The organism is Nostoc foliaceum FACHB-393, from assembly GCF_014698505.1.
GTDB lineage: Bacteria > Cyanobacteriota > Cyanobacteriia > Cyanobacteriales > Nostocaceae > Nostoc > Nostoc foliaceum_A.
Genome location: NZ_JACJTD010000025.1, coordinates 1 through 113,319, shown reverse-complemented (window position 1 = coordinate 113,319; position 113,319 = coordinate 1). Strand labels below are relative to the sequence as shown.

At 42.1% G+C, this 113,319-nt stretch carries 57 protein-coding genes, 1 tRNA gene, 1 rRNA gene and 2 pseudogenes; 29 read left to right on the top strand and 32 right to left on the bottom strand.

Going from position 1 to position 113,319, the window contains the following annotated elements; genetic code table 11:
• Window positions 1–141 precede the first annotated feature (141 nt).
• Entirely contained in the window at window positions 142–465 is a 324-nt protein-coding gene (locus tag H6G92_RS20810; RefSeq protein WP_242059254.1) for a DUF928 domain-containing protein, read from the top strand.
• A gap of 214 nt (window positions 466–679) precedes the next feature.
• Here the strand turns inward: H6G92_RS20810 and H6G92_RS20805 are convergent, their stop codons facing one another.
• Together H6G92_RS20805 and H6G92_RS20800 are read right to left on the bottom strand one after the other, a co-directional pair.
• Window positions 680–1,831 carry an AI-2E family transporter gene (locus H6G92_RS20805; RefSeq protein WP_190895499.1) on the bottom strand — a complete coding sequence of 384 codons (1,152 nt, stop codon included), beginning with the start codon at window positions 1,829–1,831 and terminating at the stop codon, window positions 680–682.
• Window positions 1,832–1,921: 90 nt separating this feature from the next.
• Window positions 1,922–2,113, bottom strand: coding sequence for a hypothetical protein (locus tag H6G92_RS20800; protein ID WP_190895503.1), 192 nt, complete (start codon window positions 2,111–2,113; stop codon window positions 1,922–1,924).
• Window positions 2,114–2,346: 233 nt separating this feature from the next.
• On the opposite strand from H6G92_RS20800, the gene H6G92_RS20795 reads away from it, so the two are divergent.
• From H6G92_RS20795 to H6G92_RS20765, 7 genes are all read left to right on the top strand, one after another.
• A complete protein-coding gene (locus H6G92_RS20795; RefSeq protein WP_190895498.1) occupies window positions 2,347–3,015 on the top strand; it encodes a DUF1614 domain-containing protein in 669 nt (222 codons plus the stop codon).
• 100 nt (window positions 3,016–3,115) lie between these two features.
• On the top strand, window positions 3,116–5,053 hold the full coding sequence (gene ftsH, locus H6G92_RS20790) for an ATP-dependent zinc metalloprotease FtsH (protein ID WP_190895497.1): 1,938 nt from the start codon (window positions 3,116–3,118) through the stop codon (window positions 5,051–5,053).
• Window positions 5,054–5,647: 594 nt separating this feature from the next.
• Window positions 5,648–6,886, top strand: coding sequence for a glycoside hydrolase family 10 protein (locus H6G92_RS20785; protein WP_190895496.1), 1,239 nt, complete (start codon window positions 5,648–5,650; stop codon window positions 6,884–6,886).
• A complete protein-coding gene (locus H6G92_RS20780; protein WP_190895495.1) occupies window positions 6,886–7,449 on the top strand; it encodes a hypothetical protein in 564 nt (187 codons plus the stop codon). The genes H6G92_RS20785 and H6G92_RS20780 overlap by 1 nt, the downstream gene beginning before the upstream one ends.
• A 246-nt stretch (window positions 7,450–7,695) precedes the next feature.
• Complete coding sequence (locus H6G92_RS20775) at window positions 7,696–7,875, top strand: hypothetical protein (RefSeq protein ID WP_190895494.1); 180 nt, start codon at window positions 7,696–7,698, stop codon at window positions 7,873–7,875.
• Between the two features lie 428 nt (window positions 7,876–8,303).
• Entirely contained in the window at window positions 8,304–10,553 is a 2,250-nt protein-coding gene (locus tag H6G92_RS20770) for a sensor histidine kinase (RefSeq protein WP_190895493.1), read from the top strand.
• Between the two features lie 62 nt (window positions 10,554–10,615).
• Window positions 10,616–10,687: transfer RNA gene (locus H6G92_RS20765), tRNA-Lys, on the top strand.
• Between the two features lie 290 nt (window positions 10,688–10,977).
• On the opposite strand, the gene H6G92_RS20760 is transcribed toward H6G92_RS20765, so the two are convergent.
• The 3 genes from H6G92_RS20760 to H6G92_RS20750 all read right to left on the bottom strand — a co-directional run bounded on the left by H6G92_RS20760 (window position 10,978) and on the right by H6G92_RS20750 (window position 14,171).
• Entirely contained in the window at window positions 10,978–11,526 is a 549-nt protein-coding gene (locus tag H6G92_RS20760; RefSeq protein ID WP_190895492.1) for a DOMON-like domain-containing protein, read from the bottom strand.
• Window positions 11,523–12,641, bottom strand: coding sequence for a phosphotransferase enzyme family protein (locus tag H6G92_RS20755; protein WP_190895491.1), 1,119 nt, complete (start codon window positions 12,639–12,641; stop codon window positions 11,523–11,525). The genes H6G92_RS20760 and H6G92_RS20755 overlap by 4 nt, the downstream gene beginning before the upstream one ends.
• A 219-nt stretch (window positions 12,642–12,860) precedes the next feature.
• On the bottom strand, window positions 12,861–14,171 hold the full coding sequence (locus H6G92_RS20750; RefSeq protein WP_190895490.1) for a Tudor-knot domain-containing protein: 1,311 nt from the start codon (window positions 14,169–14,171) through the stop codon (window positions 12,861–12,863).
• 942 nt (window positions 14,172–15,113) lie between these two features.
• On the opposite strand from H6G92_RS20750, the gene H6G92_RS20745 reads away from it, so the two are divergent.
• Window positions 15,114–20,471: a choice-of-anchor I family protein gene (locus tag H6G92_RS20745; RefSeq protein WP_242059253.1), complete on the top strand. Its 5,358-nt coding sequence runs from the start codon at window positions 15,114–15,116 to the stop codon at window positions 20,469–20,471.
• Between the two features lie 287 nt (window positions 20,472–20,758).
• Here the strand turns inward: H6G92_RS20745 and H6G92_RS20740 are convergent, their stop codons facing one another.
• Both H6G92_RS20740 and H6G92_RS20735 read right to left on the bottom strand, forming a co-directional pair.
• The gene (locus H6G92_RS20740; RefSeq protein WP_190895489.1) at window positions 20,759–22,198 is read right to left on the bottom strand and encodes an MlaD family protein; all 1,440 of its coding nucleotides are present in this window, start codon (window positions 22,196–22,198) and stop codon (window positions 20,759–20,761) included.
• A 136-nt stretch (window positions 22,199–22,334) separates the two neighbouring features.
• Entirely contained in the window at window positions 22,335–23,117 is a 783-nt protein-coding gene (locus tag H6G92_RS20735) for an ABC transporter ATP-binding protein (RefSeq protein WP_190895488.1), read from the bottom strand.
• A 949-nt stretch (window positions 23,118–24,066) separates the two neighbouring features.
• On the opposite strand from H6G92_RS20735, the gene H6G92_RS20730 reads away from it, so the two are divergent.
• On the top strand, window positions 24,067–25,113 hold the full coding sequence (locus H6G92_RS20730; protein ID WP_190895487.1) for a threonine aldolase family protein: 1,047 nt from the start codon (window positions 24,067–24,069) through the stop codon (window positions 25,111–25,113).
• 367 nt (window positions 25,114–25,480) lie between these two features.
• Here H6G92_RS20730 and H6G92_RS20725 read toward each other — a convergent pair whose 3' ends face one another.
• A complete protein-coding gene (locus H6G92_RS20725; protein ID WP_190895486.1) occupies window positions 25,481–26,044 on the bottom strand; it encodes an HD domain-containing protein in 564 nt (187 codons plus the stop codon).
• A gap of 698 nt (window positions 26,045–26,742) precedes the next feature.
• Between H6G92_RS20725 and H6G92_RS20720 the strand changes: the two genes are divergently transcribed.
• On the top strand, window positions 26,743–27,273 hold the full coding sequence (locus H6G92_RS20720; protein WP_190895485.1) for a DM13 domain-containing protein: 531 nt from the start codon (window positions 26,743–26,745) through the stop codon (window positions 27,271–27,273).
• 309 nt (window positions 27,274–27,582) lie between these two features.
• Here the strand turns inward: H6G92_RS20720 and H6G92_RS20715 are convergent, their stop codons facing one another.
• The 9 genes from H6G92_RS20715 to H6G92_RS20675 form a co-directional block, all read right to left on the bottom strand.
• Window positions 27,583–29,601 (bottom strand): ABC transporter ATP-binding protein/permease, encoded by a 2,019-nt coding sequence (locus H6G92_RS20715; RefSeq protein ID WP_190895484.1) that lies wholly within the window; start codon window positions 29,599–29,601, stop codon window positions 27,583–27,585.
• Between the two features lie 102 nt (window positions 29,602–29,703).
• Window positions 29,704–30,525 carry a pyrroline-5-carboxylate reductase gene (proC, locus tag H6G92_RS20710; RefSeq protein ID WP_190895483.1) on the bottom strand — a complete coding sequence of 274 codons (822 nt, stop codon included), beginning with the start codon at window positions 30,523–30,525 and terminating at the stop codon, window positions 29,704–29,706.
• 39 nt (window positions 30,526–30,564) lie between these two features.
• Window positions 30,565–31,671, bottom strand: coding sequence for a zinc-binding dehydrogenase (locus H6G92_RS20705; protein ID WP_190895482.1), 1,107 nt, complete (start codon window positions 31,669–31,671; stop codon window positions 30,565–30,567).
• Window positions 31,672–31,719: 48 nt separating this feature from the next.
• On the bottom strand, window positions 31,720–32,517 hold the full coding sequence (locus tag H6G92_RS20700) for a 2OG-Fe(II)-dependent halogenase WelO5 family protein (RefSeq protein ID WP_190895481.1): 798 nt from the start codon (window positions 32,515–32,517) through the stop codon (window positions 31,720–31,722).
• A 204-nt stretch (window positions 32,518–32,721) separates the two neighbouring features.
• Window positions 32,722–40,059, bottom strand: coding sequence for an amino acid adenylation domain-containing protein (locus tag H6G92_RS40895; RefSeq protein ID WP_190895480.1), 7,338 nt, complete (start codon window positions 40,057–40,059; stop codon window positions 32,722–32,724).
• Window positions 40,056–49,925 (bottom strand): non-ribosomal peptide synthetase, encoded by a 9,870-nt coding sequence (locus H6G92_RS40890; RefSeq protein ID WP_190895479.1) that lies wholly within the window; start codon window positions 49,923–49,925, stop codon window positions 40,056–40,058. The genes H6G92_RS40895 and H6G92_RS40890 overlap by 4 nt, the downstream gene beginning before the upstream one ends.
• A gap of 57 nt (window positions 49,926–49,982) precedes the next feature.
• Entirely contained in the window at window positions 49,983–53,759 is a 3,777-nt protein-coding gene (locus H6G92_RS20685) for a type I polyketide synthase (RefSeq protein WP_190895478.1), read from the bottom strand.
• A complete protein-coding gene (locus H6G92_RS20680) occupies window positions 53,756–66,766 on the bottom strand; it encodes a non-ribosomal peptide synthetase (RefSeq protein ID WP_190895477.1) in 13,011 nt (4,336 codons plus the stop codon). Before H6G92_RS20680 ends, H6G92_RS20685 begins: the two co-directional genes overlap by 4 nt.
• 298 nt (window positions 66,767–67,064) lie before the next feature.
• Complete coding sequence (locus H6G92_RS20675; RefSeq protein ID WP_190895476.1) at window positions 67,065–67,424, bottom strand: hypothetical protein; 360 nt, start codon at window positions 67,422–67,424, stop codon at window positions 67,065–67,067.
• A 540-nt stretch (window positions 67,425–67,964) separates the two neighbouring features.
• On the opposite strand from H6G92_RS20675, the gene H6G92_RS40400 reads away from it, so the two are divergent.
• On the top strand, window positions 67,965–68,090 hold the full coding sequence (locus H6G92_RS40400) for a hypothetical protein (protein ID WP_277926765.1): 126 nt from the start codon (window positions 67,965–67,967) through the stop codon (window positions 68,088–68,090).
• Window positions 68,091–68,663: 573 nt separating this feature from the next.
• Here the strand turns inward: H6G92_RS40400 and H6G92_RS20670 are convergent.
• On the bottom strand, window positions 68,664–68,927 hold the full coding sequence (locus tag H6G92_RS20670) for a hypothetical protein (protein WP_190895475.1): 264 nt from the start codon (window positions 68,925–68,927) through the stop codon (window positions 68,664–68,666).
• 580 nt (window positions 68,928–69,507) lie between these two features.
• On the opposite strand from H6G92_RS20670, the gene H6G92_RS20665 reads away from it, so the two are divergent.
• The 6 genes from H6G92_RS20665 to H6G92_RS20640 all read left to right on the top strand — a co-directional run bounded on the left by H6G92_RS20665 (window position 69,508) and on the right by H6G92_RS20640 (window position 81,657).
• Window positions 69,508–71,535, top strand: coding sequence for an amylo-alpha-1,6-glucosidase (locus H6G92_RS20665; protein ID WP_190895474.1), 2,028 nt, complete (start codon window positions 69,508–69,510; stop codon window positions 71,533–71,535).
• A gap of 744 nt (window positions 71,536–72,279) precedes the next feature.
• Window positions 72,280–73,713, top strand: coding sequence for a sensor histidine kinase (locus H6G92_RS20660; RefSeq protein ID WP_190895473.1), 1,434 nt, complete (start codon window positions 72,280–72,282; stop codon window positions 73,711–73,713).
• Window positions 73,714–73,920: 207 nt separating this feature from the next.
• Window positions 73,921–74,601: a response regulator transcription factor gene (locus tag H6G92_RS20655; protein WP_190895472.1), complete on the top strand. Its 681-nt coding sequence runs from the start codon at window positions 73,921–73,923 to the stop codon at window positions 74,599–74,601.
• Between the two features lie 51 nt (window positions 74,602–74,652).
• Window positions 74,653–74,865, top strand: coding sequence for a CopG family transcriptional regulator (locus H6G92_RS20650; protein WP_190895471.1), 213 nt, complete (start codon window positions 74,653–74,655; stop codon window positions 74,863–74,865).
• Between the two features lie 681 nt (window positions 74,866–75,546).
• Complete coding sequence (locus tag H6G92_RS20645) at window positions 75,547–76,908, top strand: hypothetical protein (RefSeq protein WP_190895470.1); 1,362 nt, start codon at window positions 75,547–75,549, stop codon at window positions 76,906–76,908.
• Window positions 76,909–76,980: 72 nt separating this feature from the next.
• The gene (locus H6G92_RS20640) at window positions 76,981–81,657 is read left to right on the top strand and encodes a response regulator (RefSeq protein ID WP_190895469.1); all 4,677 of its coding nucleotides are present in this window, start codon (window positions 76,981–76,983) and stop codon (window positions 81,655–81,657) included.
• 35 nt (window positions 81,658–81,692) lie between these two features.
• Here the strand turns inward: H6G92_RS20640 and H6G92_RS20635 are convergent, their stop codons facing one another.
• Window positions 81,693–82,109 (bottom strand): ATP-binding protein, encoded by a 417-nt coding sequence (locus tag H6G92_RS20635; protein ID WP_190895468.1) that lies wholly within the window; start codon window positions 82,107–82,109, stop codon window positions 81,693–81,695.
• A gap of 150 nt (window positions 82,110–82,259) precedes the next feature.
• On the opposite strand from H6G92_RS20635, the gene H6G92_RS20630 reads away from it, so the two are divergent.
• Window positions 82,260–83,450 carry a SpoIIE family protein phosphatase gene (locus tag H6G92_RS20630; RefSeq protein ID WP_190895467.1) on the top strand — a complete coding sequence of 397 codons (1,191 nt, stop codon included), beginning with the start codon at window positions 82,260–82,262 and terminating at the stop codon, window positions 83,448–83,450.
• A 43-nt stretch (window positions 83,451–83,493) separates the two neighbouring features.
• Here H6G92_RS20630 and H6G92_RS20625 read toward each other — a convergent pair whose 3' ends face one another.
• The 3 genes from H6G92_RS20625 to H6G92_RS20615 form a co-directional block, all read right to left on the bottom strand.
• Window positions 83,494–83,820, bottom strand: a complete 327-nt coding sequence (locus H6G92_RS20625; RefSeq protein WP_190895466.1) for an STAS domain-containing protein — start codon at window positions 83,818–83,820, stop codon at window positions 83,494–83,496.
• A gap of 310 nt (window positions 83,821–84,130) precedes the next feature.
• Window positions 84,131–86,113 (bottom strand): glycosyltransferase, encoded by a 1,983-nt coding sequence (locus H6G92_RS20620; RefSeq protein WP_190895465.1) that lies wholly within the window; start codon window positions 86,111–86,113, stop codon window positions 84,131–84,133.
• Window positions 86,114–86,528: 415 nt separating this feature from the next.
• Window positions 86,529–89,318, bottom strand: coding sequence for a DUF3131 domain-containing protein (locus H6G92_RS20615; RefSeq protein WP_190895464.1), 2,790 nt, complete (start codon window positions 89,316–89,318; stop codon window positions 86,529–86,531).
• Window positions 89,319–89,490: 172 nt separating this feature from the next.
• Here H6G92_RS20615 and H6G92_RS20610 point away from each other — a divergent pair.
• Both H6G92_RS20610 and H6G92_RS20605 read left to right on the top strand, forming a co-directional pair.
• Window positions 89,491–89,640 (top strand): annotated as a pseudogene (locus tag H6G92_RS20610) (addiction module protein); the annotation flags it as partial.
• A complete protein-coding gene (locus H6G92_RS20605) occupies window positions 89,637–90,035 on the top strand; it encodes a Uma2 family endonuclease (protein WP_190895463.1) in 399 nt (132 codons plus the stop codon). The pseudogene H6G92_RS20610 and the gene H6G92_RS20605, both read left to right, overlap by 4 nt.
• A gap of 106 nt (window positions 90,036–90,141) precedes the next feature.
• Here H6G92_RS20605 and H6G92_RS20600 read toward each other — a convergent pair whose 3' ends face one another.
• Entirely contained in the window at window positions 90,142–91,659 is a 1,518-nt protein-coding gene (locus H6G92_RS20600) for a DUF3131 domain-containing protein (protein ID WP_190895462.1), read from the bottom strand.
• A 149-nt stretch (window positions 91,660–91,808) separates the two neighbouring features.
• On the opposite strand from H6G92_RS20600, the gene H6G92_RS20595 reads away from it, so the two are divergent.
• The 3 genes from H6G92_RS20595 (at window position 91,809) to H6G92_RS20585 (ending at window position 94,493) form a co-directional block, all read left to right on the top strand.
• Window positions 91,809–92,384 carry a TIGR04376 family protein gene (locus H6G92_RS20595; protein WP_190895461.1) on the top strand — a complete coding sequence of 192 codons (576 nt, stop codon included), beginning with the start codon at window positions 91,809–91,811 and terminating at the stop codon, window positions 92,382–92,384.
• 429 nt (window positions 92,385–92,813) lie between these two features.
• Complete coding sequence (locus H6G92_RS20590; protein WP_199344896.1) at window positions 92,814–93,374, top strand: nitrate transporter; 561 nt, start codon at window positions 92,814–92,816, stop codon at window positions 93,372–93,374.
• A 699-nt stretch (window positions 93,375–94,073) separates the two neighbouring features.
• On the top strand, window positions 94,074–94,493 hold the full coding sequence (locus H6G92_RS20585) for a hypothetical protein (protein ID WP_190895460.1): 420 nt from the start codon (window positions 94,074–94,076) through the stop codon (window positions 94,491–94,493).
• Window positions 94,494–95,092: 599 nt separating this feature from the next.
• On the opposite strand, the gene H6G92_RS20580 is transcribed toward H6G92_RS20585, so the two are convergent.
• From H6G92_RS20580 to H6G92_RS20570, 3 genes are all read right to left on the bottom strand, one after another.
• Entirely contained in the window at window positions 95,093–97,021 is a 1,929-nt protein-coding gene (locus H6G92_RS20580) for an ABC-F family ATP-binding cassette domain-containing protein (RefSeq protein ID WP_190895459.1), read from the bottom strand.
• Between the two features lie 75 nt (window positions 97,022–97,096).
• Entirely contained in the window at window positions 97,097–97,513 is a 417-nt protein-coding gene (locus H6G92_RS20575; RefSeq protein ID WP_190895458.1) for a DUF1824 family protein, read from the bottom strand.
• An 81-nt stretch (window positions 97,514–97,594) separates the two neighbouring features.
• On the bottom strand, window positions 97,595–98,443 hold the full coding sequence (locus H6G92_RS20570; RefSeq protein WP_190895457.1) for a prohibitin family protein: 849 nt from the start codon (window positions 98,441–98,443) through the stop codon (window positions 97,595–97,597).
• A gap of 1,079 nt (window positions 98,444–99,522) precedes the next feature.
• Here H6G92_RS20570 and H6G92_RS20565 point away from each other — a divergent pair.
• Entirely contained in the window at window positions 99,523–99,669 is a 147-nt protein-coding gene (locus H6G92_RS20565) for a ribbon-helix-helix protein, CopG family (RefSeq protein WP_094348756.1), read from the top strand.
• A 470-nt stretch (window positions 99,670–100,139) separates the two neighbouring features.
• Here the strand turns inward: H6G92_RS20565 and H6G92_RS20560 are convergent, their stop codons facing one another.
• Window positions 100,140–100,319 (bottom strand): CopG family transcriptional regulator, encoded by a 180-nt coding sequence (locus tag H6G92_RS20560; protein ID WP_190895456.1) that lies wholly within the window; start codon window positions 100,317–100,319, stop codon window positions 100,140–100,142.
• Between the two features lie 376 nt (window positions 100,320–100,695).
• Between H6G92_RS20560 and H6G92_RS20555 the strand changes: the two genes are divergently transcribed.
• Window positions 100,696–104,271 (top strand): WD40 domain-containing protein, encoded by a 3,576-nt coding sequence (locus H6G92_RS20555; RefSeq protein WP_190895455.1) that lies wholly within the window; start codon window positions 100,696–100,698, stop codon window positions 104,269–104,271.
• Between the two features lie 45 nt (window positions 104,272–104,316).
• On the opposite strand, the gene H6G92_RS20550 is transcribed toward H6G92_RS20555, so the two are convergent.
• The 4 genes from H6G92_RS20550 to H6G92_RS20535 are packed head-to-tail and all read right to left on the bottom strand — an operon-like array spanning window position 104,317 to window position 109,060.
• The gene (locus tag H6G92_RS20550) at window positions 104,317–105,000 is read right to left on the bottom strand and encodes a class I SAM-dependent methyltransferase (RefSeq protein ID WP_190895454.1); all 684 of its coding nucleotides are present in this window, start codon (window positions 104,998–105,000) and stop codon (window positions 104,317–104,319) included.
• Window positions 105,001–105,033: 33 nt separating this feature from the next.
• Entirely contained in the window at window positions 105,034–106,083 is a 1,050-nt protein-coding gene (locus tag H6G92_RS20545) for an SGNH/GDSL hydrolase family protein (RefSeq protein WP_190895453.1), read from the bottom strand.
• A 41-nt stretch (window positions 106,084–106,124) separates the two neighbouring features.
• Window positions 106,125–107,273 (bottom strand): 3-oxoacyl-ACP synthase III family protein, encoded by a 1,149-nt coding sequence (locus H6G92_RS20540; protein WP_190895452.1) that lies wholly within the window; start codon window positions 107,271–107,273, stop codon window positions 106,125–106,127.
• Window positions 107,274–107,296: 23 nt separating this feature from the next.
• Window positions 107,297–109,060, bottom strand: coding sequence for a ScyA-related TPP-binding enzyme (locus tag H6G92_RS20535; RefSeq protein WP_190895451.1), 1,764 nt, complete (start codon window positions 109,058–109,060; stop codon window positions 107,297–107,299).
• Between the two features lie 379 nt (window positions 109,061–109,439).
• On the opposite strand from H6G92_RS20535, the gene H6G92_RS20530 reads away from it, so the two are divergent.
• From H6G92_RS20530 to H6G92_RS39615, 3 genes and pseudogenes are all read left to right on the top strand, one after another.
• Window positions 109,440–110,144, top strand: coding sequence for a haloacid dehalogenase type II (locus H6G92_RS20530; RefSeq protein ID WP_190895450.1), 705 nt, complete (start codon window positions 109,440–109,442; stop codon window positions 110,142–110,144).
• Between the two features lie 256 nt (window positions 110,145–110,400).
• Complete coding sequence (locus H6G92_RS20525) at window positions 110,401–111,270, top strand: DUF5895 domain-containing protein (protein ID WP_190895449.1); 870 nt, start codon at window positions 110,401–110,403, stop codon at window positions 111,268–111,270.
• Window positions 111,271–111,762: 492 nt separating this feature from the next.
• Window positions 111,763–113,083, top strand: a pseudogene (locus H6G92_RS39615) (IS4 family transposase); the annotation flags it as partial.
• Between the two features lie 133 nt (window positions 113,084–113,216).
• Here H6G92_RS39615 and rrf read toward each other — a convergent pair.
• A 5S ribosomal RNA gene (rrf, locus tag H6G92_RS41335) occupies window positions 113,217–113,319 on the bottom strand; the annotation flags it as partial.

Below are 113,319 nucleotides of genomic sequence, written 5' to 3'. Positions count from 1 at the left end.
AGTAGATGAGTTGAAGTCAATACTTGATAAGCTATTGAATCAGGGTGAGTTAGTCATTAAGTGGCATCGAAATATAAAAAACAAAGGAAATAATGGTTATATTGCAATTTAAATGCTGATTAGCTTAGCACTGCTCCTGCCTTGGCGCTAAACAAACAATATCGCTGGTTTTTCACCATCAACTGTGACCAACAAAAAAATTCTCCTCCGACTTTCGTCGAAGGGGTAATACAAAGAGTCGAACTGAATCCAACCGTAGTCAAAGAGCTACAAACTACAGAACTTCTAAAGCGCTATGCTATCTATGCCCAAAATGGAATATGGTACGAAGCACTGACAATACTGGCTGAACTACGTGATAAAAATCCTAAAGATGCAGCACTGAAAGCAGAGTGGCGGAATTTGTTAAGCAGCATCCGCTTAGATGATATTGCAGCAGAACCGATTTTCTCGGAGAAACCTTAGAGGATGTTTTAAAAGTATTTTTCGTAACATCAAAGCCTCGGAAACCTAACCCCCCTAGAACACCAATTCAGCAATCCTGCAAGAATCTCTCCCCCAACCTCTCTTTGCTTGCCTAACGGCAGGCTATGGAAGCGCGGTTTATATAGCGGTTCCCACTTAGATGCGGTACGACATTATATCGCAAGGTGTAGGAGCACGGCATGCCGTGCCCCTACTAATCTTCTTTTTGCAAGATATCATCATCAATCCGTCGCTCCCGATTAATATCGGGACTTTCTGCTGTCCACTTATCATCTATTCCAGGAGATTCAGGAATCATCACAAACTCAGTCTCTTTTGTATGTTTATTGCCCCATTCATCCAAAACATCTTTGATTAGTACTTCTTGCAACCAAATTTTAGCGACAACAGTCAGAGGTAGCGCCAGAAATAATCCTAAAAAGCCAAAGAAAGTTACGAAAAATAGTTGGGCAATTAAGGTTACAGCTGGCAGCAACGAAACTTGCTGTGCCATCACAATTGGTGTGATGAAATTACTCTCAACCTGTTGAATAACAAAGTAGAGAATTAAGACAGCGACAACTTTCCAGGGATCATCCAACAGAGCGATCGCCATTGCTGGGATTACACTAATTGTTGGCCCCAGATTGGGAATTAAGTTCAAAAATCCTGCCAAAATTGCTAAAGCTAGTGCTGCCTTTATGCCCAAAATTGATAAGCCAACCAGACTCATCAGCGCCACTACAAACATGGCAATGAAAGCGCCTGTAATCCATCCTTCCAAAGAGACTTCACATTTATCTAAAATCCCATCTACCCGCCGCCGATAAAATGAGGGGAAAAGCCGCACAAAGACTTTGCGGTAAGCCACGGGGTCGGCTAAGATCATTCCTGTTAAAACTAACACTAGTAAAATCTTGAGGACGACTTCCAAAGAGCCAGATACAAAGGCGAAGGAGTTTCCCAGTACCCGATTGACGAAGGGCTGTGCTTGTTGAATGAGGCTATTGATATCTGGGATGTAGGGAACTAACTCAGGAGGAATACGAGTTCTCAGGGCATCAAGCCAACTATTAAAGCGCCCAAACCCTTTAGGAACTTGATAGGTTAGTTCTTGAAACTGCTGTGCAAAAGGTGGCACAATTAGCCAGAAAAAACCCACGACACCTGCCAAAAAGATAGCTACTGCTAGGAGGACGGCAAATCCCCGCCTCATGCCAAAGCGTTGGAAGCGTTTCGCTAGCCGATTTAAGGTGGTGGCTAAGACAACTGCGGCAAACATGAGCAAAAGCACTTCCCGAATTTGCCACAGGATATATAAAGAAAGAACTATGGCGATTAAGCCGATCCATTGACCGAGGTTCACAGGCTGACTCCCAACGGTTGGCGAGATGCAATTTTCTTGTAATTCAGCTAGGTTAGCCGATTTTAGTCACTTGTGCGTAGATGGTTTGAGTTAAGTTTGTTTCTGTGCTTGGAATCGCCACAGTAATGCGATCGCTATAATCACAATCGGCAAAAATATTATAATCAGCGCGTTGGTTGCTGTCGCCGGAATTAATAGACTTGGCGCTGCGTACTTAATCAAGACCGATAACAAAGCCGAGAGTAAAAGCAGTTTCAGAACTAATCCTAGTTGATTTTCCATAACAGTACGGTAATACACATTTTTCTGTTGGGTATGCACGAATTTAGGCTGCACTATCTACTTTCTAGAATAGAAACTAATAGTTCATACTTTCTTGCCCACATTGTTGACTTATACCTACCACAATTCCGAGCAAGATAATCACTAGTTAAGCATTTGTTGAATTAACTAATACAGTATCTTTCGATGTGTTTTTGTGTGAGATATGACACAATCATAAATTTCCTAATCTCATGATTTACCTACCAGTTTCATTACTACTATTTCTAGTATTGTTACTACTACTACCATTCATTTGGTTTGCTGTAGCAGTAGATGTAGTGGAAATCGCAGTAGCCAAGCTGGGGTTTTCTCCCAACATCGCTTTTTTATTGCTTGTGCTAGTAATTTTTACCAGCACTATAAATATACCCCTATACCGTCTAGTAACTGACGTTCAACTAGCAGGTGACTTCGCAACCCTGTGGTTAAGTGAATTTTGGGGTATTCCTTTAAGGAAAGTGCAACGCTCGACTGTGGTAGCGCTGAATGTCGGCGGTGGCTTAATTCCGGTGGTGTTGGCACTGTACCAATTTACTCAGGGAAATGCTTTAGCAATTTTGCTAGTAACTGCCATTGTTACTATCGTTAGCTATTATGCAGCGCGAGTAGTGCCAGGAATCGGTATCCAAATGAATCCTTTACTGGCTCCCCTGACGGCTGCTTTATTTGCAATGTTAATCGCTGCACCCCATGCTGCTCCTGTAGCCTTTGCTGGTGGTGTACTCGGAACCTTGATTGGTGCTGATTTGCTACATCTCAAAGATATTCAGGCCATGAGTGCAGGAGTACTCAGCATCGGCGGTGCTGGTGTCTTTGATGGCATTGCTTTGTGTGGTCTATTTGCTCTGTTATTGAGTTGAAAAAGAGTCATTGGTCATTTGCAAAAAACATCGCGCAGCCCGCCGCAGACATGATAACAGACGCTGCACGAATAAAGACAAATTTGGAGGGTACATCAAAATGCCAGTTGAAACTAATAACAAAAGATCCATCAAACCGTCCAAAGTTCAGCGGTTTGGTGGGAATTTCTTAGTTTTACTAACCTTGTTGTTACTACTACTGAACTTTATTGTTCCGAGTTTTTTTGTATCGCGATCGCTACAAGTTCCCTATAGCACTTTCCTGGCTCAAGTAGAAGCGGGGAAGGTAGATCGAGCGATTGTGGGTGGCGATCGCATTGAATACACGATCAAAACTCAAACTCCAGATGGTAAACCCACTGAACAAGTGTTTACTACTACACCAGTAGCCATTGATCTAGATTTGCCGAAAATTCTGCGTGAGCATGATGTCGAGTTTGCTGCACCACCACCAAACCCAAATGCCTGGATTGGCACTTTACTTAGTTGGGTTGCACCACCGTTAATTTTCTTTGGGATTTGGGGCTTGTTAATGAGTCGCCAAGGTGGCCCGGCTGCGCTAACGGTAGGTAAAAGCAAAGCCCGCATTTATTCTGAAGGCAGCACTGGTGTAAAATTTAGTGATGTGGCTGGTGTAGATGAAGCCAAGGCGGAGTTAGAAGAGATTGTCGATTTTCTCAAAAACGCTGGTAAATACACCACACTAGGGGCAAAAATTCCGAAAGGTGTGCTGCTGGTAGGGCCTCCGGGGACTGGTAAAACATTATTGGCAAAAGCGATCGCAGGTGAAGCTGCTGTTCCTTTCTTCAGCATTTCTGGTTCAGAATTTATCGAACTGTTTGTGGGTGTGGGTGCTGCACGAGTCCGCGACTTGTTTGAACAAGCCAAAGAACAAGCTCCCTGTATTGTGTTTATCGACGAGTTAGACGCACTAGGTAAATCTCGTGGCGGTGCTGGGCCAATTATGGGTGGTAACGATGAGCGCGAACAAACTCTCAACCAGTTACTCAGCGAGATGGATGGCTTTGATGCCAACACAGGCGTGATTATCATCGCCGCCACTAACCGTCCAGAAATTCTCGACCCGGCTTTACGCCGTCCTGGTCGATTTGACCGGCAAGTTGTTGTCGATCGCCCTGATAAAATTGGTCGGGAAGCAATTCTCAAAGTCCACGCCAGAAATGTCAAATTAGCCAATGATGTCGATTTGGGCAAGATTGCTGTTAGAACTCCTGGTTTTGCTGGAGCAGATTTAGCCAACCTTGTAAATGAAGCTGCCCTGTTAGCTGCACGGCGAAATAGCCAATCTGTGACAATGGCAGATTTCAACGAAGCTATTGAACGCTTGGTTGCTGGCTTAGAAAAACGCTCTCGCGTGTTGAATGACACAGAGAAGAAAACTGTCGCCTATCACGAAGTTGGTCACGCGATCATCGGTGCGTTGATGCCAGGTGCTGGTAAAGTTGAAAAAATCTCCGTTGTACCTCGTGGTGTCGGTGCATTGGGTTACACAATTCAGATGCCGGAAGAAGACCGCTTTTTGATGCTGGAAGACGAAATTCGCGGACGCATTGCTATCCTTTTGGGTGGACGTTCTGCTGAAGAAATCGTTTTTGGCAAAGTGTCTACCGGCGCTGCTGATGATATCCAAAAAGCTACTGAGTTGGCAGAACGAGCCATTACTCTTTACGGGATGAGCGAGCGACTGGGGCCAGTGGCGTTTGAGAAGAGTCAACAGCAGTTTCTTGAAGGTTACAGTAACCCGCGTCGGGCTATTAGTCCGAAAGTGGCGGAAGAAATTGACCGGGAAGTTAAGCAGACGGTGGATAATGCTCACCATATTGCCTTGACTATTCTGCAACATAACCGCGACTTACTAGAGCAGACCGCAGAGGAACTGTTGCAACGAGAAATTCTCGAAGGCGCAGATTTGCGCGATCGCCTAACCCAAGCTCAAGTACCGGCTGAAATGGAAGAATGGTTGCGGACGGGTAAGATATCGGAAGATAAACCACTGCTGCAAACACTGCTGGTTTAATAATTGCAGATTGAATTGAAAAGCGATCGCCTACTTCAAGAGCGATCGCTTTTTTACGTCAAACTCAGTCAGCCATGTATTATCGCTTTAGTGTGATATCATGTCCGCTTAATTAGTTATTATTCAGGGCATCTATGCAAAAATCTTAAAACTCTCTTTCCCCCTGCTCCCTGCCCCCTGCCCCCTGCGGTCTTAATGATAAGTCTTTTACCGGACATGATATTATCTGTCATTGCGAACCAATGAGGGGCAATACTTGTCGGTTAAGGGGAAAGGGGAAAGAAAAAACCTTTAACCTTTACCCCAAACCCAATGCCGAGTTAAAAATGCAAAACCCGAGCAGTATTGCAATGAGGGGCGTTTTTAGCCTCCGGCTGGGAACGAAAGTTTGAGGGGTGCGCTTAACATAATGAAACCACGCACATCATGGCCTCTTATATTTCACAGAATTAAAAATAGCGATAATTGTCCAGTAGGGCACATTGATTAATTTAAATTTTGGCATTAAAATCATCATTTCTTTACATTATCCGGAGGATTACAACTTTATTTTGTAGTTATATATATTCCGATCGCACTAGGTCACGCTTACAAATGAATCGGGTTGCTCGCCGTTGTATTTCTTACTTGCTGTGTTTGGGATTAGTAGTCGTTTTAACAGTTTTTTCACCCTCTTCACTGCCAGTTTATTCCCAAAAAACAAGACCTTTAACTACAGAAATTCGCGGCGTTTGGATCACTAATGTTGCTAGTGGTGTACTATTTGTCCCTTGGGGGATTAACCGTGCTCTAAATCAATTATCATCTCTAAACTTTAATACAATTTATCCTGTAGTTTGGAATCGAGGACATACTTTTTATAAAAGTACTGTGGCCAAAATGACTACAGGATCAGATACTCAACCTTTGCTCAACTTTATGCATGGTGGACAGGATGTTTTAGCAAAGATAGTAACACTTGCCAAAAATAAAAATTTGAGAGTCATTCCTTGGTTTGAATACGGGTTCATGACACCGCATTATTCACAATTAGCAAGGCGTTATCCTGACTGGTTGACAATTGGGCAAGAAGGTATAAGGTCTACCCAAGATGCCCCACCAGAAGAAATTGACAATGTTTTGGTAAGTAAGCTGGCCTGGTTGAACCCCTTACATCCGCAAGTGCAAGAGTTTATCCAAGAGCTAATTTTGGAAGTAGTCAGGGATTACGATGTAGACGGTATTCAGCTTGATGACCATTTTGGGATGCCTGTACAGTTTGGCTACGATCGCTTCACTATTGAACTCTACCAGCAAGAGCATCAAGGCAAAAATCCCCCTGGTGATCCTTTTAACTCAGAATGGATGCGTTGGCGAGCAGACAAAATTACTGATTTCATGGCAGAAATCTATCAAGCGGTGAAGGCGGTTAAACCCAAAGTCAAAATATCTCTGTCTCCCAACTATCAAGCTTTTGCCTATAAATATTATTTGCAAGATTGGGAAAATTGGTTAAAAAAAGGTTTGGTTGATGAGTTAATTTTGCAGGTTTATCGAAATGACAAAAACTCTTTTATCGCTCAACTGGAACAATCATCAATAAAATTGGCTCAAAGTCTAATTCCTGTAGGTATTGGTATATCAACGGGAACGGTGCGTAATCCTGTGAAAATGGCACAAATTAAAGAACAAGTTGAGGTTGTGCGCGATCGCAATTTTGCTGGTATCTCCTTTTTCTACTGGGAAAGTCTCTGGGGTTACATCGTACCAGAATCACCCCAACAGCGACGCAGAGCTTTTTTTGATATGTTTAATGCTAAAACTGTCAGACCATTAAAAATAAAGAAAGTTTGATGCCACCCGCGTCGGAAAATACTAAATTTAGCTTTACATTGCTGTGGACTTTCGCTACTTTTGGCGGTTTTTTATTGAGTTTACTCTTGATTGAAGTTGGCGAGAAACCAGATATTGGGGTAGTAGAGGCGGCTATTGGCGGATTTGCGATCGCACTTCCTCAAGGTTGTCTTCTCAAAGAACCTATCTTCTGTATCAGGTGGATTTTGTCAAGTCTTTTAGGTTGGAGTATCATTACCGCTATCGGTATTGGTGCCGTGGGTTGGATTGTACCTAGCACTCAAATTCTCCCTGTGAGAATCCTGTCTGGGACGATTTATGGTGCGCTTGGCGGCTTGGGGATTGGATTAGCACAATCATTGGCAATTCCCCAGCCTATGCCGTGGCGATGGATATTTGCCTCTTCGGCAAGTTGGGCTGTTGCTGTCCCTGTGGGTTCTGTTGTGGGGATGATCTTGCGCCACCTAATGCAGTTATTCTTCGGCGAAGTTATGGGATTAGCTATTACTTGGCTGCTGGTTGGTATCCTCACAGGAATGAATGCTCACAAGTTGCGGTCGTGAGTTCCTATTCTCTTGTTCGCGCCGGCATGATAGCATGTGTACATAAACACCTGTTGAAAAAATAGCTTTTCTTTATATCAGTTCATGCCAACATAGATATATAGCGGTTCCCACTCAGATGCAGTACAACATTATATCGCTAGGTGTAGGGGCACGGCAGTGCCGTGCCCCTACGGGTGTACCTCACATAAACGAGAACCGCTATAATATCGGACTTACTTATATATATCTATAACTGTTCAAGTTATGGGTGAAAAAATTGACAGATTTGTAGAGAAGACTGACGATTTTATCGATACAACTAAAGCGCGAAACGCTGTACTAGACGGGGTAATACTTGAATTACGAGAAAATCAGATGTCAACTAATTCTGCTGTGGAAAGGTTGGATAGAATCTTAGAACAATTGCTGAAGCGAAACGAATAGCAAGCAACCTGTAGACAAGCCACGCAACCATCTTGGACTGAGGATGGAATTGAGCATCCTTCCGACTTTCTAATGTCTCTTCCCATTCCCCACCCTTGACCAATAAATTTATTAAAAATTGTAAATTTAATTTATGTATACTGATATATGCACTTAGATATATGCAATAATCTTGAAAAACCGTTAAAAATCAAATTTCAGTAAGTTTGCCCTAACCTGCAAATGTATTTTCGCCTTCAAAAAGCAGGATTTGTTAAGCTGACTCCTACTTAGCTTTCCTAGATTTCTGACAAGAAGTAGAGAAAGATCCAAATTTCGATGAGCAACAGCTGACAATACTTTGCTATAGGCGCTAAAGTGCATCTACTACAAGCATAATTACAAGAGAGCGCCTAGAAGAGTCAGTAATACCAGACAGGGACTCTCGCATGAATATAAATCCAACGGAATCAACTATAGAGTTGACAAAATTATCACCACCTCAGATTCTCTTCGGCACAGAAGTAGATGAGAAAAGTAGTATTGAGCAGTTTATACTGAGCATGTACGATTCTGTGCAGGCATCAATATTTGTAGTTGATGTTCTGGAGGACGGAGATTTTCGGTATGTGGCACTTAATCCCACTCATGAGCAGTGGATAGGTATTCGCTCAGATGATCTCCGAGGTAAAAAACCAGAAGATATTCTTTCGCCAATCGATGCTGCCAAGGTGCGTCAGCATTACGCTGAATGTGTGCGCTTCGGCAAAACTATTTCTTATGAACAATGTTTGCAATTCCAGGGGGTGCCGACTTGGTGGAGTACTACTCTCACCCCGCTACGGGATGCTAAGTCTCGGATTTATCGACTGATTGGTACTAGTAGCAATATCACTCCTGTGAAGCAAGCAGAACAAGCAGTTGGACTCCAGCTTGAACGGGAGCAACTGCTAGAAGCGATCGCTGGACGGATTCACCAATGTGTAGAATTTGAGACAATTCTGCATCAGACTACAATTGAACTCCGGCAGTTTTTGAATTGCGATCGCATCCTAATTTATCGCTTCGAGACTGACGGCAGTGGAGTAATCATTGCAGAATCAACTGTGACTGCGAGTGATCCCCTGTTGGGAAAAAATATTACCGATCCCTGCTTAGGTGGCAAACATCGAGAACACTACGGGCGAGGTTGCATTCAAGTTATCGAAGATATTTATGCAGCTGGGTTGCATCCTTGCCATATAGATTTTCTGGCATCTTTGCAGGTGAGAGCCAATCTAGTCGTGCCGATTTTCAAAGAGCAAGATATGTGGGGGCTATTGATTGCCCAGCATTGCCATCAATCGCGTCAATGGCAGCAAACAGAAACTGACTTACTCAAACAATTGGCAACTCAAATCGGCATTGCTGCTGGACAGGCAGAACTTCGTCAGCAAATCAAGGATCTCAAAGCAAAGTTAGAGTTGCACAAACAGAAGCATAAAAATCAATTGCAGCAGGTGCGAAACTTTGAAGCCTTGGTGCGACGCATGACAGAACAAATCCGCGACAGTCTGGATGAAAATCAGGTGTTGCAGACTCTCACCCAGGAATTAGCAGAGTTACTCAACCTTGATCGTTGCCAAATCGAACTCTATAGCACCTGCCAAACCCTGGTAACTATTACCTACGAGTACAGCATTAACTTACCCCAGTGTCAGGGATTGACTAGACAAATTGCAGACCGTCTTGAAGTTTATCAGCCGCTATTGCAAAAACAAGCTTTGCAATTTTTGGAAATTGTGCCGGGATGGCAACCAAAGTTGTTGGTTATGTCCCAGATGGCTTGTCCAATTTTTGATACTCAAGGGATTTTGGGAAATATTTGGCTGACAAGACCAACACAAGAGGCATTTGATGAATTTGAAATTGAGTTAGTACAGCAGGTTGCAAGTGAATGTGCGATCGCTATTCGTCAAGCCCAACTTTACCAACAAACCCAGGCACAGGTTAAAGAACTAGAAAAATGCGATCGCCTCAAAAACCAATTTCTTAGAAACCTGTCTCAAGAACTGCGAACACCAATAACTAGCATCAGCCTTGCAGTCCAAACCCTCGAAAGTGTCCTCACACCAGAAGAAATATTAGATATAGAAATAGTTCCACAACTCTTGCAGATTCTGCATAACGAGTGTGGGCGAGAAAGCAAGTTAATTAACGACCTACTCACACTCACATATCTAGAAGCCGAACCCGATCCCCCAACTTTGATTGCCATTGACTTACAAAGTTGGCTTAACCCGATTGTCGAGTCTTTTCGAGACCTCACCAGCTGCCAGCGACAGCAGTTAAACCTGAGTATTGATCATGCACTCCCGCTTTTAGAGACAGATATCACCGATCTGGAACGGATTATCACCGAACTACTCAACCATGTCTGCAAATATACCCCGGCAGGTGAGACCGTCACAGTTTCTGCTCACCTAACAACCGATGCAGTAGAGCTTAATATTAGTAATTCTGGACTAGAGCTTACCAGCAATGAACTGTCACGGATTTTTGAGCCATTCTATCACCTTTCCAAACATGATCCTTGGAAACATAGCGGCACTGGACTGGAATTGGCATTAGTGCAGAAAATGGTCAGACATTTAGGCGGCTCAATTTATGTAGCGAGTGGAACCGGTCAAACCACCTTCACCATCAAATTCCCGCTTTAATTCGTTTTTTGGGCGCGGCACTAGCTAAATTGTCAGAAGTCTGCTATGATAGTTATTCGTGTGGGTGACTAGCTCAACGGTAGAGCAGTAGACTCTTAATCTATTGGTTGCGGGTTCAAATCCCTCGTCACCCACCTCCAGATATCCAAATTTTCTCTCACTTTTCTCTCAGAGGATAACTTTAATTTAAGCCAAGAGACACAATAAAGGTGGATAGTTACAGGAAGAGAGAACTATTATTTTTACTTATTAATATAATTTTTGTTTATAGGTTAGCTATCAAAGCTGTATCTAGATAATTCCTAAGAACTTATTATAGCGATTCCCACTCAGATGCGGTACAACATTATATCGCTAGGTGTAGGGGCATGGCAATGCCATGCCCTTACCAGTGTATTTGTATCATTATTAAAGTGAAATGGTATCACAACTCAATGATAAAACTGCTTCGTAAATGAAAGTCAGCCTCCCCGCCTCGATGAGTTAATGCCCAGTAACTCATCGAGGCATTTCTGTGTTTAAGAACTGTAGTAATGGCAACTTCAATAGCTTGTTCTGCCGAGATAATTTTATCCAAATCTACATCCAAGGCAAGTGCTAAACCGTCTCCTTGATTATGAACATTAAACGGTAGCTTTTCAAAGGCTGTTTCCTCTTGCATACCTTGACGGTAGCCATCAAAGCGGTAGACATTCCAGTGCCCACCTGGGGAGAGGTTGAATTCCCAATATCGTTGAGAATTTCTGATGCCAAGGAAGAACTCAAAGCAGGTATCTTTCCACAATTCATGCTCGCGTGATGGCGTATTTGATGGTGGAGTGAGCCTTGGTAACGCAATTTCTTTGATGTCACCTCCAAGCATATAACAGATGGCAAGTTGATTAGAATTTCTAGCGATATTACCTGCAATTTTCAAATTAGGCAGAGACTGATTAGAAGGGAAAGGTTGCAGGGAAAATGTCTGGTTATTCATTTCATATCTTTGATAATGTTACGAATCTGCATTTCTTGGGATTCAATACTTTCAGTAAGCTTAAACTGGACGATCGCTCTTGCCAAGTTATGTTCTGGGTGTTTAACTTTGAAGTAGATATTCCCTGCTAAATAATCAGCAAAGAATCTCAATCCTAATTCAAAAGAAATTAGCCGAATTGCATCGTATATATATGCATAGTCATTTTCTGTAAGAAATGCCTTTGCCACGGAGAGATAACCTTTTAGGATTCCCTGACACAGATCAGTATCGAAATAAATACTTTCCTTATTCTCGGTTTCTTCTCCAGCTGGATTGCAACCCGATCGCAGGCAATCACCAATGTCGTAATGTACCAGACCGGGTTTAACGGTGTCCAGGTCTATGACGCTGACGGCTTGCTGGGTAACAGTGTCAAACATGACATTATTGATTTTTGGATCGCCGTGCATCAGACGCAGGGGTAGCTTGCCTTCAGATTTGGCATTTTCTAGGATATGTGCAAAACTTTGGCGATCGCTAACAAACTGTAAGCAATAATTGACTTCCGAAGATTGACGCACACTAGTTTTCGCCAACACTTCCTCGTAATGCTGGAGATAAAGCGGTGTAATATGGAACCCTTGAAGGGTGTCGGCGAGTTCTTCTGGTGGCAAATCGCTAATTAGATTGTGGAACATCCCCAAGGCATAACCGATTTCTGGCGCGTGTGAGCGATCGCGCATAGTATCAAAAGACTGTGAGCCTTCAATAAAGCTTATCGCTCGCCAGAAGGAGCCGTCTGCATCCCTCCAGTGGTCTTGGGCATCCTTGGTTAATAGTACGCGTGGCACTTCCCAGCGACGATTCAGGGAGATGTGCTGTAACCGTTTGCGAACATGCTCAGTGAAGGTACGCATATTCTGCATAATCAGTTGTGGCTGCCGAAATACCTGCGTATTGATGCGTTGCAGGATAAAGTGTTGTTCTTTTGAAAAATCTAGAGTCACTAAAAAGGTGTCATTGATATTACCACTTCCAAAAGCTTTAACACCTGTAACCTTCCCCACCCCAGCGAATTGATCAGCGATCGCAACCAGATTCTCTGCGCCCTGTGTATTGAATTCTTCTGTCATGTGTTTGACCTGCGCTACTCCTCACCTAAATTGCACGAAGGCAATAGGGGATATCGTAGCGCAAGTGTCAAAATAATTCGTAATTAAAAAGGGTTTGTTTCCTAATGCTACAAAAACCTCCACTGGTCGGTTTTAAAAGTACTGTATGCCAGCACAGGGCGGGACACTGAATAACTCATCGGAGATATTGCTCTCGCCGGCCCCATGCTAATTCAGGAATTAGGAAATCTCGTCGCTATCAACCCACTCATCATAGGATGAATCATAACCAATGTAGTGAACAAAGTATTGCTGATTTTGGATTTGCTCAATCGTTGCAGAATACCAAGCCTCTTGGTCATCATCCCAACATTTTACTTTTTGCCCCACTGCATATCCATTGTCATCTGTGGAGCGAAGATCGCGAGTCCGAATGTCATCTTCGCCCACCCACTCGTCATAAGATGAACCGTAACCAAGGTAATGAATAAAGAATTGGTCATCTTGGATTTTCTCAATTGTTCCCTGATACCAATCTTCTTCCTCACCATCCCAGACTTCTACTGTTTTGCTGACTTCATACTGATTTTTATCTGACTTGACAGCAGAAGCTGACGAAACATCTTGAATAGGCTTTTGTTGCTCTTGTTTAATTTCTTCTTTTACTAAAGCATAGGCTTGCAAAATTAAACTGCGAACGACAGTTTGAATTCCTGTATGTTCGTAATAATTGGTAGTTTGGTCTAAGAATGCTGCGACAAAATCTAAATTATCATCAGCAATCTGAATAAAATTACCTAAATGACTAGAAATTGATTGCGGGGTTATGCCTGTTTTGGATACTAAGTTATTCATCCAACCTTGCACCGAGTTGAAACCTTGACTAATAAAACCAACTTTATCAGAGGGGTTACTACCTGGTAGAAAGTTATTGATGGCTAAGAAAACCGGATTTTGAGTTATTGCGCCGGCATCAGTGCCACTAATAACTCCCTGAATCTTGCTGAGAAAGTCGGGGCCTAAGGGCAGAATTCCGTCTATACAAACTAGAGCTATCATCCGCATTAAGGATGCATTTTGATAGTTGTTAGCAAGGGAATTAGCAAACTCTTGGGGATTCGGTTGAGGAATGCCATTTAGTTTGCAAAAGGCGATGATTTCGACGGCGATTTTTAGTACTAAGTCAATGGATTGGGTTACGTCAGCTTTGGGAGTAATGTTGCCTAAAAAAGACAGAAAGCCGATTTTCTCACTAATTTTATTCGCTAAAGCCGCCGTTGCCATAGCTGTGTCTGCCTTATCAATTGTTTGATAAAGTTTGACTGCAAACTGGTAGCCTTGTTGAGGATCTTCGTATAGAACAACGGCGCGATCGCGGATTTTCTGGATTACCTTAGCATCGGTAACTCCTGTAATGCTGCGAATATTATTCTCAAACCCCGTCAAATTGCTCCACTCACCTGGCGCTACATAATCAAGAGCATTTAAAACTTTGACAGTGATATTGTCAGTCGGTAATTCGTCAACCAACTGAATAATTGATTTATCCATCAGCCGATCCTCAAAACTCCAAATTATCCTTACAACACAGTTCAAATAAACCCACAACAACCAATGCCAGTGGCTACCCTACGGGAAGCCTTTCTCTGGTCAAGGCTGCGCGAATTACTGAACCGTATTAATAGAGTTCCCTGACCTGACCAAAAAATAACAACTGGCGATCGCTAGCCAAAAAATCACCAAGAAGCTCCGGGGCAGGGTGCAGGCAGCAGGGGGAGCAAGCCCTGCCCCGTTCGCGCAGCGTCTCCAAGAGTTGCCGTGGAGCGGAACATGGGTATGAAGCCCCGCCATAAAGGGCGATCTTACTGGGGCAGAGTAGTCGCTTCCGTCTCAGTTTTCCCCCTTGCTCCCTGCCCCCTGCTCCCCTGCCTCTTTTGACCTCTCATCTGCTGACTTTTTGAACTTGTGAGTCTAAATCTGAGCGCAACTCAGTATCAACATATTTGTTTTTTTAACCTATTGATAGCGGTTTCTTAACGTTACTGGGATAGTTTGAGGTTGCTGAATACGAATTAATACTAGTAAGGTATGTAGCTGTTTTTTGAATAGATGCCCAAGTTTTTCCTTACGGATATTGCGATCGCCCAAACTTTGAAGTAAGTTTTTGCATCCATTCTTTTGTGGCTATGGGAGGCGATCGCGCCACCAATGAGTCTAAAACACCTATTTGACTCTCAGTATCTTGAATGTGTAAATGATTTTATCTGTATGAAAACCACATTTTGATGCATTTTATTACAGCAAGTGATTATTCTTGATTACCAAATTTTCAGGTAGTTCTTCAACCATTGCTGAACCTGCGAATTTGGAAATTAAACAAGCCAAAAAGTTGATCTTAATTAAATATAAACACTGAGTGTATTCGTATTTGAATATACGAACTTTTGCTCTAAAAGTTTAACTCGATTCACACAATTAAACGAAGAGATTTTTATGCCCAAGATTATCATTAATGAATTTTATCGTGGTGGAAACTTGACCACAACTGACGAATTCATCGAGTTTTTGCTTGTTGAAGACTTGACTGCTACACAGCTTGAGTCTTTCTTTTTTGGAGACTCAACAGCCACCAAAGCCGCTAAATTTTCTGGTTATAAATTTACAAATGTTAGTTCCATAGCCTCCACCTTCAAGGCTGGAACTCTCATCACAGTTGGTGGAACTACAGGTATTACTCAGAACACATCCTATAACCCATTAGGTGGCGACTGGAATATAGCTCTCAACGCTGGTGGTTCCTTTCTACCTAACGCCAACAGTGGAAATAATGGAGATATTGCTGCTGATGATATTGTTTGGGTTGATACCTCAAATACTGGTGCCACTATTTCAGCAGATGGATTTGCTGTAGATATTGGGACTGCATCAGGAGCATTTACGAGTGCAGCAAATATCGATTTTGGCTCCAGTACAAATAACACAGGCTATACATTAAACTCAAACCTTGCTGGCGCAACTACTACTACTAACTGGACAACAGGAATTGCATTTGCTTCAACCACACCTGGTCTGTCCAATGGCGGCGCTAATACCACTTATATCAATAGTTTACGTTCTACCGCACCAGCTTTGTCTCTAAGTATTACTCCTAACTCATTTGCTGAAAATGCTGGTGCAAACGCTGCTACAGCCACGGTGACTCGCTTAGACACCTCTGGATCAGATTTGGTAGTAAATTTAAGCAGTAATGATACAACTGAGGCAACAGTACCCACAACTGTCACCTTCACTGGCAATAGTCCGACTGCAACCTTTTCTATTAATGCTGAAGACGATTTAATTTTTGATGGCTCTCAGTCAGTAACGATAACTGCTTCAGCCACAGGTTTTACTGACGGTACTGTTGGCATCACGGTAACAGATAATGAAGTTGCTGCGTTTCCAATTGTCAACTTATCCCTCAGCGCTACTGCTGGCTTGGAAGCAAACACAACAGCTATCACCGTTACTGCTACTGCATCCAGTGCCGTATCTGGCAATCAGACCGTTAGCTTAGGGGTTTCGGGAACAGGTATCACCGCCGGGGATTTCTACCTGACCAATAATATCATCACCATTCCGAGTGGAGAAACCACAGGTTCTGTCACCTTTATCATTGCCGATGATGCGATGGCAGAAGCGACAGAAACTGCAATATTGACCATTGCTACACCCTCCGCAGGCATTATTCTGGGCAGTACCACTTCGCAAAATATTACGATTACCAACAACAACTCAAGCTTTTTGCAGAAAGTTGGCGACTTCACCAGTACAAATGGTGCCGAAATATCCGCCTTTGATTCTGGAAGCGATCGCCTATTTATTGTAGCTGGCAGCATAGTTGAAATTTATAATGTCAGCAATACAGGTGCGTTGACCTCGGCTAGTTCTTTAACAACAGGATTTACGCCTCCCGCAGGCACACAAGCTATTCCCAACAGCGTTGCGGTCAAAAATGGGATTGTTGCAGTCGCCTACGCCATTCAAAACACCACCACAAACGCCCAACAGACAGGACAGGTGAGTTTCTACAATGCTGCCAGTGGCAGCTTCTTGAACTCGGTTGCAGTGGGTGCATTACCAGATATGCTGACCTTTACGCCCGATGGCACGAAGGTATTAGTAGCAAATGAAGGAGAACCCAATAGCTACGGGCAAGCAAATTCGGTAGATCCTGAAGGTTCAGTTAGCATTATTGATATTTCCGGTGGCGTGGCTAATGCAACCGTTGCCCAAGCCTCATTTACCAGCTTCAATAGTCAGATTGCCACACTCAAAGCCGCAGGCGTGCGGATTACTGGGCCCGGCTCGACGGTGGCACAAGACCTAGAACCAGAGTACATTGCTGTATCTTCAGACGGTCAAACCGCGCATATTACCCTCCAAGAAAACAATGCGATCGCTATTCTGGATATTGCCAGCGCCACCATCACCAGCATTTTGCCCCTCGGTGTTAAAAATCACAGTCTCCCAGGTAATGGATTAGATGTTAGCGATCGCGACCTAACCAGCAGTACTGGTAAAATCAATATTCAGAATTGGCCAGTATTTGGGTTATATCAACCCGATGCGATCGCTAGCTTCACCGCCAACGGACAAACCTACTACATCACCGCCAACGAAGGAGATTCCCGCGATTACACTGGTTTTAGCGAAGAAATCCGGGTTGGCGCAGCCGGATATATCTTAGACCCAACCATTTTTCCTAATGCTGCAACCCTAAAAAATAATGCCAATCTGGGACGGTTGCAACTAACCAACGCCACCGGTGATATCGATGGGGACGGAGATTTCGATCGCATCGAAGCATTTGGGGCGCGTTCCTTTTCGATTTGGGATGGAAGCGGCAATCAGATATTCGACAGTGGCGACCAATTTGAACAAATTACGGCAACCAAAGTACCAACTCTGTTTAACTCAGATGGCACAGTTGCCAGCTTTGACACCCGCAGCGATAACAAAGGGCCTGAACCTGAAGGTGTGGTGACTGGAGTTATCAACAACCGCACCTATGCTTTTATTGGTTTAGAACGCACCGGCGATGTCATCGTCTATGAGGTGACAAATCCCAACAAGCCAACCTTCGTTCAATACATCAACACCCCCGAAGATATTGCGATCGAAGGGCTAACTTTTGTCTCGGCGGCTGACAGTCCCACAGGCAAGCCTCTATTAGTCACCACGAACGAAGTCAGCAAAACGGTTGCTGTGTTTGAAGTAACCCCATCCGTTCGGATTAGTGATATTCAGGGAACAGGGCATATCTCATCCTTTAGAAATCAGACCGTCAGCAATGTAGCGGGAATTGTGACAGCTAGGGCGAGTAATGGTTTCTACTTGCAAGACCCCACCCCAGACAGCGACGAGCGCACCTCAGAAGGTATTTTTGTCTTCACTTCATCAGCCCCAAGCGTATCCGTTGGAGATTCCGTGTTGGTCAGTGGAACCGTTACGGAGTTTCGTCCGGGCGGCGATGCCAATAATTTGACTAAAACACAAATTACCACTCCCACAATTGTCACTGTTTCCAGTGGTAATGCTTTGCCCTCTGCCACAATTCTTGGCAATGGCGGCAGAACCATCCCAACGACGGTAATCGATAACGATACTACTGGTAATATCGAAACTGGCACAACCACTTTTGATCCTGTCCAGGATGGTATCGACTTCTATGAAAGCTTAGAAGGGATGGTGGTGCAGGTAAATAATCCTCTGGCAACTAGCCCGACAAATTCTTTTGGTGAAATTTGGGTGCTGGCAGACAATGGCGCGAATGCCACAGGACGCACAGCGCGTGGCGGTATTCTCGTCAGTTCCAATGATTTTAATCCAGAGCGTATCCAAATTGATGACACGCTGTTTACCTCTGGTAGATCCCCCGACGTTAACGTGGGTGCGACTCTCGGCACTATTACAGGTGTGGTCGATTATAGCTTTAACAACTACGAAGTTCTGCCCACATCGGTAACTGTTACCTCAAATTCGCTGAGTAAGGAAGTCACTAATTTAACTGCCACCACCAACCAACTCACAGTTGCTACCTTCAATGTCGAAAACCTTGACCCAGGTGATGGTGCAACCAAGTTTAACAATCTTGCCAGCCGGATTGTCAATAATCTGCAATCGCCAGATATCCTTACTATCGAGGAAATTCAGGACAATAACGGAGCGACAAATAACGGCGTAGTTGACGCTAGCACAACTTATCAAACACTAATTGAGGCGATCGCTGCTGCGGGCGGCCCCACCTATGAATACCGCCAAATTAACCCAGTCAACAATCAAGATGGCGGTGAACCTGGTGGCAATATCCGGCAGGGCTTCTTATTTAATCCCGACCGAGTTCAGTTTGTGGATACCCCTGGTGGCGGCTCCCTAACTAACACCATAGTTACCGATGTTAATGGTGTTCCCACACTTTCTGCCAGTCCTGGTCGCCTTGACCCCGCCAACTCTGCTTTTACTAGCAGTCGTAAGCCGTTAGTTGGTGAATTTACTTTCAACGGTCAAACTGTTTATGTAATTGGCAACCACTTTAATTCTAAAGGCGGTGACCAACCGCTATACGGGCCAAATCAACCACCAACCCTCACTAGCGAAACTCAGCGCCAGCAACAAGCTACGGTGGTGAAAAACTTTGTAGAGAGTATTTTAGCAATCGACCCCAACGCCAATGTAGCGGTAGTGGGTGACTTGAATGACTTTGAATTTTCCAACCCTGTCAGCATTTTAGAAAGTGCTGGGCTGACTTCCTTAATTGAAACTCTGCCGGAAAACGAGCGTTATACCTATAATTTTCAAGGCAATGCCCAGACACTTGACCATGTTTTAGTGAGTAATAACTTGCTCAACAAGCTGGATGGGTATGATGTAGTTCACATCAACTCAGAGTTTTTTGACCAGGATAGCGATCATGATCCTAGTGTGGCTCGGTTTAATCTACCTGCAAACAATGCCCCCACGGTAGTCCAACCCCTTGACGACCAAATCATCTCTACTAATAAGTCGTTTTCTTTCAATGTCAGTAACAAATTTGCTGACATCGATCAAGCTGACACCCTCAGCTACAGTGCTACGGGTTTACCCATCGGCTCTAGTATCGTTACAAACACAGGTTTGATATCCGGTACTATTTCCCAAATCGGCATTTTTGCAGTTACAGTCACCGCATCTGATGGTAAAGGTGGCAATGTTAGTGATACCTTCGACCTGACGGTTGCTAATAACAAGGCGACATCTGGCGACGACATCATCTTTACCAGTCAACTTACTGGTTTAAACAGATACATAGTCAATGCTCTAGCTGGGAGCGATCGCGTGATCGGCAGTGATGCCAACGAGGCGATCGACGGGGGAAAAGGCAATGACTACCTCGATGGTAAGGGAAGCACCGACTTACTCCTTGGGGACGATGGCAATGACACACTCTTAGGAGGAACTGGCAGTGACATAATCTCTGGGGGCGATGGTAATGATCTCCTGATTGGTTGGGGGGATAGCACAAACGAAATCGACCTACTCAACGGTGATAAGGGGGCAGATACTTACGTCTTGGGTGATGCCACTTCGGTTTTCTATACCAGTTCCCAAAATCGTGACTATGCCAATATTGTCAACTTCCAAGCAGATGATAAGATTCAGATAAAGGGACTTGCTAACAATTACTCGCTAGGGTCAGCATCAGCCGTGTCTATAAATCGATCTGCTGTTGGCATCTTCACCAATAATGGGACGGAATTGATTGCTGTTGTAGAAAACGGATTAAACCGAAATACAAATTTGGCAACAGATACTCGTTTCGTCTTTGTTTAATACAAAAAACCGTCCCTCTCGCCCGTCGGCTATGGCGTACACACAAGTCCTAAAAAACCTAGCTTGATAAGTTTTTGCTCGTTCCCAGGCTCCGACTGGGAACGAGATAAACGAGAGAACAATGGCTGGCGATCGCTATCATGCAGGTAAAATGGCGATGCTGGATAGTAAAAGACCCGTAGTATTGCTCTAATTCCCTCCTTAAAAAAAAGGAGGGTTAGGGAGGATAAAATCTTAACCCAAGCATATTCGGTCTTGTTGTGGTTAAGATTGTCAAGCTGTATTACCTATTTCTCCGTCTCCACTTGCTCCCGTTGCTTACCATATTCCCGCAGCTGCTTCAAGAGGTTTTCTTGGGATGAGCTAGAGATAGACGGACTGGGGGTTGGTTCAAGGTTGGTATCGGTAATTGCAAAATTAGTAGGTGAGGGATTGATTACGTAAACAGGTAGGGACTTGTCATTAGACATCGCCTGTTGGGTTGGTGCTGGGGTAGGAATTAGATTATTTGGTTTGTTTACAGCAGCTTTTACTGAATCTAGAGTAGTAGCAACTTGCACTTGTTGCTGCATCTGTTGTGTAGAAGATACTAAACCACTTAGACCATTCACCAATTGCCGCAAATTTTGGCGGAAAGTAGGATCACCTGTCAATTCATCCAAATCAGATGTAATTTTTTGGCTATTTTCAAACGTTACTCGTGCTGAATCTAGAGTTTGTTGCAGCAGCACCGCATTTTTTGGATCGTTTAAGGTTTTAGAAGCATCACGTAAATTAGCTGAAGCTTGCGCTGCATTTGCTGAAAGAGCTTCTAAATTGTTGAGTAATTCTCCTTGAGTGAATCGATTAACAGTTGGTGATAGGCTACTGACTGTAACACGCAGTTGGTTGCTGGTTTCGGTGATATTGTTCAAAGCACCAACCAGCGAAGAACGATTTGTTGTTAACAGATTATCTAGGTTATTCAGCAAACGATTTGCTTGAGTTGCAGTTGCACCGAATTGATTTACAGTTTGAGTCGCGGATGCATTAAGTTGGTTTGTCGCTCGTTGCACTGAATTAGCAGTGGTTGAAAATGTATTTAGTTGTTGTTGCAAGCTTTTGGTCAAACCTTGTAAATCCTGACTTAGCTCGGTAAAACTGGATGCTGCACCTGTGGTAGTTTCTAGAACCCTATTGACATTTCTATAAAATTTTGGGTCATTGTATACAGCAGCTAGCTCAGTTGAACTGCGAATTAGTGCATCAACACTGATGCCAACTTGACCTTTTAACCGAGAACCATTACAAACTATGAGACTATTATCACAACTTTTATCTAGGGGTTTAGCAATCACAACCCCAGCAGGTAAGCTTGCTTTTGGTGTGATGTCGATAATACTTTCGCTAATTAATCCACTTTGATTAGCTTCCACCACTACCTGACGGGGGATAATTAGGTCAGGTTGGGCAATTTCAATCTCTACATCAATAGCATTTGGTCTTGGTCGAACCTGGGAAATAGTTCCTACCTTAACGCCTCGATAGCGAACTATTGCTCCCCTTTCCATTCCGCCAGCGTTAGCAAATTCGACAATAACTTTGTATGAACGGCCGGCAGCAGTGAATCTATTTAACCAAAGAAAAAGTAATCCAAATACCCCTAATCCTAGCAGGAGTAACAACCCCACAGAGCCTTCTCTAAATGTTCGCCCAGACGCGAAGCGGCTTGTCATAAGACCTCGCATTTTTTTCCTCCACCCAATAAGTTAGCTATGAGTTGGGAGTTAGGAGTTGGGAGTTGAATTTAACTCTCGCTCCTCATTCTTAACTCCTCATTCTTAATTCCTCACTTTTAACTCCTAACTCCTAACTTCTCACTTTCTAACCGACGACTTGAATCGGCCCTTTTACACTTCCACTGATAAATTGTCTAATCAAAGGATGTTCGGTGTTGTATACTTCACTAACTGTACCCTGCCACTGCACTCTACCTTCATAGAGAAATATAAGTCTATCAGCTGTACGACGGATAGTACTGTCTTGGTGGGTAACAACGGCATAGGTACTACAAACTCCATGTAAACATTGCAAATGGCGGATTAAATCTTCGATTACCGTTGAGGCAATAGGATCAAGTCCGGCTGTTGGTTCGTCGTATAGTAGAACTTCTGGGCCTTCTGAGGGATTATCGGGATTAGACATAATCGCACGGGCAAAACTTACCCGTTTTCGCATTCCCCCGGAAAGTTCAGCTGGGTAAAGGTGGCCGATTGCTGGCAAACCTACCATCTCCAATTTTTCTTTTACCAAATCTCGAATCCGCGATCGCGGTAGCTTTGAATTTTGATAAAGTAAAAATCCCACATTCTCCTCCACCGTCAGCGAATCAAATAGCGCCGCCTGCTGAAACACCATGCCAATGCCAACCTGCTGGCCACCATCCTCAATCAAACCGTCTCGCCGTACTCCTTGCACATAAATTTCTCCCTCATCGGGAGTAAGTAACCCCGCCATTACCCGTAAAATTGTTGATTTACCAGTCCCTGATGGACCAATAATACCCAGTGCTTCTCCTCGGTAAATGGTCAAGTCTACATTATCTAGAACTTTATGGCTACCAAAGGACTTAGAAACACCTTTTAGTTCAATCAATGGTTCAGTCATTAGTTATTAGTCATTAGTCATTGGTGAGCCAATGCCTTGGGCGGGTTCCCCAATTTGTACCCCTACAAGGATCTTGCTACCCGCAGCATCTCTCCTTCTCCCAAAAGGAGAGGCTACCGTCAAGGGGAAAAGCAAATGGCGTTAATTAGCGACATTCGCGTAGCAGACGTAACAGAAGGAGCATCACCCGGAGAGTCATTAGTCAGTAGATAATAAACAAATGACTTCTCACAACTAACAAAGGACAAATACGCCCAATAGTGATGTCATAGTTATTGTTAGGGCATTGTATAGTACATTATAAGTATATGATTAGCATCCTGATTAGCAAACTTTATTTTTTTAGCATAATTTAGCATAATTTTAATTATTATTTGCGATGTTTAACGTCCCATAATCCCCTCAACGCAAGGCTGACTAAGACACCGTAGTAATTTAAGGTCTCAGTAACGCAAGACTAAGACTCTAATTTTCCGTGGACATCAGCAAAAGCATATAATAGTATAAACATACTAAGAATTACTATAACTACTCAGAGAAAACCGACAACAACAAAAACTAACTAATAATTTCATGCAACGTATAGAATTTACATTTTATTTTTGAAAATCAAAAGTTTCAGATTACCGACTTTTATATAAGTCGCCAATTTCGTTTTTCACGAATGATTAAATAGGGCTATATACATATTGAGTTTACAATCATCCAAAGTTATTGTAATTAGCAGAGTTATTAGATATAGCGATTCCCATTCAGATGCAGTACAACATTACATCACATCACGAAGTAGGGGCAGTGCCGTGCCCTTACTTACGGGTGTACCTCACGTAAACGAGAACCACTATAATTTGAGAGTTTAATAACATCCTCCGTCAATCTTAAAGTTGGCAAGTGCCAAAATTATTCACTAATATTGTAAAAATTACTGATAAAAATAAAAGTAGAGATTATGAGTAGCCACTTAGAGCAGTTTGCAAGTGATAATTCCTCTGGTATTTGTCCAGAAGCACTGGAATATACGATTAGGGCAAATCAAGGTAGTGTTCCAGCCTATGGAAATGATGAATGGACTCAAAAAGCCACAGATTATTTTCGGGAACTTTTTGAAATTGATTGTGAAGTATTTTTTACCTTTAATGGTACAGCCGCAAATTCTTTATCTTTAGCTGCCCTTTGTCAGTCATATCACAGTGTCATTTGCCATGAAACATCTCATATAGAAACCGATGAATGTGGCGCACCTGAATTTGCATCTAACGGCTCTAAATTGTTACTTGCTCAAGGTAAAAATGGCAAGCTAACATCAGAGGCGATAGAGGCAATTGTGACTAAACGTACTGATATTCATTATCCAAAACCTAAAGTTATTAGTATTACACAATCAACAGAACTAGGGACTTTATATTCTATTGAAGAACTTCTCAAAATCAAAGAAGTTGCGAAAAAGTATAACTTAAAGATTCACATGGATGGTGCCCGTTTTGCAAATGCAGTTGCTGCGATGAATAAAAGCCCTGCTGAAATTACTTGGAAAACTGGAGTGGATGTGCTGTGTTTTTGTGGTACAAAGAATGGAATGGCATTAGGTGAAGCCATTCTTTTCTTCAACAAAGAGCTAGCAGAGGATTTTGATTATCGATGCAAGCAAGCAGGCCAGCTAGCTTCAAAAATGCGGTTTATCTCCGCTCCCTGGTTGGGTTTATTGGAAACTGGTGCTTGGCTAAAAAATGCCAGACATGCCAATCAATGTGCCGAATACTTGGAAAATCAACTATTGAACATAGAAGGTGTTAACTTGATGTTTCCTAGAGAAGCCAACGCCGTGTTTGTTAAATTACCTGAACAAGTCATTCATAGCTTAAAAGCAAAGAACTGGCAGTTTTATACATTTATTGGTGTGGGAGGAGTACGTTTTATGTGTTCTTGGAATACGACTCAATCAAGGATTGATGAATTGATTGATGATATTAAAAACGCAACTATTTCCAAAAATTAAACATAAAAAATCTCAAATGATGAAGTAAGCAGACCAATCCTAAAACTGCCCCAACTTATACAACTTATCTAAGAGACTGCACAAAATCAGGCTCTGTTAGACTTGGAACTATATCCAATCTCACAGCTAATAGTCATCACTTATAATGCAAGCACTTACTTGGCATGGAACTTCAACCGCACTTTTGGTTGCTGTAATATTTTATGCATAATATAGCGGTTCTCGTTTACCTGACGTACACCCGTAGGGGCACTGCCGTGCCCCTACACTTGGCGATATAATGCTGTACCGCATCTGAGTGGGAACCGCTATAGAATTTTATTACAGTGCTTAGGTTTTCAGTGTGATTTAGCTAACATAAAGCTATTTACTTGATAAACGCTTTGTAATCTTCAATTAACTTTGCCAAGCGTAAAGCAAGAAATGGACTTGCATCCTGCAAAGCTTCATAAATCTGAATACCTTCTTCTCGATATCGAACAATTTTGTCTTGAGTCCAATAATGTGGTGGTGCTTGTAGGTTACTGATTCTATCTGCTAATTTCACCATCCATATTTCTTGTGGTTGCTCTTTTATCCTTTGTAAACTATCTGCCATTTGAAGATGTTTTACTAAACTTTCATCTTTAGTCAGCGCAAGTACACCATTAGCTACTGATTGACCAAATTCGGTTTTTATTTCCTCAAATGTTGTGTTTGTATCTTCTATTGTGTCATGTAAAATAGCACATTGAATAGCAAGATTTCCGTCATGTTCTGTTTCGACGTTTAGGGCTGCAATTACTTCCATACTCACAAAACTCAAATGCATGATGTAAGGTATTTCTGAACCTGACATTTTCTGACCTTGATGTGCATGTGCTGCTTTCTTTAAGGCTTTAATGTAAGTTTCTTGTGACCAGTTGTTTGGGCTAAGTTGATATTTTTCCATTTGTCAGTTTTTTTCATGAAGTGATGCAATGCTGTATGCCGCAATCCTAAGTTATTTGTGAACACTCAAGATTTTTAGAGTTCTCCTGTCTTCGCTCACTGCCACTCACCAGCTCAATAATTCAAAGAAGACAAACGTGTTATGATTTGCCACTCCCTCTGCCAAGTTTGGTTGTGCAACAATATTTCATCATCACTGATTTTGCTCATGGATGCCTATTGCATGGGTTATAAAAATAATTTCAAAAATAAAATGGTAAGTTTTGAAGATTTTAAATAACAACTCCAGCTATCCGGCTAGTTTGATAGAAAGATTTTACTCGATACATATATTTTTTGCATACAGCAAAATTATTAATTTTTTACTTAATTAAATGTAATTTTATATAACAGCTATAAAGGAAGTATAAGCGGTGTTATTGAGAGTAAAGTTAAACAATTTTAGAGCATTGTGGTTGCTTGACTTCAGTCTGTTTTGTTCACGATGACATAGTTCTGTTTATTCCTGCTTAAGCACTTACAGGTTAAAAATTGAGATTTTGCTGAGAATTACATAATAAATTTCTCAAGAAAATCTCAGCTTTCTATATATGAATTCTTAGATATTTATAATTCTTAGGCTAATTATTTAAGTAATGATTAGTTAAAGGCTAAATCTAAAAACTATATTGTTGTTCAATGCAATGAGGAATTTGAATCATGAAGCTCATAAATTTATTCATACTAAGTTTATCTTCTATTGTCATGGTTAGCTGTGTTCCAGAAGTATCAAGTAATCAGTCTAAGGAAAGTCCTATAGTTGTGAATACATCTTTTCCTGCATCTTCAACGTCGGCGAAGCCTGTAGCCCCTTCAGCACGTTCTCAGGAGTCAATTGCTATGAAGTCAGGCACTTTTATTTCAGGAGAGCATACAACTCAAGGAACAGTCAGTATTACAACCAAAGACGGTAAATCATTTCTAGAGCTTGAACAGTCGTTTAAAACGTCTGAATCAGGGCCAGATTTAGTCGTAACTTTGCATCGTTCAGATAACGTAATTGGTTCAACAAAGCCACCATCTTATCCTTTAAAAAATGGCGATTATATCATTCTTGCTCCCTTAAAAAAATATAGTGGCGCTCAAACATATTCTATTCCTAGCAACATCAATTTAGCAGATTACAAATCTGTCGCTATCTGGTGTCGCAAGTTCAATGCTACTTTTGGCGCTGCTAATTTGATTAGTTGATTTTTAACTAATCAATCAGCAGCGCAAGGCCGAATTATCGCGTCGTTATGAAGTTGAAGTTACCCCTAGTTTGCTTGAGAAGGACGATGACGGCTGTTATCCCAACTGCGGGTGTACTATTATCTAAATGTTTCTATCTCAGAAAAACTCACCCCAATTGCGTAGGCGTAGCCCATCGTAGACATCGCACATAAATTATTTGAGAAGATTGACTTTAAACTTGATTATGTCGGTCGATTGGGGTCGAGGGAAAACCGGGAGTGTGTTTACCAGTTTATTGCCCCTCATAATGAGCGTGATTCGAAGGCTTTATGTAATCAATACTCTTACCCATTTCAATACTTTAGGATCTTTATCATAGCGATAGGTAATGCCGTCTCTATTAGTGATAGTTTCCCCTTTGCTTGCCTTACTTCTAATAGTAGTAACGGAATAGTAGGTTAATTCGTTCATTTCTTTATGAGACAACCCTTCGACTATGCTTGTCTCTGATTGAATTAGAGATTTATCTTGAGACGAATCATCTATTTTTATTTGGGGATTTGTGGAAGGAATAGTGATAATTGCTTTTTGAGTCCGATAATCCTGAACAGTCACAAGTTGCCAACTGGAATCTTGTGAAAGTTCCAAAACCCATTGATGATAATCAAACAGGCTTTCCCGATGTCCAACACTGATAAAGGTTGTTTTCGTCTCTTGTAACTGTTGATACAACCTTCCTTCATTTTCCAAATCTAAAGCACTCGTTGCTTCGTCTAATATAGTGAAGCTAGGATGAGTAACTATTAGTCGTGCAAAAGCCAGACGTTGTTGTTCTCCCAATGATAATATGTTCTCCCAAGGAACTTCTGTATCGAAGCCATCGACTCGACTTAGCAAGTTTTGCAGATTAACTTGTTGTAGAACCTCTTTGAGTTCTGCATCGGTCATTTGACGACTGGTATTAGGATAGAGCAATTGTTCGCGCAAAGTTCCCAAGATGATATAAGGACGTTGCGGCAAAAACAAGACTTGTTCTAAGGGAGGTCGCACCAGACGACCAGTCCCTGCATTCCATAAACCAGCGATCGCTCTCAATAAAGAACTTTTTCCTCGACCACTGGGGCCGACAATCAATAAACCTTCTCCTGGCTGAACAGACAACGATAAATCTTCGACGATTACCTGTTCATAATTGGGCGTTTGTAAGGTGACATTCTCAAAAGCAAGATGATTTTCTTCTAGTGTTTTAATGGTACTTACATTCTCTGGTTGTTTGGTCACTTCTTCTAACGCGCCCGAAAACTCAGCTAAACGCTCAACGTAACTAGAAAAATTTCCAGAAGTGCCAAATGCAGTTATTAGTTCTCCCAAAGCAGTAGCAAACATAAAGCTAGCTACACTAGCTTGTCCAACTTGTCCGAAATCAATTTCACCTTTGATATATAAAGGCGCAAGTATGAATAACATAAAAAGTTCGATAGCAACCTGATATGCTCTGTTAAAAATGTCTCTATTTCTCTCCCAATCAATCTTGCGTTTAATGTTGATGATCAACTTACTAAATCGACGCTCAATTATATTTAATTCTTGTTTTTCTCCTCTAAAAAAAGCTATTGATTCAGCATGAGTGCGAACATGAGTTAGGCAGTAATTATAGTCAGCTTTAGATTCAATTTCCGCTTGATTAATACTATTTAATTCTTGATTTAAGTAGACAGCTATAAAATTACCCATAATCGTATAAATAATCAGAGCAATAGCAATCTGCTGGGAAATTGACCAGATAATTATTGCAAAAGTTATCATTTCCAGTACTTTTTCTAGGAAAGTAGCTGAAAAATAGAGGGCATTAGTAGTAATTGGTTCAATCTCTTGGGATAAACGTTGATCTGGGTTATCAATATCAGCTTGAAAATTAATTTTGTAATAAGCACGATTGCTTAAATATTTATCTAAAATTTGATTATTAAGCCATTTGTACCAATCAAGAGCAATTTGTTTTCTAACGAATTTAGAAAATCCTAATAAAAGCGTTACTAAGACAAGTCCAGCAGCATAAAAGTATATAATATTAACAAATTTAGAATAATCTTTCTCTTGAAGTATGATATCAACTATGTAGCGATTAATAAAACTATTAAAAGCAGTTACACCTACAAATGCAATGATTAGTAATATTAGGAGAATAAGCATTCCCCATGCCCGAATTACGTCTGAGAATGATCTTTGCCCTGGCTTTGTTGGATACCAGTAAGGCCCAGCGATCGCTTTGACATTCTCCCAGAATTGGATAAAATCTGAAAAAACATTCTTTGAGGGTTGAGCTTGAACAACTTGGGTTGGCATATTTGAGAAATAAATTAAAATCTTTTATCAGCTTTAATACTTTTTAGTGTTGAATAATCAGTAAGAAGTACCGAATGAGTAACCCCAATCAGCGCTAATTTTTTAACTGATATTACCTAATTGTTGAGTGCGGCTCAAAGCGGCAAGCACTGCATTAGAGATGACAGTTCGCATACCACCTTTTTCTAACTCGTAAAGACCAGCAGCAGTGACTCCGCCAGGACTTGTTACCTTGTTTCGTAAAACTGCTGGATGTTCATGAGTCTGAAACATCAGTTCTACACTACCAGCAATCGTATGCAATGTTAGTTCTTGGGCTTGTGTCCGAGTTAAACCCATCTGAACGCCAGCATCAATCATCGCTTCGATGTACAGAAACACAAATCCAGTCCCCGCGCTACTCAACGCCGTTGCCATATCAAGGTAATGTTCATTTTGGGTAGCAAATTCCTTACCTAATGCTTGTAAAATGACTTGGGTATGCGATCGCTGTATCTCTGTCACACTTGATGATGCACTCCACACTGTAGTCCCATGACCAACTTGTACTGCAATATTGGGCATTGTACGGACAACAGCAGGATGATTCAACCCTTGGCACAGAGATGAAATATTCGCTCCACTCACAATACTAATTACCAAAGCATTAGGTGGAATTTGATCCTTAAGCATACCCAGAACCTCTGCCAAAATCTGCGGCTTCACCGCCAATATCACAATAGATACGCCAAGAACCGCTTCTATATTGGAGGTTGTAGTACGTACTCCATATTCCCTTTCTAAATGAAGACATCGTGCAGAAACTGGATCGCTGACTATAATTAGATCGGCTTTTGGAACAATTTTCGTTGATAACAATCTACTAATTATCATTTCGCCCATCGTGCCACCGCCGATAAAGGCAATTTGTAAATCTTCGAGCATATCTTCTTCCTATTATCTAAGTCATTTGATATATTGGCATCAAGATAGATTAGGTTGAATCACAGCTTTTAATACAGAGCCTTGTTCTACATCTGCCAGTGCTTGATTAATTTCTTTTAGTGTATATGAACGACTAATTATGCTTGACCAAGCAATATTTTTACTGGAATCGCTATGACGTTTTAGTAATTCAATCATTCTATAAAAATGGCTGAAATCAATTCCCCAAGTCCCGCGAATATCAATATGTTTTAGATTAATTTCCAGGTGTGGATTGATGAGAATTTCACCCGTATTTGTGTAATGCCCGACAATAACATAGCGGCCTCCATTTCTGGTCATATTTAAGCCCTCTTTGACAGCAATGGGAATGCCTGTAGCTTCAATAGTGACATCAGCACCGTGTCCATTTGTCAATTCCAAAACTCGCTCAATATGTTGTCGTGGATCATCAGCCTTAATTGCAAGGGTTTCATCTACACCGAAGGATTTTGCAACTATTAATCGGCTCTCAAATTTATCAATTACAATTACTTTGCCTGCACCTGAGAGCAAAGCTAGAATTGCCACACTCAAACCCACAGGCCCGCAACCCTGCACCACGACAACATCACCAATTTGAATCTGCGCTCGATCGATAGCATGTAGTGCAGTTGGTAAGGCACATCCTCCAGCAATGAATTGCTTTGGTGAGACTTCTTCGGGTAAAGTGAGAACTTTAACTCCTGGTTTGAGGTAAATTAATTCAGACCAACCACCCAGCAACCCATCTTTGGCTGAGTAGGTGACACCATAAACTTTGCGTTTTGGACAGCGAGTGGATGCTTTAGCTACTAGACAATACCAGCAGTTGTAACAGGTTTCATGGACATCTAAAAAAGTAGTGATCGCTCCAGGCTGAATTAATTTACCATTGACATCACTAACTGCTCCACCTGTTTCCACCACACGACCAACTGAGAAGTGTCCAGGGATGATGGGATACGGAACTCCCTCTAAACGCCCATGTAGTAAATGTACATCAGTTCCACAAACCTCAGAATATAAGGTTTCAAGAATGATTCCACCCTTTTCCAGAATCGGGTCTGGTAATTGTTGGACTTCAACTGGTTGATTAGGTGCAGTCATCACAGCTGCTAAGGGCATGAATCACTTCCTCACTATATTTATCAAATTGCTTCCTGCTGCTTACATTCAAGACCACAAAATAATTTCACCGTTAGGTAGTAATCCGATCGCAGAGGTGAAAGTCACACGTTGTCCATCCATTGGTTCAACAGTGTGATAGTTGCGTGTATTGAAAATGAACACATCTCCTACATAAGGTTGGAAGGCGATCGCGTCTGCATCTGCAATTACTGTATCACCATAGCCGTAGGAATCGAGTTTATATTGGTCATCTCCTGGTTGCCACTGGCGATCGTAAATGCGTGTTTGACCATGATTGCTTGGAGAAAATTTCAAGTACAAATTCCAAGAAAGTTGATAAATAACTGTACCAATTTCCCATTTTGATTGTTCTAACGGAGCATAATCAATATGAAGTTTAGTACCCCGTTCTATTTTTCTGATCAGTCCTGCATAATAACTACCATAAAGTGGTTCCGAAGCAATTCGTACAGTCGCACCTGTACACTCTCGAATTTTCAACATTAAGCGTTCTAATGGATTAAAAGAGGCTGCCATAATGCAGTCTCTTAATTTCGTTGTGCGTTCTACTGCTTGAAAATAAGCTGTTTTACTAATGCGATTATATTCAAACACTGTGATACCAATTCGCTCAATCTTGGGATTCACATTTTGATAACAATCAAAGTTGAATAATTCAGCTTTATTGACTAACATTTCACACTCTTGAGGTGTAGCAAATTCTTTTAGCCGAATTAAAGGAATTCGGTTTTCCAACAGCATTCTTAAAGACTCTGTAGTTAAGGGATACTCTTGCTTTTTGTCCCAAACCTTGGATTTAATCTGGTTAGAAGTAGCAGTCATAATACAATTCCTTCCATTTAAATTTGTACTCAAATGAACTCACTTAATATTTACAGGATGCGGGTTAGATAAGAACGTGAGAGGGCGAATCTGATTATCAAATTCAGAGGATGTCTGAAAAGTATCAAATATTTGTTGATCCCCCCTAACCCCCCTTAAAAAGGGGGGAATAAGATTCTTAAAGTCCCCCTTTTTAAGGGGGATTTAGGGGGATCTCGAAGGGTTAGGTGTATACAAAAAAAACTTTTCAGACATCCTCTGAGGTTCATATCCATCGCCTGTAACTTCTTGCACTTGCTCAATGCAAGCTTTCAACTTTTCCGCTAATACCTGAACGTGGGGCAGATTCATCATCGTCACATGATTACCTGGGACAAAATGGACATTCACTGGTTCGGCAGAAAATTTGCTCCAGCCCCAGTGCAAATCCTGCAAAATATCAGAAAGCACTTCACTATTAGATTCATCAACTTTGACGATATTCTCCTTGGCGCGTAAGAGAGTAATTTTGGTTGGATAAATCTCTTGTGGTACATAATTCACTACAGCGTTAGCTTTGAGCCGTTGCACCATATTATTAAGCTGCGTAATTTCATCGTCAGGAGGCAAGATATCAGCATTTTTTAACCTTTCTAGAACGTATTTCAACTGATCTTCCCAAACCATAGATTGAAGAGTCTCGACAGAACAATCCATGTTTTTGCCGTAAACAACTTCGATTGTGTCTGCTAATTCAGCCAACCATTTAGTGTTATCCAAATCAAAAGCTGATGGATTTTTCTGATGAAATGGTGCTGTAGTATCAAGAATGGCAACTAAAGCAACCTTATGACCTTTACGAAGTAACTGCTGCGCCATTTCAAAGGCTAATTTACCGCCAAAAGAATGCCCTGCTAAAAAATACGGCCCCTTTGGTTGAACAACTAAGAGTTCTTGAATATAACGGGCGGCTACATCCTCAACTTGGGTAATTAGTTCTTCTCCTTCACCAGGAGCAATTGCTTGGAAACTGTAAAATGGTTGGTCTGAACCCAGACAACGGGCTAAATCATACAAGTAAAAGGGATAGCCCGCAGCCCCTGGAAGACAAAACAAAGGTGGCTTAGAACCGTGCGGCTGAAGTATTACCAAGGGAGATCCACTCTTAGAATCTGAATCGAATGGTACAATAGTTGCCAATTGTTCAATAGTTGGATTTTGGTAAAGGCTGGCGATCGCAATATCTTTACCAAACTGTTTTTTAATTTGAGCCATTAAGTAAGGAGTTAAAAGAGAGTGACCACCGAGGTCAAAGAAATTATCTTTTACTCCTACTTTGTCAACTTTCAAAACTCTTGACCAGATTTGCGTTAGTTCCAGTTCTACTTGGTTGCGTGGAGCAACATATTTGTCTGAATTATTGCTGTGTAAATCTGGTGCAGGCAATGCACGGCGATCTACTTTGCCGCTAGGAGTGAGTGGCATCTCTTCCAACATCACAAAAGTGCTTGGCACCATGTAGTCTGGTAGCTTTGCTTTCAGGAATTGTCGGAGTTCGCTGATTGTGGGTGTAGAGTTCTGATGTGCTACCAGGTAGGCAACTAGCCTTTTATCACCCGGAGTGTCTTCGTGGGCAATGATACAACATCCCTCCACATCTCCATACTGACTCAGTACTGCTTCAACTTCTCCCAATTCAATGCGGAAGCCTCGCACCTTAACCTGATTGTCAATACGTCCCAGGTATTCGATGTTGCCATCTGGTAAATAGCGGGCTAAATCCCCTGTTTTGTAGAGGCGATCGGAATTAAAGGTTTCCCCTCTGCTCCCCTGCTCCCCTGCTCCTCTGCTTCTTTTGAAGGGATTGGGGATAAATCTCTGTTGTGTTAACTCTGGCCGGTTGAGATAGCCTCGCGCCAAAGAGACACCACCAATGTGCAATTCTCCTGCTACACCCACGGGTACAGGCTGTAGGTACTTATCCAGGATGTAAATTTGCGTGTTAGCAATGGGACGACCAATAGGAGGCAGTAGCGGCCAAGTCTCTACTGAGTTATTCAGAGTAAAAGTGATAATTACATGGCTTTCCGATGGCCCGTAATGATTGTGCAAAGTACAATCAGTTAGTTTGCTTAACCATTGAGAAATCGCCGGAGTCATCTGCAACTGTTCCCCAGCAGTAATGATTTCCCGCAGATGACTATTAACTAATTCACTACCAACAGCGACTTCAGCTAGTTGCTGTAAGGCAACAAAGGGAACAAACAGTCTCTCAACAGCTTTTTCTTGGAGAAAACCTAACAAAGCTGAGGTATCTCGGCGCAATTCCTCCGTAATTAAGAACAATGTGCCTCCCGAAAACCAGGTAGTAAACATTTCTTGGAAGGAGACATCAAAGCTAATAGGAGCAAATTGCAGCGTTTTTGCTCCAGTGGAAATTGTATTATTTTGAAGTTGCCACAGAATCAGATTGCAAAGAGCAAGCTGATTCATGGCTACACCTTTAGGTTGACCTGTAGAACCAGAGGTATAAATTACATAAGCTAAGTTATTAGCTTGTACACCAGATATGAGATTATCCTGACTCGACTGAGAAATCATCTGCCAGTCAGTATCCAAATAGACTTGGTGAGCTTGATGCTGGGGTAGTTTGTCGAGGAGTGAATGTTGGGTTAGCAACACTGAAACTTGAGCATCTTCTAACATGAAAGCCAAACGCTCTTGAGGGTAGTTTGGATCAAGTGGCACATAAGCCCCACCAGCTTTGAGAATGCCAAGTAGTCCTACTACCATATCTAGCGATCGCTCTACACAAATGCCTACCAGCACATCTGCGGATACTCCTAAAGACTTCAGGTAGTGCGCCAACTGGTTAGCACGGCAGTTTAACTGCTGGTAAGTGAGTTGTTGATTTACTCTCCGAGAAGCCTCGCTGCGCTCGTCTACAAACTCCACTGCGATCGCATTGGGTGTACGTTCTACTTGTTCCTCAAACAACTGATGGATAGATTTATCACGGGGATAATCCGTCTGAGTATTGTTCCATTCAACTAATAACTGCTGTTGCTCTGTCTGTGATAGCAGAGGCAATTGCGAAATCCGCTCCTCTGGGTTAGCGACAATTCCAGAGAGCAATGTCACAAAATGTCCAGTCATCCGTTCAATTGTGCTGGCATCAAATAAGTCAGTGTTATATTCCCATACACCCGCCAATCCATTACCAGTGTTCTGTATTGATAAAAACAAATCAAACTTGGCAGTTGCGCTTTCTACTGGCAAAGAACTGATAGTTAAATCAGTAAGCTCTATCTCAGATATAGGCACATTCTGGAGGGCAAACATGACTTGGAAAAGTGGTGTATGACTGAGATCCCGTTCTGGCTGCAATACTTCTACTAGCATTTCAAAAGGTAAGTCCTGATGAGCATAAGCATCTATTGCCATCAATCGAACGCGACCAAGTAATTCGTTAAAGCTGCGATCGCCTGATAAGTCAGTACGTAACACTAAAGTATTGACAAAAAAGCCAATTAACCCTTCAATTTCATTACGATTACGGTTTGCAATTGGCGAACCCACCAAAATATCTTCCGTACCTGTGTAGCGGTAAAGCAGCGTATCAAACGCTGCCAACAACGTCATAAAGAGAGTACAACCTTGCTCCTGGCTCAGTTTTGTCAGCTTATTGCTTAACTCAACTGAGAGTGCAAACTCTTGATGTCCACCAGCGAAAGTCTGCACAGATCCTCTGGGTCGATCTGTTGGTAAGGACAACAAGGCTGGTGCAGCTTTTAGTTGTTGTTGCCAGTAACTTAGTTGAGTTTGCAGTACCGAGCCTTGCAACCAATTTCTTTGCCAGATAGCAAAATCTGCGTACTGAATCGACAGTGGTGTTAAAGCTGACGGCTCACCTTGAGAGTAAGCGTTGTACAGTGCTGCTAGTTCTTGGATAAACACACCCATTGACCAAGCATCAGAGACAATATGGTGCATACATACACTCAAAACGTGTTCTGTCTCGGACAGCACAATTAATGTTGCCCTAACTAATGCTTGATTTGCTAAGTCAAACGGTTGATTAGCTTGTTGTTGCGCTAATTGCTGTGTAGCAATTTCTTGTTCAGTTGTTGATAAATGCTTCAAGTCAACAACTGAAACTGTCCAATTCCTTTGTGTTTGAATAATTTGAGAAGGTTTGCCATCAACTATCACAAAGTTGGTGCGTAAGGCTTCGTGGCGATTAATGATTTCATACAAGCTTTGTTCTAAGGCAACTTGATTAAGTGTTCCGACTAGACACAAAGCCATAGGAATGTTGTATATGGCACTGTTCGGCTCGAACTGGTCTAAAAACCATAAACGCTGTTGAGCATAAGACAGTGGTAATTCTGCATTCTCTGCCCTTGGTAAGATGGGTGGAGAAACCAATTCTAAGTCTTGTTGCTGCAATTGCTCAATCGAACGCGCTAATTCGGCAACTGTTGTTCTGGCAAAGAACTCACGCAATGGTAGTTCCACTTTGAAAATGTTGCGGATACGTGAAACTAGTTGCGTTGCTAGCAGTGAGTGTCCCCCAAGTTCAAAGAAGTTATCATATATACCTACTTGGTCTACTTTTAGGGCTTGTGTCCAAATTTGCGCCAGGATTTCTTCAATTGGGCTACGCGGGGCGACAAAACTTATTTCCAGTCCCTCACGAGAGTCTGGCGCTCTCAATGCGCGACGGTCTACCTTGCCGTTGGGAGTCAGAGGTAAAGACTCTAGCATCACAAAAGCATGAGGTATCATATATTGTGGCAGTTGACTAGAAAGAAACGATCGCAACTGGCTGATTGTAGCTGGATGCTGTTTATGTCCTACCACGTAGGCGACTAAGCGTTTATCACCAGGATTATCTTTACGGGCAATAACACAACCTGCCTGCACATCCTCATGTTGGTTCAGTAATTCTTCAATTTCTCCCAACTCGATACGGAAGCCCCGAATTTTTACCTGATTGTCGATGCGTCCCAGGTATTCAATATTGCCATCTGGTAAATAGCGTGCTAAATCTCCGGTTTTATATAATTTGCTCTCTCCTGCTCCCTTAAACGGGTTGGGAATAAATTTTTCTTTTGTCAACTCTGGACGATTAAGGTAGCCTCGTGCCAACCCCAAACCACCAATGTGCAATTCACCTGGTACACCAATCGGTACTGGTTGCAGATATTCATCTAAAATATAAACCTGGACGTTAGCGATCGCCTTACCAATAGATATTTTATTGTCATCTTCAGTGCATTTTGCGATTGTGGCACAGACACTAGCTTCTGTTGGCCCGTAGGCATTGAAGAAGTTTCTGCCAGCAGACCATTGTCTGATTAATTCAGCTGAACTTGCTTCTCCCGCTACAATTATTGTTTGCAGTGCCGACAGTTCCGACCCAGGCATAACTGCTAACGCCGATGGTGGTAGGGTGATATGGGTAATGCTGCGATCGCGTAATTGCTCAATTAATGGCTTCCCTGGCAGTAGAGAGTCTTTTGTTCCGAGATATAGCGTTGCACCTGACCCCAGAGCCATCAAAATTTCTGAGATGGAAGCATCAAAACTGAAGGAGGCAAACTGGAGAACGCGACTATCCGAAGTCAAGCCAAAAGTTTGAATCTGAGCTTGAGCTAAGTTACATAATCCCTTATGCTCAACCATCACACCTTTAGGTTTACCTGTTGAACCAGAAGTGTAAATCAGATTAGCTAGATGAAAAGCTTTGACTTTACTGATTGGGTTATCTTGGTTATTTTGGGCAATTTGTTCCCAGGTTTCATCTAAACAGATAAGTTTTGCTTGATGCTCAGGAAGTCTGTCAATAAGTCGCTGTTGAGTCAACAGTATAGAAACTTGAGCATCTTCTAACATGAAAGCCAAACGCTCAGTAGGATACTCTGGGTCAAGTGGTACATAAGCTCCGCCTGCCTTGAGAATCCCCAACAGTCCTACCACCATTTCTATTGAGCGTTCTACACAAATACCCACCAGCGTATCTGGTTTTATACCCAAAGACTTGAGGTAGTGCGCCAACTGGTTAGCACAACTATTCAACTGGTGGTAAGTTAGTTGTTGATTTTCAAACACCACAGCTACAGCATCGGGTGTACTCACAGATTGCTCCTCAAACAACTGATGAATACACTTATCAACAGGATAGTCTGCTTGAGTATTGTTCCATTCAACTAATAACTGCTGTTGCTCTGTCTGTGACAGCAAAGGCAATTGCGAAATCCGTTCCTCTGGGTTAGCAATAATTCCCTCAAGCAATGTCACAAAATGCCCTGCCATCCGCTCAATTGTGCTGGCATCAAATAAGTCAGTGTTATATTCCCATATCCCCACTAGTCCAGCAGCTGAGTTGTGCATTGATAAAGTTAAATTAAACTTAGCAATTGTGCTTTGGGGTGGCAAAGAACTGATAGTTAAGCCAGCAAGTTCTACTCCAGACATGGGCGTATTCTGGAGTACAAACATCACCTGGAATAGTGGCGGATGGCTGAGATCCCGTTCTGGTTGTAATGCCTCAACTAGCATTTCAAATGGCAACTCTTGATGAGAGTATGCTCCTAGAGCTATTTGCCGAACGCGAGAGAGTAATTCGCTAAAACTGGGATTGCCTGATAAGTCAGTACGCAACACTAAAGTATTGACAAAAAAGCCAATTAACCCTTCAATTTCACTGTGTTCGCGGTTTGCGATCGCAGACCCTACCAAAATGTCTAATTGTCCTGTGTAGCGGTAAAGTAGGGTATCAAAGGCTGCCAAAAGTGTCATGAACAAAGTCACCCCTTGTTTCTGGCTCAGTTGTGTCAGCTGATTACTTAACTCAACTGAGAGGGCAAACTCTTGAATTGCGCCAGCGAAAGTCTGTACAGCAGGTCTTGGTCGGTCTGTAGGTAGGGACAACAAGGCTGGTGCATCTTTTAGTTGTTGTTGCCAGTACGAGATTTGATTTTGTAGTACCTCTCCTTGCAACCACTCTCTTTGCCAAATGCCAAAATCTGCGTACTGAATCGGCAGTGGTGTTAAAGGTGACGGTTCACCTTGAGAATAAGCGTTGTATAGTGCTGCTAGTTCTTGGACAAATACACCCAATGACCAAGCATCAGAGACAATATGGTGCATACACAGTAACAATATGTGTTCTGTCTTGGACAGCACAATTAATGTCGCTCTGATTAATGCTCCCTCTGCCAAGTCAAAAGGCTGAATCGCTTGTTGTTGCGCTAATTGCTGTGTAACGATTTCTTGTTCGCTTAGTGGCAGATGTTCGCACTCAACAACTGAAACTGTCCAATTAATTTGTGTTTGAATAATTTGAGAAGGTTTTCCATCAACCGTAATGAAATTAGTGCGTAACGCTTCATGACGATCAATAATTTCTTGAAAGCTTTGTTCTAAGGCAGCCCGATTGAGATTTCCCACTAGACGCAAAGCTAAAGGGATGTTGTATATGGCACTGTTCGGCTCTAACTGGTCTAAAAACCACAAACGCTGTTGAGCATAAGATAGGGGTAATTCTTCAGTCATCATCTTTTGCTCCTTGGTAGAATGCGTGGAACAGTTAGGTCTAAGTTTTGTTGCTGTAACTTGCCGATTAATGGCGCTAATTCAACGATGGTCGGGGCATTAAACAATTCGTGTAAAGGCAGCTGGACTTTGAAGCGATCGCGGATACGTGAAACTAGTTGCGTTGCTAGTAGCGAGTGTCCCCCAAGTTCAAAGAAGTTATCATGTATGCCTACTTGCTCTACTTTCAGCACTTGTGACCAAATTTGTACCAGTATTTCTTCAATCGGAGTGCGCGAGGCTACATATTTTTCTGTGCGATCGCTGTGTAAATCTGGTGCAGGTAAAGCGCGACGGTCTACTTTCCCGTTAGGAGTAAGTGGCATTGATTCCAACATCACAAAAGCGTTTGGCACCATGTAGTCTGGTAGCTTTGCTTTCAGAAATTGCCGTAGTTCATTGATTGTGGGTGTATGCTGATGCGGCACGATGTAGGCAACTAAGCGTTTATCACCTGGATTGTCTTCGTGGGCGGTGACTACAGATGCCTGCACATCGTCATGTTGGTTCAGTAATGCCTCAATTTCTCCCAACTCGATGCGGAAACCGCGAATTTTTATTTGGTTGTCAATTCGTCCCAGGTATTCAAGATTACCATCAGGCAACCATCTGGCTAAATCGCCAGTTTTGTAGATTCGTTCTTTTTTACCAAATAAATCGAGTTCGATGAATTTTTCAACTGTGAGTTCGGGACGGTTGAGATAGCCACGGGCTAAACCAGCCCCGGCAATACAAAGTTCCCCAGGAATGCCGACAGGCAGGAGTTGGTTTTGGTTGTCTAAAATGTAAATACGTACATTGGCAATTGGCTGTCCGATTAATAAATCACCCGCCAGATCCCTTTTTCCAGTTGCTTCGTAGACACAACACCCGACAACCGCTTCTGTCGGCCCATATTCGTTAATCAGGCGGGTATCAGGAGCATGAGTCAACCAGGGAATTATTTGGTTAGCGTGTAATGCCTCACCGCCTAAAACAAAGGCATTGACCCGATTCGGCATGGTCTCAGGCTCAATTTGCTGATTCAGGATTTCCAGATGCGAAGGTGTGATTTTGACCAGGGATAGATGATTATTTTGTTTAACAATGTCTGCTAGAAGCTGCAACTCTTGTTTTTCTCTTACCAAGATTGTGGTACGCCCACAAATTAGCGGCAGGTACAGTGATGTAATGGTTGCATCAAAGCTCAGAGAAGACTGCACAGGCGTACCTTGTCCTTGTGCTACTGCGTAGTAGTCTTTAGCCCAATGTAAATAATTACTTAAACCTCGGTGCGGTAGTTGTACCCCTTTGGGTTGCCCTGTAGAGCCTGATGTGTAGATTACATAAGCTAAATCATCGGGCTGACTTTGCCGACTGGGGTTTTCTGTAGATTGGTTGGCAAAGTTATCGCGATCTAAACACAGTATGGAAGGGCATTGGGCAAGCGTTTCTTTGTTGTCAGTCCCTGATCCCCAATTCTCAGCCCCCAATTTAAGTTGACTATGAGTGAGCAAAACCTTTGCCCTACAGTCTTGCAGCATGAAACGAATCCGCTCTTGTGGGTAGTTAGGGTCAATTGGCACATAAGCCCCACCCGCCTTAAGAATGCCCAACAATCCCACCACCATTTCTATTGAGCGTTCCACACAAATACCCACAAGCACATCTGCGGATACTCCCAAAGACTTGAGGTAGTGCGCCAACTGGTTAGCGCGACTATTCAACTGCTGGTAAGTGAGTTGTTGATTTTCAAATACAACTGCTACTGCATCGGGTGTGCTATCAACCTGCTCCTCAAACAACTGATGGATGCACTTATCAAGGGGATAATCTGCCTGAGTATCGTTCCATTCCACTAATAATTGATGCTGTTCAACTTCTGTCAGCAGAGGCAATTGTGAGATTTGCTGTTCTGGGTTAGCAACAATTCCTTCGAGCAATGTCACAAAATGCCCACTCATGCGCTTAATTGTGCTGGCATCAAATAAGTCAGTGTTATATTCCCATACACCCACCAGTCCATTACCAGTGTTCTGCATTAGTAAGGTAAGATCAAACTTGGCAGTTATGCTTTCTGCCATCAATGGAGTGACACTCAATCCAGGCAACTCTACTTCAGACAAAGGCACATTCTGGAGGGCAAACATCACTTGGAACAATGGTGTATGACTGAGGTCTCTGTGTGGTTGCAATGCTTCCACCAGCATTTCAAAAGGCAAATTCTGATAAGTGTATGCCTCCATTGCCATTTCTCGAACGCGACCCAGTAATTTACTAAAGCTCGGATTACCTGCCAAGTTAGTACGCATAACTAAGGTATTGACAAAAAAGCCAATCAACCCTTCTATCTCACTGCGATCGCGGTTAGCAATTGGCGAACCCACCAAAATATCTTCCGTACCTGTGTAGCGGTAAAGTAGCGTATCAAACGCTGCCAACAACGTCATAAAGAGAGTACAACCTTGCTCCTGGCTCAGTTTTGTCAGCTTATTGCTTAACTCAACTGAGAGTGCAAACTCTTGATGTCCACCAGCGAAAGTCTGCACAGATCCTCTGGGTCGGTCTGTTGGTAGGGACAACAAGGCTGGTGCATCTTTGAGTTGTTGTTGCCAGTAACTCAGTTGGCTTTGCAGTACGTCTCCTTGCAACCATTGTCTTTGCCAAATAGCAAAATCTGCATACTGAATCGGCAGTGGTGCTAAAGGTGACGGTTGAGCTTGAGAATAAGCGTTGTACAGTGCTGCCAGTTCTTGAAGAAACACACTCATTGACCAACCATCAGAGACAATATGGTGCATACACACTAATAAGATTTGTTCTGTCTCGGATAGCACTAGTAATGTCGCCCTAACTAATGCTTGATTTGCCAGGTCAAAAGGCTCAATAGCTTGTTGTCGCACTAATTGCTGTGTAGTAATTTCTTGTTCAGTTGTTGATAAATGCTTTAAGCTAACAACTGAAACTGTCCAATTCGTTTGTGTTTGAATAATTTGAGAAGGTTTTCCATTAACGGTTACAAAATTGGTGCGTAAGGCTTCGTGGCGATTAATGATTTCATACAAGCTTTGTTCTAAAGCAACTTGATTAAGAATTCCGACTAGACGTAAAGATAAAGGAATGTTGTATATGGCACTGTTTGGCTCGAACTGGTCTAAAAACCATAAACGCTGTTGAGCATAGGACAGTGGTAATTCTGCATTCTCTGCCCTTGGTAAGATGGGTGGAGAAACTAATTCTAAGTCTTGTTGCTGAAATTGCTCAATCGAACGCGCCAATTCAAAAACTGTTGCTGAGGTAAACAATTCACGCAATGGTAGTTCCACTTTGAACCAGGTGCGGATACGTGAAACCAGTTGTGTTGCTAGTAGTGAGTGTCCCCCAAGTTCAAAGAAGTTATCGCGTATGCCTACAAGCTCTAGTTTCAGCACTTGTGCCCAAAGGAGTGCCAGCATTTCTTCAATCGGAGTGCGTGGGGCGACATATTTTTCTAGTATTGTGGTGTCTAAGTCTGGTTTTGGTAAGGCGCGGCGGTCTACTTTGCCGTTGGGAGTCAGGGGTAAGGATTTCAAGATTACAAAAGCACTTGGCACCATGTACTCTGGCAGCTTTGCTTTGAGGAATTGCCGTAGTTCGCTGATTGCGGGTTTACAGTCCTGATGTGCTACCAAGTAAGCAACTAAACGTTTATCACCAGGATTATCTTGACGAGCAATAACACAAGATGCTTGCACATCCTCATGTTGGCTCAGGACTGTTTCTATTTCTCCCAACTCAATGCGGAAACCACGTATTTTTACTTGATTGTCAATTCGTCCCAGGTATTCAATTGTGCCATCTGGTAAATAGCGGGCTAAATCCCCTGTTTTGTAGAGGCGATCAGAATTAAAGGTTTCTCCTCTGCTCCTCTGCTCCCCTGCTCCTCTGCTTCTTTTGAAGGGGTTAGAGATAAATTTCTCTTGTGTCAATTGTGGACGGTTAAGGTAGCCTTTTGCTAAACCTAAACCACCGATATGCAATTCTCCTGCTACACCTACAGGAACTGGTTGTAAGTGTGAATCTAAAATGTAAAATTGAGTGTTGGCTATGGGACGACCAATGGGTGCGATTGCGCGGAGCGTTGCGCTCCGCGCAATCGCACTTCTAGCTTCTAGTTGCGTTGACTCATTCCTAAGTTGGCAAATACTCGACCAAATTGTTGTTTCTGTCGGCCCATAGAGATTCCATACTTGGGAACCAGTTTCTAGTAATTGATGGGCTAATTGAGGTGGTAAGGCTTCTCCCCCACACAAGAGTTTCATTCCCAACTGTTGAGTAGATAAGCCGGAAGCTACCAGCATTTGCCAAGTCGCTGGAGTCGCTTGCATCACCGTTGTGCTTGAGTGCTGTAACTCTAGTAACAGCCTAGCGCCATCACTGGCGACTTCACGCGAAACTACTACTACCTTCGCTCCTACCACCAGTGGCAAATATAGTTCCAAAGCCGCAATGTCAAAGGATATGGTAGTAACGGCACAGAAAGTATCAGAGTCAGTTAATCCTGGACAATGACTCATGGAAGCTAAAAAGTTGACTACACAGTTGTGGTTAACTTGAACTCCTTTTGGCTGGCCCGTGGAACCTGAAGTATAAATTACATAAGCCAAGTTTTCTGGTTTGCTGCCAGTGAGTGGATTTTCTCGACTGTGTTGCTCAATGAGTTGGCGATCGCTATCCAAACATACTACCTGTGCGGTATGCTCTGGCAAAGATTCCAATAATGATTGCTGAGTTAACAACACTGGCAGCGCCGCATCATCTAATATGAAACTCAAACGTTGTTGGGGATAGTCTGGGTCAAGTGGCACATAAGCCCCACCCGCCTTGAGGATGCCCAGTAATCCCACAACCATTTCTATGGAGCGCTCCACACAAATACCCACCAGCACATCTGCGGACACTCCCAAAGACTGCAAGTAATTTGCCAACTGGTTAGCGCGACAGTTTAATTGGTAGTAAGTAAGTTGTTGGTTTTCAAATATAACCGCTACAGCATCGGGGGTGCGCTGAACTTGCTCCTCAAATAACTGATAGATGCACAAATCTTGTGGATAATCTACTCCTGTATCGTTCCACTCCACTAATAATTGATGCTGCTCAACTTCTGTCAGCAGGGGCAATTGTGAGATTTGCTGTTCTGGGTTAGCAATAATTCCCTCAAGCAATGTCACAAAATGGCCCGTCATCCGCTCAATTGTGCTGGCATCAAATAAGTCAGTGTTATATTCCCATACACCCACCAGTCCAGTAGCAGTATTCTGCATGAATAAATTTAAATCAAACTTGGCAGTTCTGCTTTCTGGCATCAATGGAGTGACACTTACCCCAGCCAACTCTACTCCAGACAAAGGCACATTCTGAAGTGCAAACATCACTTGGAACAATGGTGTATGACTGAGGTCTCTTTGTGGTTGCAATGCTTCCACCAGCATTTCAAAAGGCAAATTCTGATAAGTGTATGCCTCCATTGCCATTTCTCGAACACGAGTCAGTAATTCACTAAAGCTCGGATTACCTGCCAAGTTAGTACGCATCACTAAGGTGTTGACAAAAAAGCCAATCAACCCTTCTATCTCACTGCGATCGCGGTTAGCAATGGGAGATCCCACCAAAATGTCTTCTGTACCTGTGTAGCGGTAAAGCAGGGTATCATAAGCTGCCAACAGTGTCATAAACAAGGTTACTCCTTGCTTTTGACTTAGTTGTATCAATCCTTGAGTGAGCTTCTGTGAGAGTGCAAACTCTTGATGTGCGCCAGCGAAAGTTTGCACAGCAGGTCTTGGTCGGTCTGTGGGTAGAGACAACAAGGCTGGTGCATCTTTGAGTTGCTGTTGCCAGTAATTTAGTTGGCTTTGCAGTACGCCTCCTTGCAACCATTGTCTTTGCCACAGTGCAAAATCTGCATACTGAATCGGCAGTGGTGCTAAAGGTGACGGTTGAGCTTGAGAATAAGCGTTGTACAGTGCTGCCAGTTCTTGAAGAAACACACCCATTGACCAACCATCAGAGACAATATGGTGCATACACACTAACAAGATGTGTTCTGTCTCGGACAGCACTAGTAATGTCGCCCTAACTAATGCTTTATTTGCCAGGTCAAAAGGCTCAATAGCTTGTTGTCGCACTAATTGCTGTGTAACGATTTCTTGTTCAGTTGTTGATAAATGCTTTAAGCCAACAACTGAAACTGTCCAATTCCTTTGTGTTTGAATAATTTGAGTTGGTTGTCCATTAACGGTTAAAAAATTGGTGCGTAAGGCTTCGTGGCGATTAATAATTTCATAAAAGCTTTGTTCTAAAGCAACTTGATTAAGTGTTCCGACTAGACGTAAAGCTAAGGGGATGTTGTATAAGGCACTGTTCGGCTCGAACTGGTCTAAAAACCACAGACGCTGTTGAGCATAAGACAGTAGTAATTGAGCATTCTCTGTCCTTTGTGTGATGAATGGTGTAGAAAGTTCTAAGTCCTGTTGCTGCAATCGCCCAATCGATTGCGCCAATTCGACAACTGTTGCTGAGGCAAACAATTCACGCAATGGTAGTTCCACTTTGAACCAGGTGCGGATACGTGAAACCAGTTGTGTTGCTAGTAGTGAGTGTCCTCCAAGTTCAAAGAAGTTATCATATATGCCTACAAGCTCTAGTTTCAGCACTTGCGCCCAAAGGAGTGCCAGCATTTCCTCAATGGGTGTGCGCGGGGCAACATATTTTTCTAGTATTGTGGTATCTAAATCTGGTTTTGGTAAGGCGCGGCGGTCAACTTTGCCATTTGAAGTCAGGGGTAAGGATTCCAAGATTACAAAAGCACTTGGCACCATGTACTCTGGCAGCTTTGTTTTGAGGAATTGTCGTAGTTCGCTGATTGCGGGTTTACAGTCCTGATGCGCTACCACATAGGCCACTAGACGTTTATCACCAGGAGTATCCTCACGGGCGATGACACAAGATAACTGCACATCACTATGTTGGCTCAATACTGCTTCAATTTCGCTCAACTCAATGCGAAAACCACGTATTTTTACTTGGTCGTCAATACGTCCGATGTATTCTATATTGCCATCATTTAAATAGCGTGCTTTATCCCCAGTTTTGTAGAGGCGGGAATGTGGTTCATCACTAAAAGGGTGGGGGATGAATTTTTCTTGTGTTAACTCTGGACGTTTAAGGTAGCCTTTTGCTAATCCTGCACCACCAATATGCAATTCTCCTGGCACACCTACAGGTACTGGCTGTAAATAAGAGTCCAAGATGTAGATTTCAATATTGGCTATGGGGCGACCGATGGGTGGTGAAATATTATTATCCCGCCCATTAGAAACTACTAGTCCTGAAGTTGTGACAACAGTATTTTCAGTTGGGCCATAATTATTCACTACCTGGAAAGGGAGTAAACCTGATGGATATCGATGAAGCTTATCCCCCCCAGTTAGCATAGTTCGCAAAGTTGTACTTTCTGGCCATTCCAGAGACAATAATTGCTCTGCCATTGGTGTTGGCAGAAAACTGATAGTAATCTTTTTCGATTCCAACCAATCTTGCAAATCTACTGGGGATAGAAGAATTTCAGGTTTGACTAAATATATACTTGCTCCTGCGGTCAGATAAGGCCACAATTCCCATACAGCAGCATCAAATGCTGTTCCTGCTAGCTGAGTAGCTTTGTCTAAGGTCGTGATTTTAAAAGTGCGTTGATGCCAGAACACCAAATTTAGCAATCCTTGATGGGCAATCAGCACTCCCTTGGGTTGACCTGTAGAACCAGAGGTGTAAATCACATAAGCCAAATTAGTTGCTTGTGTCTCAGGTATTAAATTATCCTGGCTTAACTGAGAAATGAGCTGCCAGTCGGCATCTAAACAAACACGCTGTGCAGTATGCTCAGGCAATCTGTCGAGGAGTTTCTGCTGAGTCAGCAATACTGAAACTTGAGCATCTTCTAACATCAAGCGCAAACGCTCGGTAGGATAGTCTGAAGCAAGTGGCAAATAAGCGCCACCCGCCTTCAGAATCCCTAGCAGTCCCACCACCATTTCTAAGGAACGCTCTACACAAATACCCACTAGCACATCGGCTTTTACACCCAAAGACTTTAGGTAGTGCGCCAACTGGTTAGCGCGACAGTTTAATTCATGGTATGTAAGATGTTGATTTTCATACACCACTGCTACAGCATCGGGAGTACGTTCAACCTGCTCCTCAAATAACTGATGAATACATTTATCTTGGGGATAATCTACCCCTGTATCATTCCACTTTAGTAATAACTGCTGTTGTTCAATTTCTGTTAGCAGAGGCAATTGTGAAATCTGCTCTTGAGGGTTAGCAACAATTCCTTCGAGCAATGTTTGGAAATGCCCCCTCATCCGCTCGATTGTGCTGGCATCAAACAAGTCAGCATTGTACTGCCACACACTCACCAATCCAGTTGCAGTATTCTGCATTGATAAAGTTAAATCAAACTTGGCAGTTGCACTTTGGGCTGGCAAGGAACTGATAGTTAAGCCAGCAAGCTCTACTTCAGATATGGGCGCATTCTGGAGGACAAACATCACCTGAAACAGTGGTGTATGGCTGAGGTCGCGTTGTGGCTGCAATGCTTTTACTAACTCCTCAAAGGGCAAGTCTGGATGAGCGTAAGCTTGCAGTGTCAGTTGCCGCACTCGACTTAGCAATTGCTGAAAACTGGGGTTGCCCGACAAATCGGTACGTAATACTAAAGTGTTGACAAAAAAGCCAATTAACCCTTCAAGTTCCAAGCGATCGCGGTTAGCAATGGGCGTACCCACTACAATGTCATCGGAGTCTGTATAGCGATAAAGCAAGGTGACAAATGCCGCAAACAGCGTCATGAATAGGGTGGCTCCCTCTTGCCTAGTGAAATTAGCGATCGCTTCACTCAGTTCAACTGAAAATTCTCCATATTGAATTTCGCCCCGAAAAGTTTGAATCGCTGGTCTTGGTCTGTCTGTGGGTAATTCTAGTAAGGTAGGAGCGTTTTTGAGGAGTTGCTTCCAGTAATCAAGCTGTGTTTGGAGTACTTCTGTTTGCAACCATTGTCGCTGCCAAATCGCAAAGTCGGCATACTGAATTGGTAGCTCAGGTAGCTGTGGTGACAAGTTATTGCAGAGGGCTGAGTAAATGGTTGCTAACTCGCGCATCAATACGCCTATTGACCAACCATCTACTACAATATGGTGTATTGTTAGTACCAAAGCGTGTTCTACCTCTGTGAGTTTAACCACAGAAGCTCGGATTAAAGGAGAACTAGCAAGGTCAAAGGGTCGATTAGCTTCAGTTGTGGCTAATTGTTGGCAAGCGATTTCTCTTTCACTTTCAGGTAATTCTGATAAGTCTACTATTGGCACATTTAAGTTTAAGCTGTCAGTAATTACCTGGACTGGCTGCTCGTTGATAGTGCGGAAGTTAGTACGTAAAGCTTCGTGGCGATCAATAATTTTGTTGAGGCTTTGCTCTAACGCCACGACGTTCAATTTACCGTGAAGTTTTAGAGCTGCTTGTTCGTTATAGGAGGGGTTATCTGGTTCCAACTGGTTTAATAACCAGAGTCGTTCTTGGGCAAAAGACAGAGGTAAGTTCTGAGGACGCTCGGCTTTGATCGGGGGGAAATCTGTATCGGTGTCCGCATTTTTTTCATGCAGCAAGAAGATAAGTTCTGCTTTATTTTTAGCTAATAAGTCACGAGTTTCTAGTGTCAATACCCCTTTTGGAGCATTAACACGCAATTGCTCACCTTCAACCCACAACTTTACACCCTGTTTACTAAGATCAACTACCAATTGTTCGATATTCACAGAAACATTACCTCTACTCGCCTAATTCGTAATTCGTAATTTAAAATTATTTGTTAATCAAATTGTTATTTCTTCTCTCTCGCTTGCACTAAAGCTTGTATCTGGATCTATTTGTTTTTCTAACTTTGGTGCTATTTCAGCTATTGTGGGTGACTCAAATAAATTTGCTACAGATAATCGGATAGCAAAAATATTCCGTATTCGGGATAAAACTTGAACGGCTATTAAAGAATCTCCTCCTAATTTAAAAAAGTTGTCATGGATTCCCACCTGTTTAATTCCTAATAATTCTTCCCATATATCGGCAAGTTTTTGCTCAATCTCATTACGGGGAGCTAGATAAGAAGTAGGCAAATCAGGTCTTGAGTGGAGTGCAGATAATTTTTCTGGCTGAAAAATATCCGGCTTTCTTTGTAATGAAATCTCTGATTGATGGTTATTCTGTTCTAGCCTAGATTTTATGCTAAATGCGGCTGATGCAGAAGCTTGAGCCAATGGCAATAATTTGACCACCTGTTCCAAACTTGAGTGCAAAATAGAGTTGTAGTAAGTATTTAAGGGAGATTTTGAATATGAGCCGTTGTTTCCTTTTTGGTAAACCAGTTCATTGAAAATCTCTAAGGGTTCTTGTTCAACAACAATAGCAGCTAAATTTTCACCACAGCGTTGTACTAAATCTAAATCTACTAAAGATGAAGTAGCAAACCTCACTCTAACTTCTTCTAAATGTTCATTAATATAATCTTGTGAACATGGTAGTAGCCCAGTAAATAACCCCTCCTGTTCCTGTAGTTGTCCTTGCTCAACTAATATTTGCAACCATCTAGAAAACAATTGCTGATAACGAGGAGAAATATGGCATTGCGTCAACAAATTCTCCAAAGAATACTTTTCTTCGGCATTGCTAAAAGCCCCTAATTGCCTGAATGCAGAGTTGATGTAGGCTGTACATAAACGATCCAACCACTGTATGTTTTCCTGATATGTTAACTCGTTGAGTTCTGCATTTCTAGTATTTGCTTGATTTTGACCTTCTTGTACAAGCGATGTCCATAATTGTGATGGTGTGGGTAATGCTTGCAACTTTCCCCAAGCTGTTTTTTGTGGGGGGTCAATCCAATAACGTTGGCGCTCAAAGGGATAAGTCGGTAAGGGAAGGCGGTAATGCTCCTGGTGACTATAGAATCCAAACCAATCTATATTGACTCCAGCCAGCCAGAGTTGACCTAATGTAGTGAATAAAACATGATTATCAGATTGCTTTTCTTGAGGATGACGTACCGAAGTCAACACCGTTTGTGCAGCTGCTTTGTCTGGATGTCTTTTGACTAATGTAGTCAATGTGTGTCCTGGCCCCACTTCTAGTAAGACTTGCTCAGGTGTTGCCAATAATTTCTCGACACCTTGGGCAAACAGCACAGTGGAACGCAGATGTTGAGCGTAGTAGTCGGGATTTGTGGCTTGGGTAACTGTAATCCAATTACCAGTCAGGTTGGAGATATAAGGAAGTTTTGGGGGATTTAAAGTAACTTTTTTGACTCGTTCTGCAAATGCCTTTAAGATTGGTTCCATCATTTGCGAATGGAAGGCATGGGAAGTATGCAGTCGGCGACATTCAATCCCTTGAGCAGCAAGCTGATTTTGTAGTGTATGTACTGCTGCTGTGGAACCGGAAACTACACACTGGGAGGGTTGATTAATCGCTGCAACAGAAAGTTCTTGCCCTAGTAGGGATTTTATCTTGTCTGCGGGCAGGGGAATTGAAAGCATTGCTCCAGTAGGCAGTTGCTGCATCATCTGTCCGCGTGCTGCTACCAGAGATAAGGCATCTTCTAGGGAAAAAACTTCTGCTAGAGTTGCTGCTACATACTCGCCAATACTGTGACCGATCGCAGCTTGTGGCTCCACTCCATAAGACTGCCATAATTTAGCTAGGGCGTATTCAATTACAAAAATAGCAGGTTGAGCAACGGCTGTTTGTTGAAGTTGCTTTGATGCTTCATCAATCTTTTGCTCACTGGGGTAAAGTATGTGACGTAAATCTAGCCCTAGTAAGGGTTTAAGAATTTCTGAGCAATAATCAACTTGTTCTTTAAATACTGTCTCAGTTTCATAAATTTCCCGCGCCATATTCACATACTGGGAACCTTGACCGGGAAACATAAAGACAACAGACCGTTCTGTAATCTCTGTATAATTGCTAAAAACTTGTTGTGCCTCTAAACTACCAAGAGTTTTGACAGCATCTTCTAAGCCTTGACAAATTAACATCCGTCGGTAATTAAAACCCCGCCGACCACTATTGAGGGTATAAGCTACATCACCTAAGTTCAGTTCTGGATGCTCTTTTAAATGCGTGATTAAATTAGCTGTTGCCTTTTCAAGCGCACTCGCAGTTTTAGCCGAGAGTACCAACAATTGATAATTTCTCCCCTGCTCACGCCAGTTGCTACAACGGAGGGAACCTCCGCAACGCACTGGCTCCCCTGCTTCCCTGCTCCCCTGCTCAAAAACAGGTGCTTCTTCTAAAATTACATGAGCATTAGTACCCCCGATACCAAAAGAACTAACTCCAGCACGGCGAGGAGTGTTGTTTGTTTTCCATTCAGTCAGGGTTGTATTGACGTAAAAAGGACTGTTGACAAAATCAATTTTGGGATTTGGTGTCTCGAAGTGCAAACTAGGAGGCAGCATTTTATTTTGCAGTGCTAATACAGTTTTAATCAAACCTGCCACACCTGCTGCTGTATCTAAATGTCCTAAGTTGGTTTTTAACGAACCAATAGCGCAAAAACCTTTTTTATCAGTACTTTGATTAAAAGCTTGAGTTAAAGCGGCAATTTCAATGGGATCTCCTAAAGGTGTAGCTGTCCCATGAGCTTCGATGTAGGAAATTGTTTCGGCATCTACACCAGCTATAGCTTGAGCCTCGGCAATGACTGCTGCTTGACCGCTAACACTAGGAGCAGTGAAGCCCACTTTCATTGCACCATCATTATTAATTGCCGAACCTTTAATGATTGCATGGATGTGGTCGCGGTCTGCGATCGCATCCTTTAATCTTTTCAATACCACAATCCCAGCACCGCTACTAGCAATTGTTCCTTGTGCCTTAGCATCAAAAGCACAGCAGTGTCCATCAGGAGAAAGAATCATTCCCTCTTGATGCAAATAACCTATTTTTTGGGGAATGCTGAGAGTAACTCCACCAGCTAAAGCCATGTCACATTCACAATTTAATAGACTTTGGCAAGCTAAGTGAACAGCAACCAAAGAAGTAGAACAGGCTGTTTGCACATTCACTGCTGTCCCAGTCAAGTTGAGCTTATATGCAACTCGTGTTGGCAAGAAATCTTTATCGTTGGAGATTATTAATTGCAGTGGATCAACTGTCTCTAATAATTGATGATGAGGGTAGAGATTGTTGACAAGATACCTGTTCATTCCCACACCAGCATAAACCCCTATTAACCCATTATAGGTATGCGGATCATAACCAGCCTTTTCTATTGCCTCCCACGCCAACTCTAAAAATAAGCGTTGTTGGGGATCTATTAACTCAGCTTCTTTCGCGCTATAGGCGAAAAAGTTTGCATCAAACAATTCAATATCTGATAAAACAGCATTAGCTTTTACATAATTAGGATTATTCAGTAAATCTAGAGAAACGCCAGAATTTATTAATTCTTCATCCGTCAACCTGGAGATAGATTCTACGCCATCACGCAAATTTTGCCAAAAAGAGTCAATATCTTTGGCTTCTGGGAACCTACCAGCAAGAGAAATTATTGCTATTTCATTATTGAAATCATTAATATTAATGGAATTTATCATAACTTTTTACCCTTTCTTTGAGAAAGATACTGCTGTCTAAGCTGTAATTGTTGATTCCTGAAAGCTTTGCTTTCACTTGGAGATTGAGGGCGAGAATTATTTTGTTTTAATGTATCTTCTTTATTAAGTTTAGTACTTAAGTATTGGCTTAGTCTATGTATAGTTGGGTAATTAAACATATCAACTATTGACACTTCCAAACCAAACTTTTCCTGTAATTGCTGATTAATTCGTACCAGTAGTAACGAATGACCTCCTAGTTCAAAGAAATTATTGTAAATTCCCACTTTTTCTACTTCCAGTGTTTTTTGCCAAATGCCAGCAATGATTCTTTCTACTTCAGTATTTGGCATTACATAATTTGATAGTTCCTGTTGTAAATCTGGAGCAGGCAAAGCGCGACGGTCTACTTTGCCGTTGGGTGTCAGGGGTAAGGACTCCAGCATCACAAAAACACTTGGCACCATATACCCAGGCAGTTTATCGTCAAGAAACTGACGCAGTTCGTCCGTTGTGGGTGTCATCTGTAAATGCGGCACTACGTAGGCGACTAAGCGCTTATTACCTGAAGTTTCTTCACGAGCAATGACACAACATATCTGCACATCATCATGTTGTCCCAGTAATGCTTCAATTTCTGCCAACTCGATGCGGAAGCCCCGAATTTTTACTTGATTGTCAATGCGTCCCAGGTATTCAATGTTGCCATCCGGTAGATAACGTGCTAAATCCCCAGTTTTGTATAGGCGCGAATGCAGCTCAGTGCTAAAGGGATTGAGGATGAATTTTTCAGTTGTCAGTTCGGGGCGGTTAAGGTAGCCTTTTGCCAATCCAACACCAGCAATATGTAACTCTCCTGGGATACCAACGGGAACTAATTGCAGGTTGCTATCTAGAATATAGATTTGAGTGTTAGCGATCGCTCGCCCAATACTCGGTGATATCTGTTCTTGCTCCTTGGCAACTACCAGTCCAGAAGTTGTAACAACAGTATTCTCAGTTGGGCCATAGTTATTCACTAGTTGGAAGGGGATTAAATCTGATGGATACTGATGAAGCTTATCTCCTCCAGTTAGTATGGTTCGCAAAGCCAAACTTTCACTTGGCCATTCCAAAGACAGTAATTCCTGTGCCAATGGTGTTGGCAGAAAACTGATAGTAATCTTCTTGGAAATCAACCAGTCTCGTAGCTTCACTAACGAGCTAAGGAACTCAGATTTGACTAAGTAGATACTTGCTCCTGCGGTCAGGTAAGGCCACAACTCCCATACAGCAGCATCAAATGCTGTTCCTGCTAGCTGAGTGGCTTTGTCTAAGGTCGTGATGTTAAAAGTGTTTTGATGCCAGAACACCAAATTTAATAATCCTTGATGAGCAATCAGCACTCCCTTGGGTTGACCCGTAGAACCGGAGGTATATATCACATAAGCCAAATTAGTTGCTTGTGTCTCAGTGATGAGATTATCCTGACTTGACTGAGAAATAAGCTGCCAGTCAGTATCCAAACAAACCAGCTTTGCTTGATGTTGGGACAGCCTATCAAGGAGTTTCTGCTGAGTCAGCAACACCGAAACTTGGGCATCTTCTAGCATAAAGTGCAAACGCTCAGTCGGATACTCAGGGTCAAGTGGTAGGTATGCCCCACCCGCCTTAAGAATACCTAATAGTCCCACCACCATTTCTATTGAGCGTTCCACACAAATACCCACCAGCATATCTGCGGACACTCCCAAAGACTTGAGGTAGTGCGCCAACTGGTTAGCACGACTATTCAACTCGTGGTAAGTCAGTTGTTGCTCTTCAAAAACAACTGCCACTGCATCAGGTGTACGCTGAACCTGCTCTTCAAACAACTGATGGATACATTTATCTAGTGGATAATCTACCTGAGTATCAGTCCACTCTACTAATAGTTGATGTTGCTCAACTTCTGTTAACAGTGGCAGTTGAGAAATTCGTTCCTCTGGGTTAGCAATAATACCTTCCAGCAATGTCAGAAAATGACCCGTCATTCGCTCAATGGTGGATGCATCAAACAAATCAGTGTTGTATTCCCACATCCCAACCAGTCCGGTGGCAGTGTTTTCCATTCCTAAAGTCAGATCAAACTTGGTAGTTGTACTTTTTACCACCAGTGGACTGACAGTTAACCCAGTCAACTCCAATTGTTGAGATATAGGAGCATTTTGGAGGACAAACATCACTTGAAACAGTGGTGTGTGACTGAGATCCCGTTCTGGCTGCAATGCTTCAACCAGCATTTCAAAAGGCAAATTCTGATGAGAGTATGCATCCATCGCCATTTCACGAACACGACCTAGTAATTCGCTAAAGCTAGGATTGCCAGCCAAATTGGTACGCATGACTAAAGTGTTGAGAAAAAAGCCAATTAACCCTTCTATCTCACTGCGATCGCGGTTAGCAATTGGCGAACCCACCAAAATGTCTTCTGTACCTGTATAGCGGTAAAGTAAGGTATCAAACGCTGCTAACAGCGTCATGAACAAAGTAACTCCTTGTTGCTGGCTTAGTTGCGTGAGTTTATCAGTTAATTCCTTTGAGAGCGCAAACTGTTGATATGCTCCTGCAAAAGTCTGCATAGATGGTCTAGGTCGGTCAGTAGGTAGTGACAACAAAGCTGGTGCGTTTGCCAGTTGTTGTTGCCAGTAACTCAATTGACTTTGTAGTACATCTCCTTGCAACCAATTTCGCTGCCAAATTGCGAAATCTGCGTACTGTATCGGCAGTGGTGTTAAAGGTGACGGTTCACCTTGAGAATAAGCATTGTACAAGGCTGCTAGCTCTTGAACAAACACACCCATTGACCAGCCATCGCTAACTATGTGATGCATACAGACTAATAAGGCGTGTTCTGTCTGGGACAGCACTACTAATGTTGCCCTAACTAATGCTTCATTTGCTAAGTCAAAGGGTTGTTGCGCTAATTGCTGTGAAGCTATTTTTTGCTCGGTTGTAGATAAATGCTTTAAGTCAATAACTGAGAGTGGGCAATTTAGTTGTGTTTGAATGATTTGAGAAGGTTTTCCATCAACGATGACAAAGTTGGTGCGTAACGCTTCGTGGCGATGAACAATTTCTTGTAAGCTTTGTTCTAAGGCAGTTCGATTAAGAGTTCCGACTAAACGCAAAGCTATGGGGAAGTTGTAGAAGGCGCTGTTTGGGTTTAACTTGTCTAAAAACCATAGCCGTGTTTGGGCATAAGACAGTGGTAATTCTGCATCCTCCGCCCTTGGTACGATGGGTGATGCTGTTAATTCTAAATCCTGTTGCTGCGATCGCTGAATGTTTTGGGACAATTCAGCAACTGTTGGTGCAGCAAATAAGCTACGCAATGGTAGTTCTACTTTCAAGCTGGTACGCACACGGGAGATGAGTTGCGTTGCTAGTAATGAGTGTCCTCCAAGTTCAAAGAAGTTATCATATACGCCTACTTGCTCTACTTTCAGAACTTGCGCCCAAATTAGCGACAGGATTTCTTCGATTGGGTTACGTGGGGCAACATATTTGTCCAATAATTGGCTATGTAAATCAGGTGCAGGCAAAGCGCGGCGGTCTAGTTTACCGTTGGGGGTAAGCGGTAAAGCTTCCAAGATAACGATCGCACTTGGCACCATATATTCTGGTAACTTTGACTTCAGGAAGCTACGCACAAAGCTGACTGTGAGCGCCTGTTCTTTTTGAGGCACAATGTAAGCGACTAAGCGTTTGTTCCCAGGAATGTCTTCACGGGCGATCGCACAAGATGCTTGCACATCAAGTTGGCTCAGTACTGCTTCAATTTCTCCCAACTCGATGCGGAAACCTCGAATTTTCACCTGATTGTCAATACGCCCCAAGTATTCAATATTGCCATCGCTTAAATAGCGTGCTAAGTCCCCTGTTTTGTAAAGGCGATCGGAATTAAAGGTTTCCCCTCTGCTCCCCTGCTCCCCTGCTCCTCTGCTTCTTTTAAAGGGGTTAGGGATGAATTTCTCAAGTGTTAACTCTGGTCGGTTGAAGTAGCCTTGCGATAAAAGGACACCAGCAATGTACAATTCTCCTGGTACACCAACGGGTACAGGCTGTAAGAACCTGTCCAGAATGTAAATTTGCGCGTTGGCAATGGGACGACCAATGGAAGGAAGTAGCGGCCAAGTCTCCACTGAATTAGTCAGAGTAAAACTGGTGGCTAAATGGCTCTCTGATGGCCCATAGTGATTGTGCAATGTACAATCAGTTAGTTTGCTTAACCATTGGGAAATAGCGGGAGTAATCTGCAACTGTTCCCCAGCAGTAATGATTTCCCGCAAATGACTATTAACTAATTCACCACCAATAGCAACTTCAGCTAGTTGCTGTAAGGCAACAAAGGGGAGAAACATTCTTTCAATTGCTTTTTGTTGGAGAAAACCTAACAAAGCTGATGTATCTCTGCGTAATTCCTCCCCAATTAAGAACAATGTGCCTCCAGAACACCAGGTAGTGAATATTTCTTGGAAGGAGACATCAAAGCTAATAGAAGCAAATTGTAGGGTTTTTGCTCCATGAGGAATTTTCAGATTTTCTCGATGCCACAAGATCAGATTGCTAAGGGCAAGCTGATTCATGGCTATACCTTTAGGTTGACCTGTAGAACCAGAAGTATAAATTATATAAGCTAAGTTATTTGCTTGTACGTCGGAGATGGGATTGTCCTGACCCGATTGGGAAATCAGTTGAGCGTCAGTATCCAAATAGACTTGGTGAGCTTGATGCTGGGGCAATCTATCAAGAAGTGACTGCTGAGTTAGCAACACCCTAACTTGAGCATCTTCTAAAATAAAGCTCAAACGCTCAAGCGGATATTCTGGGTCTAGTGGCACATAGGCAGCACCCGCTTTGAGAATCCCCAGAAGTCCTACGACCATCTCTAAAGAACGCTCTACACACAGACCAACCAGGATATCAGACCCTACACCCAAAGACCGCAAGTAGTTCGCCAACTGGTTAGCGCGGTAGTTTAATTCATAGTAAGTCAGTTGTTGATCTTCAAATACAACTGCGTTCGCGGAGCGTGCGATTAGCGCAATCGCATCGGGTGTACTATCCACCTGTTTCTCAAACAACTGATGGATGCACAAATCTTGTGGATAATCTACCTGAGTATCGTTCCACTCGACAAGTAACTTTTGTTGTTCCGGTTGTGTCAGCAGTGTTAATTGGGAAATTCGCTCCTCTGGGTTAGCAATAATACCTTCAAGCAAGGTCACAAAATGACCAGTCATTCGCTCAATAGTACTGGCATCAAACAAGTCAGTGTTGTACTCCCACACCCCTACCAAACCAGTAGGAGAGTTCTGCATTATTAAGGTTAAATCAAACCTTGAAGTTGTACCTTTTATTGGCAATGAACTGACAGTTAGCCCAGTCAGTTCTAATCCAGATGTGGGTGCATTCTGGACGACAAACATTACTTGAAACAGTGGTGTATGGCTAAGATCCCGTTCTGGCTGCAATGCTTCTACCAGCATTTCAAAAGGCAAATGCTGATGCGAGTACGCCTCCATTGCCATTTCTCGAACACGACTTAGTAATTCGCTAAAACTGGGGTTGCCAGCCAAGTCAGTACGCATAACTAAAGTATTGACAAAAAAGCCAATTAACCCTTCGATTTCGCTGCGATCGCGGTTAGCAATTGGCGAACCCACCAGAATGTCTTCTGTACCTGTGTAGCGGTAAAGCAGCGTATCAAACGCTGCTAACAGCGTCATGAACAGAGTCACCCCTTGCTCTTGGCTGAGTTTTGCCAGCTTACTAGTTAGTCCTTCAGAAAGTGCAAACTCTTGATGTGTCCCTTGGTAAGTTTGCACAGCCAATCTTGGTCGGTCTGTGGGTAGCGACAATAAGGTTGGAGCCGAAGCCAATTTTTGTTGCCAATAATTCAATTGGCTTTGTAGTACTTCTCCTTGCAACCACTGTCTTTGCCACAGTGCAAAATCTGCATATTGAATCGGCAGTGGCGCTAATGGTGACGGCTGACCTTGAGAATAAGCATTGTAAAGTGCTGCTAGTTCTTGAAGAAACAAACCAATTGACCAGCCATCAGAGACTATGTGGTGTATACATATTAACAGTATGTGTTCTGTCTCGGATAGCACTACTAATGTTGCTCTTACCAATGCTTGTGTTGCTAACTCAAAGGGTTGAATAGCTTGTTGTTGCACTAATTGCTGTGAAGCTATTTCTTGTTCAGTTGTAGATAAATGCTTCAAATCAACAACTGAAACTGTCCAATTCGTTTCTTTTTGAATGATTTGTGTTGCTTGTCCATCAACCGTAATGAAATTAGTACGTAACGCTTCGTGGCGATGAATAATTTCTTGGAAGCTTTGTTCTAATGCGGCAACTTCTACAGTTCCTGCTAAACGCAAGGCTATGGACATATTGTAGAAGGGACTGTTTGGCTCGAATTGGTCTAAAAACCACAGACGCTGTTGAGCATAAGACAGTGCTAATTGTGCATTCTCCGCCCTTGGTAAGATAGGTGGTGCAGACAGTTGTAAGTCTTGTTGCTGTAATTGTTCAATTTCTCGTGCTAATTCGGCTAGTGTGGCGGCGGCAAACAACTCTCGCAATGGTAGTTCCACTTTGAAAATGTTGCGGATGCGTGAAACTAATTGTGTTGCTAATAGTGAGTGTCCCCCAAGTTCAAAGAAGTTATCATGTATGCCTACCTGTGGCAGTTGCAGTACTTGTGACCAAGTTTGCGCCAGTATTTCTTCAATTGGAGTACGTGGGGCTACATATTTATCTTTGATTTCGCTGGATAAATCCGGTGCGGGTAAAGCGCGACGGTCTACTTTGCCGTTAGAAGTGAGTGGCATTGATTCCAATATTACAAAAGCACTTGGCACCATGTAGTCTGGTAGCTTTGCTTTCAGGAATTGCCGCAGTTCATTGGTTGTGGGTTTAGAGTGCTGATGTGGCACTACATAGGCGACTAAGCATTTATCCCCCGTCGTACCTTCGCGGGCAATAACACAAGATGCCTGCACGTCCTCACATTGGTTCAGTAATACCTCAATTTCTCCCAATTCGATGCGGAAACCTCGTATTTTTACTTGGTTATCAATTCGCCCGATGTATTCAATTGTACCATCTGGTAAATAACGCGCTAAATCTCCAGTTTTATATAATTTTGAATTGTCAAAGGGGTTGGAAATGAATTTTTCTTTTGTCAACTCTGGACGGTTCAAGTAGCCTCGTGCCAAGCCCAAACCAGCAATATGCAATTCTCCGGCTACACCTACAGGAACTGGTTGCAGATGCTCGTCTAAAATGTAGATTTGTGTGTTGGCGATCGCACGACCAATCGGTACTGTCCTAAGATTTCCATCTGGAAAGCATTGCCAGTAGGTAACATCAATTGCCGCTTCTGTTGGCCCATATAGATTGTGCAATTCACACTCTAACCGAGCAAAAAAGCGTTCCTGAAGTTCTACAGGCAAAGCTTCACCACTACATATAACTCGTTTCAAGCTACGGCAATTTTCGAGACTTGGTTCTTCTAAGAAAACCTGGAGCATAGAAGGAACAAAATGCACATGAGTAACCTGCTGCTCTAAAATTAGGTTGACCAAGTAAGCACTATCTTTATGTCCTCTTGGTTTAGCTACAACTAAACGCGCTCCATTCAACAATGGCCAGAAGAACTCCCAAACTGACACGTCGAAGCTAAAAGGAGTTTTCTGTAAAATGCAATCTACTGCTGTTAATTGATAAGCTTGTTGCATCCACAACAGGCGATTGCAAATCCCCAAGTGAGTGTTCATTGCTCCTTTGGGCTTGCCAGTAGAACCGGATGTGTAAATCACATAAGCCAAGTTACTAGCTTGTACAGTAGTAATTGGATTTTCCTGACTGAACTGAGAAATAAATTGCCAATCAGTATCTAAATATACAACCTGCCCTTGATGCTGAGGTAACTTTTCTTTGAGCTGCTGTTGTGTCAGCAGCACTCCAACTTGAGCATCTTCTAGCATGAAGCTCAAGCGATCGCTAGGATAGTCTGGGTCAAGTGGCACATAAGCCCCACCCGCCTTAAGAATCCCTAACAGTCCTACTACCATCAAGAGCGATCGCTCCAGACAAATACCCACCAGCACATCTGCTCCCACTCCCAAAGACTGCAAGTAATGTGCTAACTCATTTGCGCGACAATTTAACTGCTGGTAAGTCAGTTGTTGGTTTTCAAACACCACCGCTACAGCATCGGGTGTAAGCGCTACTTGCTCCTCAAACAACTGATGGAGACATTTATCAAGGGGATAATCTGCTTGAGTATTGTTCCACTCAACCAATAATTGTTGTTGCTCAACTTCTGTCAACAGGGGCAATTGAGAAATGGATTGTTGTGGTTTAGCAATAATACTTTCAAGCAATGTCACAAAATGACCCGTCATTCGCTCAATAGTGCTGGCATCAAACAAGTCAGTGCTATACTCCCACACACCCACTACTCCAGTAGCAGTATTTTCCATTGACAAGGTAAGATCAAACTTGGAAGTTGTACCTTCTATCAACGTTGAACTGACACTTAACTGATTTAACTCAACGGTCGATATGGGCGCATTCTGAAGTGTAAACATCACTTGGAATAGCGGTGTATGGCTAAGATCCCGTTCTGGCTGTAATGCTTCCACTAGCATTTCAAAAGGCAAATGCTGATGCGAGTATGCCTCCATTGCTATTTCGCGGACACGAGTCAGTAATTCGCTAAAACTGGGGTTGCCTGCTAAGTCAGTACGCATGACTAAAGTATTGACAAAAAAGCCAATTAACCCTTCTATTTCACTGCGATCGCGGTTAGCAATGGGAGACCCCACCAAAATGTCTTCTGCACCTGTGTAACGGTAAAGTAAGGTATCAAACGCTGCCAAAAGTGTCATGAACAAAGTCACCCCTTGTTTCTGACTCAGTTGTGTCAACCTACCAGTGAGTTCAGCAGAGAGGGCAAACTTTTGATATGCACCAGCAAAAGTCTGCACAGCAGGTCTGGGCCGGTCTGTGGGCAGCGACAATAGAGATGGTGCGTTTGCCAGTTGTTGTTGCCAGTAAGTTAGTTGGTTTTGCAGTACATTTCCTTGCAACCACTCTCTTTGCCAGATAGCAAAATCTGCATACTGAATTGGTAGCGGTGCTAAAGGTGACGGCTGACCTTGAGCATAAGCATCGTACAGCGCTGCTAGTTCTTGAACAAACACACCCATTGACCAGCCATCACTGACAACATGATGCATACACACTAACAATATGTGTTCTGTCTCCGACAGCACTAGTAATGTTGTCCTGATTAATGCTCCGTTTGCCAGGTCAAAAGGCTCAATAGCTTGTTGTCGCGCTAATTGCTTTGAAGCTATTTCTTGCTCGTTTGTAGATAAATCCTTGAAGTCAACAATTGATACAGTCCCCTGTTCCCTGTTCCCTGTTCCCTGTTCCCTTCTCGTTTGAATAATTTGAGAAGGTTTTCCATCAACTGTAATAAAGTTGGTGCGTAAGGCTTCGTGGCGATGAATAATCTCTAGTAAGCTTTGTTCTAGGGCTGGTTGATTCAAATTTCCTACTAGACGCAAAGCCATAGGAATGTTGTAAAAGGCGCTGTTCGGCTCTAACTGATCTAAAAACCATAGACGCTGTTGAGCATAAGACAGTGGTAATTCTGCATCCCTCACCTTTGGTAAGATAGGTGGTTCAGAGAGTTCTAAGTCTTGTTGCTGTAACTGCCTAATTGATTGTGCTAATTCCGCTACTGTCGCTCTTGCAAACAACTCACGTAATGCTAGTTCCACTTTAAAAACGTTGCGGATGCGTGAAACTAATTGTGTTGCTAGTAGCGAGTGTCCACCAAGTTCAAAGAAGTTGTCATGAATGCCTAAAAGCTCTACTTTCAGCACTTGTGTCCAAAGGAGTGCCAGCATTTCTTCTATTGGGTTACGAGGTGCAACAAATTTATCTTGTTGTTCGCTATGTAAATCCGGTGTGGGTAAGGCACGACGGTCTACTTTGCCGTTGGGAGTAAGCGGCAGTGACTCCAAGATAACTATTGCATTTGGCACCATGTAATCTGGAAGTTTTGCTTTGAGGAATTGCCGCAGTTCGCTGATTGTGAGTTTACAATCCTGATGTGCTACCACATAGGCGACTAAACGTTTATCACCAGGGGTATCTTCCCGGACAATGACACAAGATACTTGCACATCACCATGTTGGCTCAGGACTGCTTCGATTTCGCTCAACTCGATGCGGAAACCACGTATTTTTACTTGATTGTCAATACGTCCTAAGTATTCAATATTGCCATCTGCTAAATAGCGTGCCAAATCCCCCGTTTTATATAATTTACTCCCTTCTACTTTCTGCCTTCTGCCTCCTGCCGACGCTCGCGGACTCGCTACCGCTGCGCTATCCTGCCTCCTGCTTCCTGCCTTCTCAAACGGATTGGGGATGAATTTCTCTTTTGTCAATTCAGGGCGGTTGAAGTAGCCCTGTGCTAATCCTGCTCCACCAAGATATATTTCTCCTGGCACACCTACTGGTACAGGCTGTAAGTTTTGGTCAAGGATGTAGATTTGCGTATTAGCGATCATCCGACCAATGGGAATAGTTGTAGCTGTCGTTGCTAAGTCCTCTACCAAATACCAAGAAGAAAAAGTGGTGTTCTCTGTTGGCCCATACACATGGAGCAAGTGTTGAGGAGCGCCTTTATCTAGCACTTCCAGCACCCATTTGGGATCAACCGCTTCACCACCAAATAGTAGATATCGTAGAGAACTAAATGCTTGCGGGACAACACTGGCTAACTGATTGAATAAAGCTGTAGTTAAAAATAAGACACTGACTTGATGCTCGCGGATATTGACAGCAAATTCTTCTGGGATCAGCAATACGGATTTAGTAATAATGACTAGCTTGGCTCCGTGCAGCAATGCTCCCCAAATCTCAAAGGTAGCTGCATCAAAAGCAATATTTGCCGCTTGAGCAACGCATTCATCATCTGTTAACTGTATATAGTTGGTGTTTAACACCAGTCGATTGACGGCCTGATGAGTGACGGCGACTCCCTTGGGTGTACCTGTAGAACCGGAGGTGTAAATCACATAAGAGAGGTTTTCTGCCCTGACTGTGCTATTGAGATTATCCTGATTTGCTTGGCTAATGCTGTGCCAGTCGGTATCTAAGCATACGACACGGGCTTGATGTTGAGGAAGAGATTCAACTAATTTCTCTTGAGTCAACAGCACTTTTACTTGAGTGTCTGTGAGCATGAAGCTTAAGCGTTCAGCAGGATACTCAGGATCAAGTGGCACATAAGCCCCACCCGCCTTGAGAATCCCCAATAGTCCCACCACCATCTCTAAGGAACGTTCTACACACAAACCCACCAGCACATTTTCACCCACACCCAAAGATTGTAAGTAATGGGCTAATTGGTTAGCGCGACAATTCAACTGCTGGTAAGTCAATTGTTGATTTTCAAACACAACTGCTACAGCATCGGGTGTGCTATCTACTTGCTCCTCAAAGAACTGATGGATACATTTATCTTGGAGATAATCTACACCTGTATCATTCCACTCAACTAATAACTGCTGTTGTTCAATTTCTGTCAGCAGAGGTAATTGCCAAATCTGCTCTTGAGGATTAGCTACAATGCCTTCAAGCAAGGTCATAAAATGCCCTGCCATACGCATGATTGTACTAGCCTCAAACAAGTCAGTATTGTATTGCCAGCAGAGTTGCAATACTCCCTGAGCTTCCATCGCCATTAAATTCAGATCAAAGTCTGCACCCCTTTGATGTCCCAGCAAGTATGGTTTTATCTCAAGCAGTTGTTCTCCACTGTGCAAAGAATTTTCTGTTGGTTCACACCAACGGTGTGCTTGCCAAGTAAAACTAACTTGACATAAAGGAGAACGACTGGGATCTCGTTGTGGCTGGAGTTGTTCTGCTAACAAAGAAAAAGGGTAATCTTGATGCTTTTGGGCTTCTCTAACTGTCTTGCTGACTTGAGCGAGAAATTCTTTGAACGTGGCGTTTTCCTGGACAGAAACTCGTAAAACGTTCAGGTTAACGAAGTAGCCGACAATCTCTTTAAACTCTCTACCCCACCTACCTCTCATCGGGCTTCCTATGAGGATGTCTGTTTGATTGGTGTAGCGGTAAAGTTGCACGTAAAATGCTGCTAGCAGAATCTGATAAAGGCTTGTTCTAGAGACTAGAGCTAGATGATTGAGTTTTTGAATTAACTGTTCATCTAGCTTTGAAATATGTGTTGCTCCTTGAGAAGTCTTTACCGGGGGGCGGGGTTTATCTACAAGCAAATTCAAAATTGGCAATTCGCCAGCTAATTGTTGTTGCCAGTATTGCCAAAGTTTTTCTCCCCTGGAACTAGATAGCATTTCTGACTGCCAGCGGACAAATTCTAGATAAGATTTATTCTTGGTAAAAGAATCTGCCGCCTCTGTCTGCTCTTGACTAACTTGCTCAATTTCATCAGCATACAAAGCTTTAAATTCACTCAGCAGTAAATCAAAAGACCACATATCACCTGCAATGTGGTGCATTGTTAGTAAGAGAATGTGTTCTTCTGCTGAACGAGTAAATAAATTAACTCTCAAAACTGAATCTTTTTCTAAGTTAAAAGGGCGGTCAGTTATAGCAAATATTTTCTCTTTTAATTGGTTTTCACTCCAATTCTTGGCATCTATTACCTCAAGATTAAATTTATGTTGTTGATTAACTTGCTGAACGGGTTTGCCTTCATGAATAGTATATGTGGTTCGGAGAATAGGATGGTGTTCAATAATTTTTCCCCATACACGATTGACAGCAGCAATATTTAAATATGAATTAATTTTTACGGTAATAAATATATTATAAGCAACACTCTCTGAAGCAATTTGGTAGATAAACCACATTGCTTCTTGACCAGAAGAGAGTGGATACATTATTTTTATAATTCCATCCATTGGAACTCCTTAAAATACTGATAATTTTGGTTATAACAATACAAATAATGCGCGAGCAGAGGTCTTTTTATCTCAAAAAAGTTTCCAAAAATAGATGGATTTAGCTCGCTTTAGCACTCTTATTATTGGCGGTGTGAAAACAGCTTGTACTGGCTAATATATAGCTGGTTAGAAGAAGACAAATTTTGTTCTTACGAGAATGAAATTAGCTAAATATAATTTTTCTCAAACTGAGTTGAGATGAATTAAGAAATAGCCATCAAAATAAATTCTCAATAACTTAAACTATTTTTGTAATCTAAACCTCTTGGGTATCGGTAAAATTTTCTGGGCTAAGTTCATTTTTCAATTTGAGTTTTAGCTCCTCAGTAATCGGTAAATCTTTAATCTCCTTGAGGAGAACTTGAACAGATTCGTTTTTGCTACGTTCTTTATAAATAGCCTTAACAATGGATTCAAGCCCATATCCTGCTACAGCATCCCCTACAACTGTTATTAGACCAAGCAGGGCTATACCTCCAACGACACCAAACGGCCCTCCTAATGCTGTAAGAGTAGCTGCAATGGCGGCAGAACTACCTCCTGATGTAACCGTTAAAATCACGAGAATTATACCAGGAAGACCTAGACCAGCAAGTTTTTTAACGATTTCGTCCATTGTAATTACCTAAAATCCTTACATTCTTGGTTAAAACATTAATAGGGGTACGAGATTAAATTTTAGTAAATAAAACTTTTCTAACAAGATATAACAAGATATATAAGAGCTATTACCACTCAAATTAAGTTAAGACTATATAATTTTATCTTTTTTTACTCTTGATTTGATGACTAAGTTATTAATAAACGCTAGCTTTACACATAACTCTTAACTAATAAATCATCTCAGCTTTATCAACAAAATGCAATAGGGTTAAAACAGTTAAGTAAAAAGTTAACTGGACAGTTAAGACAGTTAACTGTCCAGTTAACTTTATTAACTGGACAGTTAAGACAGTTAAGACAGTTAACTGGACAGTTAAGACAGTTAAAATACTAAATAAAAATAATTATTAACTTTAACTTCTTGATAATTTCACAAGCTTAGGGTCATAACTCTAACACCAGAGCAAGAAGTCAAAACCCGGCTTCTGCCCCGAAGTAAGAGCCACCTTGAGTTGGAAGAATCCGCCCAGGTTGGATATTTGACCTCGCTATAATGGCCTTATGCGACCATTGTTGTCCCCATATTCAGATTCCAAAACATTTAGATCAACCGTTAGAACAGCTAACTGGCGATAAATTGCAACATATGCTGGAGAAAGCAGAGTTAGTAATGGCGTAATTGTTCTCATTCCAGGCGATCGCTTGACAACTGCGATACCTACAGCGGGCTACGCCTCTCACCACATTCTCAACAATCCCCATTAAATCAATGCAACCCACAATATCAATCCCCCAACACTGGGGCTACCCGCGCTTTGTTTTGGAACAGCGTACTAAGGACGGCATCATTCTGGGGCTTCAATAGTACCCATCTGGGCGACCTCCACCAGCCGCATTGATTCTAATTTTTTGGCTTTCCTGTTTGGCTTTAATTCGTAGGGGCACGGCAGTGCCGTGCCCCTACCGGTGTACCTCACGTAAACGAGAACCGCTATATAATTAAAAACCATAATTAATACTGAAAAATGGTAAGCACTCAATTAAACGTTTTACCATTTTTCTTTTCCTAAGTTAATATTTCGGACAAGTCTAAAATTTGGTCTTGAGATTATCCCGCCACCTGCTACATCTTCGCAGGTATAAGCTAATATAACTATAAGCGATCGCAGTTAGACACCAAATGACAGTGCTGGAAAATCTGAGAGGAGCGATCGCTAACTACAAGCCTTAACGCAAGCCTATTACTATAAAATTAATATTTGCATTGGATAGTTTCTAGGTGAAAACGACTAAATGCTCTAGCTGCTTCAGGAATTAGCTCAATGTACCAATATCCATTGATTTCATCTGGAAACCAACTAATTATTGCAAGTGCTGGCTGCCCAAATTCGCCAGATTTTACTCCAAAGAAATTGCAAAATTTTTCACCTAAATGACCAATTTGACCAGCAGAATCACCGTCATATCCCGCAGCTTCAGATAACTCCCAAGTACGTAATCTGCGATTGTCCTTCATAAAATAACAATGCTGATACAACTTATTCAAGATCGCTTTGTGTCCCGCATTCAACTCAATTAAAAATTAATAATGTAAAATTAAAAATTGCAAGACGCTCGTGGACTCGCTAACGCTGCGCTATCAGTGGGGGCTTGTACCCAGAATTAATTAAAAATTATTATTTCTTTCAATTTTTAATCTTTAATTTTTAATTAAAACTGGTCAATCCCTGATAAATTGAGTGGAATGCTTCTAGATATTTTTCCTCTGAAGGAATACAACGTTCAAAATCTTTCAAAACTCTATTCTTCCCCTTTTGATTTGCCAGAATGTGAAAACTTGGTGGCAATGAGTGAATATCATCTTTTGCCCACCTTATGGAGAGGATAAAACTGTATATATAACCTTTGATCTCAAATGATAATTTAATTTACGTAATTAATAAATTTATTAAAAAATCGTTTAGAGACATTTTAGCTTCTACTTACTGGAATGTCTTTCCCAAAGATCCTAGTATTTAATATTGCTTAATCTAATGAATTTTAGCCCTGATTAGCAGGTAAGATTTTAATTGGGATTAACCAAAAATTGCTCTGTTATGTGTATTGAATTTGGGCGGGAAATCTGCGGCAATCTTGACACCGCAGAGTCGCGGGAGTGGTTAGTTACTAACGGTATTGGTGGTTATGCTTCTGGGACTGTGGCTGGTTTATTGACCCGCCGCTATCACGGTCTATTGGTAGCAGCATTGAAACCACCTCTGGGTCGTACATTACTGCTGGCAAAACTAGATGAAACTGTCCTGTATGATACTCGCTCTTATTCTCTAGACACCAATCGTTGGGCTGATGGTATTGTCAGTCCCCAGGGTTATCAAAATATTGAACGTTTTTCTCTGGAAGGTACAATTCCTGTATGGCGTTTTGCTGTTGCTGATGCCTTGTTAGAAAAACGGGTGTGGATGCAACAAGGCGCTAACACAACCTATGTTCAATATACTCTGCGTCGTGCCACCCAACCGCTGAAGTTGACGCTCAAAGCAATGGTCAACTACCGTGATTATCACAGCGATACTCAAAGCAATGATTGGCAGATGTCTGTTGAGCAGGTAGAACAGGGGATTGGTGTAACTGCTTATCCAGGTGCTGTACCACTGTATCTACTGAGTGATTCGCCTAAAGGCGATGCCTATGGCGGCAAGCTACGCAACGCTTCACGCCCTAGTGTATCTTTTGTCCACAATTGGTATCATGGTTTTGACTTAGCAGTTGAACGCTATCGGGGATTGAGAGATAAAGAAGACCACCTCCACGCCGCCACCTTTGAAGTTACACTGAATTCTGGAGAAGCGATCGCCTTTGTAGCCACCACAGAAAAGCAACCAAATCTCAATGGTGAAGCTGCACTAAAGTTACGTCGCGCTCAAGAGCAAAAGTTAACAGGATTTTGGAAAACTAATCGACCCCTGAAAACTAAGGAATCACCTAGCTGGATCAACCATCTAGTACTAGCTGCTGACCAGTTTATTGTTGATCGCCCAGTACCAGAAGACCCCCACGGCAAAACCATCATCGCTGGTTATCACTGGTTTAGCGACTGGGGACGCGACACAATGATTAGTCTACCTGGTTTGACAATTTCCACTGGTCGCCCAGAGGTAGCACGCTCAATTCTTCGCACCTTTGCCAGATATGTAGATCAAGGAATGTTGCCAAATCGCTTTCCTGATGCGGGTGAGCAACCAGAATATAATACAGTCGATGCCACCCTCTGGTATTTTGAAGCAGTCCGCGCCTACTACAGCGCTACGGATGATGATACTTTGCTTAGTGAACTCTTTCCCATACTTGCAGACATCATTGATTGGCACTGTCGCGGTACACGCTACAACATCCACCTCGATGCAGCCGATGGTTTACTTTATGCAGGCGTTGCTGGTGTGCAACTGACCTGGATGGATGCCAAAGTTGATGATTGGGTAGTAACGCCCCGAATTGGCAAACCGATTGAAGTTAATGCCCTCTGGTATAATGCTTTACGGACAATGGCAAAATTTGCCCGTCAGCTTGGTAAACCACACCAAGAGTATGAGGCAATGGCAGACCGGGCAAAGTATAGATTTTCTCGCTTCTGGAATGACGAGACAGGTTATTGCTATGACGTTCTAGATAGTCCTGATGGTGATGATGCGTTATTGCGTCCTAACCAAATATTTGCTGTGTCATTACCAGAAAGTCCACTCACACCTGCCCAGCAAAAGGGTGTGGTGGAAGCTTGCGGGCAAATGCTGCTGACTTCTTATGGGTTGCGATCGCTAGCCCCTGATCATCCTCAGTACCAGGGTAAATACGGTGGCAATCAGTATCAACGTGATGGAGCTTACCACCAGGGGACAGTTTGGGGTTGGTTGTTGGGGCCGTTCGTCTTAGCACACTTGCGCGTCTACAAAAATCCTGAACAGGCTCGTCAATTTTTGGAACCAATGGCTAATCATCTCACTGCACACGGTGTTGGCAGTCTCAGCGAAATTTTTGATGGTGATGCCCCGATGACTCCACGGGGATGTATTGCTCAAGCATGGACAGTGGCTGAGGTTTTGCGTGCTTGGTTAGCGACGGAGATTTGATGCGGGGAATAACTATCGACTCGTTACCTATCACCCCACCCAAAGTTGAGCAAAACGTTCAGCCGTCCATCCAACAATATTTGATATCATGTCCGGTAAAAGACTTATCATTAAGACCGCAGGGGGCAGGGAGCAGGGGGAAAGAGAGTTTTAAGATTTTTGCATAGATGCCCTGAATAATAACTAATTAAGCGGACATGATATGATACCTGCCCATCACCAATTTCTACGATTCACTTAGTACCATCTTTACACTTTATCTTGAGATTAAAGTAGTCGCTAGGAAAAAGAAATTTCACAACACCTCAACTGAATGTACAGCTAACTTGTTATTATGCTGAAAATCTATGTCCATAATAATCCATGCTAAAACTTAATATAAATTTTTAACAGGATTAAGCAGGACAAGCTACTTTCAACCCTTAAATACAATCAAGAGTATAAAATTAAAGCAGATGGGAGTACAAATTTTAAGGTAATTCTCAGCGGAAATTAATTTAATTAGTAGTAAATGCATTTAAATTATTACTAGAAAAAGATTTGTGGAGTTAAGAAGGCAATGAAATAAAAATATTCAGCAATCTTTTTGGAATTTCTGCCCTTTTCACTGTAGATATGCAATAAAGGTAAGTTCAAATCAGCTATAACTAAAGATGTAGTGGTTGACAGTAACTTTACATTTAGCAGTCTGATTTTATTGATAAAGCCTTTTTCTTTTTCTACATCTAAAGTGCAACCAGAACAGTGAAGCAAATCAAAAAGAATTGGATAAATATAGACCCATTTTCCTTACAGTCACGCCTCACGGTTGGCATTGCTGGTTTTTCAGCTTTGGTATTAGGTAGCCTTGCTACATGGACTAGTTGGAGAATGCAGCGAATTTTAGTTGATAGTCATAAATATAATATAGAACAAATCGCCCAACGCTTGCCGCAAGATGTGCAAATTTATAGTGAAATGATGCAACCTGAAACTGGATTGCAAAAGGCTATTAATAATTTGGCAAATACCAATACATTATTATGGCTAAAAAGTCCTGATAATAAAATTTTAGTAAAATCTGCGCCTTTGGATTTGTTATCTGATACTACGGTAGCTGAGTTAATGTCCCTGACTAAGATGCCGATTAAACCACAAGTTTACAAAGTGAACCAAAGCTACTTTGTTTTATGCGGTAGTTCTGTGCAAGTGCAGGGTAAGTTACTCGGTGAATTATTTGTAGTAAAGGATATTACCCGCGAACAAAGAATGTTTGTGGTAATGGTGCAGAGTTTAGGGATTACTAGTATTTTGGCAATTCTTGTATTAACATCTGCGATCGCATTTTATATTAAGCGCTCTTTGCAACCTCTGCGTCAGCTAAATCAAATGGCTTCTGTGATTTCTGCTGAAGATTTAGGACAAGCGCAGTTATATTTTGATAATGCACCAAGCGAAGTTAAAGAATTAGCTCAAACCTTAACTATGCTGTTATCGCGTCTCTCCCAGTCATGGAAGCAAGAACGAGAATTTGTAAGTAATGTTTCTCACGAATTACGCACACCCTTGACGATTGTACATGGTTATTTGCAAAGCGTCTTGCGAAGACAGAATAACTTAACCCAAACCCAACAAGAAGCTTTAGAAACTGCTGCATCGGAAGCTGAACGAACTATCCGCTTATTACAAGATTTACTTGATTTAGCACGAGCAGATAGTGGTTACTTGTACTTTCAAATGAAATCTTATGTGCTAAATGACTTGGTTGAAGAAGTTGTAATGATGGCAGAAAACTATAGCGATCGCATCATTACAATCGAGTCCAAAATTTACCCAATTGAGGTAAAAGCAGACTACAGCCGCCTCAAACAAGTATTATTAAATTTGATTGATAATGCTATTAAGTATTCTGAAGCTGATACACCTATAATTTTTAAATTAAATCAACATCAAGACAAGGCAATTATTCAAGTTTGTGACGAAGGCTATGGCATTCCTTTGCAACAGCAAGCACGGATCTTTGAGAGATTTTACCGTGTAGATGAATCCCGCTCTCATACTACTGGGGGTTGTGGTTTGGGTTTATCGATTGTTAAGACGCTTGTAGAAGGTATGGGGGGTAGTGTAAGTGTTCAATCAAAGTTAGGGGAAGGGAGTATATTTACAATCAGTTTACCTACATATAGCCCTTCTATCTGAATGGCATTTCTTTGTCGGAGCAGTCTCGCATTTTTGAACCCTTGTACCAAGTTGATCCGTCCCGCGCTCGTTTGACTGGCAAAGCAGGCTTAGGTTGATATATTGTGAAACACCTAGCAAAGGTATGGGAGGCAAAATTGCCGTCCTTGCAGAGCCAGGTTATGGTAGCACTTTTATTCTCACATTACCTGCTTTAGGAGCAAAAATATGACAGCACATATCCTTTTAGTGGAAGATGAAATCAAACTGGCGCGATTTGTCGAATTAGAACTTAATAGCGAAGGATATCAAGTAAGTGTAGCCCATGATGGTATTGCTGGTTTAACCCTGGCGCGAGACTCATCGCCAGATTTAGCGATCCTGGATTGGATGCTACCAGGGTTGACAGGTTTGGAAATTTGTCGCCGTTTACGGACAACAGGCAGTACAGTACCAGTAATTTTGTTGACAGCAAAAGATGAAGTGAGCGATCGCGTCGCAGGATTAGATGCGGGAGCCGATGATTATGTAGTTAAGCCCTTCAGCATTGAGGAATTACTAGCTAGAATTCGCGCTCATCTCCGTCGCACGCAAGAAACAGAAGAGGATTTGTTGCAATTTGAAGATTTAAGCTTAAATCGCCGCACCCGTGAAGTTTTTCGGGGAAAACGAAGCATTGAGTTAACAGCAAAAGAGTTTGACTTATTAGAATACCTCCTCTCACATCCCCGTCAGGTGTTTACTAGAAACCAAATTTTAGAGAAAGTTTGGGGTTACGACTTCATGGGTGATTCTAATATTATTGAGGTTTATATTCGTTATTTGCGACTCAAGTTAGAAGACAATAATGAAAAGCGTTTGATTCATACACTCCGTGGTGTAGGTTATGCACTGCGGGAGCAATCGTAATGACTTGGTGATTTCGGCAAAAAGGAACATATTAACGACAAAAAGAGGATTATGAATAAAAAATGGGCTGTTAAACGACTGACAATAAATCTCACAACTGAGGAAATGAAGAAACTGGAATCCTACTGTGCTTTAACAGGAAGACCAGCAACAGACGTAGTTCGAGAACTGCTCCGAACTCTTGAGGTTGACAATGCTGAAAACCCTGAGATGGAAACAGCAGACTCAACAAGAACAGTTGGCAGTTGGTCAAAATCACAGTAACTATTCCTACCAAATCTTAGAAATCTGCCACCCTGATTTGCCGACAGGTAACACTAATAGACGATCAGGCATCGGCAAGTTGGGTTTTCTATTCTTTTGGTATAATTTTTGCTGTTTCATCTAGATGTCCGCAAAACTAATCCCACCAACCGTTCTGGTATGGCGGTGACTCTTAATTGCGGGACAAGTGAGGGGGTTAAATGCCCCCTCAGATCATATTGCTTAAAAAACTTATTGTTTAGGCTGACGTTTAGAGTTGTCTGTAGCAAGATCCGGCAGCGTGTGGCAGAGACTCTTACGCAAAAAGATTTTAATGAAAAGTGATTAGCCGGACTTGGTATCAAGTCTAGTAAGCTAATCGTCATTTAAATTGCACGATTTTTATGGTAATAAAAGCTGCAAACCCTCTCCCCTGCTCCCTGCCCCCTGCCCTCCTGCGATCTCAATGTGCAAATTAAATGCTTAACAGCTTACGTAGCGCGCGATCGTTAAGCATGAAAGAAAGCACTTCCCCTTCACTACTTATGTTTAACTAATCATCCCTCAGGTAACATCTTTTTCCTTTGGCATGTCTTAACAAGGATATATTGTGGGCATCATAATCCCAAGCTGAATACATCAGCTAGCAGCCAGAAAACTCTTTGGCAGCAAGTTTTTGATTTACAACTATAGTATCGTCCTATGGCAGATAGTTTTAGACGTTATCTCTTTGTTTCTCGATATAGTTTGTACACTAAGTTGATTTTGGGATGCCTACAGATTCAATTGGGAGTAATCTGTAGCGTAAGTATTTGGATATTATCAGAAGCTAAGTTACAAGCTGCCCAAGCACATCAAACCTGGAAATCAACTCCAGAATTGACCGAGCAAGTCACTAAAGTAAATCCTGAGTCAGCAGAGCGATACTCAAAATTTAGAACTCACAGAGATTTGAAAGCAGGAGCTTTGGCTGTTGGCTTTGCTAAGGGCGAACTAGAATTTTCGATGCCGCTCCCCTATCGATTAAAGCCAACACCTATTTTGATTGCGGCACCCGAAAACTTCAATCCTGATCTGCGATTACCGCCAGCGCTACCCCAAGCACCGCTACCCGAACCACCACAGAATTCTAGCCCAGCAACAACTTCCACTGAACCAGAAACGCCAGATGCAGTTTTGGAAAGTCTTCATACTGACTATCGCTATGACACAGACAACTTTGGCCAAACCAATTTCTTTTTTGAACCAACGCTTCAGTTTCGATTGAATAATGGCAATAAAATATTTTTCAAGACAGGTTTTAACTTCTTTGAGCAACGCGGGGTTGAATCAGTAACGAATTTTCCCTTACAAGTTGGATGGCAGGGAAAAATTGGGCAAGTGACTCTGCAAACAGCGGCCGGAGTCGATGTGTTCAATCGTTTACCTACAGCTATCAATCTCAATGCTAAGGTGGAGGTTCCGATTTCGCCGCCGCAAGTTTCGTCATCCGGTCAATTGCTATCGGTAGTAGTACTATCAGGTAATTTAGAACAAGGGCCTTATAAATCGAATGCTCGAACTTTAGACAATCAAATTACTGCTTGGCGATTTGGGCCTGATTTATACTGGCAGATTAACCGTAACACTAGCTTGTTTTCATCATTGCGTTTGGGTAGTTACAACGATAATAATTCCGAGGTGCAGTCATTTAGTAGGCTAGAGCGCAAGTTCGGACAGTTTTCTCTGGCAGCTAACTTATTCAGTTGGAGTTTTGATCGCGATTTAGAACGCACAAGTGGCTATTTTTCCCCACCAGATTTTCTGGTTTACAACGCTGAGGTGGCTTGGGAAGGAGATATTGCTAAGTTCTTACGCTGTCGCCTCGCTGCTAACTTAGGACAGCAGCGACTTAAAGGAGAATTTGACAACGCCTATACCTATCAAACGCGCTGTACAGCAAAGGTTTCACCAAATATAGAGGCAGACCTCGGCTATAGCTTTAGTAATGTCCGAAATCAAGAAACTGGCGGAAGTGCCTACGGTGGTAATTCCTTGACAGGACAGTTGCGGGTCAAATTTTAGGGGGCAGGGGGTAAACCTTATAAATAATCCAAAATCTAAAATCTAAAATCCAAAATAGTATGAGACTTAAGAATGAAAGCACCATTACCTGATAATGAAACACAGCGAATCGAATCTCTTTTGGAGTATAAAATCCTCGATACTCGTTCGGAAGCTGCTTTTGACGACCTTACCCGTTTAGCCTCATATATTTGTGGAACTCCCATTGCCTTAATCAGTTTAATTGATAGCGATCGCCAGTGGTTCAAGTCAAAAGTTGGTTTGGATGCCCTAGAAACACCGCGAGACTTGGCATTCTGCGCCCATGCTATTCTGCAACCTGAGGTTTTTGTTGTGCCTAATGCAACAGTTGACGAAAGGTTTGCTACAAACCCGTTAGTCACCTCTGACCCTAATATTCGGTTTTATGCTGGTGTACCACTAACTAACCCTGAAGGATATGCACTAGGAACACTTTGCGTAATTGACCGTGTACCAAGAAATCTCTCTCCAGAACAAGTGGAAGCATTACGAATTCTAGGTCGCCACGTAATCAAGCAATTAGAAATGCGGCGCACTTTAGCAAGTTTAGTATTGGCGAGTCGTACACACAAACAAGCACAGAAGGGACGCAAACAATTTTTTAAAAGAGTAGCTGGAGGATTTGGGTTAGCATCGGCAATTTTAGTTTTGATTGGCGTGATTTCTTATCAAAACACACGCATATTGATTGATACTAGTAATCAGATACAAAAAACCCAAGAGAAAATCAATAAACTGGAAGAATTACTGTCCGAGATGAAGGATGCTGAGACTGGACAACGCGGTTACATCCTCACTGGACAAGCAAGTTATCTGGAACCTTATCAAGCAGTAGTTGCAAACATCGATCAAAAAATTGCAGAACTGAAGGATTTAATCGCAGATCAACCTAGCCAACAAAAGCAGTTTGCAACTCTTGAATCTCTGATAGCTGCAAAACTTGCCATACTCAAGCAGACTATATACCTGCGTCAAAATCAGGGATTCGAGGCGGCGTTGCAGTTAATCCAGACAAATCAGGGAAAACATCTCATGGATGATATCCGCAAGATCATTTATGAGATAGAGAATGAGGATAAAGGGTTGCTGCAACAGCAGTCACAAGCTGCAAAAGCCAGTGCTAAAAACACGGTTTTGACACTTGCGATCGCTATTTTCCTGAGTTTTCTGATTCTAGGTATAGTCTACTACTTCATTTCTCATGAGGTAAGAGAGCGTAAATTAACAGAGGAAACACTAAACCAAGAACGCAACTTTATCTCAGCAGTCCTTGATACGGCAAGCGCTTTGGTAATAGTTCTTGACACGCAAGGGCAAATCGTTCGCTTCAATCAAGCTTGTGAACAAACAACTGGTTACTCATTTGATGAGGTGAGAGGAAGGCATTTCTGGAACCTGTTTTTACTTCCTGAAGAGGTAGGGCTGGTTAAAACAGTTTTTGAGCAGTTGCGATCTGGTGAAGGGCGCAAAGAATACGAAAGCTATTGGGTAACGAAGGATGGCAGTCGGCGGCTCATTGCCTGGGTTAATACTACCTTGCAAGACTATGAGGGTTGCGTTGAATACATTGTTGCCACGGGTATTGACATCAGTGATGTTTACGAGGAGCTTCGTTTACGTAAACGAACTGAACAACATTTGAAAACACAGTATTTTACAACACGCGTCTTAGCAGAGTCAACTACAATCAACGAAGCTATGCCCCAAATCCTGCAAGGAATCTGCGAAAGTTTGGGATGGACTTGTAGTGAATTTTGGATAGTAGATCAGCAAGCAAATCTATTGTCCTTGCTAAATACATGGTATAAAATCTCCTTTGAGATGCAAGAATTTGACATCCTAAGTCGGCAGACTACGTTTGCGCCAGGAATTGGGCTGCCTGGTCGTGTCTGGGCTAGTGCTGAACCTGTTTGGATTGCTGATGTAGTTAAAGATCAGAATTTCATCCGCTCTCAAATTGCTGCCCAAGCAGAACTACACGGAGCTTTCGGTTTTCCGATCCGTACAGGTAAAGAAATCCTCGGTGTCATTACCTGCTTTAGCCATGAGATCCAGCAACCTGACCCAGATTTGGCAACAGTAATGCATTCTATTGGTGAGCAAGTAGGGCAGTTTATTGAGCGCAAGCAGGCAGAAGAAGAACTTCAACGGCAAAACTTGCGATCGCAACTATTTACTGAAATCACCCTCAAGATTCGTCAGTCTTTACAAATCAAAGAAATTCTCCAAATCAGTGTTACGGAGGTACAAAAAATCCTCCATAGCGATCGAGTTTTGATTTATCAACCTTTGGCAGATGGATCTGGAACCACCATTGTTGAAGCAGTAGTTTCTGGCTGGCTGACAATCAAAGACAAAGAGCTAGTCAATGCTTACTTTCAAGCGGAATATACACAGCAGTACTATCTACAGCAGTACCGTCAAAAACGGCATCTGGGGCTTGCTAATTTTGATCTAGTTGAAGTCCAAAAAAGCCACATAGAATTACTGCAACAATTTGGGGTCAAATCCAATTTGGTCATACCGATTCTGGTTAAAGAAGAACTCTGCGGTTTGTTGATTGTCCATCAGTGCGGCAGTTCCCGCCAATGGTCTAGCTTTGAAACTCATCTTTTACGGCAAATAGCTGATCAAGTAGGTATTGCCTTAGCCCAAGCTCAAATGTTAAACGCAGAAACTCAACAGCGAAAAGAACTCGAAATTGCCCGTCATCAAGCTGAATTAGCTTCTAAAACTAAAAGTGCCTTTTTGGCGAACATGAGCCATGAAATCCGAACTCCGATGAATGCTGTGTTGGGCATGACAGGCTTAATGTTAGAAACTCCCCTAAACTCGGAGCAACGGGATTTTATCGAAACAATTCGCATTAGTGGAGACGCTCTCTTAAGCCTAATCAACGAAATTTTGGATCTATCCAAACTTGAGGCTGGGGAAATGGCACTAGAAACTCTAGATTTTAACTTATCTACCTGTGTAGAAGAGGTGTTGGAATTATTGGCTCCCCCAGCCCATAATAAGGGATTAGAAATTGCCGCGTTAATCTATCCCAATGTCCCCACCCATCTGCAAGGCGATGCTGGCCGCCTGCGGCAAATTCTCATGAACCTGATCAGCAATGCGATCAAATTCACCAGTAATGGAGAGGTCGTACTACGAGCAGAATTGCGATCGCAAAACTCTACTACAGCCACCATCCACTTTGCCATCACAGATACTGGTCTTGGCATTACCTCTGAAGACCAATGCAAACTCTTTACGCCATTTACCCAAGTAGATGCTTCCACCACCCGCAAATATGGCGGCACAGGTTTGGGATTAGCCATCTGCAAGCAACTGGTGAGCTTAATGGGAGGAGAAATTGGCGTAGACAGTCGGTTGGGCAAAGGATCTAAGTTTTGGTTTGAAGTAACTTTTGCCCAGCAACTTCACCCTATTTCCTCAGAAAGCGAACGCGGACTTCTGACTAATCGGCGCTTGTTAGTGGTAGATGATAATGCCACTAATCGCAAAATCATCCACCATCAAGCTACTCGTTGGGGAATGCAGGTAGATCAGGCTGCTTCGGCTGCTACTGCCCTCAAAGCTATTCAGGAGGCTGCCAAGCAGAAAAATCTCTATGACGTTGCTGTGATTGATATGCAAATGCCAGAAACAGATGGCATGACTTTGGGAGAACAAATTAAGGCAAATTCAGCGATCGCTAGTCTACATTTGATTATGCTTACCTCTACTAATCAACGGGATGAAATCCAACGAGCGCTAAAAATAGGATTTGCAGCTTATTTGGTCAAACCTGTCAAACCGTCCCGACTCCTCGATACCATCATGACTATTTTAGGAACGCAGCCAGAACAAGAGGAGTCAGAATGGGCTACGCCCCGCTTTGCTAACAGGAGTCATTACGAAAACAACAGCAACTATCATTCTCCTAGCTCTGACTCCACCAAACTTAGAATTCTTTTAGCTGAAGATAATCTGGTGAATCAGAAAGTTGCCTTGAAACAACTCCAAAGCCTGGGTTATAGCGCTGATGTTGCTGGTAATGGGAAAGAAGTTTTGCAGTTATTGGAAAAAATTCCCTACGATTTAATTCTCATGGATTGCCAAATGCCAGTTCTCGACGGTTTAGAAACCACAAAAGAAATTCATCGATGGCAAGAAATTAGCTTTGTCAATAGTCGTCGTCCTATAGTAATTGCGATGACAGCTAATGCCATGAAAGAAGATCAACAACTGTGTCTAGATGCCGGAATGGACGACTATCTGAGTAAGCCAGTAATGAAAGAAAAGTTGGCTGCGGCGCTAGAGCGTTGGGGAAGTATGATATTTATGGAAAAAGAAACTGTTGCCTTAGAGCAGACAGCTTCTACAACAGATGTAGGTTCAGTTGACCTCCCAATAGATTGGGAACGTTTGCATCAACTCTCGGAAAATAACCCAGAATTTGAATTGGAACTACTGCAAATATTTGTTGAAGATATTCAACCTCGTCTAGAGGTAATTAAAATAGCGATCGCAAATCATGACTTTGAGCAACTGGCGATCCAAACCCATCAAATTAAAGGTGCCAGTGCCAATGTTGGAGCTACAACCATGCATCTAGCCGCAGAAAAACTAGAACAACTAGCTCACAATCAAGAACGTCGAGGTACTACTAATTTAATCTCAGAGTTAGAAGAGTTTCTTAAACTAATTCAAGAATTTTTAATCAAGACTCCTAATTCCTAACTCCTAACTCCTGGGCCCAAACTCCCGCTGTAACTTTAGTAATATTTACTAATAAATAAACAGTAACGATTATCTCCTGTCGGCTCATAACTCAAATTGTCGGCAATGGTAGACATGATTTTTAAACCACGCCCACGCTCTTGATCGTTATCCTCAAATTCAAATGTTTGCTGCAATCGTTGCTCTAAGTCAAAGGGTTCACCTTGAGACCAGATGCGAAGTTCTATATATTCATCTAACCGCACAGCTTCTATCTCAATAAGAGTTTCAATAGGTAAATTTTTGTGGGCATGTTCAACAATATTAGTAAAGCCTTCCATCAAAAGTGTTTGGCATTGCCACCAAATTTGTTTATTGGGAATAGGTGGTTGATTAATCTGCTCGAACCAAGACAAAACTTGAGGCGATGCTGTCAGGTCTGTGTTGACTTTTAGGTAAATTTTATTTTTCACTTCTTAACCCAGAAAATATTTTGAGATGATCATAATCGGTAATTAATTTATTTAATTTGAGTAATTTCACTATACATTTCAAACTAAATTACATATAAGTTTAATTAGGGCAATTACTGACTTTTGAATCTACTTAGCAAAATTTAATTTATGTTTAAAATTCTGGTTATTGATGATGACCCTATAGTGCGAACAGTACTGAAAAGAACACTCCAAAATCAGGGTTATGATACCACTATTGCTAGCAATGGTGAAGAAGGAATTACACAAGCACAGCTTCTACGTCCTGCTCTGATTATCTGTGACTGGATGATGTCTCAGGTAGATGGGCTAGAAGTGTGTCGTCGAATTAGAACAGATCCAGAGTTGGCAACTACTTTTTTTATTCTATTGACAGCTAGGGGAGCAGCTCGAGGAGAGGAGGAAGATAGAGTTAGGGGACTTGACGCTGGAGCAGATGAGTTTATCTCTAAACCAATAGAGATGAATGAATTGAAAGCACGGGTAAGAGCAGGACTAAGGTTACACCAGCTAAATCAGGATCTACAAAGTCAAAAGCAAGCTTTAGAGACACTCAATCAGGATTTGCAAACCCAAAAGCAAATTTTAGAAGCAGAATTATCTGAGGCCGCTGATTATGTGCGATCGCTTCTACCCTCACCGCTTGTAGGATCAGTAACTACAGAAAATCTGTTTATTCCTTCAGCGCAACTAGGAGGCGATTGCTTCGACCATCATTGGATTGACGAGGATAATTTGGCAATTTATTTGTTGGATGTATCAGGTCATGGGGTGGGTTCTGCCCTCCTATCTGTATCTGTGCTGAATGTTTTGCGATCGCAATCTCTACCAAATACAAACCTTTGTCAACCTAGTGAAGTCCTAAAAGCGCTCAATCACGCCTTCCAAATGAGGAATCACGGTGATAAATACTTCACAATCTGGTATGGAGTTTATCACCGCCTGAAACGTCAACTTATTTATGCTAACGCCGGACATCCACCAGCTTTATTGTTATCTAATACCTCTACAACAAGCATCCAAGTTAAACAGCTAAGTTCTTTAGACCTACCAATTGGCTTTTTACCTGATATTCAATTTGAGGATGCTGTTTTTGAAATCGAAGAAAACAGCACTTTATACATCTTTAGTGATGGTGCTTATGAAATTAATCAGTCAGATGGTAAAATTTGGGGTATTGATGCTTTCATTGACTTACTAACAGAATATAGTCTGAAAGATAGGTGTAACCCAAATCAACTATTAGCGAAGATTCTCACTTTAAATGCTCAAGATAATCTTGATGATGACTTATCTTTGGTAAAAGTTAACTTTAGTTAGTATAGCCAAATGTGCAGATTCATTTCTTTTATTGTCTACCAGCTTACTGTATTGCCAATACTTGACGATTGAATTCATCTTGATCAGCAAAGCTTTGAAATATTCTATCCATTTTAGTCAGTTCAAACAACATCCTGACTTGATCGTTAATAGAACAGACAAAAAGTTTAGCGTTAGCATTTCGCGCCATTTGCATTCCTGATACTAAAGCACCTAAACCAGAGCTATCAATAAACTTTACTTCTTTCATATCAAGCAACAAAATCTCGGCTCCGTTTGCCAGAAGTCCGCTAATTTCACGACGTAGTTCATTCCCTCTAATCCCATCTAAAATACCAGATAGTTCTAGTACTGTTACACTTGTATTCATGGTTGTATTTTCCTAATTTTGAATTGAAAATATCTATTCATATTTTGGCATTTGCCTAAGGTAAACTGCAAGATGCATAGCAATAATTTTGTATTTTATATGCTATTCTAGCAATCCTAAATGTGTCGTGAAAAATATAGATAAGGAAACGAACCACCAAGAACACCAAGGACGCAAAGATAATAAAAAAAAGAGATATATAATTTTCACAAATGATTTAGGACTGCTATAGCTGTGTTTGATTGCTTGGTGATTATTAGCTATTGCAGCAAGGGAGTTAAGAGTTATTCTCCTTGTCCCTACTTCCCTATTAGACTTCTTTCGGAGGTTGCCAAACGGATGCGCGGATGATCGCCGACAAAAGTAACAAGTTATAGATAGCCCATGCACCATTGAGTAGGTGAACCAAAGGATAATCTAGATGACCAATTGCAAAACGGTAAAGACTCCATAATATCCCTAAGATAGTAAAGATAAAAACAGCTAACTGTGGCCAAACTAACCGGAGATAAATTCCAGACTGCCGTTGCTTAGGTGTTACTTGGAAATTGATTTTTTGTCCTGTAAACACACTCCATACAGCTTGGATTAATAAGGGAAATAAAGCGATAGCATATTGTTCAGAGCGCCAAACTTCTCTAGCTGGAATCCCCCAAGTAGCTGCTAGGAAAGTGAGACGGTTGATAATAAAAGCTGGGAAAAAGTGTAGGGAAAAGTCAGTTCCATAGGTTTTAACTGGAACAATGCCCGTAAAAAAATAGATAATTGGGCAAGAAATAAAAACCAGAGTTGCAAAACCAGAAAAATAACTATACATCGTCTTAAAATATTGCAACCTTTGCCAAAAGGTTAGCCCTGATTTTGTCAATGGATTTTCCCTCACTAGCACTTGGATAGTTCCTTGTGCCCAGCGTAGCCGTTGTTTAAGAGTAGAACTCAGGTCATCTGGCGCTAAACCTTCTGCCAAAAGTTCATTGTGATAAATAGATTTCCAGCCAGCACTATGCAGACGCATGGCTGTATTCATATCTTCGGTAATGCTATTACTCGATACCCCACCAACTAAATTAAATTCATCTAAACGTTTTTCATCTTTGGCAAATTCATCAGCAAAATTTTGCAGTCCTACACTAACTAATGCCTCACGCCTTAGTATCGCATTTGTGCCCGTATAGAAGGCAGCATTCATGCCATCTTTACCTTGCTGAAGTGGCCCATAAAATAAATTTGCTCGATGTCCAAAAGGATCGCCTGGAGGAATATTGTAAAAATCCTGGCGGGTCTGGACAAAAGCAATTTGATTCTGGTCGTATTTTCCTGTTGAAAGATTATAGGTATAGAAATAAGGCAGAACTCGCTTAATAAAATTTGGCTTGGGAATATGGTCGGCATCGAGAGTAACAATAAAATTTCCTGCCGTTTCTCCAGAAAAAATTGCGTAATTGATGTTGCCTGCTTTAGCATGATGCGCTACGCCAGGTGTCTTGGGACGAGCTATGTAGCGAAACCGGGAGAGTTCCAGCAGTTCCAATTCTTTCTTGCGGATAGCTTCTTCTAAGGCTTTGCGTTCGGTAGCTAGACGTTCACTAATACTTTGATGATTCGGAGGTAACCAAAGAATAAACTGTCGCAAACTTTGCACAAATTCGGTAGCAAACTGGTTAACTACTAGTTCCGATGATGATTGCAGCCATTGTTCAGCAGCTTGAGTATTAGGTGTTAAATTTTCCAGTTGCTTCAGGCGCTCTAGCAAACAAGAGTGTTCTGCATCAATCCGATTTGCTTCTTGTTGTAGTAGTGGTGACTGCAAATCCTCAATACACAATCTTTGTGTCATAGCTTGCATATCAGCCGAACTCCCATCATCCAAGACATAAACGCGTAACTTTGTTGGCGGGTAATCCATCCTCAGAGCAGCTTTAGCAGTTTCTTCTACAATTTCCGGCGGCTCGTTGTAGCAGGTCACAAACACGTCTACTGTTGGCCATTCGGATCTGGCTAGAGGTGGGATCATCTGGTCGAGAGACTTAACCTGTCGCACTAAAGGACGCCATAACCCAATCACAAACATTACACCGCCAAAATAGCTATAAATTTCTGCTATCAGCAAAGGAATAGAGATCCATAGCGCATCAAAATTGATGGAATGGGTAATGCGCCATTGCAAATACCAGATACCAAAAATTAAATTTATTTCTGCCAGGTAGCGAAATAACAGCGTTCTTTTTTTGAGTAATGAACGAGTGTTACCTGAAAAGTTTGAGGAATTATCACTAATAGAAACTGATGTCATCTTAGTAGTATTTTAAATTGCTGGTTCTAGGCTGGCTTTCAGCTTTAGTTGATACCAATGGCCGCAGGTTATCGCCAACGCGCAGCGTCTCGTTAGAGAAGAGTGCGGAGAATTAATAGAGTGTGTGTAAGTCCCAAAAATGATTGTTCCAATTGGCATCTCCCAGGACTTACGCACTGAAAACCTGAAAGCTAGATCCCCCCTAAAAAAGGAGGAACCCTAAAAGCCCCAATTTATCAGGGATTGGGGGATTTATTGTACGTAAGTCCTATCTCCATTTAAATCATCTGCATACCCTCAGAACAAGTATTCCCTAGTTCAATTCATTACTAACAACCTATTACCAACGCAACATTACTGGGTAGGGGTAGTGAAAGAGAACGCAAGGACGCGTCGCGTCTTTGCATCCCTACATCTACTTGTCTTGGTGTCCTTTACTACCTGAAACCCAGTAACTTCCAGAATTATCAGAAATTAACCTGCTTTGTTGTGTGGCAGTACTAGGTAGACCTCGCCCAGAATCTCCTTTGGTAACAGCTTGCCACCAAGGAGATTTCATGTTGGTAGTCGGACGAATTAGGGGTTGTTGATTCATCACTTTGTACAGCAAGGATTGCAAAATCATACTGTTGGTGCTGCTGGTGAAACCAATTGCTGTTTTACCTGTGGCTTCATAGAAACCCTCATAAAATCCGGTTAATGGATTGTATAAGTCAGTCGTTCCTTGCAGTAACTGTTGACTATACTTGTTTTCTGGAAACAGGGCATGATAAGCAAAAGCGACTGCTGTACTGACCAATCGCCCCTTTGGTACAGGTTGACCGTTATCTCCTAAAGCTACCCAAGATTCACTCTGCCCAGTAATTGAACTGTGAACAGTGTAAGGTTTACGATCAATCAAGGTGGTGGCTGAGGCTGTGAGAGTGCCAGTCCGACGGTAACGTTCAGCTTGCGCCTGAAAAATTGGTTCAAAGAGCGATCGCATTTTTGGATCTAGTCCAAATTCCAGTGCATAGAGCAAGAAAGGATTACTAACTGTGTATTGGTTAACTTTGGAGTTGGTATCTGTGCGACGACGTTGGATTGGGACTTTTACTCCCTCTACTGAAGCTGTTTGATATTCACCGCCAACAGCAGAACGATCAACATTAAACCCCCATAATTGAAAAGCACGAGCAGCATATTCCTCATAACCTAAACGGGTTTCGGGGTTGACGCGAGTAAGCGATCGCCCGTCTTGATCTTTGGTAACAGTAGCACTGGAGAGAATTCCTTCGCGCACCACACGCAAGTATGACCAATCCAACACAATTTTATCTACAGCAGCCGTGTATTGTGGATGACAGGTTTTTAAGTTGTAAAGTGCTGCCAGCAATCTACCCAAATCTAAAGCTGACCAACCGTTTCCTTCTGAAATCGGATTTCCACCATAATCTACTGGTTGTAGCGATCGCGTATCGTAACCCCGACCAGGTAGCTCTCCTGCAAATAATGGTAACTTTGTCAAGGCTGCTAAAAGATGCCGGGTGCGTCGGTCAAATTCTTTGGGAGTAATTATATCGAGCGATCGCGCTGCATGGAGGGCTGCGAGATAATCTCCCAATCCCCAAAGAGTTGCACCTTTAAAATCACTGCGATCGTCTATCAGCCCACTTTTGGAATGATAATTCGCTTGAAAGTATCGCCAAGCTGCTTCCGCATAGCGCCGTTCAATTACTGACAGTGGCCGATCTAGTTTCAGGTTAGATGATGGCTTGGGACTATCCACTGGGGGAATAGGTGCAACGGCCACTTCTGTAGGTTTAGAAGTATCCGCAGGGGTTGCGATCGGAGTCTTAGCAGTAGTAGAATTCGGTTGATTTGAGGGTGTTGCAGCAGAAGCATTCTCACTGGGCTTACCAGTAGACACACTCGCAGAACCAGAAGCAATTAAAGGGCGATTTCCCTTAGCTTTGTAGTATAAAATCTCCAGAATAAGCCCATTAGTATTACCTGTTAAAGCTTTATTGGGTTGTTTTGATTCTTCATAAATACCAGCATAGTAACCACCATCATCAGGACTGCGAAGATCCTTGACTGCATCAAAAACTTTTTGAGCATAAGCATTATCTGGAAAAAGATAGTGCCAACCAAAAGCAGCTTTGGTACTGATGCTGCGAAACTGTGGATAAGGTTGATTGGCATCGGTGATTGTCGCCCAGTTTGCACCGTTTGCATAGACGGTGTTATAGAGAAAATAAGGCGCTTGGTCGATATTATCTTCTGTAACCGCAGTCAACTGACCTGTGGTATCAAAACGCCGTTTTTGCACATCTAAAACCCTGGCAGCAAAATCAGCTAACTCGCCTTGCAAGCCAAATTCAATCCCTTCAAGGATATAAGACTCACTAACAATGTAATTATTAGCGTTAGTGCTTTGAAAGTCACGGGTATCAACGGGAATTTGGACACCATTAATTTCGACTAACTTAAATGGCTCAAAAGCGATCGCTTTCGGTGCAGAAAAACCCCAAAGTTGATAACCCCTCGCGCCGTATTCTTCATAGCCGAGTCGTCCTTCTTGCACCAGTAATGTTTTGCCGTCTGGGAGAACAGTAGCACCGTAAAGTTGTCCATCTTTGAGCGATCGCGCCACTTGCCACTTTGCTACAATTCCTTTAAGCCAATCATTATATTGCGGATGACAGGTACGGATGACATCAAACGCAGCTAATATTCGCCCAACATCCAAAGCAGACCAACCAATACCCCGCTCAAGTGGATTATTACCATAATCAACCATCTGTGCAGTGGCTGCATTATAAACTTTATTTGGCAACGCATCCTCAAATAACTTCAAGCTGCTAAGAGTCGTCAAAAACTTGTTGAGGCGTGCATCAAAGTCTGCTTGGTCAGTAAGATTTAACCATCGTGCAGCATTCAACGCCATCAAGTAGTTACCCATATCCCAGAGTGTACCCGAAGGATAACCCCCAGTAGAATTGGTAAATCCCGTTGCTGGCTGATAATTTTTGACAAAATACTGCCAAGCAGCACGAGCATAAGTTTGTTCTTCAGATGTGAGCGGGGCTGTAATATTGCTACAGCTATTGGAATTTTGAGATAAGGCTGGTGTCGGGATGTAAAACAACAATTGCAGAAATGTTCCAACTAGGAATAGTGCAATCCATCTCAACAGCTTTTGTTGATGGTGCTTGTATAGCATAAGCAAAGAAGGAGTTAGGAGCGCGTCTGTACAGCTATCGATAGAGTCGAGTAGCGCTAGTGAATGATATTCGCAAAAGTTCTAAATATCAGGGTGAATTACACGGAAATTTTGTATCTTTTTTCCTTAAACGGGGTCTGTATACGGTGAAAGTTTATAAGAGAAGTTAGTCGAAAGCCTAGAATTTGGAGCCGATCCAACCATTCAAACAGTTTGGACTACTGAAGCAAAGAAACGACGAGATGATATTCGGGATGGTTCTGTACAATCAATTCTTGGAGAAGAAGCTTTGGCTCAGGTGAGGCAGTTACTTCAGCAATGAGGTATGTATTTCATCCTGAAGCTCTCACAGAATATCCTAATGCCTTTCAATATTATACAGAAGAGCGTACTGAGGTAGCGCAGGCATTTATCAATACAATTAGTTGGTGCACACCTTGGATATTGCATAGCGATCCCCATCCTGTTCCTGATATCTTCTGGATTGTAGAAGTTACCAAGACAAGCTTAAACAAAGACTTGGAGATCAAGGCTGTGATTTATGCGACGGCTGAGATTCAAGAATATTGGGTTTTAAGTTTATCGGCTAAACAGATGATTGTGTTCAGAAACCCTCAAAATGGTAAGTATGTTGAAGAATATACTATTAAGCAAGGAACGATTACACCGTTAGCATTTGCAGATGTTTCAGTATCTGTTCAAAGATTTTTGCCATAGGATGGCGTTGCTGAATCGAGTGATGAACAGATGTATATAGGTACAGTTCTTCCGATATGCAACGCCAATTTTTTTACTATCTGAGAACCTTAGCTGTAAGTTTAAGTTATCGTGTTCTGATAGCCCTCTCGGTTGACTTCTGACTTTTAACTCCTGCCCAAACGGTGAGCGGTTGTCCAACTTGCTTGTACAGTAAACTTTCTAGAATAACACCATTATTATTAGCGGTAAGAGTTTTATTCGGCTGACGTAGAGACTCATAAAAGCCGTTGTACCAGCCATCTTTAGATTTAAGGTTAGCTTGGACAAAATCAAATAACTGGCTGGTGTAAGTAGTATTGTAAAGCACATGCCAGCCGATCGCAGCTTTGGCACTGAGAAATCGTAAATCGTTGTGCTGTTGTCGGGTATCTGTAATGGTTGCCCAAGGTTTCCCGTTGACAAACAGACTACTGTAAACGAAGTAAGGAGAGCGATCTAAGTTGTCTTCGGTGATGGCAGTTAATTGTTTGGTTGCTTGGTAACGCGCTGCTTGAGCAGCTAAAATCCGATCGGCATAAGCTTTAGGCAAAGCTTGAAACCCAGTTTCGATGCCATCTAATATATAGGGTTCGCTAAGAACGTAGTTATTAGCTCCAGAGTTTTTATAGTCGCGGAGATCGTAAGGAATTCCTTCTCCGTAAAGATCAACAAACGCAGCATGGGACTGATAATCCAAAGCTTTATTAACATCCAAGCCCCAAAGCTTTAAACCGTATGCAGCATAATTCTCATAGCCCAAGCGACCTTCTTGGTTATACTGTTCCCTACCTTTGATAACAGCAGTACCGTACATTTGTCCCCTTCTGGTGAGACGCTTGACTTGCCAATGCTTCCAAACCGCTTCTGTTCCTAGTCGCATCTCTGGATACTTTGCCCCGACAATCTTCAGCCAGATTGCCATCCGCCCTAAATCGATGGCTGACCAACCAATTTCTTCGCGTTTTTCTAGTTGACCATAATTAACGGGTACAAGGGTTTTTGCATTGTAGACTTTGTTGGGTAGTTCCCCTTTGTATAAAGGCATAGATGCCAATGTCTTCAACATTTTGGTCATTTTGGCATCAAATTCAGCCACAGGCACGATATTGAGTTCTCTAGCACTGACCAAAGCTGCGATAGCAGCTGTCTGATCCCACATACTGACAGAAGCAAAGCCATCAACAGAATTGACCAAGCCAGTTTCATCGTTCCAGTTACGCTGGAAGTATGACCAAGCTTGGCGGGCAGTTGTCGTTTCCTCTGGGGTCAGTTTTCCAACTCCAGGAGCAACATAGGGAATTATCGCTACTGTTAGTTGGTTCTTAGGAATGGGTTGACCTGGCAAAACTACAGATTTCGCATCAAGGCTAGCAACTATTTCAGCTTCTTGGGCAGAAGAGAGGGGACTTTGGGGTTTCTCCGGTTGTACCAATTGGCGTGAAGCAGTTTCGGATGTTGATATTTCAGGTTTTTCTATAGAAGTCTGGGAAAGTTGCTTAGACCAACTAGTTAAAATTGCGATCGCTATTACAGCAGTAACTACTCCTCCGACAGAAGCTAGTATGGACAAGCTCTTAGGTGGCGGTTGAAAATCAGAACTCATACTGATTAAAGCCTTATTTTGTAAGTCAGCGTTGTTTGCGTAGTTTCACCAAATACATTCTTCCCAACTTTCAAATCTAACTAACACCCAGAAGTCCACCTGACTACTACAATAAAATAGTCACGCACCCGATCTCTGGAGTTCTAGCAGTGGGCTTATTTGATGATTTGAGTCGGTTTTTAGAAAACCGTTTAGAAGAATTCTTGCGTAACAATCCACATTTGGAGTTAGAGGCGCTGCTAGAACAGCTGCGTGAGCAAGAGGAAGGCACATTAAAGCTGATTGCAGATTTACAAGTACAAGAGAAGCGATCGCAAGAAGAAATTCTGTCCACCGCTCAAGAAATTCAGCGTTGGCATATCCGTGTTCAAAAAGCCAAAAACGCTGGTAGAGAAGATTTGGCGGCTGCGGCGGGTGAGCGAGAAGCAGCCCTGTTGCGCGAAGGAAATCAGCGTTGGGGACATATGCAAGGGCTGAAAGAACGCATTAACCAATCTCAGGAACTACTGCGAAAAATTCAGCAGCGACGACAAGAGGTGCAAGCTAAAGCCGCAGAAGCACAGACAGCCCGTGCTAAAGCGCAAACTCAGCAGCGTTTTGAAACCAGCGGCTGGTCGAATCAAACTAGCAGTTATTCTAGTGGTTTTGATGACTTAGAAGAGAAGTTCCGTAGCTGGGAAACTCAGGATGAGTTAGAACAAATGAAGCGTAATTTAGGTAAATAATCGCAAAGGTTAAATTCTAAAGGATGAAAGTTAAATAATTTTCATCCTTCTTACTTCTTATTTTATTTAATATCTGTATTGCTAATAACAAATCTTGATATTTATTTAGGATTAAAAATTTTAGATATTCATACTTAGTATAACCATCAAACAAGTCAATTCTAGAAATTGTATTTAATTTACTAATCAGGATTTGCTTTTCTGATAAAGTTTAGTAAATACAAGTTTTACCTCTTCTTTGTACTACTACTATCACATCGTAAAAACACCTAATTTTTTTGAGTAACCGCCAAGGAAGAGAGAATCTAGGAAATCTTGTACTAAGAAAAGAGGAAATACAGTTAAAATAACTTTTCTATTCACTATTTTGTGTTGTTGCCACAGTATTTCCCAGATATTCTCAATGAAAACTGAGGCATAGGAAATAATATGTTTTTAGACATCTTAGCTAGCCTGCAACGGTTATTTGTGGGTTACATTCCAGCCGCTGTATTGGGTAGTTTTATTGGTTATTTAATAGGCATGAATAGCATGATTTATCAGCTATTTAGGCTGATATTTCAGATACCACATAGTATCCCTCCTATAGCTTTGTTACCTATTGCCCTAATAGCATTTCAAGAAAGCGAATCGGCTGCTATTATAGTAGTTTTTCTGGGAACTCTCTGGACGATGATTATTAATACGGCAATAGGGATGCGGCATTTTCATAGACAGAACAATAACTTTCGAGTCGCTATATTTCATCTATTTCATGCCTTTAAAGTAAGCATTTGGGTAGCTTGGTTTATAGTTATTGCTACAGAAATGTTAACAGGCCCAAAAGGACTTGGGTTTACCCTGTGGGAAGCTTATAAAGCTGGTAATGTCGATTATATAATCCAGGTGATCATCTACATCGGTATCATTGGCTTTTTGCTGGATCAGGTACTAGATTTTGGAGCCTATATTCTCTCGCAAATGGTTTCAGATGGGAAAAAATCTTCCTAAATTTTATCTAGGCTTGCGAATTGCACCCTGCCATCCTCCGGACTCAACTGGACAATATAGCCTTTGGACATGGGGAGTTCCTGAAACCAATGGAGCGGTTGACAACGAATAGCCTCTCCATTTTTCCATAAACTCACAAATTTAGGTTTGACAGACCACTAGTCTCCATCTAGCGATCGCTCTTTGAGGAAAAACTTTTTGGTTTACTGTTTTTTAGTTTTAGTTAATGTGTCATGAAGTTGGGTGTGGGGGTAGGGTGTAGAGGATACGGCATTGAACGTAGCTCTGAAACCCCGATCAATGCAATCATCTTAAAAGATGGGGCTTGTAAGCTAATCGTCATTTAAATTGCATCATTTTCATGGTAATAAAGGCTGCAAACCCTCTCCCTTGCTCCCTGCCCCCCTGCGATCTCAATGTGCAAATTAAATACTTAACAGCTTATCCAGTTGTTGGGGCTATTTCTTTCGCTACACCCCACACCCTATACTCGCCCCAACGGGGCTTGGTCAGTTTAATTATTGTCCACTCAGTAAATACAACAAGCTTTGGGCTAAAATTACGTTTTAGTGGGTGCAATTATCTAAATATCCTAATTTTAGATAATATTGCTATTGTCTAAAATTAGAAATATGAGGATTAGCGAGCGCACTGAAATTTGATTGTTCAGCAATCGTAAGATTTTTAGAGGGTACTACCATGCAAAACATGCTAAAACGCGCATTCCTACCTGGCTTGATGGCTGCTACTTTAGCTGGTACTAGCTTAATCCCGGTTCAACCTGCTTCTGCTGATGACCGAGTTCTTAATAATGCAGCCATTGGAGCCGGGGCAGGTGTATTAAGTGGGGTTGTAACAAATTGTGGTTCGGTATTAGACAATGCTTTTAAAGGTGCTGCTGCTGGTGCTGCTGTTAATGCTGCCAATGGTGCAAGACGCACCAGAGCCAGAAGAAGAAACGGACGTTTACCTGTTCAAGATATCGCTGTAGGTGCTGGTGCTGGTGTATTGGCAGGTGCAATTTCTGGTGGTTGTAGAACTACCTGGAAAAATGGTGTCAATGGTGCTGCTGCTGGTGCTGCGGTTAATTTATTAGATAACAGACCCAGAAGAAGATAATCTGTCATTGATAACTCGTAATTTAGTCACCCAGCACGAATTATCAATAAAAACCTTCAGGCGCAGCAAATTGCTTCGATGTCTGCCCTTGAGCATCTGTCATCAGAAAATCATAAGTTTTCTTACAACGTAGGCGCTAAATACCAGGAACTTTGGCATATAGGCTGTGATACCTGAGCATCCAAAACAGGTTTCATTCTTCATAACCCCATCATGTCTGAACGCTACATTGAGCTTATCTCAAAACAAAGACTGTTTTGAATCGCCGCAATACTTTACAACCAATTGTGTTGCTAAAGTTGAAGAAGGCAGAAGGCAGGAGGCAGAGGGCAGAAGGTTCTTTTCACTTATAGGATTCAAACCCCTCTTGATTTGGAGCCACCAAATTTTCAATTTGGTGGGGGTCTTAAACCCTTGCTCCCTACGGTCGCGCAGATGGTTCGGGCAAGAATAGAAGGGATTTATCCCTTCTGCCTTCTGCCTTTCTTCGATAAAGACCGCTTTTGTTTTTGATTAACTTTTGTACTTCAATACCTTAGCCAAAAAAAGATTATGAAGAGATAGGGCGCTCCGCAGTAGATGGCTAAGGTATTCTTAATTTAAGATTCCATCTCAGCCAATTCTAACCAGCGTTCAGTCGCTACATCGATCGCGTGCTTGAGCTTTTCCACATGATCGTAGAGTTTTTGCACTTGGCTGTAATTCCCCGGTGAGACATTCGCTAGGGTTTTCTCGGTTTCCGCTTTCTCAGCCTCTAGCTGGGCAATTTTACCTTCCAACTGCTCAAATTCTTTTTTCTCCCAATTGGATAACCTCCGCCGCTTGGTATTCTCTACATCCTTGGGTGAAGCCGCACCATTTTGGACTTCGGCATTTTTGGGTTTCTCCTTAGTGTTCGCAGCTTGTTGCTGTGCTTCATCAGCCTTCTTATAGTCGAGATAAATCGAGTAATTACCTGGATATTGCCGGAGATTACCGCCTTCTTCAAAGGAAAATACTGTGTCGATGGTGCGATCAAGAAAGTAGCGATCGTGAGAAACTACAATTACACACCCGACAAAATCCTCTAAATAATCCTCTAGTACTGCCAATGTCTGAACATCTAAATCATTTGTCGGTTCATCTAAAATTAAGACATTGGGCGCACTCATCAAAACCCGCAACAGAAATAAACGGCGTTTTTCACCACCAGAAAGTTTATTAATTGGTGCATACTGTTGATTACCAGGAAACAAAAACCGCTCCAACATTTGAGAAGCAGTAATTTGAGTCCCATCGGTAATTTTAATAAACTCTCCTTCTTCTTTGATGTAGTCAATCACGCGCTGATTTTCGTTTAAAGCTGTGAGCAATTCTTCAGAATGCTGGTCAAAATAACCGATGTGAACTGTAGTTCCAATTTCTGCAATACCAGAATCTGGCTTAATCTGACCAGTAATAATATCCATTAAAGTAGATTTACCTGCACCGTTAGCGCCGATAATGCCGATGCGGTCTTCTGGGCTAAATTCATAGGTGAAATTATTAATCAGGGTACGTCCATCATAGGCTTTAGAAATGTTGTCTAATTCAATAACTTTTTTGCCAATGCGACGACCAACTGTAGAAATATCAACTTTACCCTGAACTTGTTTAAATTCAGTATCTCGCAAAGCATGAGCGCGGTCAATTCTAGCTTTTTGCTTAGTACTTCTGGCTTTCGGCCCTTTTTTGAGCCATTCCAACTCGCGCCGCAGTAAGCCTTGATGTTTACGTTGACTACTTACGGCAGATTCTTCAGCTAAGGCTTTCTTTTCGAGGTAATATGAGTAGTTGCCTGTATAGGTGTAAATGTCGCCTCGGTCAATTTCAATGATCCGATTGGTAACGCGATCCAAAAAGTAGCGATCGTGGGTTATTAGAAAAAGTGCGCCGCGATAACGATTTAAATAACTTTGTAACCATTCTACAGAAAGAGCATCGAGATGGTTTGTCGGCTCATCCATGAGCAAAACATCTGGTTCTGCTAGCAACGCTGATGCTAAAGCAATCCGCTTGCGATAGCCGCCAGATAAAGTGCCTATTTTGGCATCAAAGTCAGAAATTCCTAATTTGGTAAGGATGATTTTAGCATTAGTTTCTAGTTCCCAAGCACCACTTGTATCCATCCGTTGCATCACCACAGAAAGGCGAGACATCAGTTGGCTATCATCTGGATAGTGAGCCAATTTATCTGAGAGTTCTTCATACTCACGCACCAAAGCCATGTGTTCACCGCTATCAGCAAAAACTTGCTCTAAAACTGTGTGATTTTCATCTAAATCTGGCTGCTGGGGTAAGTAGATAATTTTAGAACCGGAGTTGATTAAAATTTGACCACTATCAATCGATTCTAACCCTGCGATCATTTTTAATAGGGTTGATTTTCCTGAACCATTCGTACCAATTAAGCCAACTTTGTCAGTAGCATCGAGGCTAAAGCTAGCATCTTTTAAAATCTCTTTGATGCCAAAGTCTTTTGTGACTGATTGTAGTGTAATAATACTCATAATATTTAGTAATTTTTCATTGCTCATTAGTTAGTAGGTAAGGCACATACCCTACCTACATTCATTCGCCGAATTCTATACGAATAAATCCAAGGGAAGATGTCCATACATTTCGTTTATTCCCTCTTCGTCATAAGATTGACAAGATACTAATACACCACGATGATGTCCATCATAGGAATCGAGATAACACAAGCCATTTTTACCATTTAATTTGATATAAACTGGGCCTTCAGGCGTAGACAAATTATCTGGTGGTTCATAACCTAAAGCCAGAGAATATGTCTTCATAGCCAGTATTCCTTCTTCTGCTGTATCGGCACAAATTCCTAAGATTTGATAATCAGCAAGTTTGGTGAGCAAAATTAAGGCATTACGAATTACTACTTTTTCTGATGGATTAAGGATGGGAGCAATGTCTAGACAGTTGAATTTATTCAGTAATTTTTTCGCTTCTTCAGCGGTGAGATTCTGATGATTGGGGATTGACATAAACTTCGATTATTATCTTCTTGGTTTTCTGTTGTGTTTGAGTTGGGACTAGCCCAACTAACTAAGTATTCTTTACTCAAATCAAGGTTGATTTTGGATATTTCCAAGGTTGAACATGAAGGGGATACCGCTTTTTGAGTCACCACCCATAACGAGAACTTTGGGCATCTGAGCGCCGCCAGTCCTCCAAGCTTCAATTGCTTCTTTTTGCAGAACTAACTGTCCTCCTTGGGCTTTGAGTGTCTCTGCTAAGAGTCTTTGAGCTTCTGCCCTACCTTTGGCGCGATTAACGTCTGCTTGTGCTTCTTGTTCTGCTTCCCGTGCTACATAAACGGCTCTTTGCGCCCGTTGTTCAGCAATTTGTTTTTCTTCCACTGCTCTGGCAAATTCTGGTGAGAATGCTAAATCAACTACGCTAGTATCTAACACAATTATCCCATATTTGTCTAAGCGATCGCCTAACGCTTGATCAAAGTCTTCTTTCAATTCACTTCTTTTGGTAATTGCTTCTTCTACTGTTCTTCTAGCTGCTGCAATTTTAAATGCTTCTTGGGTCTGGGGTGCAATTATTTTTGATACAATATTTTCTAAAGTTCCTTGTTTCCTTCTAACTTCAACTACCTTTACAGGATCGAGGCGAAAGTTGATCGCAAATCTCGCAGATAAATTTTGCAAATCCTTAGTAGAACTCTCCGCTGGCACTTCAAACTTTTGCACAGTCAAATCATACACATCTATCACTGAGATAAAAGGCGGTTTCACGTGAATTCCTTCCAATAAAGCGCCATCTCTGGCTTTACCCAAGATGCTGATCACTCCTGCTTGTCCTGGGTTAATAATGATAAAAGAATTTAGCCCGAGAATCACTAGTATTGCTAACACAATTCCGAAAACTGTGGTTTGCCAATTTCCCAATTCCTGATTTTTCAAATTCCTCTCTCCGTGTGAGTGCTGAGTTACCGAAGTTCAGATGTCTGACAACAAGCCGCTCCGATTTCTCGCTGAGTGGTAAGTCCTGATTAAAATAGTACGGTTAAATCTGAGAGTAGCAAATAGTCAAAACTTTTGCTTTGACTTGAGTAAACTCAGTTTCTAGTTTAAGTTTCACTCTAGTAACCGTTTAGAGATTTTAAAACCCCTACGCTCAGTGTAGGGGATTAGTCATCAGCTATTTGAAGATGGGGGATAAAGTAGTAATCAATAGCTCAGTAAATTCCCACGCCGTTTTTGACAATAGATAAAATCCCTCTTCTCAGTAAACAGCTTCAGGGAATCTGACAACAGCAATAAGATTTTGTTTAGTATCAACCGTTCCCAGTGCGTTGAGTTTACGTGAGGTACACCCGTAGGGGCACGGCAGTGCCCATTGGTGTCAACTTAAGCTAAAAGCCTTTTCAAATCTCGTTTCCAGCAAGAGGCTGGAAATGCAACTCAAAAGCGGCAGAGCCGCCAGCAAAGGAGGCGGAGCCTCTAGGACAGCATTCCCAGTCGGAGACTGGGAACAAGACAACGAGACAATATCTAAAAGCTGCTTCTAGGATGGGTTTCACCTTAAGTTGACACGTATGGGCAGTGCCGTGCCCCTACACCTAGCAATATAATGTTGTACCACTTTCATTTTGCGATCGCGCCAACTAACTCTTCAAACAGCAGGTTAGCCACCTTCAAGAGATCGAGAAGTTTTCTCTAATCTATTTACCCTTAGACAGATGCTGGAGTTTTTACGTTAAACCATACGCAACTATGGAGTAGTCTGTGAAGTGCATCTGACGTAGGACTGGCTTGGGTTGCTTCTAGGCGATTAATTTATAAGTTTATTTTATAAGCCATTAAAAGCAATCAACTTTTTGGGCTATTGAGAAACTGTATTAGAAACTACTATTTTTGGCGTAGGCGTAGTCCAACCTAGGTATCGCAAAACTTTTCGGTCTACTGAATTTAGGTTACTTAGCAGTCGGGAAGGTAAAATCAGGTTTGAAGCGATGATTACATGATTTATCTGTTTCAGCATGAACAAAAAATGGGCCGTCAAGCGAATCACTATAAACTTGGCATCAAATGAAGCTAAGAACCTTGAAAAGTATTGTGAACAGACAGGCAGACCAGCAACGGATGTGATTCGAGAACTCATTCGAGCCTTGCCACTGACGAAATAAAAATGGATTTGCGAACCATTTAACCTTGGTTCGTTCTCAAGTTATAAGCATTAAAGTTTGGTTGAATTGGAGGTTTAAGTTAACGATTGATAATTTTTTGTGAGGATTGAGAAGGATGTAAATATTGAGTGAAGGCGTGCTATGCCCGCCGTAAACGAGCGCAGCACGCCGAAATAAGATAGACGTGATAACTATTATTGAGTTGCACAATGACGAGTGAGAGACTGTTTCTCCGATTCGGCGGCTATCCTTATTCTGTCGCAACTTCTGTCAGAGAAGAATTTCTAACTCTTGTTTTTAGTATTTTCGCAACAAACAACAGTATTGAAACAGCAAATATCCAGTCGTGAGGGTCTAATCTATGATTACTGCTCTTGAATTACTCTTTTCAGAGTAAAACTGCAAAATCTTCTACTTTAGTCATAACTCTTCTGGACTGGGGCTTTTTCAACTGGGTGTGAAAAATCAGGTCAAGGCAAGGTTTGAATGAGTTCCCGAATCACATCTATTGCTGGCCTACCTGTCTGTTCACAATACTTTTCAAGGTTCTGAGCTTCATCTGATGTCAAGTTTAAGGTGATTCGCTTAAGCGCCTTTTTCTTGCTGGAGGTTGCCAAACGGGGAAATTTAAGTGCAGCAGTTTTATTCATTGATTGATAGGCTAGATATATACAAACTTTCTTTATCAAGTTTGCCAATTCACAAACGTCTTTACCAGTGAAAATCGAGATTTTGAGATTGAACTTAAGCTTTACACCCAAAATATGTTACTGAAAGTTGAAGGTATTAAATAACTAAAGCCACACGTAATTAATCAGCCATTACGTGTAGTGCAAGAAGCTTTTGGCTCAAGAGTTTATGTCAGCAATGCCCCACAGACCAGATTTTCTGTTTTGGGCATACATCTCCTTGAAATCCTTTGCAACATGAAATTATTCGTTTGTGATAGCTATCACCTCATATCTTTAGCAATCTAGTAGATAATTCCTTTTAGTTAAAGGCGATTACCCAAACGTGAGTTAATACATGACTTTACAGAATTGGAGACGCAAGCGTGGCGTTGCACTTACTACCAAGGGGTTACAAAAAATTCAGCAAGCAAAGCATCAATCAGAAGCAAAGGAAAATTTTGGAAACAGGTACACTCTTGAAGAAATGAGTGCCCGCTCTGGGTTATATTCCGCTACCATCTCGAAAGTCTTGAATCGGGAAGGAGGAGTTGATAAACAGACTCTTGAAAAGCTATTTTTAGCTTTTCATCTAAAAATAGATAAAAGTGACTATTCAAGCTCAAATACTCGTCTAGATTTGGGAGAAGCTATCTTTAACTCAGTTTTTTATGGGCGTACAGAAGAACTTGCCACGCTAGAGCAATGGATTCTCAATGAGCACTGCCGATTGGTGACATTATTGGGGATAGGAGGCATTGGGAAAACAACACTGTCTGTAAAGTTTTCTCAACAGATTCAGGACAACTTTGAGTATGTGATCTGGCGATCGCTACGAGAAGCTCCACCTGTTAAAATTATTCTAAGTAACCTGATCCAATTTCTATCTGATGAACAGGAAATAGAAGGTAACTTATCAGAAAGCTTTAGTGAGAGGGTATCGCGACTACTCTATTATTTGCAAAATCATCGCTGTTTGGTGATCCTTGATAATGCAGAGTCAATTCTCCGTAGTGGTAGCCGTGCCGGACTTTATCGAGAAGGATATGAGGAATATGGTGAGCTTTTAAGACGGGTAGGAGAAGCAACTCACCAAAGCTGCTTAGTGCTGACTAGTCGTGAAAAACCGAAAGAAGTGGCATTACTGGAAGGAGAAGCACTACCTGTTCGCTCATTACTACTGAGTGGCTTGAAGGTGGGGGAAGGACAAGAAATCTTAAAACTCAAGGGGCTATCGGCGGCCGAGGATGAATGGAAAGTAATGATTGAACGCTATGGAGGCAATCCATTAGCCTTGAAGATAGTTGCCACGACCATTCAAGATGTTTTTGATGGTAATGTGACTGGATTTTTGCAACAAGACACGGCTGTTTTTGGAGATATTCGCGATATTTTAGAGCAGCAGTTTGAGCGCTTGTCAGATTTAGAAAAGAATATAATGTACTGGCTAGCGATTAATCGTGAGTCGATTACCCTCTCAGAATTGCGAGACGATATTATATCACCAGTACCCCAAGCTAAATTACTAGAGGCTGTAGAATCTTTAGGAAGGCGATCGCTAATCGAGAAGGCTACGCCTACGCTCATTGAAAAAACTGGATCACTTTTTACTCTCCAGCCTGTAGTTATGGAGTATGTGACTAGTAGCTTGATAGAAAACGTCTGTGAAGAAATTGTCACTCAGAATATTAATTTATTTAGATGTCATGCTCTGATGAAGGCGACAGGTAAAGACTATATTAAAGACACTCAACTTCGTCTCATAATCAAATCAGTTATAGATGGATTGCTTAATGTTTTAAGAAGTAAAAGAAACATTGAAAATAAATTAACTCAACTTTTAGTAAAACTCCGAGAAACATCGCCGTTAGAACCAGGGTATACGGCTGGAAATATTCTGAATTTGCTTTCTAATTTAGAAACAGATTTAAGTGGCTATGATTTTTCTTATCTGACTGTTTGGCAAGCAGATATGCGTAATATGAATTTGCACAATGCAAATTTTGCTCATGCCGATCTCGCTAAGTGTGTTTTTGCGGAAACCCTCGGTGGTATTTTTTCGGTAGCCTTTAGCCCCGATGGCAAACTTCTAGCTACGGGCGATACTAATAATGAGATTCGCCTGTACCAGGTTGTAGATGGACAACAGATGCTCACTTGCAGGGGCCACGCTGGTTGGGTTCGATCAGTTACCTTCAGTCCTAATGGAGATATTATGGCTAGCGGTAGTGACGATCAAACAGTGAGGCTATGGAATGTTAGCACTGGTCAGTGTGTTGCAAATTTGCAAGGGCATAGCAGTGGTATCCAGTCTATCGCCTTCAGCACGAATGGTCACATGCTGGCAAGTAGCAGTGAGGATAAAACTGTGAAGTTTTGGGATATAGAGACTGGTCTGTGTTTTAAGACTTTATCGGTAGATGATTATAGTGTATGGTCAATCGCCTTCAGCCCCGATGGTCATACAGTGGTAACTGGAAATGACAATCATACCCTTAATCTATGGGATATCAACAGTGGTCGATGTATTAAAATATTGGAGGGACATACCAATCGAGTACATTCCGTTACCTTCAGTGCAGATGGTCGCATTTTGGCTAGCGCTAGTCATGATCACACAGTGAAGCTATGGAATGTTGACACAGGACAATGCTATTTAACGCTACAAGGTCATACTGACTCAGTACATTCTGTTACCTTCAGTTTGGATGGACATATTATTGCTAGCGGTAGTGATGATCAAACGGTGAAAGTCTGGGATGTTGCTACAGGTAAATGTATTAGAACTTTGAGAGGACACAGCAGCCGAATATGGACAGTTGCACTAAGTTCCGACAAAGACAGCTACATTCTGGCTAGTGGCGGTGATGACCAAAAAGTTATGCTGTGGGATGTCAGTACTGGTCGTTGTATTAGGATTTTTCAAGGTTATTGTGATGGAGTTTGGTCTGTCGCCTTCAGCCCAAACGGTTATATGTTGGCTAGTAGTGGGTCTAACAAAATTGTAAGGCTTTGGGATGCTAGCATTGGTACGTGTCTTCAAACCTTGCGGGGACACAATAATCGGGTTACATCAGTTTCTCTTAGCCCAGATGGTCGCATTTTAGCTAGTGGCAGTGAAGACCAAACGATAAAATTGTGGAATGTCAACACTGGTCAATGTTTAACAAACTTAAATGGGCACAGTAACCGTATATTAGCTGTTACCTTCAGCCCAAATGGTCTGATTCTAGCAAGTAGCAGCGACGATCGCACAATAAAGCTATGGGATAGCAGTACAGGTCAATGCATTAATACCTTTAATAGACAAAGCCATCGGGTCTGGTCTATCGCTTTCAGCCCGGACAGTCAGATACTAGCTAGTGGTTGTCATGACCAAACAGTGAAATTGTGGGATGTCAACACTGGTCGATGCCTTGAATCGCTTCAAGGACATACTGATTGGCTGTGGTCAGTTAGCTTTAGTCCTGATGGGCAGCTTTTAGCGAGTGGCAGTAGCGATCAAACGGTAAAGTTATGGGATGCGAGAACAGGTAAACACCTTAGAACTTTACAAGGTCATACCAGTTCTGTCTACTCAGTCAGCTTTAGTGCGGATGGAAACCTTCTAGCGAGTGGGAGTGGGGATCAAATGGTGAAGTTATGGGATGTCAATAGTGGACAATGCCTCAAAACTTTGTCAGGACATACCAAGTGGGTTTGGTCACTTGCCTTCAGTGCCCATGATCAAACCCTGGCTAGTAGTAGTCAAGATGATACAATTAGAATATGGGATGTGAAGACTGGAGAGTGTCTAAGAATTTTGAGGAATGATAGACCCTATCAAGGCATGAACGTCACTGGCATTACAGGTATAACGGAGGCTCAGAGAGCCTCTTTGAAAGCTTTAGGAGCAGTTATTCATGGAGAAGGCAATCCTACAGTTTTCAGATGAAAAACCTGGATTATCATAAAAAAACTAAATCACTTTTTTCAAGACTTAGCTTTTTGATACACTCAAGAACTTGTCTCCAGTCTTCTGAAATTTATATGATGCTTGTCTAATTTCTACTTCATATCCCTGCTTGATCAATTGGTTTATGACTGGCAGCAAAAATGGAGATAGCTTGCCAGAGGTATCTAGCAGCGGAAAAATGCGTGTCTCTATAGCAACTCGACACATTTCTGCAATAGAAGCGAGATGGAACTCTTCAGATAGGTGTTCAGAATAGATGAATAAAAAATGAGAACATAAGGCTAAATCAAATTTTCGATCAGCAAATGGTAAAGTAGGTAGCTCACCTGTAACATAACGTTTCTCCTGAATTCCTAAAGAAAAGTCTTCAATGAATTCCTGCATTGCGGATATTCTAATCTTTAGTAACTGGCTTGGCGATTGAATATCCTGCCAAACAAAATTATCTGGATTTCCTTGCACCGCATTCATGACTTCACGGCTAGCTTCTTGGATGTGTCGAGCAATCTCAGTTTTACTTAATTTGTAGATGGGATCGCAAGAGACAACATTGCCTCCTCTACGGGTTATCTCAACATTAAAGCTTGCAGGACCACCTGCACAGTCAATAATTTTCAGTTTGTTATCTTCAAGAGTTAAACCAAACATCTTGGTGTATTCTTCAGCAGAACGTCCCCATATAAGGATTTTCTCAAACTTAATCCCCATAACTTTTATTCCAAAACTTACATTATTAATTCATTACTCTGGACTTCCCCTATGAATAACTTCAAAAACAGGTATAAGTACAATTTTTGCCCTAACTTGACGCTCATTTTTGTATCTCTCAACCGCGCACCCAACTGCACCTAAAACACCAAGCGCCAACATTCCTAATACAGCAGAAGGTTCGGATACAGGTATTGGCTTCACGGCTGAAAAAGCTAATTCTCCAATTAGTTTGTGAGCGGAGGTTGTAGGATGGACTTGATCCCAAAATAAAAACTTATCTGGTTCACAAGCAACTGGCTGCTTGGGAACATTAATGGGCACTACCGATAAGTCTCCAACACAAGATTCGGTAACATTTGTAAAACCGAATTCTTCTGGAGCAGCGATGATTGTATTGAATAAAGAATTAACATCAAGAGGAATGAGATTAATATCAGGGCTGAGTTGCTGGCTCAAAAAGTTGAGATTTGCAGTCAAACTGGAGTTGTGTGCACTGGTAAAAGTGCTCAGTAAGCTGGAATCTTGATTATTGCCGCCTGTAACTGGAAACTTTCCTAAATCTGGTAAGTTAACCACCAGAAAGTTTTTAGCACCAACAGCAGCAAGCGACGTTACTGATACTGATAAATTGTTGACTGCTTGGGTAGGATTGGGAATGTCACCAAAAAAGTAATCTAAATAATCATTCGTACCAGCCCAGATGACGTAGAGGGCGTTCGAGTTTGCAGAAGGATTTGTTGATGTAAAGCTATTAATCTGTTGCTGCAATCCTGGTAAACTAGCAATGCCGATATTCTTAGACCCTGTGGTTGCGCCACCATAGGCAAAGTTGGTGTTTAGATTCAAGTTTAATCCTAAATTGGAGGCGAGATATTCCACCCAAATTGGGCCATTGGAAAAACGTCCATTAAAGTAAGTTGGACTTGAAGGAATAATTCCACCTGTGGCATTGAATACATTGCCTGTATCAGAGAGGCTATCACCAAATACATAAATCTCGTCATTATTCTGTGCTAAAACTTTGAGCGGAAATATGAGAGATAAAATAAAAATTTCGGTCGCAAGAATTTGTTTCTTCACAGGCAACTACTCAGATAAATATTAATTGTTGGTAAACAACCTTAACAAGAAGGAGCTTTGGTTCTGTCTTTAGAACTTGTCACTGCCAAGTCAGATTCTATTTTATGGATAGGAGCAGAACCTAGCGCTACTTTGCCCCAACGCATCACACTCGCAGAGGCAGCACCTGCTGCACCAAATCCATAAACAAGAACTAAGTCATTTTCGCTAATTTTTCCTAACTGTGCAGCATGGTACATATTAACTATAGTAAGTACTGGCCCAATGTTTGCATATTGTGGATAGAGATCGATTGTACGTTCTGGATTAATACCCAGTACGCGCGTACAAAAGCGTGCGAACCAAGCCGTAGGTGTGTTGAAAATAAAAAAGTCTATTTGTTCAAGGGTCACACCTGCTGCATTGATAGCACCTTCACAACAAGTGCGGAGAAACCCTACAGCCGTTTCGCGAGTTAATCTGTTTGCATCCTTGCTGACCTGCATATGAACCTGCAAGTTGCCCTGTATATCCTTGGCGATCGCAGGGTAAACTAGATCGGACAGGGCACCAGCATGAATAGTCTTAATACCAAGAATACCCTGATGTGATTCAAGTTTACTTACCACAAAAGCTCCAGCACCATCGCTAAGAAACCATGAGGCAGTATCATCTTCGGGGACAAAGTGAGAGTAAGAGCATGAGATAACTACTAGTACGTTGTGATACTGTTCTGCCGAAACCAAAGCATAAGCAGTCTGCAACGCAATTAGAGTGCTACCACAGCTTGCATCGATATTCCAAGCTGCACCCTGCAAACCTAGCTCACGCGCCAGAAAGGCAGCATCACCAAATCCGATTTGTTCAGGCCAGATCGAGGCAACAAGCATCAGATCGACATTTTCCAGAGAAAGCTTTGCAGCCGCAAGGGTATCTTTTACCGCACGGCACTGTAGCATTAGTGGTGACTCATTTGGACTTAGCACCCACCGTTCGACAGTCCCCCGAAAGGGATCTGATAGATAAGGCACCATCTCTAAGTCAAACTCACTCTTGGGGGTGGAGCCATCAAGAGTGAACCACCTTCCTAAACTTTTTTGCTCTGCTTGAGCAACCAATTCCGGGTATTTTTCTCTGTAGTAATCGTTGTTACGTTTAATGCTAGGTAAGCTTACAGCGAGTGAGCGAATACCTACTGCATGTTGTGCCATAAAAACTTCTTTTATATACTAGGTTAGTAGTAATAATTTCTACTACTCTGGGTAATCAAATTCTGAATACGACTTTCAATTGGTGCAGGCTGAGTAGGGTCAATGACTACATCAACCACGAATGGAGCGATCGCTGCTATTGCTTTCTTCAGAGCCGCCTCAATGTCAGCCTCTCTCTCGACACGAATACCATCGGCTCCCATCCCGCAAGCAATTTTAACAAAGTCGGTTTGGGGAATATTTGCATCTACACCCTGGAAGCCCAACATCCCCATCCCTCGATCGCACATGTTGTAGCGTCCGTCATTAAGTACTATCCAGACAACTGGAATCTGGTACTTCACAGCTGTGCTGATCTCGTTATTCATTAGCATGGCACCGTCACCAACAATGGCGATCGCTTTACCACGACGAGCTAGTGCCGCACCAACAACGCCAGTGGTAATATGCCCCATAGATGCAAAACCGCTACAGTTTCGGTAACGATGTGGCTTGGCAAACCGCAGCATGTAATTTGCCCAAGCAGACGAACTGCTTGACTCGGCCATCACCAATACATCACTTCCCTCAACAATCAGTCTTTGAATAGTATCCATAAGCACTACGGGACGCACTTTTCCGTATGTACGTAGATTGATTATACTGTGTTCAGGTCTAGATAGTATCGGTTTTGTCAACTGAACAGGATGCTGCGAAAAGTGTTTCAACAGACCCTTCACAAACACTTTGATGTCAGATGGAATCGCAAAGGTCTCAGCAGATGGATATGCAGTTCCTGGTATCTCTGGGTCGATGTCAACATGCAAAAAGCCCCGCAAAGGTACCATCACAGGGAGCAAGAGTGATGTGCGTTCGCCTAAGCGTGTTCCCAGAACTAAGGTGCGTAAGGGCCGATACTCCTGCATGTACCTAAAAACAGACTCATGCCCACCGAAGCCGCTGACGCCAACAAACTGAGGATGATCTTCAGGAAAAATACCTTTAGCCCGTGGTGAACACATTACAGCAGCCCCTGTCTTTTCAGCAAGCTGGCAAATCTCTTTTGCAGCACCTCGTGCCCCAAAACCGACCCAAATGGCAAACGGCCCCTCAGACATTAACTGGACACATTTTGTAATTGTTTCTTCAGTTGCTGTTGCCACACTGTGAGACAGAGTTACTCGTGGCAATGATGTTTTTAATGAACTTGTCTGAATATTTGTAGGGATACTTATATGAGCTACAAATCCTCCTGGTTGTCCTAGTCCAAGAGAAAGCCTTCGAGAAACCTCTGTGAGTTCATCACTAGATTCGACAGTGGTTGCATAATGGAATATTTGCCCTGAAGTAAAAATCCCGGCGCTAGGCATAGTGTAAGTGCTAGTTTCTTGGCAAGCCCAACGCCCCCTCTGTGGTGCTGAGGTTGAAGCTGACACGAGGATCACCTTAGCTCCCTCCCAACGGGCAGCTAACAACCCAGTCAAAGCGTTGGTGATTCCCGGCCCTGTAGTAGTGAATACCACAATCGGGCGATCGCTAGCAAAGTGTGCTTCAACGGCTGCAAAAGCTGCTCCAGCTTCGTGGCGAAAGTGCAGCACCTGGATAGAACTTTGATGTAACGCTGCCCACACGGGGGCGATCGCGCCTCCCGAAACACCAAAGGCATATTGCACTCCCATGTCTTTCAGGATTTTTACCACTGCCTCTGCTACCGAAAAAGTTACGGATGGCTTGATGTCAAATAGCTGTTTATTTGAATTTAATTGTTCAGTGGTATTCGCTTGTGTATCCTGAAATTTAACATCCATAGAAAATATACTTAGGAATAATTTCCTCTGTGGGATAATATTATCCCACACCCAAAGTAGGTCAGTGCAAATATTTGTCGTTTAAATCATGCAGCAAGCAGCCATGCTGAAGGCAAGAGGCAAGAGGTTTTTAGCCCACTTCATCTTTATTTAAGATAGTTTAGTTTTGTTGTGCCAATCTACTTGCTTATCTTCACACAGTTTGGTCTTTTCTTGCTTACCAACTTAAACTCTGCTTTGATATCAAAGAAATGTTAAGAGAGTTTAAGAGGAGCAAATGTGGCGATGCCTGCTGCGGGCTGCGCCAACCAGATGGGTTCACCCGTCTTTTGGTTTGTGAAAACTGAACACTACTAATCAAGCTCTGGAGTATAAAAAGGTGGTTAACTTAAATCAGTACAGGGCTTTAACTTTCGATTGTTACGGAACCCTGATTGATTGGGAAAACGGGATCTTAGGGGTGCTCAAGCCACTTCTGCTGGCACACAACGTTAATCTCGATGAAAATCAAATTCTGGCACTTTTTGCTGAGTTTGAAGCAGAAATGGAAAAAGGAGAATATATCAAATACCGAGAAGTTTTGAAGAGGGTAGTCCAGAAATTTGGTGGAAGATTTGACTTTGAGCCAACTGCTGACGAACTAAAGTCACTGGCTGAATCGATTCAGCATTGGCTGCCTTTCTCCGATACAGTTGAGGCACTTAAAACTCTCAAGCAAAATTTTAAGCTGGTAATTATCTCAAATGTAGATGACGATCTCTTTGCTTTCTCGGCAAAGTACTTAGAGGTGGAATTTGACCAAATAATAACAGCAGAACAGGCAAGAAGCTACAAACCCTCCTTAAACAACTTCAGACTGGCTCTTGAGAAAATTAATTTGCCGCTAGAGCAGATATTACACGTTGCTGCTAGTCTATATCATGATATCGTTACAGCCAAATCTTTGGGACTATCAACAGTCTGGGTAAACCGTCGAGCAGACCAAAAAGGATTATCAACCACAGTATCAGCAGTAAGTCAACCCGACTTAGAAGTGCCTGATTTAAAGACTCTCACTGCTTTGAGTTCACTGAAACAATACTGAGCAATAAGTGTTGAGTGCCCAGCACTGTTTCAATGAGGTTCTGTTGTTACAAAACGAAACAGGGATTGCAACATAGATTGATTCTGCCTTACTCTGGAAAAACTACTACACCAGTTTGAGACCACATTAGCCCTTCTTTATGAGGGCAAAGTGCAAGGGACGGGTGACGCTCGTATCAACGCTCTGCTTCTGTCTCTCCAGATCAGTGCCCTGCCGATAATACTTGTTCAATAAAACACTTTGATAGCCTAAAACGATGAAAGCATCTGCTAATTTCGACTTTGAAGACGAGAAATTCAATGCACCGCCTTCTCAAGTCATCCCTTGGTGTCAGATGATTAATCCTCGGTATGGCACAGATGGTATACAATCTCACGGTTTGGCGATTAAGCTAGATAATGCTCATGCTGTTGGCTTTGTGCCAGATGATAATTGGCAGCAAGTGGAGCATGAATTTAGCTCTGGAGTCGAAACAGTCTTTATTAGCACTACTCCACACTTGGTTTTAGTGCGTCGGGGACCATTGTCTGTCAAAGACCGAGAAAGTGGTCTAAAGCTAGGTACGCTCAAAGATAATTATGATGCTTTTTTAGCCGACAAACTTAAATTTAAAACCTTTACTCGCTATCTAATTTTTATAGTGGGTGAGAATAAAAAGTTTTTACATGAATCACCACTACAACTAACACTTAATGGTGCCGCCGGAGCAAGTTTCAGCAAAACCTACTGTGAATATCAACAAGGTAAAGTAGTTAGTGGATTCGTTGCTGAACTAGAAAAGGCTTATGCTGTCTATCGCAAACAACCTTTGACACCAAAAGGCCCTTTGTTTCATGCTCATGGGATTTTTTGCCCCATAATTGAGTGTGAAGAAAGAGGTATTGAACCAAATACAGTTCTGGTAGCTTCAACTGTAGACTACAAACATCCGACGGTAGGGACTTTAACACAATACTTAATTGCTTCGGATTCACTTGAGTCTGCAATGATTTGCAAGACTTTTGAAGAATACAAAGATTTTGGGAAGGAACCTGTAAAATCAGAAATGCCTAAATTGGCAATGGCAGGGGTTTCCAAGTCTTACGTTTATGCTGATGAAGATGATTTTGCTTATCCGCCCTATTAGGTGGGAGTAAATAAATTTTGAGAGCATTATGGTCTGTAATAGTGCATTATACAGTCTAGAGAATATCAAATTAATCGAATTTGTGGAAAATGCTGATAAGAATCGAGACGATGTTATTCTTAATGTCTCTGTGCTTGTTGGTTTATAATCTTGGTCAAAGAGAACTGAGGAATAGCTTAAAAAGAGTCAAAATCGGCGTTAAAAATCAACTAGGCATCGGTGAGAGGTTAAAATAAAGCGCATTTTGTCAATCGGTTAAAAGACTCAATATAACTTAAATAAAAATGATAATCGTGTGCGGGGGAGGGGAAAGAGGCGAGCGACGCTCGCCTCTTTCCCCTCTAATTTGATTATCATTTTCATAAGGTTTTTGGCAGCTTAGATGTGAGATGAAACAGCATTGTAACAACAGAATAATTTTCTTAAAACTGAGTTTTATTATTAGGTAAATTCAATTATCAAACTAGGTAACGAAAAGTTTGGTTTATCGCCATGCCTAAGCTCTCAAAACGAAACTCTGACCACGCAAAACGGCATCATACTCCTACTATAAATAATGGAGCGATTGCGTCGCATTTAGAAGCTTTATTAACTCCTGCTATTTTTGCTCAACAAAAATACTATAAACAGTTAGGATTACGAGACAGAGTTCTAAATTTGCCGTTAATGGTCGCCGCAGTTTTAACACTGTTATGGCGGCAAGTTCCGGGAGTACAGGAATTAACTCGTTTGTTGGCAAGAGAAGACCTATTATGGTGCCGCGCTACTAATGTTGCTCAACAGTCACTATCAGAAAGGTTTTTAGTTTTTCCTGCCGAATTATTTGAAAATGTATTTAAAGATTTGTTGCCTCGATTACAACTTAATTGGCAACAGCGACTCAAACGGCCATTGCCAGATAGTGTTAAATTTGCACTCTGTAATTTTGAACGAATTTGGATTGCTGATGGCTCAACACTAGAAGCCTTATTCCGAAAGTTAAAAAGCCTGGAAGGCTTGAAAACAGGTCAATTGGCAGGAAAAATCTGTACAGTTGTTGATTTGGTTAATCGTTTACCGATAGAAGTTTGGTTTCACACCAATCCTGCCGCATCAGAGACTAATTTTGTTCGCGTAGCGTCTCCCTTTGGGAGAAGCTCCTTTACTAAATTTACTGCCTGCTAAAACTCTAATTTTACTTGATAGAGGTTTTTACCATTTCCAGTTTTTACAACAACTTAATTTACAAGATGTTCATTTTATTACTCGTTTAAAAGCGAAAGCATCTATTAAATACTTAAAAATTTTTAGCTATGACCATTTAGTTAAAGACCGATTGATTCAACTTGGTACTGTTCGTCGTGGCGCACCAGTTCTTACTTTACGTTTAATCGAGATAAAAGTTGGTCAAACTAGCTATTCTTATATTACTTCTGTCCTCGACCCACAAATACTACCTCCTTATGTTGTGGCAGATTTATATCGCCGACGTTGGCGAATTGAAGAGGCTTTTTATTCAGTTAAACGTTTATTAGGGCTGTCTTATTTGTGGACTGGTTCTATTAATGGTGTCAAATTACAAGTGTGGGCTACTTGGCTATTTTATGCAGTTTTAGTAGACCTAGGAGATGCGGTAGCTGATGAATTATCTTTGCCATTTGACCGCATTTCTTTAGAGATGATCTTTCGTGGTTTGTATCATTTTAGTGTCGCTTACGACAAAGGGAAGGCTGATGACCTGATTAAATACTTTACTGCTCCTGAAAATCAAGATTTAGGAGTTGTCAAATCCTTGCGAAAACCAGTCTCCAGGCTGGATTTATCCCCTTTTCCTGCACCCTCTTGACAAATGTGCAATTACTTTAACCTCTCACGAATGGTGATAGTGTGTTGTTTTAGCAGTAGATTCCTGAAATCAAAACCCCCTAGCTGCGATATGAGCTAGGGGGCTTTGATAGAAAAATGAATCCTGGCATCGAGCTATTTTTGCGTAGGGCTACCCCTAAACTATCGTGGCCGCAGCAGCGTTTCACCTCTGAGTTCGGGAAGGGTTCAGTGTGGTTCCACCGC

Bases quoted from the DNA above. Each gene is read 5' to 3' on its own strand.
- H6G92_RS20540 (WP_190895452.1), bottom strand. From the start codon at position 107,273: ATGGCACAACATGCAGTAGGTATTCGCTCACTCGCTGTAAGCTTACCT.
- H6G92_RS20745 (WP_242059253.1), top strand. From the start codon at position 15,114: ATGCCCAAGATTATCATTAATGAATTTTATCGTGGTGGAAACTTGACC.
- H6G92_RS20565 (WP_094348756.1), top strand. From the start codon at position 99,523: ATGAACAAAAAATGGGCCGTCAAGCGAATCACTATAAACTTGGCATCA.
- H6G92_RS20535 (WP_190895451.1), bottom strand. From the start codon at position 109,060: ATGGATGTTAAATTTCAGGATACACAAGCGAATACCACTGAACAATTA.
- H6G92_RS20620 (WP_190895465.1), bottom strand. From the start codon at position 86,113: ATGACATCAGTTTCTATTAGTGATAATTCCTCAAACTTTTCAGGTAAC.
- H6G92_RS20685 (WP_190895478.1), bottom strand. From the start codon at position 53,759: ATGATAAATTCCATTAATATTAATGATTTCAATAATGAAATAGCAATA.
- H6G92_RS20785 (WP_190895496.1), top strand. From the start codon at position 5,648: ATGAATCGGGTTGCTCGCCGTTGTATTTCTTACTTGCTGTGTTTGGGA.
- H6G92_RS20650 (WP_190895471.1), top strand. From the start codon at position 74,653: ATGAATAAAAAATGGGCTGTTAAACGACTGACAATAAATCTCACAACT.
- H6G92_RS20590 (WP_199344896.1), top strand. From the start codon at position 92,814: ATGTTTTTAGACATCTTAGCTAGCCTGCAACGGTTATTTGTGGGTTAC.
- ftsH (WP_190895497.1), top strand. From the start codon at position 3,116: ATGCCAGTTGAAACTAATAACAAAAGATCCATCAAACCGTCCAAAGTT.
- H6G92_RS20780 (WP_190895495.1), top strand. From the start codon at position 6,886: ATGCCACCCGCGTCGGAAAATACTAAATTTAGCTTTACATTGCTGTGG.
- H6G92_RS20600 (WP_190895462.1), bottom strand. From the start codon at position 91,659: ATGAGTTCTGATTTTCAACCGCCACCTAAGAGCTTGTCCATACTAGCT.
- H6G92_RS20680 (WP_190895477.1), bottom strand. From the start codon at position 66,766: ATGGATGGAATTATAAAAATAATGTATCCACTCTCTTCTGGTCAAGAA.
- H6G92_RS20585 (WP_190895460.1), top strand. From the start codon at position 94,074: ATGCAAAACATGCTAAAACGCGCATTCCTACCTGGCTTGATGGCTGCT.
- H6G92_RS20795 (WP_190895498.1), top strand. From the start codon at position 2,347: ATGATTTACCTACCAGTTTCATTACTACTATTTCTAGTATTGTTACTA.
- H6G92_RS20775 (WP_190895494.1), top strand. From the start codon at position 7,696: ATGGGTGAAAAAATTGACAGATTTGTAGAGAAGACTGACGATTTTATC.
- H6G92_RS20670 (WP_190895475.1), bottom strand. From the start codon at position 68,927: ATGAAGGACAATCGCAGATTACGTACTTGGGAGTTATCTGAAGCTGCG.
- H6G92_RS20525 (WP_190895449.1), top strand. From the start codon at position 110,401: ATGAAAGCATCTGCTAATTTCGACTTTGAAGACGAGAAATTCAATGCA.
- H6G92_RS20755 (WP_190895491.1), bottom strand. From the start codon at position 12,641: ATGACAGAAGAATTCAATACACAGGGCGCAGAGAATCTGGTTGCGATC.
- H6G92_RS20700 (WP_190895481.1), bottom strand. From the start codon at position 32,517: ATGACTGCTACTTCTAACCAGATTAAATCCAAGGTTTGGGACAAAAAG.
- H6G92_RS40895 (WP_190895480.1), bottom strand. From the start codon at position 40,059: ATGATGACTGAAGAATTACCCCTATCTTATGCTCAACAGCGTTTGTGG.
- H6G92_RS20605 (WP_190895463.1), top strand. From the start codon at position 89,637: ATGAGGTATGTATTTCATCCTGAAGCTCTCACAGAATATCCTAATGCC.
- proC (WP_190895483.1), bottom strand. From the start codon at position 30,525: ATGCTCGAAGATTTACAAATTGCCTTTATCGGCGGTGGCACGATGGGC.
- H6G92_RS20675 (WP_190895476.1), bottom strand. From the start codon at position 67,424: ATGGACGAAATCGTTAAAAAACTTGCTGGTCTAGGTCTTCCTGGTATA.
- H6G92_RS20760 (WP_190895492.1), bottom strand. From the start codon at position 11,526: ATGAATAACCAGACATTTTCCCTGCAACCTTTCCCTTCTAATCAGTCT.
- H6G92_RS20580 (WP_190895459.1), bottom strand. From the start codon at position 97,021: ATGAGTATTATTACACTACAATCAGTCACAAAAGACTTTGGCATCAAA.
- H6G92_RS20615 (WP_190895464.1), bottom strand. From the start codon at position 89,318: ATGCTATACAAGCACCATCAACAAAAGCTGTTGAGATGGATTGCACTA.
- H6G92_RS20555 (WP_190895455.1), top strand. From the start codon at position 100,696: ATGACTTTACAGAATTGGAGACGCAAGCGTGGCGTTGCACTTACTACC.
- H6G92_RS20725 (WP_190895486.1), bottom strand. From the start codon at position 26,044: ATGGAAAAATATCAACTTAGCCCAAACAACTGGTCACAAGAAACTTAC.
- H6G92_RS20630 (WP_190895467.1), top strand. From the start codon at position 82,260: ATGTTTAAAATTCTGGTTATTGATGATGACCCTATAGTGCGAACAGTA.
- H6G92_RS20705 (WP_190895482.1), bottom strand. From the start codon at position 31,671: ATGCCCTTAGCAGCTGTGATGACTGCACCTAATCAACCAGTTGAAGTC.
- H6G92_RS20575 (WP_190895458.1), bottom strand. From the start codon at position 97,513: ATGTCAATCCCCAATCATCAGAATCTCACCGCTGAAGAAGCGAAAAAA.
- H6G92_RS20560 (WP_190895456.1), bottom strand. From the start codon at position 100,319: ATGAATAAAACTGCTGCACTTAAATTTCCCCGTTTGGCAACCTCCAGC.
- H6G92_RS20720 (WP_190895485.1), top strand. From the start codon at position 26,743: ATGAAGCTCATAAATTTATTCATACTAAGTTTATCTTCTATTGTCATG.
- H6G92_RS20800 (WP_190895503.1), bottom strand. From the start codon at position 2,113: ATGGAAAATCAACTAGGATTAGTTCTGAAACTGCTTTTACTCTCGGCT.
- H6G92_RS20625 (WP_190895466.1), bottom strand. From the start codon at position 83,820: ATGAATACAAGTGTAACAGTACTAGAACTATCTGGTATTTTAGATGGG.
- H6G92_RS20640 (WP_190895469.1), top strand. From the start codon at position 76,981: ATGAAAGCACCATTACCTGATAATGAAACACAGCGAATCGAATCTCTT.
- H6G92_RS20645 (WP_190895470.1), top strand. From the start codon at position 75,547: ATGGCAGATAGTTTTAGACGTTATCTCTTTGTTTCTCGATATAGTTTG.
- H6G92_RS20740 (WP_190895489.1), bottom strand. From the start codon at position 22,198: ATGCGAGGTCTTATGACAAGCCGCTTCGCGTCTGGGCGAACATTTAGA.
- H6G92_RS20715 (WP_190895484.1), bottom strand. From the start codon at position 29,601: ATGCCAACCCAAGTTGTTCAAGCTCAACCCTCAAAGAATGTTTTTTCA.
- H6G92_RS20735 (WP_190895488.1), bottom strand. From the start codon at position 23,117: ATGACTGAACCATTGATTGAACTAAAAGGTGTTTCTAAGTCCTTTGGT.
- H6G92_RS20655 (WP_190895472.1), top strand. From the start codon at position 73,921: ATGACAGCACATATCCTTTTAGTGGAAGATGAAATCAAACTGGCGCGA.
- H6G92_RS20750 (WP_190895490.1), bottom strand. From the start codon at position 14,171: ATGGATAAATCAATTATTCAGTTGGTTGACGAATTACCGACTGACAAT.
- H6G92_RS20770 (WP_190895493.1), top strand. From the start codon at position 8,304: ATGAATATAAATCCAACGGAATCAACTATAGAGTTGACAAAATTATCA.
- H6G92_RS20665 (WP_190895474.1), top strand. From the start codon at position 69,508: ATGTGTATTGAATTTGGGCGGGAAATCTGCGGCAATCTTGACACCGCA.
- H6G92_RS40400 (WP_277926765.1), top strand. From the start codon at position 67,965: ATGGCCTTATGCGACCATTGTTGTCCCCATATTCAGATTCCAAAACAT.
- H6G92_RS20550 (WP_190895454.1), bottom strand. From the start codon at position 105,000: ATGGGGATTAAGTTTGAGAAAATCCTTATATGGGGACGTTCTGCTGAA.
- H6G92_RS20730 (WP_190895487.1), top strand. From the start codon at position 24,067: ATGAGTAGCCACTTAGAGCAGTTTGCAAGTGATAATTCCTCTGGTATT.